This window comes from Providencia sp. PROV202 (assembly GCF_028479565.1).
Classification (GTDB): domain Bacteria; phylum Pseudomonadota; class Gammaproteobacteria; order Enterobacterales; family Enterobacteriaceae; genus Providencia; species Providencia zhijiangensis.
In genome coordinates, this window is sequence record NZ_JAMPNV010000007.1 from 1 (window position 1) to 101,520 (window position 101,520).

Genomic DNA, 101,520 nt, shown 5'->3' on the forward strand with positions numbered 1-101,520 from the left:
TTTTGGAGTACTGGAAATCACCGAAAGGTATACCACTCACTGTTTTGCCATTAGCAAAGTCGGTGATGCCTCCAACCAATAACTGCCTAAAAGCGCCTAATATCGCTTTGCTTCCCAACCCATAAACGGTGTTTTTACTATCAGCAATAAAATTGCCCTGCATATTGAGTTGAAAACCGACCGCCATATTAACCTTACTCGTCTTATATCCTAATCAAGTAGTAAAGAATGCCTCTATTACGTGTATATTTTTGCTTTGTTAAGCCATTATCTTGCAAGTTTATCATGGCGGATGACAGGTAATTTGACGAAGATAGTCGGGCTAACCTGGAAAAGTCACAAAAAGGAATAATAAGTTCCTTAAGATTACCTGTAAGATATTTGATATACTGAATGTGAGTTCAACAAAGCAATGCTAAATGCATCAACTCTTGTGGTTATCAATTTTGTAGGGAACCTGGTACGTGGCTAAAAGAACCTATTCTGTTCGGTACATTGCGGGCGAGCCTGCAAAACGTATTCAGCCTATGCCAATCCATATGCTGGGAGATTCCCTTCCTATTGGTCTTCCTCTGTTTCCTGCGGGTGAAACGTTGGATGTTGTTACGTGGAATATTTATAAGCAGCAGCGGCCAAATTGGAAATCTACGTTAGCAGAGCTCGTTAAAGAGAAAAAACTGTTATTGCTCCAAGAAGCACAGATGTCACCAGAATTGGTTTCTTTTGCTGCTTCACATCAGTTGATAGCAGACCAAGTCCCTGCCTTACCTTTTTCTCCTCATCCATCAGGGGTAATGACACTTGCGACCGCTCACCCTATTTATTGTTGCCCATTACGAGAAAAAGAACCGCTATTACGTTTAGCTAAATCGGCGTTGATCACGGTTTATCCATTACCTAATGGCAAGCATTTAATGGTTGCGAACGTACATGCAATCAACTTTAGTTTTGGGGTTGATGTATATACGAAGCAATTGAGTAAATTAGGTTCTCACATTAGCAAACATGTTGGTCCCGTTATTCTCGCTGGGGACTTTAATGCATGGAGCCGTCAGCGAGTAAATGCATTAAAACGCTTTATTCGTTCCGTTGGCTTGAAGGAAGTTCTCTACGATTCAGATTTACGGACAAAAGCGTTTGGTCGTCCATTAGACTTTATGTTTTACCGCGGCTTAAAACTGAAAGAAAGCCAAGTATTACAGACGGATGCGTCAGATCATAACCCTATTATTACCCAATTTAAATTAACTAAGTAATGCCTTTTTAAGATTATCCCACCTTATTTATCCCTGTAATTATTGTAGATTTTATTCTCTATTTTGCGGGGACCGTACCTTGAAACGATTATTACCTATCGCTTTACTATTTTGCATGTCCTATGCATTAGGAAAAAATAACCTTGAATTGGCGAAACAGGCTAAACAGTTACCTCGCCTTGTTGTTTATGATTCATCCTATCGCCAGATAGATTACCCCAATGGGGATGTTCCCAGCCATTATGGTGTCTGTTCTGATGTTGTGATCCGCAGTTATCGTAAGCTGGGTATTGATCTTCAAAAACAGCTTCATGAAGATATAAAGAAAAATTTTAGCCAGTATCCAAGCCAAAAAATGTGGGGGCTTCGTAAGCCTGATACCAATATTGATCATCGGCGAGTACCAAACTTGGAAACCTTTTTTGCTAGAAAAGGTACCGTTAAACCTATTACGTTAAAAGGGGAGGATTATTTACCCGGCGATATTGTTTCATGGCGCTTAGATAACGGTCGGCCACATATAGGAATTGTGACATCCATCAAAGCATCGAATAGTCAATATTACTTAGTGATGCACAATATTGGATATGGACAAGTCGCCGAGGACGTCTTATTTAAATGGAAGATAGTTGGACATTATTCGTATTAATATTTTTATTTCAATAGGTTGTAATGGGGTTTTATTTTATTCTTTATGAGTGCGTCACTTTTCTTTTACCGGAGAAAGTACTTTAATATCTCAAAGTGATTAGTTTTTTTTGTTGATTTTCGAATTATATGCAATTTATTGTATTGGTTGTTATTGGCATTAAACTATATTTATTAAGTGTAAAGCACGGCGATGAGAAGGTTTTATTTATCGAGCTGTTTTATTTCTTAAGGATTTTAAATCATGAAAAATATAGTTATTGTGGGTGGTGGTACTGGCGGTACCATGTTAGCTAATATTTTGGCTAGAAAACTGAATAAAGACATTTTTTCTCAAAAAATAAAAATAACATTAATAACAGATAATCCGATACATTATTATAAACCTGCATTTATGTATGTGGCTTTTAATATGTTCTTTAAAGAAGAGTTAAGCCGACCTGAGCGTGAATTATTAAGACCAGAAATTGAATTAGTCATTGATAAAGTTGATTCTTTTGATTTTAAAAATAAAGAATTACACTCAAGAAATAATAAAAAATATCACTATGACTATTTAGTTGTTGCAACTGGATGTATTCCAAGACCTGAACGCATTGAAGGATTAAAGGAAATGGGTAACCATTTTTATGCCTATGATGCCTCGCGTAAATTAGCCGATCAATTATCTAAGATTGAAAAAGGTCGTATTTTTATTACCGTTTCATTTCCTGAAACACCAAATGTTCCCCATCAGTGTGGAATAGCACCGATGGAAACAACACTCATGATTGATGAGTTTTTACGTAAACGTCGGGTTAGAGATAATATTGAAATTGTTTATACCTATCCAACGGTTGCACAATTACTGCGTAACTGTTTATTCATGCAACAGCCAGTTTGTGAAGTTATTCCAGAAGTATTTGTTACTAGAGATATTAAAGCTCAGCGAGGATTCACTTTAAGTAAAGTCGACCCAGATAAGAAACTAGCTTATTCCAAAGAAGGGGATGAACAACCTTTCGATTTATTAATTAGCACGCCACCAATTACTGCGGTAGAGGCGGTCGTGAATACTGGATTAAGTGAACACAATAATGGTGAAGGTTGGTTACCGACTGATCATGAAACCATGCAAGTCTATGGTGTTGAAGGTGTTTATGTTATTGGTGACACGGTTGATTTACCAATTAGTAAAGCCGGCGGTAGCTGCCATAACCAAGCTGCAATTATTGCTGATAATATTTGTGGCGAGTTAATTTATGGCTACCCAGCGGCTATTTATGATGGTCGAGTACAAGCTGTTGCTCAAATGGGATTAACGGCGGGTATGCCTTTGCAATATGATTACAAGCACGATGTTATTCCGACTCCGCCAACAAAGCTCGGTGGATTACTAAGAAATGGCTTCAATAGAGGTATTTATTGGGCAGCAATCCGTGGCTTAGTTTAATAAGGAATTAAAAATGTCGAATAATGAAAGTCAAAGTAAACTGGTTGAACTATTAAGTTCCGAATCTGGTAATCATCTTGCTGAAAAATTAGCACCGTTATTACACTTAAATCGCTTAGACAATATTGTGGATCTGCTTTCACTAGTATCTGACCTTGTCGATATATTAGATAACAGTACAGTAGAACGATTATCAAATTCTTTTGAAGATACTTTAGTGCCTGTATGGGAATTAGGTACTGCCTACAATATGGCAAAAATGGAAGGAATACATGATAGTAAAAATCCTAACTTTCGCTCAGTGTATGGATTGTTAAAAGATCCAAATACATTACGTGGAATTACGACGCTTTTGCGAACAATGCAAATTGTCGGTTCTCGATTATCTCAATCCCAAGGAGGGTAATTTTTCGGAGGTGGTATGAGTTTAGATATAAAACGTTCTTTCGAAACACGGGCAATTCATAGTCACTATAATGCACAAGATCATTTAGGTTCATTGGCATCGCCAATTTATCAAACATCGACTTATGTATTTAAAAGTGTCGAAGAGGGCGCTGCCTGTTTTAGTGGTGAAAAAGATGGCTATATTTATACCCGAATTAATAACCCAACATTAAATCTATTGGAAAATAGAATTGCCTCTCTTGAAGAGGGAGAGGCGGCAATTGTGTTCTCGTCAGGAATGGGCGCAATCACTGCCACATTTTGGACATTATTAAATCCGGGTGATGAACTGTTAGTGGACTTAACAGTTTATGGCTGTACTTATGCCTTTTTTCATCATGGGTTGGCTCGATTTGGTGTGAAAATTAAGCACATTGATATGAGTGATCCAGAGAGTGTCGCTCAAGCCATTACGGAAAAAACGCGCATGATATTCTTTGAGTCACCCGCTAACCCGAACATGCGTTTGGTGGATATTGCTGCGGTGAGTGAGATTGCCCATCGACATAATATCTTAGTGGTAGTCGATAACACCTATTGCACGCCGTATATTCAAACACCACTGACATTGGGGGCGGATATTGTACTTCACTCATTGACCAAGTACATGAATGGTCATGGGGATGCTATGGGGGGAGCGGTAGCCACAACGGCAGAGTGCGCAAAACTAATTCGATTAGTTGGTTTGAAAGATATGACGGGGGCATGTTTATCTCCTCATGATGCTAACCTAATTATTCGGGGAATGAAAACTTTGTCTGTTCGTATGGATAGGATAGTCCAGAGCACACAGAAAATTGCGGAATATTTAGAAGTGAACCCAAAAGTCGCTACCATTATGTACCCGGGGTTACCGAGTTTTGAGCAGTATCAATTAGCCCAAAAGCAGATGAAATTAGCCGGAGGCATGATTGCATTTGAGCTAAAAGGGGGGCTGGAAGCAGGCAAGCGGTTCTTAAACTATTTAACGCTGTTCTCTAGGGCGGTGAGTTTGGGAGATTGCGAGTCATTGGCGCAGCATCCTGCCAGTATGACTCATTCGACCTATACACCGGAAGAAAGGCTGCAATACGGGATTAGTGATGGGCTGATTCGACTATCTATTGGCTTAGAAAATGTCGATGAGTTAATTGCAGATATTGAACAGGCGCTTGCGTCAGTGTGATGTAGTAGAACTAACGGCTCCATAAAATCAAAAATCATTAAAAAAACAGCCCTAGATCTGTTCGATGTAGGGCTGTTTTATTGATTTCTTAATGAAAAAGGATCAGCGTTTTTGGTAATAACGCATCGCAAAGAAGGTGATACTGAGTAAAGCCACCCACACAAAGCCCACAATCAACGCCACTTGCGTATCTTTAAAGAAGCCTAATAAAGCGATAACAAACACCATAAATGCGATGGTGATTGCTGGGCCTACAGGCCAGAACGGCACTGGGAATTTCAGTTTTTTGATTTCTTCTTGGCTCATCTTGCGGCGCATTGCCACTTGTGACAGTAAAATCATTAACCAGACCCACACCGTTGCGAAGGTTGCAATTGACGCGATGATCACAAAGATTTTTTCTGGTAACAGGTAGTTCAGGTAAACCCCTAATAACATCACAACGGACATCACCAGCACTGTCACCCATGGCACACCGCTTTTGGTCAGTTTAGTAAAGACTTTCGGTGCTTGCCCATCTTGAGCCATACCATACATCATGCGACCAGCGCCAAAAATATCACTGTTGATAGCGGAAATTGCTGCGGTGATTACTACGATATTCAGGATATTTGCTGCAGATTGAATACCTAAACTATCGAAGATTTGGACAAACGGGCTACCGTTTTGACCGATTTGGTTCCATGGATAGATACACATCAGGATAAACAGCGTTAATCCATAGAATAATAGAATACGGATAGGTACCGCATTGATAGCTTTCGGAATGGTTTTTTCAGGATTTTGCGCTTCACTTGCCGTGATACCAATCACCTCAATACCACCAAAAGCAAACATAACGATTGCGAGAGAGGCAATCACCCCTTCAATGCCATTTGGCATAAAGCCGCCATGATCCCACAAGTTTTGGATGCCGACTTCATGGCTAGTTTCTTGACCAAAACCGTAGATCATCAAGAAGGCACCACCGACAATCATGGCAATAATGGCGCTGACTTTAATAATCGATAGCCAGAATTCCATCTCACCGAAAATCTTAACGTGGCAAAGATTGAGGGCGCTAATAAATAGCACGATACTCAATACCCAGACCCATTGGTCGACATGCGGGAACCAGAACCCCATGTACATCCCGAAGGCTGTAATATCGGCTAAACAGACCACCAGCATTTCAAATACGTAGTTCCAGCCTGTTAAAAAGCCCGCTAGAGGCCCCATATAATGGCTTGCGTAGTGAGAGAATGAACCTGGGACTGGATGATGAACTGCCATTTCGCCGAGGGCGCGCATCACCATAAATACGGCGGCACCACCTAACATATAGGCTAATAACACCGCGGGACCGGCTGCCTGAATCGCAGACGCAGAACCGTAGAATAGCCCAGTACCAATCGCTGACCCTAAGGCCATAAAGCGAATGTGCCGGACACTCAGCCCCTTTCTGAGTTGATTTTGTTCACTACTTTGCATGTCTTTTCCTGTCATTGACTTTATTTCGAAATATTGTACCGAATATTGTTTCGGTTTCGTTGTTTGAGTTGACGTACTTTCCTGAACGCAGGGTGACTACATTATCACAAAGTGCATTGCCCGCGAGATAGATATCTGCAATATAATATGCGCCAAATGGAATCTTCTAGGAGCAATATGAAATACCCAATTAATGAAATCTTCCAAACTTTACAGGGGGAAGGTGTTTTTACTGGCGTCCCTGCTGTTTTTATTCGTTTGCAAGGCTGTCCAGTTGGTTGTAGTTGGTGCGATACCAAACAGACCTGGGACAAAGAGCCCGCGAAGGAATCCACATTGGGTGATATTGCATTAAAAACACAAGACAGTGATTTATGGGCAATGTCCGATGCCGAAAGCTTAATCAAACTAATGCAACAAAACGGCTATACCGCAAAACACATTGTGATAACGGGTGGAGAGCCGTGTATTTATGATTTAACAAACTTAACGCAATCCCTTGAAGTGAATGGGTTTCAATGCCAGATTGAAACCAGCGGCACTTACCCAATCATCTGCACTGAAAATACCTGGGTCACTGTCTCACCGAAAGTGGGGATGAAAGGTGGATTGCAAGTACTCGAACAGGCGATTAATCGTGCCAATGAAATCAAACATCCTGTGGCGCGTGAAAAGGATATTGAAGCCCTTGACCAGCTATTATCTTTGCGAACTCAGGGGGAGCCACCGATTGTGGCGCTTCAGCCGATTAGTCAAAAAGTATCAGCGACGAAGCTATGTATTGATACCTGCATCCAACGCAACTGGCGGCTATCCATTCAAACCCATAAATATCTGAATATTCAGTAAACATTATGTCTTTGAGCTGTAGGTGATAACTTACAGCTCAGCACCTATTTGACTTAGGCTTCTCCGCGATACACACAGCCTGCATTGCAGGTTTCTTTAACCGTAATGGCGCTTAATAGTGGTAACAGTGGCTTGGTTTGTTGCCAAATCCAGCGAGCAAGCACTTCACTGGTTGGGTTTTCTAACCCTTCAATCTCATTTAAATAGTGATGGTCTAGACGCTCATAGATAGGTTTAAAGGCGCTTTTCACATCAGCAAAATCCATGATCCATCCCGTATGCGCATCAATTTCACCCGTGATTTCTAAGCGCACCATGAAAGAGTGCCCATGCAGGCGACCACATTTATGCCCCTCGGGTACATGAGGAAGGCGGTGGGCTGCTTCAAAGTGAAAATCTTTGTAGATGGTTGTGCTCATAAATTTCTCCTTACTAATGTTTAGTAGCGTATTCTACTGTTATTTTTACTCAAAATGTCGTTATTTATCGATTTCTGGCTAATCTTTTTATTCGATATTCATCATCGAATATTTTCTTTAGGATTTTTAGCTATTAGTTATGGCTATAGTTTCTTATCTTCCTAGTTATGGCTGTTATAACCTTTATCTTCATTTGGGATAGAGAATGGCATATATAACGTTTTATTGACTATTCAATGATGGATCACGTTGGAGTGACAAAATAATGCAAAACAAGCAACCTCCATTATCAGCATTACCGATTTCGACGGAGCAATTAGGGCGCTTACAAACCGCAGTGGGGGATTATTCATCCCATCAACTGGCTTGGTTATCTGGCTATTTGTGGGGAATGGTGAATCAAAACAGTGCGCAAAGTGAATCTGTTCCTGCAAGCTATACGCCTCAAGAAACCGTGACCATTATTTCAGCCTCCCAAACGGGTAATGCGCGTCGTTTAGCGGAGCAGCTTCGAGAAAAGCTACTGAGTGAGAAAATCAGTGCCAATTTAGTCAATGCTGGCGATTACAAGTTTAAGCAGATCAACCAAGAGAAAGTGGTGATCGTCGTGGCATCCACCCAAGGTGAAGGGGAGCCAGCCGAAGAGGCAGTTGCATTACATAAATATTTGAACTCGAAGAAAGCTCCCGATCTTTCAACCACCCATTATGCGGTTTTTGCACTTGGCGATTCTTCTTATGAGCATTTTTGCCAAGCAGGAAAAGATTTCGATAGCCAGTTTACGAAACTCGGGGCGAGTGCGTTGCTTCCTCGGGTCGATGCGGATGTTGAATATCAAACATTGGCAGACGAGTGGGTAAGCTCTTTGACGCAAATTTTAAAAGCGCGAGTACCTGCTCAGTCAGATAGCCAGCTCATCAATACTCAATCTGGTAGTGTGAATCAGCTCGATTCTTCCCCATATACCAAAACGGCGCCATTAACCGCCTCGCTGTTGAGTAACCAAAAAATCACGGGGCGCGGATCGGACAAAGATGTGCGTCATATTGAAATTGACTTGGGGAATTCCGGCTTACGCTATCAGCCGGGTGATGCTCTTGGTGTGTGGTTTGATAATGACCCCGCGTTAGTGGATGAGCTGATTAGCCTGCTATGGCTACAGGGAGATGAGGACGTATTTATTGGTCAACAGCGCCATTCGCTGCGTGATGCGTTAACTTACCAACTAGAGCTGACCCAAAATACCCATTTGATCGTCGAGAAATACGCTCAGTTATCCAAAGACGATAGCTTATTAGGCTTGATCAGCGATAAGTCTACCATTATGCAGTACGCACAAACCACGCCTATCGTCGATATGGTACGCCAAGCGGCGGCTCAACCAAGTGCCCAAGAGTTTGTGGATTTACTGCGCCCATTAACGCCGCGCTTGTATTCCATTTCTTCTTCACAGGCAGAAGCTACTGATGAAGTCCATGCCACCGTTGGTGTTGTGCGCTATGAGATTGATGGACGTCCAAGAACAGGCGGTGCTTCTGGCTTTTTAGCGGACCGTCTCAATGAAGGCGACGAACTGCGGGTATTTATTGAACATAATGATAATTTCCGTCTACCCGCAGACTCAAATACGCCCGTGATTATGATTGGTCCGGGAACAGGTATTGCCCCATTCCGCGCTTTCTTACAGCAACGTGATAACGACGGTAGCCAAGGTAAAAACTGGCTGTTTTTCGGCAATCCGCACTTTGTTGACGATTTCTTATATCAAGTCGAATGGCAGCGTTATGTCAAAGACGGTTTGCTGACCCATATTTCATTAGCGTGGTCGCGGGATCAGGCTGAAAAAGTGTATGTGCAAGACAAATTGCGCGAACAAGGTAGCGAAGTGTGGGACTGGATCCAACAAGGCGCACATATTTATGTGTGTGGGGATGCAAATCGCATGGCGAAAGATGTGGAACAAGCATTATTGGATGTCATCAGCGAGCACGGGCACATGGATGAAGAGCAAGCGGATGACTTTTTAAGTGAGCTGCGTGTGATGCGCCGTTATCAGAGGGACGTTTATTAATGAGCAATGAACATCAAAAAGCTGCACCTCAGCCGGCCTTAGTGGTTGAAGGAAAGCTCGCTGACAGCGAGCGAATGAAGCAGCAAAGTAACTATTTACGAGGCACTATCAAAGACGATCTCAAAAACGGTTTAACAGGCGGTTTTGACGGAGATAATTTCTTGCTGATCCGTTTTCATGGTATGTATCAACAAGATGACAGAGACATTCGCGCAGAGCGAGCTGAGCAAAAGCTAGAACCGCGTCATGCCATGATGCTGCGTTGTCGCTTACCGGGAGGCATCATTACCCCGAAACAGTGGCTTGATATTGATAAATTTGCCTCTGAGCACACGTTATACGGCAGCATTCGTATTACCAACCGTCAAACATTCCAATTTCACGGTATTCTCAAAGGGGATGTGAAGCCGGCGCACCAAATGCTCAGCCATGTTGGGCTGGATGCGTTAGCTACCGCCAATGACGTAAACCGTAACGTACTGTGTACGTCTAACCCTGTGCAGTCTGAACTGCATCAGCAAGCCTATGAATGGGCGAAAAAAATCTCTGAGCATTTGCTACCTCGCACTAGTGCGTATGCTGAGATTTGGTTAGATAAAGAAAAGATTGTGACCACCGATGAAGAGCCGATTTTAGGTCAAACCTATCTTCCTCGGAAATTTAAAACCACCGTGGTGATCCCGCCGCTAAATGATGTTGATCTCCATGCCAATGATATGAACTTTGTGGCGATTGCTGAAAAAGGGCAATTGATCGGTTTCAACGTGCTGGTGGGCGGCGGTTTAGCGATGACCCACGGAGATACCAACACATTCCCACGCCTTGCCAGTGAATTTGGTTTTATTCCCTTAGATAAAACCTTGGCAATTGCTGAAGCGATTGTCACTACGCAGCGGGATTGGGGAAACCGAACTGATCGTAAAAATGCCAAAACCAAATATACCCTTGAGCGCGTTGGGATTGAGGTGTTTAAGGCGGAAGTGGAAAAACGTGCCGGCGTGCAGTTTGAGGCGATTCGCCCTTACCAATTTACGGAGCGTGGCGATCAAATTGGCTGGCTTAAGGGGATTGATAACCGCTGGCATTTAACCTTGTTTGTGGAGAATGGGCGCTTAATCGACTTAGCGGATAAACCGTTAAAAACTGGCGTCGCCGAAATCGCTAAAATCCATAAAGGGGATTTTCGCCTGACGGCCAATCAGAACTTAATTGTGGCGGGGATTGCGGAAGAAGACAAAGCGACAATAGAAAAAATTGCCATTGAGCACGGATTGATGAGCAGTGAAGTGACGCGCCAGCGTGAAAACTCGATGGCGTGTGTCTCTTTCCCAACCTGCCCGCTAGCGATGGCGGAAGCGGAGCGATTTTTGCCGGAGTTCGTCACGCAAGTTGAAAACATCATGGCAGCGCATCACGTGGCGGATGAACATATTGTTTTACGGGTTACGGGCTGCCCAAATGGCTGTGGTCGCGCGATGCTGGCGGAAGTGGGATTGGTGGGTAAAGCCCTCGACCGTTATAACTTGCATTTAGGTGGAAACCGCATCGGTACGCGTATTCCTCGAATGTATAAGGAAAATATCAGCAGCACAGAAATTTTAGCCATCATGGATGAGCTGATTGGTCGCTGGGCCGTTGAGCGTCAACAGAATGAAGGTTTTGGTGACTACCTGATCCGCGCTAACGTCGTGAAGCCGGTACTCAACTCAGCTATCGATTTTTACGAGGTTAAGGAGGCGGTATGAGCCGACTTCAATTAGCGCAAGTTCAGCCGTTAGATAAACAGGCTCAAGTCGCTTATTTAGCGGAATTCAACACGCAACTTGAAGAGATGACCGCGCTAGCCCGCATTGAGTGGGCAGTGGAACATCTTCCGACTGAATTGGTGTTGTCATCAAGCTTTGGCATCCAAGGTGCTTTGGCGCTGCACTTAGTCACGCAAGTGGCGCCAAATATTCCTGTGATTCTGACGGATACGGGTTATCTATTTCCCGAAACGTATCAGTTTATTGAGCAGCTTACTGAACGCCTGAATTTAAACTTGAAAGTGTATCGAGCGGCGACGAGCCCTGCATGGCAAGAAGCCATTCATGGGCAGTTATGGACTCAAGGGATTGAGGGCATTGAGCGGTATAACCAATTGAACAAAGTGGAGCCTATGACGCGGGCGCTGCATGAACTGCAGGCGCAAAGCTGGTTTTCAGGATTAAGGCGCGAACAATCGGCGAGCCGTTCTGAGTTACCCGTACTGAGTATTGGGCGCGGGATCTTTAAAATTCTGCCGGTGATTGATTGGAGTAATAAAGATGTATATCAGTACCTGACCAAACATAATTTACCCTACCATCCATTATGGGAAAAAGGGTATTTATCAGTGGGGGATACCCATACCAGCCGTCCGTGGGAGCCGGGAATGAGCGAAGAACAGACCCGTTTCTTTGGCTTAAAGCGAGAATGCGGGCTGCATGAAAATTAATGCTTTTTAAGAAAACTAAAGACTTCATTTAAATAATTAATTACTTGCATTACTAATAAGTAGAAAGTTAATTTATTTGTGTAATAACAAAGGGATACCTTTATCTAAATTAAGGGTGTCCCTTTATTGTTTATTTATACAAAATCGCGGGAGATAGGCTTAATTTACTGGGTTTTCCTCACTTTATTTAGCTTATGCCTTTCTGTTCCTATTCATGCTTTTTTGTCATTTCAAAGTGACCAATTCAGGCCATATAGTCAATTTCATTGCTCTTATAATTAAAATGTTGGATGGAAGCGATATATGGATTACTTACCCTTATTTGTGAGTGTGCGAGAAAGACAAGTTGTCTTGATTGGCGGCGGTGTGGTCGCGGCACGTAAAGCCGAATTATTATTGAAAGCCCATGCCTCGCTGGTGGTGATTTCCCCTGAACTTTGCGAAAGCTTACAGTTAGCTTATCAGCAAAAACAATTGCACTGGGTGCAGCAGCCTTATCAAGCTTATCACCTTGATGATGCTTACTTGGTGATTGCTGCTACGGATGACCAAGCGCTCAATGAGAAAGTTTTTCATGATGCGCAGCAGCGCCATATTTTTGTCAATGTGGTGGATGACCAGCCCCTATGTTCCTTTATTGTGCCTTCGATTATCGACCGTTCTCCCATTATGGTGGCGATTTCATCGGGTGGAACCGCACCTGTCTTAGCCAAATTATTACGAGAAAAACTGGAAACCTTGCTGCCGACATCGCTGGGCAAAATGGCGGAAATTGCAGGGCGTTGGCGTGAGCGCGTTAAGCAAAATTTGACTAAGCTCAGTGAGCGTAAACGTTTTTGGGAATTGAGTTTTAGCGGGCGCTTTGCCTCTTTAGTGGAAAGAGGACAACTGGATGATGCCGAGAAGCAGCTTGAGCAACAGTTAGCAACGCCGGATAACCAAGGGGAGCTAACCTTAGTGGGGGCGGGGCCGGGTGATGCGGGGCTATTAACACTCAAAGGGCTGAGAGTACTGCAAAACGCGGATGTGGTGCTGTATGACCATTTAGTGAGCACGGAAATCCTTGACCTTGTTCGCCGTGATGCAGACAAAGTCTGTGTAGGTAAACGAGCAGGAAATCACAGCGTTTCCCAAGAGGAAACCAATCGGTTGATCGTCAACTATGCCCAGCAAGGCAAAAAGGTGGTGCGCTTAAAAGGCGGGGATCCGTTTATTTTTGGTCGTGGTGGTGAAGAGTTGCAAGTTGCTGCCGAGGCTAACATCCCTTTTCAAGTCGTACCTGGCATCACTGCCGCTATTGGTGCGGCGGCTTATGCAGGGATCCCGCTAACCCACAGAGAACACGCGCAGAGTATCACGTTTATTACCGGACATTGCCGACAAGAGGGGGCTGAGTTGGATTGGCAAGCATTAGCACGCGGTCATCAAACACTGGCTATCTACATGGGTACCGTGACAGCAGCCAATATTCGCCAGCAGCTTATTCAATATGGGCGTCATCGAGATACCCCCGTTGCGGTGATTGGTTGTGGGACTCGGCAAAATCAAAAAGTGATTGTGGGGGCTTTGCATGAATTGGAGTCATTGGCTCAGCAAGCGCCAGCCCCTGCATTAATCGTCATTGGTGAAGTGGCGGCATTACATCAACAGCTGGCGTGGTTTGGTCAGCAACCCGAAACCATCCAATGGCGCTCAGCCGTGCTGGAATTGGCTTAATCGAGGAGTAAATCGTGAACGAAAAAAAATTAACCCACTTACAGCAATTAGAAGCGGAAAGTATTCATATTATTCGTGAAGTGGCGGCGGAATTTGCGAATCCCGTGATGCTCTATTCCATTGGTAAGGACTCATCCGTGATGCTGCATTTGGCTCGAAAAGCGTTCTATCCTGGCACGATCCCTTTCCCGTTGCTGCATGTGGATACTGGATGGAAATTTCGTGAAATGTACCAGTTCCGTGATGAGACGGCGAAAAAATACGGTTTTGAATTATTGATCCACCGAAATCCTGAAGGGGAGCGTCTCGGCATCAACCCGTTTGTTCATGGTAGCGCAAAACATACCGACATCATGAAAACCGAAGGATTAAAGCAGGCGTTAGATAAATATGGTTTTGATGCTGCGTTCGGTGGGGCTAGGCGTGATGAAGAAAAATCACGCGCAAAAGAACGAATTTATTCATTCCGTGACCGCTCGCATCGCTGGGATCCGAAAAACCAACGACCGGAGCTTTGGCACAATTACAACGGACAAATTAATAAAGGGGAAAGCATCCGCGTTTTCCCGCTATCCAATTGGACTGAACTGGATATTTGGCAATATATCTACTTGGAAAACATCGACATTGTCCCACTCTATTTTGCAGATGAACGCCCTGTGATTGAACGAGATGGCACCTTAATCATGGTGGATGATGGGCGCATAGAGCTAAAAGCGGGAGAGGTTATTGCCAAGAAAAAAGTCCGATTTCGCACATTAGGCTGCTGGCCATTGACGGGAGCTGTGCCGTCGAATGCCAGCACGCTACCGGAAATTATCGAAGAGATGTTGCTATCCACCACCAGTGAACGCCAAGGGCGTTTGATTGATAGTGACCAATCGGCCTCTATGGAGCTGAAAAAGCGCCAAGGCTATTTTTAATTAATCGGTGAGGAGAGCAACATCATGGCTGAATTCGTGTATAACGACGCAATGGCGCATCAAATTCAACAGCAAGGTGGCGTGGAAGCTTACTTGCAGGCTCAGCAACATAAGGGGTTATTGCGGTTTCTCACCTGCGGTAACGTGGATGATGGGAAAAGTACCTTGATTGGGCGCTTGCTGCATGATACTCAACAAATCTACCAAGACCAATTATCCGTTTTACAAAGCGACAGTAAGCGAATTGGCACTCAAGGTGAGAAATTAGATCTGGCTTTGCTGGTGGATGGATTAGCCGCTGAACGTGAACAGGGGATCACCATCGATGTGGCATATCGCTATTTTTCGACGGAAAAACGCAAGTTTATCATCGCGGATACTCCTGGACATGAACAATATACCCGCAATATGGCGACAGGCGCATCAACGTGCTCGTTATCTATTTTGCTGATCGATGCTCGAAAAGGCATTCAAGAGCAAACGCGACGCCACAGTTTTATTAGTACGTTGCTGGGGATCCGCCACTTGATCGTCGCGGTGAATAAAATGGATCTGGTGGATTATAGTCAGTCCGTGTTTGAGAAAATACAGCAAGATTACCAGCAATTTGCTCAGCAACTTCCGGTCGATTTAAACGTCTGGTTTGTGCCGATTTCGGCACTGGATGGGGATAATATCGTCTCTCCAAGCGAGAATTTGCCGTGGTATCAAGGGGAAACGCTATTGTCGTTGCTGGAAACGGTGCAAGTCACTCAGACGGTCGCTGAGCAGCCGTTACGCTTCCCAGTGCAATATGTGAATCGCCCAAACTTAGATTTTCGTGGCTACAGTGGCACCGTATCATCGGGGGTTATACAGGTAGGGCAACGAGTGAAAGTACTACCTTCAGGAAACGTTTCAACCATCAAAGAGATTGTGACATTTTCCGGTAACCCGACTTCAGCCATTGCGGGTGAGGCGATTACTATAGTACTGAACGATGAAATTGATATCAGTCGTGGCGATTTAATTGTCGCTGAAAACGAAGAGTTACTTGCTAGCCAGCACGCCTTAGTGGATGTGGTGTGGATGTCAGAGCAGCCTCTGGTGCAAGGGCAACAAGTGGATATTAAAGTGGCAGGTAAGCGCAGCCGAGGCAAAGTTGAAAACATTCAATATCAAGTGGATGTGAATAATTTAACTCAGAAAGTGGCCACGGAGCTGCCATTGAATGGCATCGGTTTGGTGGAATTTTCATTCGATGAGCCGTTACTACTGGAAAATTACCAAAATAATGGAGATACCGGTGGGATGATTTTAATTGATAGGCTAACCAACGTAACGGTGGGGGCAGGGCTAGTTCGAGAAGCGCAAGCTGAAGAAACGGTGCACCGTGGTGAGTTTAGCCAATTCGAAATTGAACTTAACCAACTAATCCGCCGCCACTTCCCTCATTGGGGTGCTCGTGATGTGCTAGGTGGGAAGTAACGTTATGGATACACTGAAAAATGGCCTATCGGAGAATATTGTTTGGCATTCCCATAATGTGACTCGGCAATGGCGAGAGCAGCACAATGGTCACAAAGGCGCGGTGCTGTGGTTTACGGGGTTATCGGGGTCCGGAAAGTCCACTTTGGCGGGGGCGATAGAGACACAATTGGCGAGCTTAGAGATCAAAACTTATCTTCTTGATGGGGATAATGTTCGTCATGGATTATGTCGTGACCTCGGGTTTAGTGACGCAGATCGACAGGAAAATATTCGGCGGATTGGCGAGGTTGCCAAGTTAATGGTGGATGCGGGGCTGATTGTGGCTACGGCGTTTATTTCGCCCTATCAAGAAGATAGACAGCGAGTTCGCGAACTATTTGAGCCCGATCAGTTCTATGAGCTGTATGTGGATACGCCTATTGAGGTTTGTGAAAAGAGAGATCCCAAAGGGTTATATCAGCAAGCACGAGCAGGAAAAATTACCCATTTCACGGGGATTGATTCGCCTTATCAACCACCACAAAATCCAGAATTACACCTTGATGGTCTGCGCCCTATCCATGATTCTTTAGCGCAGGTGATTCAACTGCTGCAACAGCGAAATATCATTTCTATAGCAAATTGATTTTACTTAAATATCATCCTTTTCTACATTTATAGGGAATTGGATGATATTTAATCTCTTCTAGCGCGAACAATTCTGACTTTTTTAGACAATATTTGCATCGCAGTAGCGTCACGCGCTCAGTTATGGGATGATTAGCAAATCATTTCAGGGGGCAAGATGGGTAAATTAACGCTACTATTAATTGCGATATTAGCTTGGTTACAATATTCCTTATGGTTAGGCAAAAATGGCATCCATGACTATGTCAAAGTCAAGGATGATGTTGCTGCGCAGGAAATTGTGAATACGCGTTTAAAACAGCGTAATGAGCAGCTATTTGCAGAAATCAATGACTTGAATGATGGTCAGGATGCAATTGAAGAGCGCGCACGTAGCGAGCTAGGCATGTTAAAGCCTGGGGAATCATTCTATCGAATGGTCAAAGAGCGTAATAATCCACCGTCATCTCAATAATCATCGTGTAGGGTAGACCACACCCAAGAGCCTGATAATTTCTGATGTAAGATTCGAATCATGATAAATCCAAGAATATCCAGCGCAGTACCGATTGTTGCGCTGATCCCCGCTGCGGGAGTGGGCAGTCGTATGAATGCGGATTGCCCAAAGCAATATTTGTCGGTCGCAGGGAAAACCATTATTGAGCACACCATTGACGCCTTATTGCGTAGTGGAGACGTACAAAAAATCGTGGTTGCATTAAGTGCCGAAGATGATTATTTCCATCACCTCGATATAGCCAAAGACCCTCGCGTCATCACAGTTATCGGGGGGAAAGAGCGTGCAGATTCAGTATTATCAGGATTAAACTATCTGGTTTCGCAACCTGAGTATGATGATGCTTGGGTATTGGTGCATGATGCGGCGCGTCCATGTCTGCATTTAGATGATTTAAATACTATTATTCAATTAGCCACTCAGAATGATTGTTGTGGGGGCATACTGGCGGCTCCAGTTCGAGATACGATGAAGCGGGGCGTGGAGGGAACGCAAAGTATTTCCCATACTGTTGAGCGAGAAGCGCTCTGGCATGCCTTAACACCGCAGTTTTTCCCATTAGTATTACTACGTGACTGTTTAGATAAAGCATTGAAAGAAAATGCAGTAATCACGGATGAGGCTTCCGCACTTGAGCATTGCGGTTATCAACCGATATTAGTATCGGGACGAGCTGATAACCTTAAGGTGACGCGACCAGAGGACTTGGCGCTGGCGGAATTTTATCTTTCAAGAATGAAATCATAAGGAAAAAAAATGAGAATCGGACACGGTTTTGATGTGCATAAGTTTGGCGGAGAAGGCCCTATCGTTATTGGTGGCGTTCGCATTCCTTACGAACAAGGTCTTATCGCACATTCGGATGGTGATGTGGTCTTACACGCGCTGACAGACGCCATTTTAGGTGCTGCAGCACTTGGGGATATCGGAAAATTATTCCCAGATACTGACCCTGCTTATAAAGGCGCGGATAGCCGAGTATTACTCAGAGAAGCCTTTTGCCAAGTACGTAAAAAAGGTTATTTAATTGGCAATATCGACGTCACTATCATGGCGCAAGCACCAAAAATGTTGCCGCATATCCCACAAATGCGCGTGAATATCGCCGAAGATCTCGAATGCCACATGGACGACGTCAATGTGAAAGCAACCACCACAGAACAATTGGGTTTTGTGGGGCGAAAAGAAGGGATTGCTTGCGCCGCTGTGGTTTTACTTATCAAAGATAATAGTAATGAAAGTTATGAATGTTCAGTACCTGCATGGTAAACCCCTCTCTTCAGGGACATTAAAAAGTATTCCTGAGGATTTCGTGGTGAAAGAAGATTTGGGTTTTGAGCTTGATGGTGAAGGCGAACACGTTATGGTTCGCGTCGAAAAAACAGGCTGCAATACATTATTTGTTGCGGAACAACTGGCAAAGTTTGCTAAAATTTCAGCAAGAGCAGTCAGTTATGCGGGACTAAAAGACAGGCATGCGGTGACGGAGCAGTGGTTCTGTCTGCAAATGCCGGGTAAAGACACGCCCGATTTTTCGGCTTGGCAGCTTGAAGGGTGCCGTGTGTTAGCGGTCACTCGCCAGAAACGTAAATTACGCATTGGTTCCTTAAAAGGGAATCAATTCGAAGTGACATTGCGGGATATTACGGACGCCGATGATGTAGAACAACGCCTACAAAAAGTGGCTGATTTAGGTGTTCCGAACTATTTTGGCGAACAACGTTTTGGTCGAGATGGGCAAAACTTGGTTCAAGCTCGCCGCTGGGCAAATCAAGAAATTACAGTACGTGAACGAAATAAACGCAGTTTTTATCTCTCTGCCGCGCGAAGTGCTATGTTTAATGATATCGCCAGTGCGCGAATTGCAAATCATACACAGCAACACGCGATGCTGGGGGATGCACTGCAACTAACCGGACGTGGTAGCTGGTTTGTGGCGACGGCAGAAGAGTTAGACTCTCTGCAAGCGCGTTTACAATCTGCTGAGCTAAGTGTGACAGCGCCGCTTCCTGGGAATGGCGATTTAGGCACTCAAAATGATGCCTTAGCTTTCGAGACTCACTGTTTACAAGATTATCAGCCATTTATGGCACTAATGAAAAGTGAGCGAGTTTCTCCAGCGAGACGAGCTGTACTGGTTAAGCCGCAAAATCTGCAATGGCAGTGGCTAGACTCGTCAACCGTAAAGCTGTGCTTTTTCCTGAATTCAGGCAGCTTTGCCACGAGTGTTGTACGCGAAATTATTAATCAGGATTGTATTGATGCTGAACATATTATTGAGTAACGATGATGGCGTATCGGCGCCGGGGATTCAAACTCTGGCAGCGGCATTGCGCCAACATTATCATGTGCAGGTGATTGCACCCGATCGCAACCGTAGTGGTGCTTCAAATGCATTAACCTTGGATAGACCATTAAAAATCCAAACATTAAGTAATGGTGATCTCGCTGTACAAGAAGGCACTCCAACGGATTGTGTGTATATCGGGGTGAATAAAGTTGTGCGTCCTCGCCCTGATATTGTGGTGTCTGGAATCAACTGTGGCCCAAATCTCGGGGACGATGTGATTTATTCTGGTACCGTTGCGGCGGCAACAGAAGGACGTCACTTAGGTTTACCGTCTATTGCGGTTTCATTGGATGGTGATGTGTATTATGAAACGGCGGCCAAGGTAACGTGCGATATCCTCACTATGCTGCAAAAAAATCCATTGCGTGCGGGCAATATCTTGAATATCAATGTGCCAGATATTCCTTATGAGGAGCTAAAAGGAATTAAAGTTACCCGCTGTGGCAGCCGTCATGCGGCATCTGAGGTTTATAATCTAGAAGATCCTCGCGGTAATATGCTGTATTGGTTAGGGCCGGTTGGGGAAATTCGTGATGCAGGCCCGGGTACGGATTTTGAAGCGGTACAAAATGGCTATGTTTCGATAACGCCGTTACAAGTGGATTTAACGTCTTATAAAACTCAGGCTGTATTAGAAGAGTGGCTAGATAAGTCAGGAGTGAAGGCAAAATGAAAATTGGGCTCATGAAAGAACTGCTGGCACAGTTGCGCCAACAGGGAATTCACGATGAGCGCCTATTAGACGCGCTCGCGCTAGTTCCTCGCGAACGGTTTGTTGACGAAGCGCTCTCTCATAAAGCCTACGATAATATCCCATTACCAATTGGTCATGGACAGACCATTTCACAGCCGTATATTGTTGCAAAAATGACTGCATTATTGGCGGTCAAACCGACGGATCATGTGCTGGAGATTGGCACGGGATCTGGGTATCAAACGGCGGTTTTGGCTCATCTTTGCGAGCATGTGTATTCAGTCGAAAGAGTTAAAAGCTTGCAGTGGACGGCAAAACGTCGCTTTAAGTTGTTAGATTTACATAATATTTCTACTCGCCACGGTGATGGCTGGGAAGGCTGGCAATCGAAAGGCCCTTTTGATGGGATCATTGTTACCGCCGCACCTAGCGAAATTCCGTCATTGTTACTTAAGCAGTTAAAAGATGGTGGACGCCTCGTGCTCCCTGTCGGTGACAAAGATCAGGCTCTGAAATTAATTACCCGTCGCGGTAATGACTATCACACTAATGTGATTGAAAAAGTGCGTTTTGTCCCTCTTGTTGCTGGCGATTTGAGCTAATAACCCTTTAAGTTATTTTGAATTAATGGGTTATTTCGCTCAAACTGTTAAGTGATAATCTCAATTTGTTATACTTTTGATACATTTAACTTGTCCATTATTTTATATTTCTGCTTTAATAAGCGAAATATTTTAAGATACTAATATTCAATAAGCATTAATTGCATTCTAACCCTTTAGTATCAGGTCAGATTTTTCTTCACGGGAGAAGAAATATGAAAATTGTTAGCCCAATAAACAGAATTCGATGGGCGGTTATCTTTTCATTTAGCGGTGCTTTATTAGCAGGATGCTCAACGCCTTATCATCCCGCAGCACCGATTTCGAGTGTGAATGATGGAGGTTCATCTAGCCAACAATCCGCACCAAGAACGGTGCCGAATCCTCCGTCCAATACTGGAATGAGCACGGCGATGCCTTCGGACAGACCTAATTTGTCGTCTAATAGTTCGATGGGAAATAATACCTCTAGACCTGTTTCAACCAGCAGCGATGGACGTATTGTTTATAACCGAGACTATGGCCGCATTTCTAAAGGAAGTTATAACGGAAATACCTACACCGTTCAGCGCGGTGATACTCTGTTCTATATCGCCTATATAACGGGTAATGATTTCCGTGAGTTAGCATCGAAAAATAACATTTCTGAACCATACAGCCTGAATGTAGGTCAGGTGATAAATATTGGTAATACAAATGTGAGCTCGATCACACAAACTGCGTCAAATAGTCAACAGCGCCCGGTTGATATTCAACCAACTAATGGGTATCCTGAAAATAGTAGCGGGCAGAATTCAGGTAAGATGTTGCCGAATAACAAGAAACCAGCCTCAACGGTTTCAACGACAACAGCGAGCCCAACCACTACGACTGCAACAGCAACAACAGGAAGTAGCACCAATAATTCGTCAATTAAATGGCATTGGCCAGCTGATGGGAAGATGATTGAAGGCTTCTCTGATGCGCAAGGTGGAAACAAAGGTGTTGATATTGCTGGTTCTCGCGGTCAATCTGTTATTGCAGCTGCTCCAGGTAAAGTCGTATATGCTGGCAATGCACTGCGCGGATATGGAAATCTCATAATAATAAAACATAATGATGACTACTTAAGTGCCTACGCACATAACGATACGTTACTTGTGCGTGACCAACAGGATGTTGCTGAAGGTCAAAAAATAGCCACTATGGGTAGCACCGGAACAAGTTCTGTTCGTTTGCATTTTGAAATTCGTTATAAGGGAAAATCAGTAAACCCGTTGCGTTATTTACCGCAGCGATAAACTGGGCGGAGTGACACATTCCGTCCTCATTATCTTGGGTCGGAGTCACTGATGAGCCAAAGTTCGCTGAAAGTTAACGAGTTGTATAATGATCTCGATGAAAATGCGATGGATGAAGCATTTGATGAGAGTCAATTCAAAGAAGAGGATCTAGTTTCAGAACTGGATGAAGAAACGGAATTACTCCAAAGCGTGAGTCAACGCGTTTTGGACGCAACCCAAATTTATCTCAGTGAAATTGGATTCTCTCCACTCCTCACCGCAGAGGAAGAAGTTTTCTATGCTCGCAGAGCCCTTCGGGGAGATGTAGCATCGCGTCAGCGCATGATAGAAAGCAACCTTCGCTTAGTGGTAAAAATATCTCGCCGTTATAACAACCGAGGTCTTGCCTTACTCGATTTGATCGAAGAAGGAAATCTCGGGTTGATTCGTGCAGTTGAAAAGTTTGATCCCGAAAAAGGCTTCCGTTTTTCAACGTATGCGACTTGGTGGATCCGTCAAACGATTGAACGCGCTATCATGAATCAAACCCGAACAATCCGCCTACCGATTCATATCGTCAAAGAACTCAATATTTACCTTCGTACCGCCCGTGAACTTGCTCAAAAGCTCGATCACGAGCCAAGTCCTGAAGAGATAGCTGAGCAATTAGATAAACCTGTTGAAGATGTCAGCCGAATGCTACGTTTAAATGAGCGTATTACATCGGTTGATACGCCTATCGCAGGCGATTCTGAGAAGTCACTGCTGGAAGTATTATCGGATGATAATGATTCAGGACCTGAAAACACTATCCAAGATAACAACTTAAAAGAAAATATCGTTAAGTGGTTATATGAACTCAATCCGAAGCAACGTGAAGTTTTAGCGCGCCGTTTTGGTTTGTTGGGATATGAAGCGGAAACTCTGGAAGAGGTTGGGCGCGAAATTGGGCTCACTCGTGAAAGAGTTCGTCAAATTCAGGTAGAAGGTTTAAGACGTTTAAAAGATATTTTACAAGGTGAAGATTTAACGCTGGAAGCGTTATTCAATATGTAATCTGCCGTGTTAAAACACATGAAGCCCCTGTTGTCGTTGATAACAGGGGCTTTTCTTTTTAGTTGCTGTGGAATTAATTAATCGGTACGCCGCTGTGGAACTTAAAGTCCTCGTCAGGCATTAAAATCAGCTTAGCCTCAACTTCCCCATAAAAACGCACACGCTCAGTGATATCTGTTTTACTAATCAACTGAGCAAGTTGCAGATAATCCTGATAATGGCGCGCCTCTGAACGCAGTAATGAGGTATAAAAATTGGCAAGTTGCTCATCCAAGTGTGGCGCCAATTTAGCAAACCGCTCGCAAGAGCGCGCTTCAATATAAGCCCCAATAATGAGCTTATCTACCAAAGTTTTCGGATCATGAGGGTCTAAATGACTGAATAACCCTTTCGCGTAGCGACCTGCGGTGATCCCATCATACGCAATGTCCCGCTGATGCATAATCTCTAGCACTTGGTAAAAATGGTGCAATTCTTCTTTGATTAACAACACCATTTTATCAATCAAATCTTGGCTATATGGAGACTGTTTTTTCGCTAGGATCTGTTTTGAGATTTGGTTCTTATTTTTCAATGTGTGAACATCACCAATGCGATCATACGCAAAGGCTTCATAGGGTTGGAACCACTCTAATAAAATCGCCGCACTTTCTTTATCTACTGCATATTTGCGAATTAAAAACATGGCACTTTGCGCGGCTTTTAATTCACACAGCAGATGATCCTTCAAAATCGTTGGTAAATTCTCTGACTGACTGGCTTTGTGGATCCACGCATCGGGCGTTTCACACTGCAAAAATTGTTTAATTGGCGCTAGTAATTCAGCGTACTCATCCATGCTACTTATCCATTTCCTTTAAACGATATAACCAATCAAGGGCTTGGCGCGGAGTTAGTTTGTCAGGGTCGATTTCCTCTAAAGCGGCTAATACTGGGGATGGTTCTTCTTCCACAGTCCCTAAGAAGCTCAGCTGAGCGCTATCCACATGACTCGCATTGGCATTATTGGAGATAACTTCCAGCTCTTTGAGTTTTTGCTTCGCGCGTTTGATCACTTCTTTTGGAACTCCAGCTAGTGAAGCCACGGCTAAACCGTAACTCTTGCTTGCTGCGCCATCTTGCACATTATGCATAAAGGCGATGGTATCACCGTGTTCAATCGCATCGAGGTGAATATTGACCGCACCTTCCAGCTTTTCCGGTAAGGTGGTTAATTCAAAATAGTGAGTTGCAAATAAGGTCATCGCTTTGATGCGATTAACTAAGTTTTCAGCACATGCCCACGCTAAAGAAAGTCCATCATAGGTAGATGTACCGCGACCAATTTCATCCATCAACACTAAGCTGTGTTCAGTGGCATTATGCAGAATATTCGCAGTTTCAGTCATCTCTACCATGAAGGTTGATCGTCCTGAAGCGAGATCATCGGATGCACCGACGCGCGTAAAAATACGATCAATAGGCCCAATGACGGCTTTACTGGCTGGCACAAAACTCCCGATATAAGCCAGTAAGGTGATCAGGGCAGTTTGGCGCATATAGGTACTTTTACCGCCCATATTGGGGCCTGTAATGATCAGCAAGCGGCGTTGTGGAGAAAGAGACAGCGGGTTAGAAATAAAAGGCTCACTAAGCACTTGCTCGACAACAGGGTGACGACCTTCAGTAATTTGAATACCGGGCTTGTCTGTTAATTGAGGACAGGCATAACCGAGGGTGTCTGCACGCTCTGCGAGAGTGGAAAGGACATCCAACTCAGCCAGCGCTTCGGCACTGGTTTGTAACGCGGCTAAATGTGGTAGCAGCATATCGAACAGTTCATCATACAAGGCTTTTTCGATAGCGAGCGCTTTGCCTTTTGATGTCAGTACTTTATCTTCATACTCTTTCAATTCAGGGATAATGTAGCGCTCCGCATTTTTCAGCGTTTGGCGACGAACATAATGAATTGGCGTGAGGTGGCTTTGTCCACGACTCACTTGAATGTAGTAACCATGTACCGCGTTATAGCCTACTTTTAGGGTATCGATACCCAGTTTTTCACGCTCACGAATTTCTAAGCGATCGAGGTAATCTGTTGCACCGTCTGCCAGCGCTCGCCATTCATCGAGTTCGCTGTTGTAACCTGGGGCAATGACGCCACCATCACGAACTAAAACTGGAGGAGCATCAACAATCGCTTTTTCGAGCAAGCTTTGCAGCTCATCGAATTGACCAATGCGTTGCGTTAGTGCAGCCAGGTAGCCGCAATCTGATTGCGCTAGAATTTGGTGAATATCATGATATTGCTGGAATGCATGGCGCATACGCGTTAAGTCGCGAGGGCGCGCTGAGCGTAATGCGAGACGAGCGAGTACACGTTCTAAATCACCAATCTGGCGAAGGAACGGTTGTAGCTCAAAGCCGTATTGTTGCAGTGCACCAATGGCTTGCTGGCGGTTGTTCAACACGGTGAGGTTACGCAATGGGGTATGAAGCCAGCGTTTTAGCATACGGCTTCCCATTGGGGTGACACACTTGTCCAAAATCGCGGCAAGGGTGTTTTCGGTGCCCCCAGCAAGGTTTTGGGTTAGCTCTAAATTTCGGCGAGTTGCAGCATCTAAAATTACATTATCTTGTTGTTTTTCCATGATAATGCTACGGATGTGCGGTAATGCAGTTCGCTGAGTATCTTTCACATATTGCAGCAAACAACCTGCCGCGCGTAAGGCTTTGTGGGCATTTTCAACGCCAAACCCGATTAAATCTTTGGTGCCAAATTGCAGGTTTAATTGCTGTTTTGCCGTGTCTAATTCATATTCCCATAATGGGCGGCGGCGTAAGCCTTTATTCAGTTCAATCAATGACATGCTCGCGAAATCTTCAGGATAAAGTAATTCCGCTGGGCGGGTACGCTGAAGCTCGGCTTTTAATGACTCTTCATCATCAATTTCACTGATGATAAAGCGACCGGATGCGATATCTAAGGTCGCAAAACCATAGCCTTGAGATTCTTGCCATACCGCTGCCAGTAAGTTGTCTTGGCGTTCATTGAGTAAGGCTTCATCGGTGATGGTACCCGGTGTCACGATACGTACCACTTGGCGCTCAACAGGGCCTTTACTGGTGGCAGGATCACCAATTTGCTCGCAAATGGCGACAGATTCTCCCATCTGTACCAATCGGGCTAAATAGTTTTCGGCTGCATGGTGAGGAACGCCCGCCATCGGGATAGGTTGACCGGCAGATTGACCACGCTTGGTGAGAGAAATATCCAGTAACTGAGAGGCTTTTTTAGCATCATCAAAGAACAGTTCGTAAAAATCCCCCATACGATAAAACAGCAAAATATCGGGATGTTGAGCTTTGAGTTTTAAGTACTGCTGCATCATCGGCGTATGGGATTCGAAACTTTGATTTTCTGTCATGTTTTTAACTTGTTGAATATTTGATGTATTTATGGGCTTTTGACTTTCGGCGTAAACGCTATTTTATCTTGTTGTTAGGGTGAATTCGCGGAAAGTTGAAAGGGCGTTTGCGACCCTCATAGTAGCCCAGTTAAGGGAAAACTTGTACTGCTAATAACGGGGAATTTACCTCGCAATGTTATTACGTGATGAGTTGAGTTACATGAGTGGGAACAGTTACGCCAATTAGGTTGATGCCCGGTCACGGAGCTAAAAGAATAAAAGTAATATAAAAAGCAGGGTATTCTGGCGTAAACTCTGAATGCAGGCTTAATACGGTTTTATCCCGAGCCGTTAGCTGCAACTTGAAAGCTCTAGGGTATATGGTATCGTACGCGTCAGAAATACCTTTAAGAGAGCCCGTCACGGTGGAAAAAAAGAAAACCTTCCCGCAGCAGAAAAGCGGCTTGCACCCGCGTAACCGTCATCGCTCGCGCTATGATTTCCCGGCCCTGATCGCCAGTTGCCCTGCACTGGAGCCGTTCGTCAAACCGAACGCCTGGGGCGACATCTCGGTAGATTTTGCGGATCCTACGGCGGTTAAAATGCTCAACCGTGCGTTGCTGCAACATTTTTATGGCATCGAACACTGGGACATTCCCGCCGGTTATCTGTGCCCGCCGATCCCCGGGCGTGCCGACTATTTACACCATCTGGCTGACTTGCTGGCGACCAGCAACGGCGGTGAGATCCCTCGTGGTAAAGGCGTGGCTATCCTTGATGTGGGCGTTGGTGCCAACTGTATTTATCCGATCATTGGTCTGCGTGAATACGGCTGGCGTTTTACCGGTTCGGAGGTTGAACCAGTATCACTGAATGCGGCCAAAATGATCGTGGAGATGAATCCGACGCTGAGAAACGGCGTGCGTCTGCGTTTGCAAAAACAACCTGAATCTATTTTGAACGGCATCATCGGCGTGGCGGAGAAATTTGATGCCACACTGTGTAATCCACCGTTCCATAGCTCTGAACAGGAAGCACAAGCCAGCACCCGCCGCAAACTGCACAAGTTGGGTAAAGGTGAGGTAGCCGACACGCCGGTACAGAACTTTGGTGGCAAAAATAAAGAGCTATGGTGTGAAGGCGGTGAAGAAGCCTTTGTACGTAAAATGGTAGAGGAGAGCGTTAGTCTAGCGCAAAACTGCCTGTGGTTTACCTCGTTGATTTCTAAAAGCACGACACTGCCTTCGATTTATCATGCATTGAAGCTGGTGGGTGCGGCCGAAGTCCGTACCATTGAAATGGCGCAGGGGCAAAAAATCAGTCGCTTCGTGGCCTGGACTTTCCACGACGCACAACAGCAGGCCGCCTGGGCAGCAGAACGCTGGCGTTAATTTCTCTGGTGTCGGTTATTTAACTGGCACCGATAAAATTTCGCATTTCTTTTTCAATTTCTGCATGTTGCGTTATTCTCAACATATCTTCCTAAAACAAGCTTGTCTAACTTAAAAGTGTCTATCAAGTCGATGGCTATTCAGTTGTAACTCATTATAATTGTTCATAATGATGAAGGTATATTCAACATTTTCAGCGCTAACTTGATCCATGCCGTAGCCCGACGACTTGGATGGGATTCTTTCAACGTTGCTAGAGCCAGCTCATAAGCTAGAACAGGCTCCGTCACTGGAATAATGGAAAGCCCCTCAATATGATTCTTTTTCCACATACTTTCAGGGAGTAAGGTGATACCAACTCCTGCGCGCACCATCGCCATCACAAGATCTAAATGCCCACTGCGTCCTGCAATAATTGGTTTTTTGCCATAGATCCCGCACGCACTAACAACTAGCTCATTAATTCGAAAGCTATCTTGAAAAAAGATAAATGGCTCATTCAGAAGTTCTGCAAACTTAACGCTATTTTGAATGGCTAATGGGTGTTTTTCATTCACGAGTAGCATCAATCGGTCAGTAGCAAATCGATATAAATTAAATCGTTGTTCGTCAAATGGAGACATTACCGCTGCCGTTTCTACATCTCCTTTGAGCATGGCATTCATCATATGGTTTGAACTTAATTCAATGATCTGCAATTCGACTTGTGGATATTTCTGACTAAATGCCATGATGATATCGGCAAAATAGGTTGAAGCGATGACAGGGGGTAAACCGACCTTCAAGACCCCTATGAGTGGGCCTGATTTATCTTTTAATGCGTTATTAAGACTGTCGAATTGCGCCAAAATTTGCTGAGCATGGCGGAATAAAATCTCACCATCATCGGTAAGTTTCACGCCGTCGGTTTCGCGGAGCAGTAAGGTTACTTCAAGCTCTTGTTCTAATTTTTGAATGCTGCGGCTGATTGCTGGCTGAGTGACGTATAATTTATCCGCTGCTCGGCTAAAGTTATTTTGTTGTACTACTTCGACAAAATAGCGTAATCCTCGAATGTCCATCGTGACCTCTATGACATTTTGTTATAGCGATAATGATTATAAATAATTTCCGTTAATGCAATATTAGGACTAGTAATAATACAAAGCTGAATAATCAGCATAAATTATTATTAGGAATTACATTATGAAAACGGTTATCGAATATGTTCTGGAACGCTTGCAAGCACTGGGTATCAACGAAGTTTTTGGGGTCGCAGGGGATTACGCTTTTCCGATTGAAGATGCCGTTTGTGAAAGTGACTCATTGCGTTGGATTGGTAATTGTAATGAGTTAAATGCCGCTTATGCCGCGGATGGTTACGCAAGAATCAAAGGTGTTGCCGCACTTTCGACAACATTTGGAGTGGGGGAACTCAGTGCGTTGAATGGTCTTGCGGGGTCTTATGCTGAGCATTTACCTGTCTTCCATCTGGTGGGCATGCCAGCGAGTGGTGTTCAGAAAAACCATCGTCTTGTTCACCACACTTTAGGCAATGGTGATTTTGATGTGTTTTATCAAATGAGTCAGCATTTGAGCTGTGCTTATGCGATATTAACCCCTGAAAATTGCATTGATGAAACCGAGCGATTAATTGCAGCAGCCCTAAAAGAACGTCGCCCTGTCTATATGGGGTTCCCATCTGATTACGCGGTGATGCCTGTCATTGCTAATGGGAAACATAAAAAAGCTGAGTCACAGAAAAGTGATGCGCAGTCACTCAATGCCGCAGTGAATGCCATTTTAGAGAAGCTCAATGCTAGCCAAAAAGCCTGTATTATTCCGGGGATTTTGACTGCGCGGTTAGGCTATTCGGATGATGTGCAGGCAATTATTGATAAGACAGGCCTGCCGTATGCCACGATGTTTATGGACAAAAGTATTGTGAGTGAATCTAACCCGACGTATATGGGAATTTATAATGGCAAACTAATGAATGTCCAAGTGGGCGAATTTGTTGAAAGTTGCGACTGCATTTTAGGCATTGGCGCGGTATTAACGGATTTTAACTCAGGCAGTTTTACGGCATCTATCTCCCCTGAGCAACGTATTAATATTTTAGCAGATCAGGTGAAAGTGGGTTCAGCGGTTTACCCAAATGTGATGATGAAAGAGGTATTAGATAAACTGCAAACATTAGTGCCTTCGTTAAAGCATCAAGGTATTGCGGCTCAAGGATTGGGTGAGCCTCGACAAGGTGATAACGGTCAAATTACCGCACAATATCTGTATCCGCGCTTAGAGAAAATGTTCAAGGACGACGATATCGTGATTGCTGAAACAGGGACAGCATCAATGGGCTTGGGTTTTGCTTTACTGCCTAAAGATGCTCAGTTTCATAACCAAACATTATGGGGATCAATTGGTTGGGCAACGCCAGCAGCATTTGGCGCAGCAATTGCAGCACCTAATAAGCGGGTGATCTTAGTGACCGGTGAAGGCTCCCATCAATTAACCGCGCAAGAAATTAGTCAGTTTGCACGTTTTGGATTAAAACCGATTATTTTTGTGCTCAATAATGATGGTTATTTAATTGAACGATTATTATGTAAAGAGCCAGAAGCTTACTACAACGACTTACCGCAGTGGAATTATGCACAATTACCTGCAGCATTAGGTTGCACTGATTGGTATTGCCAAAAAGTCACCACTTGCGATGAATTAGACGCTGCTATTAAACACGCTGAAGTGACGGATTCAGCCGTCTATATTGAGATAGTTATGGATAGATACGCAGCTTCAGATCTGGCCAAAAAATTAGGTAAGTCTGTGGCATCGTTATATTCGTTTTAACATCAGGCTGAGCCATATTTTTAGTGCTGATTTAAAACGTTAGAAATAGCATAAATAAAAGCAATTTATGCTAATTTTCGCACGATATTAAATTTGATATTCATCGCTACATTCTTTATTTTAATAGGTAAATATAATCTTATATTATCAGGTAAATAATATTCTTTTAACGATGCTCATAATTTCATTTTCTAAAAAAGAATGTATTTAAATGATGGCGTTATTTTAATAAGAGGTGATTTTGATGAATAAATTAAAAATAGCATTGGTTTCTTTGATGTTTTTAAGTCCATTTGCGATGAGTGCAACTGAGATTAATTATGTTCAGTCCATGGAAATGAAATTAGTTGGTAACATTAATATCGTAATGAATGCAGCGACAACAACGGATTATGTGAATGCAGTTTCACAAAAAGCGGATGAAGCGGGCGCAAAATACTTTATTATTACCTCAGTGAACTCTGAAGGTGAAGGTAACGATATTTCAATCAATGCTAGCTTATACAATAAATAGTCTATATTTATATTTTATGCGTCGTGATCCCCTGCACTTAAGTTGTCGTTAAGTGCAGTTTTTTTATACGCCATTCATTTTAGCCGCAAGGCTCCCACCTTATTGAATTACCAAGAATACAAACAAAAATTTAATTTTATCTGTGTTAAGATTTTAGCTAAAGATATCCATTATCAGTTGTTCAGGAAGGGATCTCAGTCTTATGTCTGAAGTATTAACTCAGTGGTTAATGGAATATGGCTATTGGGCTGTATTTCTTGGCGCGATGCTTGAAGGGGAAACGGCAGCTTTTCTATCGGGAGTGGCCGCACATAATCAATTACTCTCTTATCCTTTGACGATGTTATTTGCTGCACTTGGTGGTGTCGTCAGTGACAATGTGCTTTTTTTTGTCGGGCGTTATGCGGGAGCGCGGGTATTGCCTAGATTTCAAAAACATCAAAGTAAGATTGTACGGGTTCAGCAGTTAATACAACGCCATGAAAATTGGATTATTATTGGGATCCGTTTTGCATATGGAATGAGAACGGTTGGACCGATTATTATTGGTGCTAGTAAGGTAAATCCGCTCAGATTTTTTGTATTAAATATCCTTGGCGGCGCGATTTGGGGATGTTTGATTGTTTCTATCGGATACTTTATCAGCTCACTTGTCTTTGCGCTCCCATTTCACCCACATTTCTCTTGGTTAGCTATCATTGTTTTGGTGATTGTTGGTGTTTGGTGGATCCGCCGGAGGCGACGCTAAGGCTCTTGTTGTTGATGATTGTGAGCCACCGTGGCCTAGGGTGGCTAAGCGTCATTATTTAAGATGTTTTGGTGTTTCTGCCCTGATTATTTTTCCCATTGCTTGCAGCAAATCTGAGGCTTCATATCTGTCGGTTACGATTTCAATATAGGCGGCAGTATCTATTCTTTCGAGTGTATTGAGAACTCGATCGAGTTCATCGCAAGTGGTGATTTTCTGACAATACCAATTTTTGCATCCAAGGGTTGCGGGAAGCTGAGCATAGTTCCAAGGGTGGACATCGTTGTAATAGGCCTCGGGTTCATGGCAGAAAAGGCGTTCAATTAAATAGCCATCATTATTGAGCACAAAAATAAGTGGTTTCAGCCCCCAGCGAGCAAATAAGCTAATTTCTTGCGCGGTTAATTGATGGGAGCCTTCGCCGGTAGCCAGGATCACGCGGCGATGAGGCGCTGCAAGTGCTGCACCTAGTGCCGCAGGGGTTGCCCAGCCAATCGAACCCCATAGGGATTGAGTTTGAAAAGACACTTCTTTAGGAAGAAGTGCAAAGCCTAATCCCATGGAAAATGTTCCTGTGTCCGCTATAACGATGTCATTTTGCTTAATAAATTGTTCAAATCGCGGGTATAAATAATCACTGGTTATTTTTCCGTTAGCATTACTGATTGGTTCACCTAGGCCGTGAACTTTTATTGAGTTGCTCGGAATAAATGTCAGAATATCTCTTAGCTCAGCAAGTAGTTCATAAATATAAACATCGGAATATCGAATTGCATCGATAACGACATAATTATCCATTATGTGGATCATATTATTTGTATCAAGATCTGCAGTGAAACACCCTGTGTTTACATCACTCATCATCGCGCCAATATTGAGAATACAATCGCAGCCTTCAATAAACTCAGCAATGGCTGGGTTCATTAAATGTCCACTGTACATGCCTATATATTGTGAGTGTGTTTCATTTAAAACACCTTTATCCATAAACATTGTGGCATAAGGTAAGTGAGTGATTTTAATCAGTACTTCTACTTCTTTGACTAAGTCAAATCGTGATATGAGAGAACCCAGTAAGGCGCATGGGGATTCACTGTGGCTGAGTTTATTGACTATCAAACTGAGGACTTTTTTTAAGGTATCAGGACGACTACTTGGTAATGTGAACGGCTTGATACTCTGTACTACGATGCGTTTCACGGCATGATCAGCAGGTATGCCAATATAAACAGGGCGCCTTTGAGCAAAAGCCTGAGCGATTAAACGGGTCATTTCACTGACACAGTTTTCTGGTGTCAAAATCGCGTGAGCACACGAAAAGGATTGAGCAACTTTATAAAATACCTCGAAATCACCATCACCTAAAGTATGGTGCATAATAGGTTGATTTTTTTGGATATGGCTGGCAGGCATTCCGACTAAATGAAAAATAGGTAATCTTTCTGCATACGCCCCTGCAATGCCATTTAATGCACTGAGTTCTCCAACTGCGAAGGTTGTTGCGAGTGCCGCAAACCCTTTTACGCGAGCGTAACCATCTGCGGCATAGGCCGCATTTAATTCATTGCAGTTTCCTACCCAACGTAAATTTTGGGAGGCACAGACGGCATCATTAATAGGAAAGGCATAATCACCTGCAACACCAAAAATATCATTAATACCGAGTGCTTGTAATCTGGATAAAACATGTTCAATAACAGTTTGGATCATGTGATTTCTCCATATTAGAATCATTCAACAAAATAAAAAATAAATTTATTTTTAATTTTTAGGTGATTATTTTATTTTTGTATACTGATAATAGTAGCTGGAATATCAAATGTGGGAGTGTTTTTTTTATAAGAAATGATAATAAAAAGAATATTGACGCAGTGAAATGTACGAAAAGGATGGAAAAAAAGATAAAAAAGGCATCCAAGAGAATAAATTTAATCTTTTGAATGCCCTAGGTGAAGCGAATATTAGCGTTGTGCTGCTGTCACCATCACTTCAACGAGTACTTGCTCACGTGCCATATTCGCTTCAACAGCGGCGCGAGCAGGGCTAAATTCAGCTGGCATCCAAGTTTCCCAAACGGTATTAAAGTCAGCAAAATCACGCTTCATATCTTTTATCCACACTTGAGCAGATAAAATACGGGTTTTGTCGCTATTACTAGCGGCTAATAATGCATCAATTTTGTTTAATACATCTTGGGTTTGAGCGGTAATATCCCCGGTTAAATCCGTAGGCACTTGTCCAGATAAGTAAACTAATCCAGCATATTCAACGCTGTCTGCTAAGCGTGGTTTTGGGTTATTACGTTTAATGGACATTAATTACCTCGTTAATCCTTCTAGTGAAATAGGGGAGCGTTGCTGGGTAATGAGCTGAGTTAATATCTCTGCGCTACCCGCTGCTAATGTAAAACCTAAACTGCCGTGACCCACATTGAGCCATAAGTTGCTGTGTGTAGTTTTGCCTAACATTGGCGGTCCCTTTGGTGTTGACGGACGTAAACCGCACCATGTTTCTGCTTCATCAATTTTAGGTAAATTCGGGAATGTTTTTTTAATAATGTTTTTTAATGCAGAAATTCTGTTTTCTCGTAATCCAAATTTGTCATAACCAATATCGACCATGGCCGCGATGCGTAATTGATCATTAAGTTTGGCGTAGACAATTTTATTGCCATAGTCGGTCACGCTAAGTTTAGGAACAATATGTGCCATTTGTGGATATTCCACACTGAGGCTGTAGCCTTTTAAACCGAGAATTGGCACATCAATGCCAAGGGGCTTTAATAACTCACGGCTACCATTGCCTGCGCAAATCACCACATCATCCGCTTGAATTGTGCCTTGATTTGTTTCTACACCCGTAATGGTATTGCCATGCTTAATAAAGGATTTGACCGAGTGCTCAAGACACAATGTAAATTGTGGCTGTGTTGATAAATAAGCCAGAATATTTTTGCAGAATAAATAACAATCAGCGGTTTCATCATCGGGCGCGTAAATCGCGCCCACTAGTTGTGATTGGATATTCTTTAATGCAGGCTCTAATTCAACGATTTCATCCGCATTCAGGACTTTTTGAAATTTCTTATCCACGGTTTCACTGGCTTTTTTAAAGCTAGATTGCTCGCGATGGATAATTAATTTTCCTGATTTTTCCCAAGCGAAATCAGCAATATCACCATTCGTACGCCAAGTATTCATGACATTTTGACTGAGTAGTGATAATCGTAATAAATGAGCGCCATTAATTTTATTGGTTGTGCGGTTACAGGCTAAGGTGAATTGGGTCATCCAAGAAAGCTGCTGTAATGTAAAATCGATTCTCAAATTTAATGGGGAGTCATTTTTACCCATCCAGCGTAAGCCTTGTAATGGAACGCCTGCATCTGCAAGTGGCGAAACATAGCGATAACTTAATTGTCCACCATTGGCAAAGCTGGTTTCCATGCCAACGTCAGAATAAGATTCAATTAATGTGACGGTTTGACCTGCTTTAATTAAAGCATATGCAGTACTTAATCCAATCACTCCAGCACCGATCACTACCACATGTTTAGTCATAATATTCCGCAACCAATAATAACGTAGGAGTTATCATTTAACGGCGAATAGTCAGACTAAACAATTGAGTTTTCATCACTGGAGTATAACTTTTGGTTAACTACTGCGTTGCGTTTTTTTAGTATTAATGACAAGGTGTTTACATAATTTTGTGCGGCTTTTGTGAGCGGTCTATCCGCGCGATGGAAAACGGATACAGCTAAATGCAAGTTCTCTTTAAGCGGGTAGATCATCGATTCTGGCAAGGTATGTTCCGCAGAAAAAATGTCGGTAATACTACAACCTAGGCCAGCACGAACGAACTCTGCCGCCATGTGGTAGGTGTGTACGCTGATATTGGACTCTTGGAACTCATGTCTCTGCTGTAGCAGTTGAGAGAGGGAGTCGGAGCCTGGGTGGATCCAGCGGTCTTGATCAATATCCACCAGTGAAACGGGAGATTTTACGGGAGTCTGGCTATCCACATAGACGAGTGGAATATCAGCAACAGGCAATACGGTGATCCCACCTTCAATCGCCAAATTAAATGCAATACCGATATCAAGATCTTGCTGCGTTAATAATTGCAAAATATCCGTGGTGTGATGGGTTCCAATAGTGAGTTTTATATTCGGGTGTTTTTTAATAAATAGCGCGGTGACTTCAGGCACTAGGTTAAGGCCAAGACTAGGTAAACAGCCAATCGCTAATTTCCCTTGTGGGTTTCTGGATAAATTCTGTGCCAAAATTCTGAGTCTATCTAAATTCTGATAAACCTCTTTCGCCTCTTCAAATAATAAATTGGCTTCATCTGTTGGCAGTAATTTCCCTCGAATCCGTTGGAATAAAACGAGCCCCAATTGCTGTTCAGCATGTTTGAGGGCTTTACTCGCCGCTGGCTGGGAAATATGCAGAACTTCTGCTGCGCGAGTGAGTGAACCGCAGGTCATCACTGCATAAAAGATATCAAGGTGCCTTAACTTCATTATTGGTCGTCCATGGTTAGAGCTTGGTAATACTTTGCATTTTTTCTTATTCTACAGAGAAAAATGCCATGGATCCGATATCGAGGTCACTTACCAGAAATGAAAAATGCCAGCTCATATACTTTTGGTTATGAGCCGGCATGTGCTATCAAGGATTATGCGATGGCTGCGCCTAATTCAATATATAACTTGATGATGATACTGTTGGTGATATCCACCAAGAACGCACCGACCATCGGTACCACTAAGAAGGCTTTGTGTGATGGGCTGAATGCACGAGTAACGGTCTGCATGTTAGCGATTGCCGTTGGCGTTGCCCCCATCCCGAACCCACAGTGGCCCGCACTGATAACGACAGCATCATAGTCACTGCCCATCATCTTGAAGGTGACAAAGCAGGCGAATAACACCATCACAACGGTTTGTACCGCAATAATGATTAATACTGGACCCGCCATGCTAGCTAATTGACCAAACTTCAATGACATTAGCGCAATAGCAAGGAATAACGAGAGCGCCACGCTACCTAAAACGTCAACAGTCGGCTCGAAAACTTCATGTTTAAACACGTGAGTTAAGACGTTACGGATGATGATACCGACAAATAAACACCAAACGAAAGTCGGTAAGTGCATTGGCGTATCTTTTACTAACTCACTGATATAGCTACCCGCAACGATACAGATAATCAGCATTGAAATGGTTTCAATGATGTTATTGGCGTTGATTTTTCTTTTTACCGTTGGTTGTTCAAATGCTTCAAGGATGGTCTCTTTTTCTTGTTCGGTCGCTTTTGGAATGGTCACTTTTTTCAGTAAGTGGCGAGCGACAGGCCCCCCGACTAGTCCACCTAGAACCAGACCCATAGTCGCACACGCCATCGCCAGCTCAACAGCGCCTGTTACGCCATATTTATCGGCAAGGATAGGACCCCAAGCACCGGCGTTACCGTGACCACCTGTTAAGGTGATTGAACCTGCAATCAGACCGATAAATGGACTTTCGTTTAGCATCACTGCCATACCCATGCCGACAGCGTTTTGGATCACAATCAAGATGGTTACAGCAAGTGTTAAAATAACGAGAGGTTTCCCGCCTTTTATTAATCGCGAAAAATCTGAACTTAAACCAATTGATGAGAAGAAGGCGATCATCAATGTGCTTTGTAATGAGGTATCAAACGAGAAAGTATAGCCTGCCGCTTTATCAACAATTAATAAAACGATAGCAACAATAAATCCGCCGACAACAGCATCAGGAATATGGTTTTTCTGTAGAAAAGGGCTGATTTTCACCACAATCATCCCAATAAGCAGCGCTAAGCATGCAAACAATAGCGTATAGCTGGCATCTAGGGTCATTATTTTTACCTCACATTTATTTACCAGAGCATTCACTTTTGCGATTTAACATTAGTGTTAAATGAAATTACTTTGCTTAACTTTTGTTTAACAATGAGTTTTATTGGGGTTGCTATAACTTTTAGTTAAGTAAATCGTATGAAAAAATCACTTTTATTGATTGGTTTAAGTCATTACTAGAAGGTTATTAAATTAATAAAATTACTAAACATTACCTATTGCATTGATTTAATAGGATATTTAAATTTCTCTCATCTACTGAGAAAATTACGTAATTTTGCTGTCTCTTTTCGAGCATCAGCGCTGGCGTTAAGTCGTAGTAATTGTTGGAAATGTGATGGGCGGCATAAAAGCCGCTATATTGTTAATGAATGTTAAGAAATTGCAACGTAACTCACGTTTTAGCCAGTTTTGATGACGATGAATCTGCTTTTTGTGCGACAAATTAAGACTGAAATTAGTATAAAGACCAATATTCTTAAGTACCTTTCATGCTTTATATGGATTAAATCTCAGAGGGCAGTATTTATTCCCATTGTATTGTTATCATCGAAACAAGATGTTTATTTAACTAATTGTATTTAATGATAATTAAAAAATAGAGTGGATTTTATTAATGCCCTAGTGCTCGGATGAGTCAATATTCTTCATTGTAGGGATTGGTTATGATGGGCGTTAATTCAGGTATCTTAATTAGGGTATTTTAAATGAAGAAAACCATTCGCCAAGTGACTTTTGATTTACTACGTCAATTGAACATTACCACTATTTTTGGGAATCCCGGCTCGACGGAAGAAACATTCTTAAAAGATTTTCCGAGCGATTTTCGTTATATCCAAACATTGCATGAAGCTTCTGCCGTTGCAGCTGCAGATGGTTATGCCCAAGGCATGCGCAAAGTGGCGATGGTCAACCTGCATACCTCTGCGGGGCTAAGTAATGGGATGAGTAATATTCTGACCGCTTATATGAACCGTACGCCACTGATTATCACGGCGGGTAACCAAACCCGTGAAATGTTGCTGATGGAGCCTTGGCTAACCAATATTGAGCCTGAAACTCTTCCAAAGCCATGGGTTAAGTGGAGCTATCAGCCTGAGCGTGCGGAAGATGTCCCTGCTGCGTTTATGCGAGCATATGCGATGGCACTTCAACCACCAGCAGGCCCCGTTTTCTTATCAATCCCCCTTGACGATTGGGATAAACCAGCCATTGCCCAAGAGGCGGTTGTTCGTGAAGTTTCCCAGCGCATAGGCTATGACCCTGTTCGTTTACAAGCGTTTGCCGATGCGTTTAATGCCGCCAAAAATTCAGTATTAATTTATGGCTCCGCCATTGCGCGGGGGGAAGGCTGGGACGCGGGCATTGCATTAGCCGAAAAATTGAATGTGCCTGTTTGGGCGGCGCCAGCATCGGAACGTCCGCCATTCCCTGAAACTCATCCGTTGTATGCAGGTGGGTTGCCTTTTGCTATGGGGCCGCTGTCAGACAAGCTGAAAGGACATGATTTGGCGTTGATTATTGGGGCGCCTGTTTTCCGTTATTATCCTTATGTAGCAGGAAGTTATTTACCAGATGGAATGCGTTTACTGCACATTACCGATGATCCTATCGAGGTAGGAAGAGCACCCGTTGGCGACAGCTTACTCAGTGATGCGGTATTGGCCATTGAAGGACTGACATCGTTAGTGAATGCCAGAACGGCCTCGAAAAATAAGGTTGAGAAACAGTCTCATGGTATGGCTCCACATCCTGCTGCGCCTGAGGTGAAAGGAAATTCAACGGTATTAAGTGCAGCGCAGCTGTTTAAAGCACTGAGAGACGTTTCCCCGAAAGAGACAATATTAGTGGAGGAGTCGCCATCAAACCTTGGCGAGTTGCACCGTGAATGGCCAATCGATGCACCGGATTCTTTCTATACCTTTGCCAGTGGATCATTAGGTTGGAACTTACCAGCAAGCGTGGGAATTGCCTTAGCGGAAAAAGACAGTGGCCGACACCGCCCTGTGATGTCGATTATTGGCGATGGCTCGATGCAATACTCGATTCAAGGGCTATGGAGCGCTGCACAACATAATTTACCGATTGTGTTTGTGATCCCACGAAATAGCGAATATGCCATTTTAAAATCTTTCGCGGTGTTAGAAGAGACGCCGGGGGTTCCTGGGCTGGATATTCCAAACTTGGATATTGTGGCATTGGGTAAAGGTTATGGTTGCACGGCGTTAAAAGCCACGACGGTGGATGAGGTCAAAGCGGCTTGCCGTGAGGCATTTAAGCGCCAAGGTCCAACGGTGATCGAAGTGCCTATTCAGCCTCAAATTCCACCACTGATTTAATCTGCAGATTTAAATCAGAGACAGATAGAAAAATAGCCTCAAATAGAGGCTATTTTAATAAAGAGGGGAGCAGACTTAGTGCTTCACTAACGTTGAGAAGTAATACACTAATGGTACCGCGAGGATCCACAGGCTGATTGGGATTTCTCGCCACTTGCCTGCCACGGCTTTAATCAAGATATAGAACAGTAACCCGCCTGCAATCCCTGTACCGAAGCTATTCGCGATTAACGTGATCATCACCATCATTAATACTGGCAGGCCGTCGGTAAAGTTAGCTAAATCCACTTTACGTAATCCGCTGAACATATTTAAGCCAATTAAAATCAATGCAGGTGCGGTGGCTTGTGCTGGGATCATTAATGCGATTGGGGTGAACAGTAACATTAGCAGGAACATGAACGCCGCCGCTAATGCGGTCATACCGGTTTTACCGCCTGCTTCTGCGGCTGCTGAAGATTCAATTAATGCGGTTGCTGCTGGGATACCCACCATTGGACCTAACGCTGCTGCGATAGAATCCACAATAAATGGGCGATTGATATTCGGCATGTTGCCTTCTTTATCCAGTAATCCGGCTTCGCCACCAACCGCTAATGTGGTTCCCATGGTGGAGAAAAATTCCGCTGCGAAGAACACGAATAAGAAAGGTAAGAAGGCGATGTTTAAGGCGCCAATTAAATCTACCTGACCTAAGACTGGAGCAATAGAATGCGGCATGCCGATAAAGCTTTCGGGTAACTTTGTGACGCCAAACGGAATGCCCAGTATAGTAGCGAACAAAATGGCCCATAAGATCCCACCAGGAATACGGCGAGCCTGTAATGCGATAGCCACAAAGAAACCTGCGAGAGCCACTAAGGCACCCGGAGAGAGAAAATCCCCCAGCATTAATGCGTTAGTTTTTGGGTTGGCTAATACTAAACCAGCATTACGAAAGCCCAATACTGCCACAAACAGGCCGATAGAGGCCGTTAAGCCCAACTTAATGGATTGTGGAACGGAGCGAGTTACTACTTCACGCAAACCAAATTTGGTTAACAGGAAAAATAAAATTCCAGACCAGCAGGCGATACCTAAACCGATTTGCCAATCAATCCCTTCACTACCTGCAAGGGTGATCCCTACTAACACCGAGCCACCAATACCGGGACCCACAATAAAAGGCAGGTTGGCGTAGAACGCCATTAATAGGCTAGCGAGTACAAATACGATGATAGTGCCTGTGGTCGCTGCGCCTTTATCCATACCGCCTGCGGCTAACAGGCCGGGAATAACCACCAGCAAATAGGCAGCTGCAAGGAACCCTGTGGCTCCGGCGAGGCATTCTGTTCTGATTGAACTACCACGTTCACGCAGCGCAAAACGCCTTTCTAACCAACTCCCTGATGTTGGCTGATGAAGAGAATCGTTAGCCATTAATTGGCGCTCCTATCATTATTTTTTATTGGATGAGTATTTTTACTACAGTTATCGCTTTCGGTACGTTCTAAGACGGCATCAACTATCTGGCGGGTGGTACCGCAAGTCAGTCCTAAATCGGTTAAATGAGGGCCTGCATTACAAGCAAGGCAAGTACCTTCAATGGCTTTGAATACGCGATACGGAGGTTCCCAGTCAGCAATCTGGCTGCTCAATTCTCTGAGTTGACGAAATTGTTCTGCCAGCTCAGGTGCAGGTAATTCCGATAGCATACCTGCAATTGGCATGGCCACATGAGCAAGGATCTTGCCGTCTTGAACTAATGCCATACCGCCACCGCTTTCAATCAGTAGATTGGCAGCCATCGCCATATCGTTGGCATCACGCCCGAGCACGACAAGGTTATGGGAATCATGGGAATAGCTGGTGGCAATGGCGCCTCGTAATTCTCCCCATCCTTTTAGTAAGGCAATTTGCGGTTTGGCATCATGGCGTCCATGGCGATGTTGTACACGGATCAAACTAAATTCATCTGGCAGTTGCACGATACCGTTTTCGACTTGAACATCGACCTCTCCCCACTGAGTAAAGCGGGCCCCGCTAATATGGCGTAAGCGTGCAGTGCCATTTTGCAGGTCATCTAATTGAAGCTGGCAATCTTGGGGGGAGATTGGCGTCAGGTGCATAGTATCGCATGGCGGTAAAATCGTATTTTCAGTGGTAATTGGCGAAATAAGTTGCCCATTTTCTGCCACTTTTTTGCCGTCGACATAAACTTGCAGAGCTTTTAAGGTATCGAGTGAATCAAGAACTACTAAGTTGGCGCGGCGACCTGCGGCTATCAAACCTAAGTCGTTGCGCTGTAGGCGAATTGCGCCATTGAGTGTCGCAAAGCGCAACACATCAGTCGCTTTCATACCGTGCTCAATTAATAAATTCAGCAGCGCAATCACTCCGCCTTTTTCAATCAATATGTCTGGCGGAACATCGTCTGTGCATACCGCGATTTGTGAGGATAAATGAGGCAGTGTTTGTAATGCCGCCACAATTTCAGGGAGCAGATACGGGTGAGAGCCACGAATTTCCAGTGTTAGCCCAGCACGTAATTTTTCGAGGGCATCTTCCGCTGAAGTAAGCTCATGATCTGAAGTGACGCCAGCAGCGAGATAGGCTTGTAAATCAGCGCCTTTTAACCCGCGGGCATGACCTTCAATGATTTTGCCGGAGTTTAATCCTGCATCGAGGATCTCTTCCATGCGTTCGCTGCCATTTAGCACGCCGAACATATCCATCACTTCTGCCACACCTCGTACTTCTGGCCAGCTCAGCATGGTGGACATCTCTTGTCCTGCGAAGTCTGCACCTGACATTTCTAAACCGGGAGTTGACGGCACAGAAGAGGGGGCTGCAACCATCACATCAAGCGGCAAATTACGGCTAGCATCAATGGCATAGCGTACGCCATCTAATCCCAATACGTTGGCAAGTTCGTGGGGATCCCAAAATACGGCTGTGGTGCCTTGTGTGAGGACAATTTCAGCATAACGAGCAGGAGGAAGGTGAGAGCTTTCTAAATGAACGTGGGTATCAATAAAACCTGGAGAAATAAATTTTCCCGATAAATTATGGGCTTCATGACTATCAGTACGACTTCCCGTTGGATGTACGCTGGCGATCAGTCCTTCAACAATACCGATATCTGCAGGTCGAATTTCCCCAGTGGCCATATCGATAATATTGGCGTTGGTGAGTAAAAGATCAAAAGGCACTTCGCCTTTTGCGGCTTGTACGGCGCGACGTCGAGTTTGATTTGTTAGCTTCATAAAACACCATCTCAAAGATTTATGCCGCTACTTTATGAGCAAGGCAAACGTTTGCCAAGATGATAAAATTTATCGAATCATAAAGAGAGGTTATAATGCGGCGCATCATGATAAGAATGACGATCCGATTTGCGAGGAAATACAATGACTGAGCCATGGCAGCGCCTTCCGGCATTAACATTAAAGCAGTTGCAATATTTTGTGACTCTTGCACATCTGCGTCATTTTACCGAAACCGCAAATCGCTTAGCGGTGAGCCAGCCTGCATTGAGCAGCGCGATACGGCAGATTGAAACCGTGATTGGCGGCAAGTTAATTAACCGCACAGCGGCGTCAGTGACGTTGACAGAGTTAGGCGCCGCAATTTTACCCCATGCGGAGCGTATTTTAAGTGTCTCTCACCGAGGCTTCAGTGATATTCAAAAAATTATCGAGGAGGGGGGCGATGGCACATTGCGTATTGGATTGGTTCCTTCTGTCAGTTCGTTATTATTCCCGATTATTCCTGAGCAATTACAGCAACATTTTCCTAAGCTGAATGTGGAATTTTATGACCAAACCAATGATGCATTAGTAAATAAATTGGTGAATAACGAAATTGATTTTGGAATAGGCGTATTGGATAGCTCCGTTCCTGAAGAGTTAACTTTATATCCTTTACAAGATGACCCATTTGTTGCGGTGATCCACTGTGATGAATTTATTTCAGATAATGCATTTCATCTGCCGTGGAAGCTGTTAAATAACCGTGATATTGCCATGTTTTCGAAAGGAAATATTAATCGACTAGTGAGCGCAACAATTGAAAGTAATCGTTTTAATATTAATCCGCGTTATCAAGTCGATTATATTGAAACCTTATATGGATTAGTCAGGTCGAAATTAGCGATTGGCATTTTACCTCAGTTATACACGGTGCATTTACGGGATCCGGAACTAAAAGTTTTACAGTTACAACAACCCGCATTAATGCGCTCAATATCTTTAATGCGTAATAACCAAACGCTAACGCCAATGATGGAATCCGTTTTTCAGCTATTATTTAGAGCATTACGTCGTACGCCTACTCATCAATCTTAATTTTACAGCGCACTTCTATATCAGATTTTTTATAGTTCATTATGATTGTTTGATTTTCAACAAGTAAGAAGTATTAAGCACTAATCGTAAAACTATTTTTATTGAGATGAATAAGATTACCTCCCTTGACTGTTTATTTTTTGGTCTGTTTTTTTGATGTGTAATATGTTGAGGATATACATGAAAGCTATATTGAAAGTCAGCCTGCTCACGACAGTAATGCTATTGATTACTGCTTGTGGTGATCTTGATCTTATGGGAAATAAAGGAAAGTTTTATTATAGCAATCCGACAGAAAACACGATTTCCTTTAAAGTGGACGGTAAAGATTATCAGGTCGAACCTAGCCAGTATGGCTCAGTATCATTAGCTAGTGGTGAACATACGCTTGAAGATGATGCCGGTCATGTCACCAAATTTATGGTGTTTGAACATAATTCCGGTGGGATCCTAAACCCTAATCAAGGGGTGTATTACACGTTCTCGGAAGTGTATACCGAGCAAGGTAAATATAAGGGTTATCAGCCAACGTCGAGAAATGTCACTATTTATGGGCACGAATTAAGCTTACCCATTAAAAGCAGTAATGCCGTGGTGATTGATGGCAATTTATTCCGTTGTACTTACCCAATTGGCAAAGCGTTGCCGGGGGCAGAAAATAAGCAATACAAGCAAGAAGATATTAAATCAAAATGTTTTGATCAATCAGAGTTAATTGAATATTTTGCAAACGAACACGATCAAAATTTAGTGCCTAATTCACCGCAAAATGAAGAGAATAATTCGATTAGTCAGCATTTAAGTTATCAAATTCCTCAAGTGGCTTTCCGTGATCCACAGGTTCAATCGGTGGCAAATGAGATTATCGCGCTAACGGAAACGCTGAAAAATGCGAACAAAGTTGATATTCATCAAGACTTAAATAAGCAATATCATCAATTAACTGTTCAGTTAGTCGAAACGTATACTGAAAGTCCTTCCAGTCATGTGGCTGAGGAATATATAAAACTTAATGGGTTTATTAAAGAAATTAACAAACTCAGAAATTATGGTGTGTGGGTAAGATAAGTCTATTCCATTAAGTTTATCTGAGCGCCTTTATAATTAAGAATTTGCTTATAAATTAAGCAGAGTAATCTTATGTGATATCCCGTTGAAACACGGAAACTAAGAGATAGTTTCGTTAGGATAATATTATAAAGAGGCTCAGTGATGAATTTATTTAAGACTTCATTTTTTACTGCAATATCTGCTGCATTCCTACTCTTTTTTTCCAGCACCTCTGGCGCTAAATCCATTGTTGAACCCGTTAAAGATACTGAAGTATTAGACTTAGTGTTTATCTTGGATAAAAGCGGTTCTATGTCAGGATTTGAATCTGACACTGTCGGTGGATATAACAGCGTACTGACAGAAAATAGAAATAAAGCGGGTAAAACCTTTATTACCACTGTGTTGTTTAATAATAAAACCAGTTTATTACACAATAGAGAACCCATTGATAAAGTTAAAAACCTCACGCTAGATGACTATTCTGTCGGTGGCAATACTGCTTTATTAGATGCCATTGGCGATACCATGGTGAAAATGCGTGAGAATAGAAAAATCACCAAGAACAATAATGTTTTGTTTGTGATTATTACTGATGGTGAAGAGAACAGTAGCACCAAATATAGTCAGGCTAAGATTAAATCTATGATTAAATCTGCAGAAGTTGAAGATAAGTGGGACTTTATTTTCTTAGGTGCCAATATTGATGCGATTACGGCTGCGGATAATATCGGCATTAAGAGTTCGAATGCCACAGGTTATGTTCAAGATGGCAAGGGTTACGATAAGGCATATAAAGCAGTCAATAAAGCCGTAGAAGCCAAACAGAATGCTGCACCAATATCAGAGGAATGGAAACAGGAAGTTGAGCAAGACGCGAAGGATCGCAAAAAATAAGAAGATAATAAAATCAGTCTGTAAATAAGCGTGCTAGAAGCCCCGAAATAATATTCGGGGCTTTTTTATGGCGCTATTTAGTGGCTTTCAGCGCGGCAAATAACCCTTTAGCAAGTTGGTCTTGCTCGGATTGAATGCCAGGTAAAACGAAATAGTAACCCCCTCCAAACGGTTTAATGTAGCGCTCCAGAGGTTCGCCATTTAACCGTTTTTGAGTATCAATAAAGCCGGTTTTTAAATTCTTTTGATATGAAACGAAAATCAGCCCCATATCCAGAGCGCCGTTATCGGTTAAGCCAAGAGAGTAGCTGTAACTACGGCGACGTAACTTGGCGGTATGGCGAGTTGGATTTCTTGGTTCGGCACGGCGCATATGGGAGTCAAATAAGACGCGGTCACCATGAGGATCTTTGTCTAACGCGGGGTCATCCATTTCGTGCTTCATCCCCATTGGTGCGCCAGTTGCTTTATGGCGACCAAAGTCATTTTCTTGGTCTTCTAGCGGTGTTCTATCCCAAAACTCGAGATTAAAACGAATTAGGCGAACCGCTTGGTAGGTACCGCCGACACACCATGCTGGCTCTTTGCTATCCTCAGTCACCCAAATCAGCTCATCCATTAATTTGCTGTCGTCGGCTGGCGCATTACCGGTACCATCTTTAAAGCCAAATAAATTAATTGGAGTAGAGCGTTTATCAATATCCCTTGAGGGTAAGAACCCATCGATTTTCCAGAGTGGGAACCAATAAGGTGAAGTGTGGCGGAGAATATCGCGCAGCGCATAAATCACGCTTTCTTGGCTATTGGCACATATTTGCAGCACCACATCACCACCACACCATTTGTCTTCTAAACGGTCGTTCGGGAAGCTGGTCATTTTCACCAATTGGTTCGGCTTAAGCTTTTCTAATCCAAAGCGTGAATCGAATAAGCTATCGCCCAAGGAGACCGTGACACTCAAGGCATCAGGCTGAATAAGCGTTCCTAAAATCCCAGACTCTGCGGGAGGCATTTTATCATTCTGATTCGGCGTAGATTTTTGTACTTGGGTCAGAAAGGCAATGCGTTGAGTTAATACAGTGAACAGCGTTTGCAGCTTATCAAGGGTCGTCGACGTGATTCGAAAAGCGATAAACGAGGCATTTTTCTGTTCTGGGGTTAACACGCCCGCTTGGTGTGAACCTAAATAATTGATGCTTTTGTCATAAGTCAGCTCGCAATCCGCAATGGATGCTTTAGCACTGAGGGCTGGAGCGGCAAGGATAGCGCCCCCCATGACTAAGGTTTTTAGCGCATGTCGGCGAGATACTTTAGATTGAGAAAACCCCAAAGGTTGTGACTCGCTTTTTAGTTTAGCTTGCATAAATTTATGCCTTAATATTTATAGTAAACATCAACATCTAACTGAGCGCGTAATGTGGCGAGCAGTTCAGCTTGTTGCGTTAACAGGGAATAGAGCGCCATTTTGTCTTGTTGTTTTAGTTGGCTATAAGGCGCGTATTGACCTTTAGCTAATTGATATGACTGCACTATTTTATTAATTTTCTGATCATTTTCTTTTATTTGATCAAGGGTTTTGGATTCAATAAACGGGCTGATAACCTCGATGATGGCTTGAGAACCCTTGGCATTTGCCGCCATATCCGACAGGTCAGAGAGACTATAAATATTCTCTTGCCCCGACAGTTTTGTTTCGAGGATCATCTCCATAAAATCGGCTGAAGCTTGCACCAGTTTCGGAATTTCAATGGTTTCAGTCAGCACGCGCTTTTGTAAATCTTTCCCTTTTAATAACAGCTCATCAGATGCTGGCAGCGCCGCTTTGAGATCTTGCTTTGCAAATAAAAGGTATTCAACCAAGTGAAATCCCACGAAGCGGTAATCTTTTTCTTTATCTAGAAAATAATCTGCACGAGGGTTGATGGTTCGGTCGGTATTACCAAATAATACAATGACCGGACGCACGGTTTCATAGTGCTGGTGGGCTTGTATATAGGCCGCTTTCGCCTGCGCTAATTGACCTTTTTGCACACTTTGATTGAGTTTTTCTAATTGCACCACCATTTCACTTAACTCCTTGTTGACGAAGGATAAGTATTCTTGAATGGCGGGTTGATATTTTTCAGGGGTGGGAATATCCCCCTTAGCAATGATGATGTTGTCCCCTGTTTGCACAGGGGAGCGTAGGGCTTTGCCATAGGCAGTCGATGCCACGAGTGAAGCGACGATTACGCTAATGGCTAAGCGGGTGATTTTACGCATTTTGTAAGTTCCGTTTAGCGGCATGTTTTTTGCTCCAAACAAACAGTGCGAGGATCACAATCCAATAGACAACAAAGGTGATGACACTGAGCCAAATTGGCTGTGAACGGTATGCAAAGAATGATGAGATAAAGTTGCCAACCACACCGGAGTCATCCAGTAATGCGCTGGTATCCCATGCTGGGTAGATTAAAAATTCAGGAATTGGATAGTCAAACTCAATCATTAAGTTTGAAATCTCTTCAACGCCACGGAGCAGTAAGGAGAGGGCGAGGAACAGTAAAATCACACCAGTGACTTTAAAGAAAATTTTCCATGAAATAATTCGGTTAGTTAATAAGAAGGCATACAGAGTCATACCCGCAATAACGATACCCGCGGCAACTTCAAAGATAAATTCGTTAGCATTTTCAGCGGTTAACGACATGATAAAACTGGAAAGGAAAACGACAATTTCGCTGCCTTCACGGGCAATCGCGATGGCGATAATCAAGGTCGCTCCCCACCAACTGTGGTGTTCGGCATTACGATTGATACCTGATTCCAGCTCTTTTTTCATCGAGCCGCCGCTTTTGTTCATCCAATAGACCATTTGAACAATCAAGATACAGGCGAGGATCTCCATGACTATCATGAAAATAGATTGCCCGGTGTCATCAAGGACATTAAATACGCCGTAAATTAATAGAGCCAGTAAGATGGACATAGCGATGCCTAGCCCAACACCGCCCCAGAGGAATTTCATCCCATTACGAGCATCAGGGTGGCGTTTGATCCACGCATAGATGATGCCGATAACTAATAGCGCTTCAAAACTTTCGCGCCAAACTACAAAGAGAACTTGTCCCATGTTGAATCCTACTCTTTAGCGATGATCTCGCCTTTTGGATGTGACAGATGGAAATCGTCGAAAAATGTGTAACTACCTGGTTTTAAAGGTGCAATAACCACCACTGAACTGGCGCCAGGGGCTAATACTTTTTCTTTGCGCAGTTGCAGACTTTCAAACTCTGCGGGTTCAGTGCCTGTATTGGTAATTTTGATACGAATAATGGTTTTTGCTGGCACTTCCAGAACGCGTGGGATTAAATCCCCATTTTTCATTTCTAATTCAACAGTATATTTTTCGGCGCTTAAGGCTGATTGCGGAAGTAATGCGCAAATAAAAACCAGTAAAAAGCTGAGTAATGTTTTCATTGTTGGCTCAAACTTATTGAAAATTAAGAGTTCCTTACTAGCGAAAAAGGGCTCGCGCGGAATATTACCCCCGCGAAAGCCCTCAGCGCATCATTGAAAAATTAGTAACTGCCTTTGCGACCTATGCCGGCATAGTCAAAGTCCCAAGAGACTTCAAACGGTTCGAACCAAGGCGCAACCCCAGTTTCTTTATCAATGTGACGACCGAAAGCAGCTTGTTGATTGTGTGATGGTGGGTAAATTTTATAAGTAACGCGATATTTACCATTACCATCCAGTTTAATATTTTCACCGTAGTGAGGACCATCGCTTGCGACCATCGGCATAAAGGTACCTGATTGAGTCTGTGGCTTATCGCCCAGCTTGGTGACGGTATATTCGACAGTTAAGTAAGGCATCCAATCGCCTTCTGCAAAGCCGTTAGGGTTATCTTCTACGGCGTGGATGTCGGCTTCTAAGTGAACGTCGGCTTTATCCGCTGGCAGGTGAGCCATCTTGTGATGACCTTCTTCGGTGTCCATGGTGATAGGCTGTAAATAAACACCTTGGATTTCCATGCCGTTTTTAATGACTGGGTGACCGAGAGGATACTCTTGAGCAAAGGCGGATAGAGAGAATAAGGCTAAGCCTGAAACGGCTGCCTGATAAGCGAATTTCATTGTGACATCCTTACCTGAATGAAGTTAGAAGCATAATGATAATCATTACTATTAATCAAAAACAAGCAGAATGTTTTAGGCTTATATCCAATCCTTACTATGAATATATTTAAATTTAATATTAATCAAAGTGTTAATGCTTTCTTTTTTAGTGATAAAAAATAAGTATTAGAAAGGTGACTTGCTTCAGACACCGTAGTGGGTTTCACATGCTATAGTCGAAACGTTGATCGGTATTTATTAGGTATAAAATCGAGGTACTGGAGATGCAAAAACGTTATTTGGATTGTTCCGCTTCTGAAATTGTAAAAATGAATAAGAAAAGCTTACTGGAAGCGATTAAAGCTAGCGAAGGGCGATTACTGGTGAGTGAAACTATTGGGACTATTCAGCCGGTCTTGATGAATGTCACCAATGCGGAACTGGCAGCAAGCCAAGGTGCCGACATTTTGCTATTGAATGTTTTTGATGTGAATAATCCTGTGATGCAAGGTTTACCAGAAGGCATTGCACCCGATGACATTATCCGTACCTTAAAGCACTTAACAGGACGTGCGATTGGTGTGAATTTGGAACCTGTTCCTGCAGGGTTTAATAATCCCCATCAAGATAAACAGTGGAAAATTTCTGAAGGACGTTTGGCTACCGTCAAAAATGCCCTGAAATTAAAGCAGATGGGGGCAGATATTATTGTCCTGACCGGGAATCCGGGGAATGGCGTCACCAATCAAGAAATCAACCAAAGCCTTAAAGAACTCAAAGCGGTGGTGGGGGAAGATATCGTTCTTATTACGGGAAAAATGCATGCAGCGGGAGTCCTCAATGCGTCTGCTGAGCAGTTAATTACCGAAGAGGATATTCATTCCTTTATTAAGAGTGGTGCGGATATTATTTTATTGCCAGCACCGGGAACTGTTCCGGGAATATCGTCGGAATTTGTGCAGAAAATGGTGAGTTATTGCCATTCTCAGCGAGTGATGACCATGACGGCGATTGGCACGTCCCAAGAAGGGGCAGACCTGCAAACCATCCGCCAGATTGCTTTAATGTGTAAAATGGCAGGAACAGATTTACATCATATTGGTGACTCGGGTTATAACGGCATTGCCTTGCCAGAGAATATTTTGAATTACAGTATTGTGATACGCGGTGTTAGACACACCTATTCCCGTATCGCCCGCTCAATTAACCGCTAATTTTTGCTGTTTTTCTGAGTGAAATTCCTGCGCTAGAAATGGCGCAGGAATTTCGTTCTAAATGTCATTTCCACCGCCAAAAAAATATACAATTCCCGCTATACTTCAGGTAAAATCCAGCCCATTTTTTAAAACAATATCTATAACATAATAAAGAAGTGAGCTATGTCGCAAAATACGAATTCAGTGCCAAAGATTGGCTTTGTTTCACTTGGCTGCCCAAAAAACCTCGTTGACTCAGAGCGTATCCTAACGGAGCTGCGTACTGATGGTTACCAAGTCGTCCCTAGCTATGACGATGCCGATCTGGTTATCGTGAATACCTGTGGCTTTATTGATAGTGCCGTTCAAGAATCGTTAGAAGCTATCGGCGAAGCGTTGAACGAAAATGGTAAAGTGATTGTGACAGGGTGCCTGGGCGCAAAAGAGAACCAAATCCGTGAAGTTCACCCGAAGGTATTAGAAATTACGGGCCCACATAGTTATGAACAAGTGTTAAATCACGTTCACCACTATGTGCCAAAACCAGAGCATGATCCGTTCTTTAGTTTAGTCCCAGAGCAAGGCGTAAAATTAACGCCAAAACATTATGCTTACTTAAAAATATCGGAAGGCTGTAACCACCGTTGCACTTTCTGCATCATTCCTTCGATGCGTGGTGACTTAGATAGCCGTGCCATTGGCGATGTACTAAATGAAGCCAAGCGTTTAGTGGAATCAGGTGTGAAAGAGTTACTGGTGATTTCTCAAGATACGTCTGCTTATGGTGTGGATGTTAAACACCGTACAGGGTTCTGGGATGGCCAGCCAGTAAAAACCAGCATGGTTGGATTATGTGAACAGTTAGCTTCTATGGGCGTTTGGGTTCGTCTGCATTACGTTTATCCATACCCACATGTTGATGATGTGATCCCATTAATGGCCGAAGGTAAAGTGTTACCTTATTTGGATATTCCATTACAGCACGCTAGCCCGAAAATTTTAAAACTGATGAAACGTCCGGGTGCGGTAGAAAGAACGTTAGAGCGTATTAAACGTTGGCGTGAAATTTGTCCTGAGTTGACATTGCGTTCGACGTTTATTGTTGGTTTCCCTGGTGAGACAGAAGAAGATTTTCAGATGCTATTGGATTTCTTACAAGAAGCTCGATTAGATAGAGTCGGTTGCTTTAAATACAGCCCAGTTGAAGGCGCAAAAGCGAATGAACTGGCTGATCAAGTCCCTGAAGAGGTTAAAGAAGAGCGTTATCATCGCTTTATGCAGCTTCAGCAAGAGATATCCACTCAGCGCTTACAAGAGAAAGTGGGGCGCGAGCTTTTAGTTATTATCGACGAGGTCGATGACGAAGGTGCTGTAGGCCGTAGTATGGCCGATGCGCCAGAAATTGACGGCATGGTGTACCTTAATGGCGAGTTTGATGTGAAAGCAGGGGATATCGTTAAAGTGCTGATTGAGCATGCTGATGAATATGACCTGTGGGGCACCGTTGTTAGCAAATAAAAAAATAGGCTATTATCTGGCTCAAAATTTAGCCTGCGGATCACTTTCGCAGGCTTTTTTCGATATAACCCACCATTTTGGGTTTTTTCTATTTTTCAAATACTTGATCTATATCATCCCGCCAAAATCTATCAAATCATAACTTGATCTAGGATATAAAACTTAACTGATAACTTGACATAATCAGGGAGAATACTTATCGAAGAATAAGGCTGATTATGACTATTGATTTTACAATTCCCAAACTCGCACAGCTTACAGAAAAATCGTCATGCTCCATTAATCCGGAGTTGTTGATACAACTGGCAAGTGAAGCCATCACTAGTGGCTTATCACCTATCCATGATTTCGACATTGAAGGAATGTTGTTGGATAAAAACGGTCAAACCTTATGGTCTAACCGTAAATCAGACAGCGGCGCTATGTTGCCATCTTGGATATTCTCTCAAATGCAGGTCACTTCGTTAGATGACCAGCCGATTAACTCACAAGGATATACTTATTATTTTGCCCCTATTTATGATGAAACGCGGTTGCTAGCCACGTTGGTATTACGTGGGGAGCCAACCAGCAGCAATATATTGTTAGCACTCACTCTTACCCTAGGGCGAGAAATCAGTGAAAAGTTGAAGTGTCACTTTTACTGGCAAAAACTTTCAGAGAAGACTCTCGGACATAATCTGTTCCATGACTTGAACATTCATGAAGTGGAAAAAGCGTTAATTATCGAAGCCGCGCTGGCTTACGGCGGAAAAATTCAGGAGATGCATCAAGCGTTAAATATGGGACGAACGACACTGTGGCGCAAGTTGAAGCAGTATCAGATTGATATTCGTGAATACAAGCTATAGCTCTGTGAATAAAAACAGTTCCGTCAATAAAAACAGTCCTGCCAATAAAAAAAGCTTCTACTGATTTTCAGCAGTAATGCTGAAAACGTTCGAAGCATTCAAATCACACAGCCTTACGGTAATCGCTAAGCCCAACATATCAATGTATATTGATTGTGGGCTCAGCCACGCCTTGCAGCGAAACGAAAGAGAAGAAATGAAAAAGAGCTAAGATTATCAACCTATTTTATCGATAAGTATGTTGATCTCAGTACGCTTTTTTTTAGGAATTGGTTTTAATTTGACGTTATAGGTTTTTATTTCAGTGAATACACACACTCACAGTTAGAGTAAGTGGCTATGGGGATATATATAGGTTTATATTTTATTTTAAACTAAATATATTAATCTTATATTTAGCTATAAATGCGATTTTTGTTATTAATAACTAGAGTAACAGTTTCCTTGTATGAAAATGATAGTGCAATTTATTTAATTTTCCACTATTGATATAAAAAATAGTTATTTTAGGGTGGTAAATTAATAAAGCGAAATAGAATGCATAATCGTTATGCTAAGTTTGATAGTGAAAAATAGTTAACCGAATAGTTAACCGAATAGTTAAGTGGATAGCTAAGTTAAATGATTAAACTAAATCGTTATCTAAATAAAAATCTAAATTTAATTATATTTTTCTGGATGTTCTCGAAGATGAAAAAATGCCTAATGATTTTTTGATAAACCATTAGGCAGGAAGGGGGGCTGGTGAATAAAGATAATTAAGCGTTTGCAGAATAAGTATTAATATATTCATACTCTTGGATTAATTGAGGCAGTGATTTTATTCCTAGTTTCGTATAAATATTTGAACGGTGTACTTCTACGGTTCTTGGTGATAATGATAGTTTTTCAGCCGTTTCTCTGCTGGTGTTACCGTCTAAAATCATGTCCATGATTTCACGCTCTCTTGCAGAAAGACGGTCGAATTTATCGGCTAAATAGATATATTTTTTATGATTTTCATTTTGTTTATCAAAGTGTTCATTAGCTCCTTGAATAGCGCTTAGAAACACTCTGTCATCAAATGGAAATGCATAGAAATCAAAGGCTCCAGCCTTGAAACAGTCTCTGCATAGTGCCGCGGAAGGTTCTTCTGCGATGACGATAACAGGGACTACAGCTAAAGATTGAGTAAGATTTTTTAATTTATTAATATGACTTGAGTTATTGCCTACGAATAATAAAACACAATCCGTTGCATTCTCTTCTTTAGGGTAAGTATAAGTACTAATAAATACCTCTTCGTCATTATAGAATTTAAAAATAAAATCAAAAGATTCCATCTTTGATTTCAGTTTATTCTTAAAGACATTATCGTTTTCAACGATTACATGAATGGCGCTATTCATCACCAAACTCCTGTTAAACGGATTTGACATTAAAATTAACGTAGTTTAATAGAATGAGAATAATTTACCGATGAAAATGGCAATATATTTTCAACTATTCTTTTTTATAGATTATTGCTGAACGTAATTGATATTAAAAAAAGTACTAGTCTAATTTTAATATAAAAAAGAAACAAAAGTTAAAGTGTGTGTCAAAACGTAACATCTGTTTAATGTTTTGTAACAAGATAGAGTTTTAAGCTTGTCTTACGATTATTATGTTTTCTAGATAACATGAAAAAAATGTTATTTAGCTAAGTAATAATATCGCAAAATGTTAGTCATAAAAAGCACTATTAGCAATTTTATGAAATTTAATTAATCATCCTTCTTGATAATTTTTATCTGTTTTTAAGTTTTGTGATGAAGTCATTAAAATTATCTCAGTAAAATTGCAAAGTACTCTAAAAAAGTGAGTGAATACACGTAATAATTACCTTAAAAAATATTGCACTATTGGTTTGTGTATCATTAATAGAAGTGTTTAGTGTGAATGAATTGGTCGATAACCTTAGTGATAGTTTGCACTTCAACCTACTATCTTTCCGTTATTGGCGTATTATAGAGAAGAAAAATCAACCAACACTTTCATACGGATAAATTATGTTGCTGCGTTCCGGGGTAGCATTAGCTATCTTTTCTTATATTCTTTGGGGGATAACCCCGCTGTTTTATCGGTTACTTCCAGATGCTCAAGCCACAGAATTACTGGCGCAACGACTGATTTGGTCTCTTCCGTTCTTATTTTTTATTCGGTTGCTTATCAAGAATAAATCCCTGTGGAAACAAGTGTGGGCAGATAAACGTTCAATTGTGCTATGTTTTTTTAGCTCCTCGATTATGGCGGTGTCGTGGACAACCTTCACTTATGCCTTAACCCATGGACAAGTACTGGCCGCGAGCTTGGGTTATTTTATTAATCCCTTATTTTCCATCTTGCTTGGGGTGATTTTTTTGCGAGAGCGCTTAGTTTTCGCAGAAAAACTCGCGGTGGTATTTATTTTCTCAGGCGTTGCCTACCAAATTATTCAATATGGGGAACTGCCCGTTTTAGCCTTAGTGATGGGAAGTGCCTTTGCGGTTTATGGTTTGATCCGTAAATTTATTCGTTTTGATGTTATCACCTCGCTGTTTTTAGAGGCGCTCTGGTTATTACCCCTAGCGGTTGGTATTACATGGTGGTTATCCGCACATGGAATGAGTGCGGTAGAAAATGGTGATTGGCAAACCAAAGTGCTGTACATGTTGGCGGCGCCTGTGACAATTATTCCATTACTCTTTTTCACTGCAGCGATTAAACGCACCACATTAACGGTGATTGGTTTAGCACAATATATAGAGCCAACAATTCAATTCTTGTTAGCCGTTTTCCTGTTTAATGAAATTTTCGATTGGGTCAAAGGTGTCAGCTTCACTTTGATTTGGATTGGCCTACTGTTTTGTGTGTTAGCGCTGCTTCATAAACGCTATGGCAAAGGTGCGCGCCGCCAACCTTATGTGACCGGGCGAGATGAACCTCCTCAAATTTAACCTGTGATTTTAATCAATTAGCCTGTTTACGGAGAATACCGTCAGCAGGCTGCGCTTCTATTATGGTCAAAGCAAACGATTGCGTATATAATCCCTGCCATCTTTTTAGACATCATCTTTTATGTAGCAGCATTTATCTATGGGGATATAAGGTCATTATCATGAGCCAATTAGGTACTGCACTTTGTTCTAGCGCGACAAAAGTTATGCTTCTCGGTTCGGGGGAGTTAGGTAAAGAAGTGGCGATTGAGTGCCAGCGTTTGGGTATTGAAGTGATTGCAGTGGATCGCTATGACAACGCACCCGCGATGCATGTTGCTCATCGCAGTTACACCATCAATATGTTGGATGGTGAAGCACTACGCCAACTTGTTGCGAGTGAGAAACCGGATTTTATCGTGCCTGAGATTGAAGCGATTGCCACCAAAACGTTGGTGGAACTCGAAAAGCAAGGTCAAAAAGTCGTGCCATCTGCTAATGCGGTTTACTTAACCATGAACCGTGAAGGGATCCGCCGTTTAGCAGCTGAAGAGCTACAGCTCCCAACCTCTGAATACCGCTTCGTGGAAACGAAAGCGGATTTTGAAGCCGCAGCCCATGAAATTGGCTTTCCCTGCATTGTAAAGCCAGTCATGAGCTCATCGGGGAAAGGGCAGAGCATCATTCGCTCCGCGGAGCAGCTTGATAGTGCGTGGAATTATTCCCAAGAAGGTGGACGTACAGGTCAAGGGCGCGTGATTGTTGAAAAAATGGTGAATTTCGATTTTGAAATTACCTTATTAACCATTAGCGCGGCAGACGGTGTGCATTTCTGCGCACCAGTGGGGCATCGCCAAGAAAAAGGTGATTATCGCGAATCTTGGCAGCCGCAAGCGATGAGTGACGTTGCGTTGCAAAAAGCGCAGGACGTGGCGAAGAAAATTGTCACCGCTTTAGGTGGATTCGGCTTATTTGGTGTGGAGCTGTTTGTCTGTGGCGATGAGATCATTTTTAACGAAGTCTCTCCTCGTCCTCATGACACTGGCATGGTGACGTTGATTTCTCAAAACCTATCTGAATTCGCATTACATGTTCGTGCTTTCTTAGGCTTACCGATTGGCACTATTCGCCAGTATGGTGCGAGCGCATCGGCCGTGATTTTACCAGAGCTGCATAGTCGGAATGTGGTTTTTTCGGGCATTCATGAGGCACTTGATTCTGATATTCAATTGCGTTTATTTGGCAAACCGGAAATTGCGGGGACTCGCCGTTTGGGGGTGGCGCTCGCGGTCGGAGATTCGATTGAGCAAGCCCTAGAGATGGCAAAAACAGCGGCGGCTCGAGTGAAAGTAACAGGATAGTGATTATCCCCCGCCATGTTAGGTTCTGGCGGGGGGCTTTTTAGGGGATTATTGCCTATCTTCAATAATCATCGCGGCTGCACGCTCTGCAATCATGATGGTTGGCGCATTGGTATTGCCACTTGGGATTTCTGGCATCACAGAACAATCCACCACACGTAGTTTGTTGATCCCATGAACGCGAAGACGTAAATCCGTGACGGAATTTGCGGTATCGGTTCCCATACGACAAGTGCCAACAGGGTGATAAACCGTTTTACAGAAATTACGCACAAACTCTTCTAATTGCGCCTCATCATGCTGAACTTGGGCAGGCGGCATCAATGTATTTTTACTGACGGCTTGCAATGATGGCTGGCTTAATACTGCTAAACCGAATTTTACTGCACGTTTACAACCTGCCATATCTTCTGGTTCAGCCAAGTAATTCGCGTGAATTTTTAACGGATCTTGCGGGTTTTGGCTACGCAGTAAAATTTCCCCGCGAGACTTAGGTTGTAAGTAACCGACTTTCAGTGAAAAACCGTGAGCGGCAGGTAGCGGCTCCCCCGGCACATCATCCCAGCTATCTAAAATAGGCAAAAAGTGAATTTGCACATCTGGGCGACCTTGGTTGCAACTGTCTTTAAAGGCGGCGCCTTCTAAAACGTTCGAGGCGAGTAGCCCACTGCGAAATGCCATCCACTCAAAACCATGTTTGATAGCGGCAAAGCCTTGGTCGGCGCCAAATAAGCTGATTGGCTCTTTGGTGGTGACGTTGATGGACATATGCAAATGGTCGTGAAAGTTTTTGCCCACGGGTAAATTCGCTACGGTTTTGATCCCTAAAGAAGAAAGGTGTTCTTCAGGGCCGATACCAGAGAGCATCAATAACTTCGCTGATCCCATTGCGCCGGAACAAACCAACACTTCTTCACAGGCAAGGGCTTCGACTTCGTGACCATTTTTGCCTTGGTAAGCCACGCCAATTGCTTGTCCATCGCGAATAATAATGCGGTTTACTTGGGTATTAAGTTTGAGAGTTAAACGGTCGCTATTTGCCACTGATTTCAAATAGGTTTTGGAGGTGCTTGCTCTTTCCCCATTATGTGTGGTGGTTTGATAGAAACTGGTTCCTTGTTGGCTCTCTCCATTAAGGTCATTAACGTAAGGTAAACCATGTTCTTGAGCCGCTTGAATGAATGCCATCGAAAGTGGATGGCGATAACGGTTTTCACTGACGGGAAGAGGTCCTTCAGTGCCGTGGTATTCTCCGGTTAGGCTTTCATTGCGTTCGGCTTTTTTAAACCACGGTAGGACATCTTGATAGCCCCAGCCTTCGCATCCATACTTTTGTGCCCAGTTATCATAATCCTGCTTTTGCCCGCGAATGTAGATCATGCCATTGACTGAACTGCTGCCCCCGAGCACGCGACCTTGAGCAATTTGCATTTTGCGGTTGTTGGCGTGAGGTTCTGGTTCGGTTTCATAGGGCCAACTTTTTTGGGCAATAATTTTTGCTACGCCAGCTGGCATACGGATAAACATGTGGTTATCGCTACCGCCCGCTTCAATAAGCAGCACGCGAGCTTGGGTTTCTTGGATCAGGCGTGCGGCGAGAACACAACCTGCGGAGCCTGCACCGACAATAATATAGTCATATTTTTGTGTGCTCATTTCATTTCCTCATTGAACTTAACATTCAATCATCATTTAATTAACAATAACGCCTTTGAGTTATTAATGTATAAATAATGTTCTGTTATTGTGATTCACTTCAAAAATAATTTCCTATGTAACTATTTTTTTGGTTTTCTCTAATTATTGTTATTTAAAAGGAAAATATAAATTTCATAATTATTTAGTTTTAAGTTTTATTTTATTAATAAGTTAATATTTTATTGGTTGAGGGTATCTATAGTGAAAAATAGTGTGGGAGAAAAGGGCATGAAAAAGACATATAAAAGCAATTGCGTGATTATCTGATATTCATTAGGAATGCTTTAAGGGATGCTGGGTGTCTAATAAAATGAGAGGCGCCTTTACGAATGAAAGCGATACTAATAAAAAGCATGCTGATGGGTTCTGTGTTGACGACGATGGCAGCTGCCATGCCACTCGAAGAACAGTTTCAGTTAATGGCGGAAGATGAAAGCGAAAAAATCCGCTGCTTTGAACCTTCTTCACCTTTCCTGTATTGCCTTAAAGGAAGCGTATATAAAAAAAGTGGTATCAGGCTCGTGGATAAGCAAGGTAATGAAGTGTATCAATTCTACTATTTTGATAATGGTCTTGACCCTGCAAGTGAAGGGCTATACCGAATTCGTCAAGGGGAAAAAATAGGTTATGCCAACGCACAAACTGGAGAGATTGTGATTGAGCCGATTTATGATTGTGCATATCCATTCGAAAATGGTAAAGCCAAGGTCGGCGAGAAGTGTGAGCGGCAAACCGACGGAGAACATCACTGGTGGATTGGGGGAGAATGGCAAGAAATTGTTAATCCGCTCAAGGGGGAGAATTAGCGTTTTATTCATGTATTACCCTCTGGGATTTAACAAAAGTCACAATTTAAACATGATTTTAAAAATTGCTTAACCTATTGAAATGGAAAATATTTGATACTCTGATCACATTTTTTGAGGGTTTGGCGACGTTTGAAAACCATTCACTGCAAAAAACTAACCGCTTAATTCTGTATGCCACCACTCAAGGTAACTTTTCGCTTTTCCTGATAGTAATTTCTTACCATACCCACTATGGCAGAACTCAATTTTTTACATTCAAAATCATTCAACCACTGCCTATTAAAAAATCATTTGTTATTCATCGAAAACGACTAAAAACAACGTTTTCGCAGTTTAATAAACGGTAATCACGTATTAATGGCATGTTCGTTCTACCTCAGAAGGGTGTTCTATGAACAAAAATGGTATTTTAAAACACATTCCATGGATGATCCTCGGGATCATCGGTGCAATCTGTTTAGGAGTTGTCGCGCTAAGACGCGGCGAGCACATTAGTGCATTGTGGATCGTCGTCGCGTCTGTGGCGGTGTATCTGATTGCTTATCGCTACTATAGCTTATATATCGCTAAAAAAGTGATGAAGCTGGACGAAACGCGTGCGACACCAGCAGTCATTAATAATGACGGCTTAAACTATGTTCCAACCAATAAAAACGTTCTGTTTGGTCACCACTTTGCGGCTATCGCAGGGGCGGGTCCATTAGTTGGACCTGTATTGGCGGCTCAGGTGGGTTACTTACCGGGAACATTGTGGCTACTGGCAGGGGTTGTCCTTGCGGGGGCGGTACAGGACTTTATGGTACTGTTTATCTCCTCACGCCGTAACGGTGCATCCCTTGGTGAGATAGTTAAAGAAGAATTGGGTCCAATCCCTGGTACGCTAGCGCTGTTTGGCTGCTTCTTAATTATGATCATCATCCTGGCCGTATTGGCACTGATCGTGGTTAAGGCACTGGCAGAAAGCCCGTGGGGTGTGTTCACAGTTTGCTCCACTGTGCCGATTGCGCTCTTTATGGGGATATACATGCGCTATATCCGACCGGGACGTGTGGGTGAAATTGCCGTTATCGGTATTGCACTGTTAGTCGCTTCTATTTGGTTTGGTGGTGTAATTGCTCATGACCCTTACTGGGGCCCAGCACTGACCTTTAAAGATACGACCATTACTTATGCTTTAGTCGGTTATGCGTTTGTTTCCGCGTTACTGCCTGTATGGCTGATTCTGGCACCTCGTGACTATTTAGCAACATTCCTGAAAATCGGGGTTATCGTTGGTTTAGCGGTGGGTATTGTTATCCTGAACCCTGAACTGAAAATGCCAGCGGTGACACAGTTTGTTGATGGTTCTGGTCCAGTTTGGAAAGGTACACTGTTCCCATTCCTGTTCATCACCATTGCGTGTGGTGCGGTATCCGGTTTCCACGCCTTAATCTCTTCAGGTACGACGCCAAAACTGTTAGCGAACGAAAAAGACGCGCGTTACATCGGCTACGGTGCGATGTTAATGGAATCTTTCGTGGCTATCATGGCGTTAGTGGCCGCTTCTATCATCGAGCCAGGCTTGTACTTTGCAATGAACACTCCACCATCAGCATTAGGTATCACTATGCCTAACCTGCATGAGCTGGGTGGCCCTGATGGCGCGGCAATTATGGCGCAACTGAAAGATGTGTCTGTTCATGCAGCAGCAACAGTCAGTTCATGGGGCTTTGTGATTTCGCCTGAACAAATCATGCAAACAGCAAAAGATATCGGTGAGCCTTCGATTCTGAACCGTGCGGGTGGTGCGCCAACCTTAGCTGTCGGTATTGCATTTGTATTCCACGAAATTATGCCTGCTGCCAATATGGGCTTCTGGTATCACTTCGGTATCCTGTTTGAAGCACTGTTTATCTTAACGGCACTGGATGCGGGTACCCGTTCTGGCCGCTTTATGCTGCAAGATTTACTGGGTAACTTCGTGCCATTCCTGAAGAAAACCGACTCTTTGTTTGCTGGGATCATTGGTACAGCAGGATGTGTAGGCTTATGGGGTTATTTACTGTATCAAGGCGTTGTTGACCCACTGGGCGGCGTTAAGAGCTTGTGGCCACTGTTCGGTATCTCCAACCAGATGCTGGCAGCGGTAGCGTTAGTCCTGAGTACGGTTGTATTAATTAAGATGAAACGCAGTAAATACATCTTAGTCACTGTGTTACCAGCGGTATGGTTATTAATCTGTACCACATGGGCACTGGGACTGAAATTATTCAGCGATAATCCTCAACTGGAAGGTTTCTTATACTTAGCGAAATCTTACAAAGAGAAAATCGCCGCGGGTGGTGCTGAGTTAACGGCACAAGAAATTACTAATATGAATCACATTATTATTAATAACTACACTAATGCGGGTCTGAGTATTCTGTTCTTAGTCGTGGTTTACGGTATTATCTTCTACGGTATCCGTGTGGGAATGAAAGCTCATAAAAACCCAAATCGTACAGATAAAGAAACCCCTTATGTCCCTGTTCCTAAAGAGGGTGTGAAAGTGTCATCTTCACACTAAGAGCAGAATAATGCATCGAGTTAAGTTTCACTCGAAACAGTAAGGGAAGCCCGACATTGTACGAAAACACAATGTCGGGCATTTTGCCTTTGGAGATGGTTATGTTTGGAAACTTGGGTAAAACGGGTAAATATTTAGGGCAGGCGGCGCGTATGCTGGTGGGGATCCCCGACTACGATACTTACGTGCAGCACATGAAAGATAATCACCCCGATAAACCTGTGATGACCTATAAAGAGTTTTTTCGTGAACGACAAGATGCTCGCTATGGCGGCAGTGGTAAAGGCGGATTTCGCTGCTGTTAACGAACTTTCTTATCAATGAATGGCATGATGAGGGCAATAATGAAACCAATCAATGTAACGATTTTAACGGGCTTTTTGGGGGCAGGAAAAACCACGCTATTGAGCCACATTCTCAACGCGGATCATGGTCATAAAATTGCCGTGATCGAGAATGAATTTGGCGAAGTGCCGATTGATAATGCGTTGATTGGCGACCGTGCCACACAAATTACTACCTTAAGTAATGGCTGTATTTGTTGCAGTCGTTCTAATGAATTAGAAAATGCGCTGTTGGATTTATTGGATGGTTTAGACAGCGGCAAACTCGATTTTGAGCGTTTAGTGATTGAGTGTACAGGAATGGCAGATCCAGGTCCCATTACACAAACATTTTTCTCTCATGAAGTGCTGTGCGAGCGTTATTTATTGGATGGGATTATTACCTTGGTGGATGCGGTTCATGCGGATAAGCAACTTAATGATTTCGCCATTGCTCAAGCGCAAATTGGCTATGCTGACCGAATTCTTCTCACCAAAACCGACATTGAGCCAAATACCGATGTACTGATTGAGCGTTTGCAGCGCATTAATGCCCGAGCACCGATTTATCCAGTGGTTCATGGGGATATTAATTTAGATTTGCTGCTAGATATTGAAGGCTTTTTGTTGGATTCAAAACTCAATGTTAAGCAACCGACGTTCCGTTTTGCTCCTAAGCAGCAAAATGAGGTGGGATCGATTGTGCTGGAGTTTGATTATCCGGTTGAGTTAATGGCCGTCTCCCAAGTGATGGAAGATTTGCTGCTCAGTTTTGCGGATAATTTATTACGTTATAAGGGCATTTTGTCCATCGTCGACGAGCCAAAGCGCCTGTTATTCCAAGGCGTCCAGCGCCTTTATAGCGCCGATTGGGACAGAGATTGGGGTGAAGATGAAACGCGCAGCAGCGTCCTCGTTTTCATCGGCATCGACCTTCCAGAAGCCGAAATTCGCGAAAAATTCGCTGCACTAGAAACTCAATAAAAACTCAATAAAAACAAAGAAGAAGCTAACAGAAGATTCTAATTCAAAGATATTCGAGTTGTCGCAAGGCGGTAATCGAGTTAAGGGCTAGGAGCATACATAAGTATGTGACTAGCCTTAACGAGTGCAACCAACACAGCGACAGCTCGAAGAGCGAAGAATTAGCGAGCTTTGGAGGACATTATTTCGATTATTTGAATGTCCGTATGCCGCATAGAACCTGCCGCCAACGAACACAAATTCGCAATCGACTGATCCACATCATCCGATACAATCCCGTCCGAGCCTCTTACGCAGCTATTATCTAGTGCCATCAGTACCGCTTTGTATGCCGCACTTGCGCTGGTGGAGACTTTCATCGCACAGCTGTTGGATGCTCCATCACAGATCATGCCGCTGACGTCGCCGATCATGCTAGAGATTGCCATTGCCACCACTTCATAGCGAGCTTCTAATAACCATGCAATCCCTGCTGCAGCACCCATTGCTGCGGTGGTTGCCGCACATAATGCAGAAAGTGCAGGCAGTTGGTTATGAATATAAATGGCCATTAAATGGGATAGCATCAGCGCACGAGCTAACTGTTCTTCGGTAGATTGCAGGTAATCTGCAGTGACGACAACCGGCATGGTGGCAGCAATACCTTGGTTACCGGAACCAGAATTACTCATGGCGGGCAGTACCGCACCGCCCATACGTGCATCTGAGGCTGCCGTTGTGCGGATCATAATTTCGGATAATAAATCTTTGGACAATAAACCGCGGTCACGTTGAGCCTGCAACGTTTTACCAATATGCAGGCCGTAGCTATTGCGCAAACCTTCTTGAGATAACGCATCATTTAAGTGTGCGGCTTCAAGAATGAAACGAATATCGTCTAAGGGTGCTTGAGTTGCGAATTCATAAACCGCCTTAGCGGTGACTTTCGGTAAGCTGACATCGGTACCACAATCAACGGGATCCCTATTTTCTGTTTTATTCTCTGTAATATCGAACAGAACCTGATCACCGTGGATAATTTTGACAATATGCGTGTGAGAGCCTGCGATGATCACCGTGGCAGAATCATTTTCGCTGTAGGCTGTCGCTTCTGAATAAACAACATCATCACAAGGGGACTTAATATCAACGGTGATGGAACCGTCCGCGAGCATCGCTTTACTGCGTGCAATTGCTTCAGGTGATGCTGATTTTAATACTTCTAACCCAGCGTCGGCATCACCGCCCACAGCGCCTAGCGCTGCGGCAATCGGTAATCCCACCATTCCGGTTCCCGGAACGGTGACGCCCATACCATTTTTCATGAGATTAGGGGATACAAATGCGGCAACGCGGATCACTGGCGATGACAGATAAGACGCTGCTTTTGCCGCTGCATAAGCAAGGGAAATGGGTTCAGTACAACCCAGAGCAGGTTTAACGTCTTGTTTGACGGCATTGATAAAATATTGCCAGAGAAGTTCTTCAGTTTGCGTTGCCATGGTGATATCCCTAAAAGTCATGTGGTGATGGAATTATTTTAATGAAGAGGACGGAGAAAAACTTCACAATGTTTATGGATAAATGGGGATAAGAGAGAAAAATTATCTCTGATATGATTTGTTTGGGGTAAATATTTTCAAATATGATGCCGATCACAAAAATCCTACCTATTTTCATAGGTAGGATACGGTGAGCTTAGCTTTCTAAATCGAGGCGTTTACTTTGCCATTTACGTGAACGCCAGCGCCACGCATTGGTGAGCCCGCGAACCCACTCATCGACAAAGAATCCAATCCAGATACCGATTAACCCCATTTCCATTTTTATGCCAAGGAAGTAGCCTAATGGAATGGCGATCCCCCACATAAAGAGTACGGCGGTTAATAATGGGAATTTCGCATCACCAGAGGCGCGAAGGGCGTTTACCATGACGATGTTGATAGTACGTCCCGGCTCTAAGAATACGGATAATAAGAAAATTGGCAGCAATAACTGAATGATGCCTTGATCGTCCGTTAAGCTTTCGAGGATTGGTGCGCGGAATAACCAGAACACAAACACCACGCCGATAGTGACGTAAAAGCCCCATTTCAAACTCTTAAACGCACGGCGATAGGCATCTTCAAAGCGCTTAGCGCCCACTAAATGCCCGACCATAATCTCATTACCAATACTGATGGAAATTCCAAACAGCATAATAAATAGCGAAAGTTGGAAATAGAGGGTTTGCGCTGCAAGGGCGGTTTCACCCATTAAGCCGATAAAGGCGGATGCGGTCATAAAGTGCAGGATCCACACCAAGTTTTCGCCAGCGGCAGGTAAACCAATATGCAGGATTTTGCTGAGCATTTTACTGGACCAACGGATCAGCATCATTGGGGTAAATTTGATTCTTAGCCCATAGAACAGCAGGCAGAACAGTAAAATGACCGCCACAACGCGTCCAACCACCGTTGACCATGCAACGCCTTCCAGACCATATTGCGGTAAACCAAAGAAGCCATACAGCACAATCATGTTACCAATTACGGTAATGATGTTGGCAATCAGAGTGACCCACATCGCTGGCTGAGCTTTACCATAAACGCGTAAACAAGCCGCGAGAATGATGGAGATCGCTTCTGGAATTAAACAGATACCCAAAATGTGTAAATACGCATACCCATCATCCATTAAGTGGGATGGGGTATTCATAATGGTCAGAATTTTGTAGCCAAAAAAGAGCGCAATTAAGGCGCTGGAAAAACCTAATATAAAGTTAAAGGCGATGGAAATATGAATCGCTTGGCTGGCTTTATCACGGCGACCTGCACCCAGATATTGGGCGATAACGACGCTACATCCCACGCTAATAAAGTTAAAGATAGTAATAAATAGGTCAAAAACCTGATTCCCAACCCCCATTGCAGCGAGGTAGGCAGTCGATACATGGCTCACCATATAGGTATTAATTAATAAGGTGGCCAAATGAAGGAAAATATCAATAAAGATTGGCCAACTGAGGGAATAGAGTGACCTCTCAGTGACATCGGGCTGATGCATTAAGAACCTTTGTATTCGTTGAAATTAGAGAAAAGAACGAGATTTGCTCGGATTCTACCTCTAATTGATAAAGTAACCTAGTAATAAAAGCCGGAACTTTTTAGATAATTAAGCTTTGTTTAATCTATATAAATTTGTTATTGATATGCATCTTGTATTTGAAATATGACATCAGAATGACTGAGGAGTCACAATGACAAAAATTAAAACAGCAATAGTGGGTTACGGCAATATTGGTCGTTATGCACTAGAAGCTGTTCAAGCCGCTGATGATTTCGAATTAGTCGGAATTGTACGTCGTAATACCCAAGATATTCCAGCGGAATTAGCCGGATATAACGTGGTTGATGACATCGAAAAATTAGATGGCGTGGATGTTGCGTTACTTTGTTCCCCTACACGTGCTATCGGAACTTTAGCAGAGAAAATCTTAAGCCTAGGGATTAATACCGTAGATAGCTTCGATGTGCACTCTGATATCGTGGCATTAAAACACCAGCTTGATAGCGTCGCGAAGAAGCATAACAGTGTGTCAATTGTATCGGCAGGCTGGGATCCGGGTTCAGACTCCATCATGCGTACGCTGATGTTAGCAATGGCACCAAAAGGGGTGACTTACACTAACTTTGGCCCAGGTATGAGTATGGGGCATAGCGTTGCTGCGAAAGCGGTTGATGGCGTGAAAGATGCACTTTCCGTCACCATTCCTCTAGGCACTGGCGTTCATCGCCGTATGGTGTATGTTGAGCTGGAAGCGGGTGCAAAGTTTGATGATGTGGTGCGCGCAATCAAGCAAGATAGTTATTTCTCTTCCGATGAAACGCATATTCGCCAAGTGGATAGCATTGATGCATTAAAAGATGTGGGACACGGCGTTCAAATGACCCATAAAGGGGTTTCTGGTGCGACACACAATCAGTTATTCGAATACTCAATGCGTATCAATAACCCTGCATTAACGTCGCAGTTTATGGTATCTGCCGCACGTGCAACCATGAAACAGCCTGCGGGGGCGTATACCGTCATTGAAATTCCACCGGTGAATTTCCTGCAAGGTGATTTAGACAGCTTAATCGCTAAGCTGGTTTAATTTTCAAATAGCGTTAATCACTGATTAATGGTACGCAGCATAATGAATAGCATTGTGACAGCGTGCCATTTTCTCTCCTCGCTTTTTATTTTATTCCCCTTCAGAATAACGCCATTATTTAGGATTGGTTCGACACCAGCATAGAAGAGTGTCAACGGAGAAATAGAATGGAAACACCCAAGGAAAAGAAACCAGTTACGAATAAAAATAGAGGGCGCCAATCCTCATCAGCAAGTTTTTTCCCTAAGAAGAAAGCGGTAAAAAGCGTTAAAGAGACCCACAATTCATTTAGCGTCGTTCGTGCTTTTTCGAAAATGATCAATTATGGATTTTCAATATTCTATGTGGGTTTTATTATTTCGGTTTGGTTTTTCCCTGAAAATTACAGTGTAGAGATTATTTATAATCTCACGCTGATCCTTATATTCGAATTTATTCTGGTGCACTCCGGTGTATTTATGTCGGTATTTAAGAATTTTTTTGTGATATTAGGATTTGCCTTGGTTTATGGTCTTTTTGCGCTGGCCATTAATATGTCAGTGCTGGGAGATTCTCCCGTCATTTTATATCTCTACAGTGCGACAGTGGTAAACCGAATGCTGTTTGGATTAACTAGCCGAACCGACCAAGAGCGCCAAGAAAATATGGGTTATTCCGCTTTAATGGCAATGAACTTTATGTTCAGTATCTTTACTGCGCTGCTGTTATCGTGGATGGTGCCGTATGGTGGGCTAACGCCAGCGTATCTGGAATCCATTCATTATTTAGACTCTATCGGTACGGGTGGGGAGTTTCCTGAAAAGCCGCATGTGGCGTTTGCGTTTGGCGTGCTCTATTTTTCGTTGCCTGTTGTCTTGCCTGCGTTATTTGGGCTACTGAGTTTACGCAAAAAGAAAAAAGCCCAAATGGCCGATGTGGACGGTCAATAGGTTGGATAGCCAATAAGTTGAATAATAAATAGAAAGAAAAACGCCTACCGAAGTAGGCGTCCTGGTGTTGGCAAAAATAAAGTAAAACAAAAAATACAGAATGAAAACTAGCGAGTTATTGATTTAAATTGCTGTGTGGTCTCTTTCAATGCCACTTCTGTCGGTAAACGTTCCATGGAACTTGCACCGTAGAAGCCGTGACAGTCTGGGCAGTGCGCTAAAATATATTCTGCATCTTCAGGGGTGGCGATAGGGCCACCGTGGCACAGAATAATCACATCATCACGCACAGATTTTGCGGCTTTCGCCCAATCATTGATAAGTTCAACGCAATCCGCCAGTGTGACAGCGGTTTCCGCGCCGATGTTGCCGCCAGTGGTCAGTCCCATGTGTGGCACAATAATATCTGCACCTGCTTGTGCCATTGCAATGGCATCTTCACGGCTAAAGACGTATGGCGTGGTTAATAACCCTTTTTCATGGGCCATGCGGATCATATCGACTTCTAAACCGTAACCCATGCCTGTTTCTTCTAAATTGGCACGGAAGTTACCGTCAATCAGTCCGACGGTTGGGAAGTTTTGCACCCCAGCAAAGCCAGTCGCCTTGATATCATCAAGGAATTTATCGAACTGACAGAATGGGTCGGTACCATTAACCCCCGCGAGCACAGGGGTGTGCTTCACGACAGGGAGAACTTCTTTTGCCATATCCATCACGATTTCGTTGGCATTACCATAAGCCAGCAGACCGGCGAGAGAGCCACGACCTGCCATACGGTAACGACCTGAATTATAAATAACGATTAAGTCGATGCCACCGGCTTCTTCACATTTAGCGGACAGACCAGTACCTGCGCCACCGCCAATGATGGGTTCTCCACGAGCAATCATCTCTCTGAAATTTTTCAGTAAGTCTTCGCGGTTATGTTTCATTGATGAGCCTCTACTTGTTTACTATTTCCTGGTGTAATTCAATAACCTGCTCACAGAATTCAGGGGAATTAATGTGATGCGGGCTTAATATTAATTGTCGTTTTTCTGTTGTGACTAAGTGCTGTGTTAATGCGTCGATAAAGGCTTGGTCTGCCTGCGGATCCCAAAATGGTGCGCCGTCGATGTCTAATGCGGAAAAACCGGCTGTTGGGATAATAAAGCGAATTTCACCCTCACAAGCATTCAGCTTTTCTGCTATCCAATGTCCCATCTGACGGTTTTCTTCTACGGTCGTTCTCATCAGTGTGACTTGGGCATTATGGTGATAAAACTGTCTGTCTTTATACTGTTCTGGCACGGTGGAAGGGCGACCAAAGTTCACCATATCCAACGCACCGCAAGATAATACGCAAGGTGTTTGAGTTCGCGCGATGGCACCAAAGCGGTCTTCATCGCAAGCCAATACGCCACCAAATAGGTAGTCGCACACTTCCGTGGTGGTGATATCCAAAACGGAATCTAATAAGCGGCTATCAATCAATTTTTCCATGGCTTTGCCGCCACTTCCCGTTGCATGGAACACTAGGCAATCATGGTCATGTTCTAATTTTGCTGTCAATTGCTGGACGCAAGGGGTGGTGACACCAAACATGGTCAAGGCAATGGCGGGTTTATTTTCAGCGGTATCGGCTTCACCGTTATCAAACCAGACAGCACCGGCAATTTGGTTGGCTGCATTTTTCAGGACTTTACGTGAAATGACATTGAGTCCAGAAACATCCGTGACGGAGTACATCATGGCGATATCGCTTGCGCCGATATACCCGGAAATATCGCCCGAGGCCATGGTGGAGACCATAAGTTTTGGCACACCGACAGGTAAAATTTGCATTGCTGGTGTAATCAGTGCCGTACCCCCTGAGCCGCCTAGCCCAAGTATTGCGGCGACGTCAGTTTGTGCAGCAAGATAGAGGCTGAAGGCTTGCGCCATCGCCTCTATCGCTTTCCCGCGATCTCCGCAGAAAATGGCGCCAGTACCTTGAGGGTGGAAACTGGCAACCATTTCGGCGGTGACATCAGCATTTTTTTCTAATAATGATGGCTGAGTACTCAAATCAACGGTACGTACAGCAAGCCCTGCATTTTTAATTAAGTCACTGACATAAAAAAGTTCAGCGCTTTTGGTGTCTAGGGTGCTTGCGACATAAATAAAACCCTGATGCTTTGGCATAGAAAAATCCTTTGGTTTTTATGTAACTTTGTTTGGTTACTTAATATGTGTAGGGTATGTTGAATTTTCCATCTCAATGAGACTATAGTATCATTTACGATAAGTCAATAATGAGACTGTAGTCTCATTTTTTGGCGTTATCTGCTTGGATGTTTAGAAGATGATTTGTATCTTATTGATTAAACATTATAAATAGAGTGGTTATCATAAAATAGTTAAAACAGATTAATGGTTTTTGTCCATGAATATTTAAATATAATGATTTACCGTGCTGTATTTATAGCGTAATTTCGAGAGCGAGCACACAACATACTCGTCAGACGATTAAGAATGCTTATCGGAAAATATGTACTGTGAAAGATATTGTCTACACTCATAGAAAGGCGATTTTAAGGATAAAGACATGCCACTGAGCCATCTCATGCCAGATTACAAAGGAACGCGCAAACGTACCTATAATTTACTCGTGTCAACGGCAGTTGATCTATTTGAAAAAGGGGCAATGCCGTCAGTGTCTGAGTTAGCGATGGAGGCGGGCGTTTCGCGTGCGACTGCGTATCGTTATTTTCCAACACAAAGTGACCTGATTGCCGCGACAGTGAATGTTAGCCTTGGTCCTATTTTGACGTGGAAACCGCAAAGCGAAAAAACAGAAGAGCGGATCGATGAGCTGTTACGTTATGCGTTCCCGCGTATGTTTGCTCACGAAGGGGTTTTGCGTGCAGCGTTACAGACATCACTTCAACAGTGGGCGCTTGGGCGTTCATCACCTTCACCGGAACCCGAAGAGAAACGATTAGAGCGTGGTAATCGTAAAGATATTTTGGCGATGGTCACATCACCGATGAAATCTGATTTTCCGGATGAAGTCATTGATAAAGTCATCAAAGCGTTTTCCGTGATCTACGGTTCGGAAATTTTCTTGGTATTAAAAGATATCTGGAAATTGGATAACGATCAGGTAACAGAAATCGCACAATGGATGGCAAAAGCGATTATTAATCAAGCGACTGCGGATAAGCAGCAGATTGAAAAACCATAAACATTAACCCCCTCTCAAATTCACCTAATATCCTCCTGTCTATAGGGGGATTTTATGTACCTCGTAGGATTATCGGTTAAACCTTCACGAAAAACAGACATGATGAACATTTCAGCATTCTTAGCCTTATGATATTGAATGATTGTGATATAACTTAATCTCATAATTAATTATATCAATGGTTACTGTCCGATGATAAAGCTGATAAAAATGAGTGTTGGGATCATTCTTTGTGCCATTATTGGCGGTGCACTCACTTATATCGGCATTCCCTTAGCATTGATGTTTGGCCCTATTATCGCCATTATCATTTTTCATCGTTTTGGCTTCTCATTCCCTATCCCTAAACATACCATTACTTTTGTTCAAGTGACGCTCGGAACCTCTGTGGGCTTGATGTTTAATCAAGTGTCGCTGAAGGATGCAGATAACTTATTGCTACTGTTATTGATGCTGGTGGTCTGTTTGGCCGTGCAGTTTTCATTTAGCTTTTTCTGGTTTCACCGCAAGGTCGGGTGGACAAAACAGGAAGCGATGTTGGGCTCGGTACCGGGAGCAATGGCCGCTATCCTTGCTTTAACGGATCACACCCATACTCCGCCGCAAAAAATTGTTATCTCCCATACTATCCGTTTGATTATCCTTATTTTATTGGCAGGATTGGTGGTGGGAAGTGAGGGCGATCCTCAGCCGTTAATTGAATGGCCTACGTTAACGCTCAAATCCACGTCCTGGTTATTGGTGATAGTGACGGTGGGGGTGGTGGTTGGGATGTTTTTGCAACGCCTGCGAGTACCGGCGCCTTTTATGTTAACGTCCCTCGGGGCGGCAACGTTAATTCAAGGTTGGATTGATGTTCAGCTCCATTTCCCATTGATGCTGACTGAGCTGAGCATGGTTTTAATTGGGATGAATATCGGAAATCATTTCATTGTATTCCCGCTATCCGCGCTGATAAAAAATATCTACTCTTCAGCTCAAGTGGTGATCATCAATATTATTTTGACCTTTTTGATCACGGTGTTTGCTGCGTGGATCACGGGGTATGATATTGCGGTGTTATTGTTGGCTTGGGCTCCGGGAAGTATGGAAGCGATGACTTTCGCAGCAATAACGATGAATTTAGATGCGGGCTTTGTCATGTCGAACCATATTATTCGGATGGTGATTATCCAAACGATTCCATCGATAGTTTTGTTTTGGCAGGAGCGAAAAGGGAAGAAAGAGGGATAAGAAGGAAACATGTATCGATGTGGGTTATAAGGGGCATCGACATGTTTCCGCAGAGATTTCAGGCTTATTTTACGTAAGCAAATAGCCCTAAAGAGTCTCTCGCCAAAGATTGACATTTAAACTCTTGGGTCAGTGGAATACCTTTTAAATCATCGTAGCTTTCTTTATTTAGTTTGCTCATTTTATCGGAGTTGTAGTTTCCCAAATCCCACTTATTACTTTTCGCAAAGTAAACAATGGCGCGTTCAATTTCTCTGTCAGGAATTTGGGAATAGCCGCAATCATATTTTAAATAAATAAATACAGCGGTCAGATCAGCGAGGTCTTCAGCTTCATTGGTAGAGAGTGCTTTGGCGGTATTGGTTAGCCCCAAAAGCATCATTAAGCATGACATCAATATAAATTTTTGCATTCGATATTCATCTGGTTTTTATGTCAAGTAACATTAGCATAAGAACATACTCGCATTACATCAAGTTGCCTGATTTCTTTATGGCTACGATGTACTCTATAGAGACTAAGTACTTTAGATTATTTTGTGTATAGATTCGTTAGTCAATTCTAACTTTCTTAAATCTATGTAATAAACCCATATTAGATGCATGGGTTTATTGACCTTCCTGTAAGGGGAAGCTTTATCATCCCAAACATTAAACCACGTTTTGCTTGGCAAGGGCAATTTCAGACTTGTCATACCGTGCTCACTGATTGTTGATTTTGATAAATAAAAGGAAGGTTATCTATGTTACGTCGTGATTTTCTGAAGCTGAGTGCTATCGCTTATGCCGCGAGCGCACTGCCAGTTTGGAGCCGCATGGCTGTTGCTGCGGGGAATTATCCCTCATTGGCTATTCCACCACTTGTAGAACCGGATGCACAAGGGAATATTCAAATCGCCATCAAGCAAGGTATTTCACAGTTTGTACCGGGCAAGAAAACCACAACGTGGGGATATAATGGTGATTTATTGGGACCCGCACTTAGCCTGAGAAATGGGCAGTCAGTTAACATTAATATCACCAACCAATTGCCCGAAGAGACAACCGTACACTGGCATGGTCTGGAAATTTCCGGTGAGCAAGATGGTGGACCTCAAGCAATTATCGCACCCGGTGCTAGCCGTAAAGTCAATTTCACTCTCAATCAACCTGAAGCCACTTGCTGGTTCCATCCTCATACTCACGGAAAAACGGGTTACCAAGTGGCGATGGGATTAGCGGGATTAGTGCTTGTTAAAGACGAAGATAGCCAAAAACATGGCTTACCGAGCGAGTGGGGGGTCGATGATATTCCCGTTATTCTGCAAGATAAGCGCTTAAAAGATGACGGACAAATTGATTATCAATTAGACGTCATGAGTGCTGCCGTGGGCTGGTTTGGGGATATGATGCTGACCAATGGAGCGGTTTATCCTAAACATGTTGCACCGAAAGGCTGGATCCGCCTGCGGTTATTAAACGGTTGTAACGCACGTAGTTTGAACGTATCGACCAGTGATGGACGAAAAATGTATGTGGTGGGCAGTGATGGTGGATTGCTGGCTGAACCTATCGCATTAACTGAATTGCCGATTTTAATGGGTGAACGCTTTGAAGTATTGATTGATGCCTCAGATGGACGTTCCTTTGACCTTGTCACTTTACCTGTTGGGCAAATGGGCATGACCATCGCGCCATTTGATCAGCCACTGCCTGTTTTACGCATTGAAACTACTTTGAGTACGGGAGCTGGAAAATTACCTGAGCAATTAGCAACGATTGCTGCCATTCCTTCACTGACGGGGCTAAATCGCCGTAAATTCCATTTGATGATGGATATGCGCTTGGATATGCAAGGCATGATGATGCTGCGCGAAAAATATGGTCCGCAGGCGATGGGAAGCATGGGCGGTCATGGTGGTATGATGGGGAATATGGATCATTCCAATATGAATGGTGGCAATATGGGGAGTGGAAACATGAACCATGGCAATATGAATAACAGCAATATGGGTCATGGAAGTATGGATCATAGTAATATGGATCATAGTAATATGGCTGGCAGCACGCAAAACAGTGGCGGTCATTGCGGTATGGGCACGGGGGATCTGGATATTCATAATGCGAACACCATCAATGGACAGGTTTTCTCAATGACCCATCCTGCGTTTAATGCGCCGCTAAATCAGCAAGAGGTATGGGTGATTTCAGGGCGTGGCGATATGATGCTGCACCCATTCCATGTTCACGGAACGCGTTTTAGGATCCTCAAAGAAAATGGTCGTCCAGTTGAACCGCATCGCCAAGGTTGGAAAGATATTGTGAAAGTAGAAGGACAAGTGAGCGAAGTCTTAGTGGAATTTAAGCATACTGCGACGCCACAGCACCCTTATATGGCACATTGTCACCTACTGGAGCATGAAGATACCGGCATGATGATGGGCTTTACCGTAGGCTAAGGTCATCGAAACTGGCAGTGGCGATGTGGTCACTGCCATTTGTTTTGTCGTCGCGTCTTTGTGTGGCTTATGTTAAAATTACGCGCTTTCCTTTCCCATATATGCGTAATAGATGATGAAACATACTCTGGATGTAATGATCTCTGAAGAAGAGATTGCTCAAAGAATCAGTGAATTAGCAGACAGCATTAGTGCTCATTACCAAGACAAACAAGGTGATTTAGTGCTGGTTGGTCTGTTAAAAGGCTCCTTCATTTTTATGGCGGATCTGTGCCGTAAAATCACCGTACCTCATGAAGTTGATTTCATGACCGTATCAAGCTACGGCAATGCAATGACATCAAGCCGTGATGTGAAAATCGTGAAAGACTTAGATGAAGATATTCGCGGTAAGCATGTGCTGATCGTGGAAGATATCATTGACTCAGGCAACACCTTAAATAAAGTCCGTGAGATTTTTGGCCTGCGTGAGCCTGCATCTGTCGCAATTTGTACTCTGTTGGATAAGCCTTCTCGCCGTGAAGTGGATGTACCAGTTGAGTGGATTGGTTATTCAATCGAAGATAAATTCGTTGTCGGTTATGGTATCGACTACGCGCAGCAGTATCGCCACCTGCCGTACATTGGGCATGTCACTCTGCTGGAAGAGTAAGTTTTTTAAACTGTATTCTTAGCAATAAAAAGAGCAGCCTAGGCTGCTCTTTTGCTATCTTATTTTCGAAAAAATTATTTTTTCTGTGTGAGCTTAGAGATAGCCTCACGATAACCTAACTCTAACTTCTCACGGCTATCTGAGGTAATGTGTAAGTCGTGTAAGCGACCATTATTGATACCGTAAACCCAGCCGTGGATCATGATTTTCTGACCACGTTTCCATGCGGATTGCATAATAGTGGAGTGACCTAAGTTATACACTTGCTCAACCACGTTTAATTCGCAAAGACGATCTAAGCGTTCGCACGGTTTTAGTTCACCTAACATAGAGCTATGGCGATACCAGATATCTCGAATGTGTAATAACCAGTTATTGATCAGGCCCAATTCGGTGTTATCCACCGCTGCTTCAATACCACCACATCCATAGTGACCACAGATAATAATGTGCTCGACTTCCAGAACATCAACCGCATACTGAATAACTGATAAACAGTTTAAGTCCGTATGGATAACTAAGTTCGCCACATTACGGTGAACGAAGAGATCCCCAGGGGCTGCGTTGATCAGCTTTTCGGCAGGCACTCGACTGTCTGAGCAGCCGATCCATAGAAATCTTGGTTTTTGAGCTTTTGATAATTCTTTAAAGAATTCAGGATCTTTTTCTTTTACAGACGCTGACCATGCTTCGTTATTAGCAAACAGCTCTTCAATTTTTCTCATCATGACTTATAGCCTAGTTGTGTGACTTTGCGATAAAATCTTATACAGCATTTATTGATTAAATAATAATTAGTTATACTAATTTCACATCTATGATGAACCACTCATTTATACATGACAACCCTCATTAAGGGGGATGTTGAATAATATATTGTTAAATTATTATCACTTTTCTGCATAACATCCGACAGGAAAAAGTGGCATCATTAATCTATATTGCCTCCAAACAGCCCCAAGAATAAAGGTATTTTTAATATATGACTTACGCACTCGAACTATCGCAGCTGACCAAAACCTATGCAGGTGGCGTGAAAGCGTTGCGTGGCATTGATTTAAGCGTGGAAGATGGTGATTTCTATGCCTTACTTGGACCGAATGGTGCAGGAAAATCAACAACGATTGGTATTATTAGCTCACTGGTCAACAAAACCAGTGGCTCAGTAAAAGTGTTTGGCTATGACTTAGATAAGCAAGTTGTCTTGGCTAAACAGCAACTTGGATTAGTGCCTCAAGAGTTCAACTTTAACCCGTTTGAAACAGTCTTACAGATCGTTTTAAACCAAGCAGGTTATTATGGTGTTCCTCGTCATGTGGCAAACCAGCGTGCTGAGCAATATCTTACTCAGTTAGATTTGTGGGAAAAACGTAATGAGCGTGCACGTAATTTATCTGGTGGGATGAAACGCCGCCTGATGATAGCTCGCGCTTTGATGCATCAACCAAAACTGTTGATCCTCGATGAACCGACAGCCGGTGTTGATATTGAGTTGCGTCGTTCTATGTGGACGTTCCTGAAAAAGCTGAATGCACAGGGTACTACCATTATTTTGACCACTCACTATCTGGAAGAAGCGGAAATGCTGTGCCGTAATATCGGGATTATTCAGCATGGTGAGCTGGTGGAAAATACCAGCATGAAGCAGCTTTTAAGCCAGCTAGAGTCAGAAACCTTTATTTTCGATTTGATGCCAAAGAGCCCAATTCCAAGCTTAACGGGGTATGAATCCCGCTTAGTGGATACGTCAACTCTCGAAGTGGATGTGAAACGTGAGCAAGGGCTCAATGGGGTCTTCAGTCAGTTAAGTGACCAAGGAATTCAAATTTTGAGTATGCGCAATAAGGCTAACCGCCTTGAAGAGCTGTTTGTCAGCTTAGTGAAAAAAGATAATCAAGTTTCAGAGCAGGAAGGTGCGCAATGATCTCGCTATATTGGGTTGCCCTAAAAACGATTTGGATCAAAGAGGTCACTCGCTTTGGTCGTATCTGGGTACAAACATTGCTGCCACCAGTAATCACGATGTCGCTCTATTTTGTGATTTTCGGTAACTTAATTGGTTCCCGAATTGGTGATATGGGCGGCGTAGATTACATGCAGTTTATCGTCCCTGGCCTTATCATGATGGCAGTGATCACTAACTCATACTCTAACGTCTGCTCGTCATTCTTTGGGTCTAAATTCCAGAAAAATATTGAAGAACTATTAGTTGCTCCCGTACCGACTCACGTGATTATTGCCGGTTTTGTTGGCGGTGGGGTTGCACGTGGGATTTTAGTCGGATTCTTGGTGACTATTGTATCTCTGTTCTTTATCCCATTGCAGGTTCATTCATGGTCAATGGTGGTGATCACGCTGTTATTAACGGCGATTGTGTTCTCCCTTGCAGGTCTGTTAAATGCGATTTTTGCCAAAACCTTCGATGATATCAGCATTGTTCCAACCTTCGTTTTAACGCCACTGACCTATCTAGGTGGGGTGTTCTATTCACTATCTTTACTGCCGCCATTCTGGCAAGCGGTTTCTAAGCTCAACCCGATTGTGTATATGATAAGCGGTTTTAGATATGGCTTTTTAGGCATTGCGGATGTGTCTATCGTCGTGACTTTGAGCGTATTAATGGTGTTTTTAATTATCTTCTATGCTTTGACATGGTATTTAATTGAACAAGGTCGCGGATTAAGAAGTTAACCTAGCAAATAGGTTGCGTTGAGGGTGAAATGGGACTTTTCGCCTAATATATAAAGAGGGAAAATCACGCGTTTATCCCTCTTTATGTGTCACTTTAAATGCCCCTAATAGGGGCATTTCTATATTAAATTAAGCCACTTGTACCGGTACTGCTTTAGCAATGCGACTCATGGTGTTGTTCGCATCAAAGTAAGCCACTTTAGGTTGATGCTGGCGGGCTTCTTCATCAGGCAACATGCCGTAAGTACAAATAATCAGCTTATCGCCAACTGCCGCACGGCGTGCAGCAGCACCATTCACAGAGATAATTTTAGAACCGCGTTCCCCTGCAATCGCATAGGTTGAAAAACGTTCGCCATTATCCACATTATAAATATCGATAGCTTCGTATTCTAAAATGCCAACGGCATCTAAGAAATCCTGATCGATAGCGCAAGAGCCTTCATAGTGGAGGTCTGCTTGGGTGACAGTGGCGCGGTGGAGCTTACCTAGTAGCATTTTTCTTTGCATTTCTTCTTCCTCATTCAAGCCACAGCGTTGTTGGCTGCGCGCTCTTGCCCTAGTCACATACTTATGTATGCTCCTAGGGTCGCGTTTACTTGCCGCCTAGCTGTGACATGAATGAGTTTGAATAAATCTCAGGTTATTTTTTCTCATTCAAGCTCAGCGTTGTTAGCTGCGTAATCATATTTATTCTTACTCATTGTATGCCACAGCGTTGTTGGTACGTTCTCTTACTACCTAGCTGTGACATCAATGATGTTTAAATTAGTTAAGCGATATCGAGCGGTAACTCGACTTGCAGATTGTCGATTAAACGGGTTTGACCTAGCCATGCAGCCATTAAAATCACGGCGCGGCGGCTGGAAACCGTCAGTTCACCGAGGTTATCGGCATCGCGAATAAAGAGCTCGTCAGGGGTAAATCCTGCTTGGCGCAAAGACTCTTCCATTTCACCAATTAAACGGGTTGCTGCCGCGGGAGAGTCCGTGAGCTTCTCACCTGCTTTTTGCATAATCGCAAACAGCTGTGGGGCGATTTTTAGCTCATCGGCAGACAAATTATTATTGCGTGAACTCAGGGCTAAGCCATTCTTAGCGCGAACGATAGGGACACCGACAACCTGAATATCGAAAGAAAGGTCAGTGACCAATTTACGCACTAACTGAAGCTGCTGATAATCTTTTTCACCAAATAATGCAATATCAGGCTGCACGAGATTAAATAGCTTGGTCAGCACTGTCGCAACGCCACGGAAATGCCCTGGACGGCTAGCGCCTTCTAACATGGTAGAAATTTCAGGTACTTCAACGTAACTTTGGTTGTCCATACCTTCAGGGTAAAACTCGGCGGCAGACGGTGCGAAAACTAAATCAACACTTTTACGTTTCAGTTTTTCGCAATCTTCCTGCAAGGTACGAGGGTAATTGGCTAAATCGGATTGACGGTCAAACTGCATTGGATTGACAAAAATACTGGCAATGACAATGTCGGCTTGCTGTTTAGCCTGGTCAATCAGTGTCAGGTGTCCATCATGTAAATTGCCCATCGTTGGGACAAACGCAATACGTTTGCCTTCTTGTTTCCAGCGACGAATTTCACGGCGCAAGATTGGCGATGTTTCAACGATCCGCATACTTCCCATCCTTATCGTTATATTTCATACAGAATTACGAAAATGAGTGAGCGTCACTCGGGTAAATTTCTTGCTCAACTTCTTGAATATAGAGGCTAATTGCATCGTGAATATTGCCCGCTTCAGCCAGAAAGTTTTTGGCAAACTTCGGTGGTTTCGCGGTGATCCCTAACGCATCGTGCATCACCAGAATTTGCCCGTCAGTGCCATTACCCGCACCAATTCCAATGACTGGCAACAGTAATTCTTCAGACACTTGGTTCGCAAGGGATGTCGGTACACACTCAAGAACCAGCAGCTGAATACCTGCATTCTCGAGGGCAATTGCATCTTTGATAAGCTGATTGGCGCTAACTTCATCACGACCTTGGACTTTATAGCCCCCAAGGACATTCACCGCTTGTGGGGTTAAGCCTAAGTGGCCGCAGACTGGTACGGAGCGTTCACACAGCATTTTGACGGTTTCACATAGCCAGCTGCCACCTTCGATTTTCACCATATTCGCGCCAGCTTGCATCAAAATAGCGGCATTGGCACAGGCTTGCTCCGGTGTGGCATAACTCATAAAAGGCATGTCGGCGATGATGAATGCGTTAGGGGCGCCTTTACGTACGCAGCGAGTGTGATAGGCGATCTGCTCGATGGTTACTGGTAGGGTGCTGGTTTCGCCTTGGATAGTCATACCTAAAGAGTCACCAACCAGCATCACTTGGATACCTTGCTCAGCAAACAGTTGAGCAAAACTGGCATCGTAGGCTGTAATGGTCGCGAATTTGTGTTTCTCTTTTTTATATTGACACAAATCAGCGAGAGTAATGGGTTTCATTAAAATAACCTCCGGAAATGATTTCTCTTATGACCATACCTGAACGAGGTTAAACACATTAGGAATTTATTCCCAAAGCATTAGGCCATTTTGAGGGACGTGTGTAAGTCTTTCTGACAGTTTTTCACCATCGGGAAAAATCAGGGAAGGGGTAATATCACTGAGCGGATAAAGCATAAACTCACGCTCTTTTAGCCCATAATGTGGAACAGTTAAGCGCTCGGTGTGGATCTCTCGATTGCCAAACAACATGATATCGAGATCTAATGTTCTCGGCCCCCAGCGCTCATCTTTGCGAACGCGCCCTAAATCTAATTCAATTTTCTGGGTGTAATTGAGTAATTCTTCAGGTTCGAGTTCAGTTTCCAGCAAAACTGCCAGATTGAGATAATCAGGTTGATCCTGTGGACCGAGGGGTTTAGTTCGATAAATAGAGGAAGTGCTCACAACGCGAGTGCTTGGAATCGCATCTAATGCGGCAATTGCTTGTTGTGCTTGCTTCAGTGGCTCGCCTAAGTTGCTGCCAATGGCAATGTACACTTGCTCCATCTCTTTATCTCTCTATCTTAATCTCTCTATGGTGATCGCAACGACCGCTTAAGTCGCTGCGATTGAACCGTTATGATTTATTCGGTTTTCTATTACCGGATTGTGATGAACGATGAGGGCGCTGGCGGCGGCGAGTTGGCGCACTACCGAGTTCCGAGATCATTTCACGTTGTTTCTGGGCATTGGCTTGTTGGAAGTCATTCCACCATAAAGCGAGTTCTTGTAGCTCATTACGGTGTTCTACATTGGCTCTAAGCTCTAATAAATCAAAGGCAGCACGGAATTTCGGGTGCTCCATCAATTTATTAGCACGACGCCCTTGGCGACGTGGTAAGCGTAATTGCAACATCCAGATATCACGCATTGTGGTGGTGATGCGTTTTGGTATTGCAATAGAGCGGCACTGTTCATCCAATACATCGTTCATTGCTAGCGCAAAGGCATCATAGTAAGCGAGACCGCCTTCTTGTGATAGTTTCTCCGCGTGCTCAGTGACGGGATACCATAACATGGTTGCAAATAAAAATGCAGGGTTGACGCGCTTATCATTTTTTAGTCTGAAGTCAGTGTTTTTTAACACCTGTTCAATGACTTTTTCCATTGGTGAGTCACCATTCTCAGTGAAGCGGCTCGCAATCACTGGGAACAGTTGTTCAAACAGATGATACTGATTCAGCATTTTATAGGTAGCGTAACCATAACCTGCTTGAAGTAATTTTAATGACTCTTCAAACAGTCGCGCAGAAGGGATTTCACGCAGCAATGGCGCTAAGCGATGAATGGGCTCTGCAGTATTTGGCTCGATACGCATATTTAGCTTACAGGCGAAACGCACGGCGCGGATCATACGAACTGGATCTTCACGGTAGCGAGTTTCTGGGTCGCCAATCAGACGAATAACGCCATCTTTTAAGTCTTGTAATCCATTGACGTAATCGCGTACGGAGAAATCATCAATGTTGTAATATAGGCTATTGACAGTAAAGTCGCGGCGGATAGCATCTTCTTCAATGGAACCGAAAATATTGTCGCGAAGCAGCATGCCATTTTGCGCTTGAGATGACAGGTTTTTATCATCGACTTCTTGGTCGTGGTGACCTCGGAAGGTGGCGACTTCAATAATTTCTGGGCCAAACATAATGTGCGCAAGGCGGAATCGGCGACCAACCAGTCGGCAATTACGAAATAGCTTGCGAATTTGTTCTGGGGTTGCATTGGTGGTGATATCGAAATCTTTTGGCTTTTGGCCTAATAATAAATCACGTACACCACCGCCAACTAAATAGGCTTCATAGCCATTTTTATTAAGGCGGTACAATACTTTCAGTGCATTTTCACTAATGTCATCACGCGAGATTATGTGTTGAGCGCGTGGAATAACGGTAATCGATTCTTGTTTCGTCACGGATGTTCGCTTCTGTGTTTGAGCATCGGAACGTTTAGAGGGACGAACCGCTTTCTTTGTTTGTCTCGTATTCTGGTCATGTCTAGTATTCTGCTCATGCCGAGTTTTCCTCTCAGATTTTTTCTCTGATGCAGAAGGAGTGACTGGCCTTTCACCGGCTGCCTGTGTGTCTCGCGCACCACGCTTTGGCATCGAGTCCTGTTCTGCGGACGATGCTGGTTCATTGCGAGATAAAATGTTGCGGCAGAAATTTGCTACTCGGTTAAAAATAGTACACCTCGATGTCATTACATAGATTCATTAAACAAAATAAGCGGCTAATCATAGCTCACTGAAGTTTCTTTGAGAATGGTTAAACGAATAAAAGTCATGGCTAATTATTTTTTATATCAATTAACTCAGTGAATATTATACAAATTGTAGCTTTTTGCGCGAGACGCAAACGATAACAAATGTAGAGAAAATGAGAGAAATAAAGATGAGGAAAAGGGGAGTTTAAACATTTTTGAGGGTGCGAATCCTTATAACGGCGCAGGGTTAATGCGCCGTTGAGGACTCCCAAAACAACAATTAGCCAGCCATCTGCTTTTCGCGGATCTCTGCTAATGTTTTACAGTCGATGCACAAATCTGCTGTTGGACGCGCTTCCAAACGACGGATGCCAATTTCCACACCACAAGATTCGCAGTAGCCAAAATCTTCATCTTCAACTTTCTTCAGCGTCTTTTCGATCTTCTTGATCAATTTACGTTCGCGGTCGCGGTTACGTAACTCGAGGCTGAATTCCTCTTCCTGAGCGGCTCTATCAACGGGGTCTGGAAAGTTAGCTGCCTCATCTTGCATATGAGTAACAGTCCGGTCCACTTCATCTCTGAGTTGATTGCGCCATGCTTCGAGAATGAGCTTAAAATGCGCCAATTGGGCTTCGTTCATGTACTCTTCGCCAGCCTTCTCATGATAGGGCTCAACCCCGGCAATGGCGAGAATGCTTAAGGACGATGTCTTACGTTTTTGCCCTTCTTGCATAATGCTTCTCCTACACACGCAAATTTTACAAAAACCCCAAGGGGGAAAATTTAAGGTCGCTATAAATATCAGAAGACAGCCGTCTTGGCAATCGTTCATGTGATGAGTTTTGTAACGCTGTGAGGACAAGCGTGTTTCTTCCCTTCACTAGCACTCCTAACTCGATGACCTTGTTTAAATATCGACTAATCTAAAATGACTTAGTCGGGGTGAAGCGAATTGATGTCCCTATTTGCATTTTTTGTTTAGATATATCCACTTGATAACACAGAACTTCGACGCCATTGGCTATAGCTTGTTCTAACAACGCTGCATATTGAGAGTCAATATGTGCAGCAGCGGATACTACGTGGATACCGCTATGTAAAATGACAAACATAAGTATGGCGCGTTTTCCTTCTTTCGCAATCAAAGTCAGCTCTCTAAGGTGTTTTTGACCTCGGATTGTCTGAGTATCAGGGAAATAGCCATGGTTGTTTTCCAGCAAAGTCACTGATTTTACTTCAATAAAACAATCAGCTAAGCCCTCTTGAGTGAGTAAAAAATCAATTCGACTGTTTTCACTGCCATACTTCACTTCAGGGGTCACTATACTGTAGTCAGATAATTCTGGAATATGCTTTTTTGCCAACGCTTCTGCCACTAATTGATTTGCTCGCAGCGTATTAATACAAATTAGATGGTTGTTTTTGGTTTGTGTTAACTCCCAGCTGTACGGATATTTTCGTTTTGGATTATCCGAGGTGGAGTACCACACGGTATCTCCAGGAGTTGCACAGCCTGTCATCGCCCCAGTGTTTGCGCAGTGTATCGTCATTTCCTCACCCTCGGGGGTGACGACATCCGCTAAAAAACGTTTATAGCGTTTAATTAAGATGGCTGATTTTAAAGGGGGGATAAATTCCATGTATTCTCCGTTTACCGCGTTGTTCGTGACATAACATAGCACCATGCTATAGATGGACTTGGATAATAGACAGTATTAATGCGTCATATTCGTTAATGCGACAATTTGTTAATGCTACAATGCTTCTCATAGAAAGTTAAACCTCATGGAGTTACCCCTTAGTGTTCCCTATCTTAGAAGTAAGTGATGACTTACTCGCTGCTCTAGCGAAATCCTCTCAAGTTCTGTTGCATGCGCCGACAGGGGCTGGGAAATCCACGGTATTGCCGCTAGAAATCCTCAAAAGTGAGCAGATAGAAGGGCGAATTATTATGTTAGAGCCGCGGCGTATTGCAGCGCGTTCAGTCGCCACTCGCTTAGCGCAGCAGTTAGGGGAATCGGTAGGGGAAACTATTGGTTTACGTATGCGCTCAGAAAGCAAAGTGAGTGCTAAAACGCGTTTAGAAGTGGTGACGGAAGGTGTGCTGACTCGCCAATTACAGAATGACCCGATGCTTGAAGGTGTCGGATTGGTCATTCTGGATGAATTTCATGAGCGTAATTTGCAGGCCGATTTAGGGTTAGCGCTGTTGTTGGATTCTCAGCAAGCACTGCGGGACGACTTAAAAATTCTACTAATGTCCGCTACGCTGGATGATCAAGGGCTTAGCCAGTTATTTCCTGATGCGCCAGTGATCAGTTCACAAGGGCGGGCATTCCCTGTTCAACGGGAATATAAGCCCATCAATCCGAATAAACCGTTTCATCAAGAAGTCGCGAGCGCGGTTTGGCAGCTGATGCAGCAACAAGCTGGCTCTTTGTTACTCTTTTTACCGGGTGTAGGCGAAATTGAGCGGACGAAAAGCGAGTTAGAAGGGTTAGTGACTGACGATGTGATGCTGTGCCCAATGTATGGCGCGCTATCAATTCAAGCCCAGCAACACGCGATTCTGCCTGCCCCTGAAGGAAAACGTAAGGTCGTGCTGGCGACCAACATTGCGGAAACCAGCCTCACCATCGAGGGGATCCGTTTAGTGGTGGATAGCGGTTTTGAGCGAGTGGGACAATTTAACCCGCGAAGTGGGCTTACAAAGCTCATTAAAAAACGCATTAGCCAAGCCTCAATGACTCAACGGGCGGGACGGGCTGGGCGCTTAGAAGCGGGTGTATGCTGGCACCTCATGAGTGCAGAACAAGCTGAACGTGCAGCGCAATTTAGTGACGCGGAAATTAACAATAGTGACTTAAGCGGATTATGGTTAGCGCTCCTTCAATGGGGCTGTCACGATATTTCTCAACTCCAATGGTTAGATGTTCCCCCTGAGGCGGCATTATCGGCAGCGAAAACCCTGTTATTCAAATTGGGTGTCACCGATGCCCAAGGGAAACTCACGTCGATGGGCAGTAAAATGGCGGGAACGGGGACGTCGGTGCGTACGGCGGCGATGCTGTATCACGCGCAGCAAATTCAAAATAAATCCGTTATTCAACTTGCTGCATTATTAACAGCAATTATTGAAGAGCCTCCCCGCGGCGAAGTGATTGACCTACATACCCATTTAGAACGTCCGACGGATAACTGGTGCAAACGGGCATCTATCTTAAGTGGTGACAAGGTTACCCATTCTTTAGGAAAAACCGCAGGGCTGATTAGTGAGTGGTTACCAACATTACTTGCCGCAGGGTTTCCAGACTACATAGCGAAATCCCGAGACCATCAAACTCGTTATCAATTAGCCTGCGGGTTAGGGGCAACACTGAATGATAATGACCCACTAATGGGCAATACATGGCTGATGGTAGCGGCATTATGGCAGTCAGAAACCTCGGCAGATGCGCGTATTTCCTTGGCATATCCTATTGAAATTGAAAAGCTTCAACAGGACTGCCCGCATCTTTTTAGCACTCAAGAGACGGTCGAATGGGATGAGCTGCGGGGGAGCTTGCTGGCATGGCGGCGCTTACAATGTGGGCAGTTAGTCGTGAAATCTCAACGGCTGACTAATCCAGAACCGGAAGAGATTAAAAAAGCGCTGGTTTACTGGCTTCAGCAAAATGGTTTGCAACAGTTAAATTGGCAAGAAAATACCCTACAGTTGCGCATTCGTTGTGAATTAGCGGCGCGTTATTTTCCTGACTCGCCATTGCCTGCAATGGATGATGAGACTTTACTCGAGACGCTTGATGAATGGTTAGCCCCTTATCTTAACGGCGTGACAAGCAAGAAAAAGCTGCAAGAAATTGATTTAATGAATTTATTATTGAATCGATTGGATTGGCAGCAACGCCAATGGCTCGACAGCACTTTCCCTATGAGCTATGTCGCCCCTTCTGGGAGCGAGGTAAGTATTCACTACGCGCTAGACAAGCCTCCGGTGGTTGAAATTCGCCTGCAAGAAGTGTTTGGTGAAAAAGCCAATCCAACCGTGGCAAATGGCAAAGTGACATTAACATTATCATTGCTTTCACCGGCAAGGCGCCCTATTCAGATAACTCAAGATCTCGGTGCATTTTGGCAAGGGAGCTATAAAGAGGTACAAAAAGAGATGAAAGGGCGTTATCCAAAACATCCTTGGCCAGATGACCCTGCGAATGCCGAACCAACGCGACAAACAAAAAAAGCGATGATGAGTGCGAAATAACCTAATTTTGTGCTCTAATAACGGGCTGTAAATTAGGCAATGGCGCCCAATAGACAGCGTAAGGAAGTGTAATTAGGAGCTTTCTTCCGTGAAATTCTTTGAATTATGAGCCAAAATTAGCCTTATGTTACATCTACGCATCTGTAATTGTGCTTACGCACATGTCGTTATGTTTGCGCATACATAGTTAGATTTTAATGCCTATTTAGGTATAGGAGATATGGAGCGACCATGTCCGGTAAAGATTTTGAACCCATTGGCAGACGTAAAAGACGCGCTGCTGAGAAATCGTCATCCTCTTCACGCCGCCGTAGACGCCGCGATGATTATGATGAAGATCTGTATGATGACGAAGATATTGATGATGAATATCTTGATGATGAAGACGATGAAGAAGAGCAAATGACCAAAAAAGGCTCAAAAAAGAACAAACCTCGCAAGAGTAAATGGCGCTGGTTTTGGCTGCTAGTTAAATTAATGCTGGTACTCGCCGTGATACTGGCGGCTTACGGTTTTTATCTAAACCAACAAATTAAAGAGCGCCTTGATGGTAAGGTGTGGGACTTGCCTGCGGCAGTATACGGACGCATGGTAAACCTTGAGCCGGGTATGGATTACAGCCAAGCTGAAATGACCAACCTGCTTGAAGGGATGCAGTACCGTAAAGTCAGCAAAATCACCACATCCGGTGAGTTTGTGGTGAAAGGCAATACCATTGAAATTTTGCGTCGTCCATTTAATTTCCCAGACCAAAAAGAGGGGCAAGTCCTCGCGCGTCTGGTGTTTGAGAATGGCATGTTGAGCAAGATTGAAAATATTGAAAATGGGCGCTCGTTCGGTTTCTTCCGTTTAGATCCGAAACTGATCACCATGATGCAATCTGCGAATAATGAACAGCGTTTAGTGCTGCCAATGGCGGATTTTCCTGAATCCTTGGTGAAAATCCTCCTCGAAACGGAAGATAGAAACTTTTATGAGCATGATGGTGTTAGCTTATATTCTATCGGTCGTGCGGTGGTGGCGAACGTCACCGCGGGTCGCTCCGTGCAGGGGGGAAGTACCTTAACGCAGCAGTTGGTGAAAAACCTATTTTTAACCAACGAAAGAACCCTGAAACGTAAAGCTAACGAAGCCTTTATGGCATTGATTTTAGACTACAACTACAGCAAAGAACGCATTCTTGAGCTGTATTTGAATGAGGTCTATTTAGGGCAAAATGGTAATGACGAAATTCGTGGCTTCCCGCTGGCGAGTTTGTATTACTTTGGCCGACCAATCAATGAGTTAAGTTTTGACCAACAAGCATTGCTGGTGGGAATGGTGCAAGGTGCATCGACCTTTAACCCGTGGACTAAGCCACAAAATGCGATTAAACGCCGTAACATTGTGCTTAAAATCCTCGAAACCCGCGGTGTTATCGACAATGAGATGTACCAAGTTCTGAGCGCTCGACCACTCGGTGTGAAAAACAAAGAAGGGTTAGTCGCATCTCAACCCGCATTTATGCAGATGGTACGACAAGAGCTGAGTGAGAAGCTTGGGGATAAAGTTAAAGATCTCTCTGGTGCGAAAATCTTTACTACCTTAGATCCTGTGGCGCAAACGGCGGCGGAAAACGCGGTCGAGTTCGGTGTGGCTGATTTACGTAAAGCACGTAAATTGGATGATATCGAAGGTGCCATGGTGGTGGTTGACCGTATTAATGGCGAAGTGCGTGCAATGGTCGGTGGCTCTGATCCACAATTCTCAGGCTTTAACCGAGCGTTGAATGCTCGTCGTAGCATTGGTTCTTTAGCAAAACCACCAGTTTATTTAACGGCATTAAGTGAGCCAGACCGCTTCCGTTTAAATACGTGGCTATCCGATGAACCACTGACCATCAAAGTCGGTAATCAAAGCTGGAGCCCACGAAACTATAGCCGTAATTTTAACGGTCGTATGATGCTGGTGGATGCGCTTGCGAAATCACAAAATATTCCAACCGTAAACTTAGGAATGGAAATTGGTCTTGACCAAGTGATGAACACCTTTATCCGTTTAGGTGCGCCAGAAAGTGCGATGGAAAAAGTCCCTGCGATGTTGTTAGGTGCGGTGAACTTAACGCCAGCTGAAGTGGCGCAAGTGTACCAAACCATTGGTGGCGAAGGTAATCGTGCAAAATTATCTGCATTACGTTCAGTGATTGATGGTGATGGCAAAGAGCTGTATCAAAGTTATCCATCCGCAGAGCGTGCCGTACCATCTCAAGCCGCTTATTTGACCCTGTTCGGTATGCAGCAAGTGGTACAGCAAGGTACTGGACGTGTATTACTGAATAAATATGGTAAATACAATCTGGCGGGTAAAACGGGTACCACCAACGACCTGCGTGATAGCTGGTACGCGGGTATCGACGGTAAGGAAGTGGCTATAGTCTGGGTCGGTCGTGATAACAACGGACCAACACAGTTAACAGGCTCGACAGGGGCATTGCGTGTTTATCAGCGCTATTTAGATAACCAAACGCCACTGACACTTATCAACCGAGCGCCAGAAGGGATAACCGACATGCGCGTCATGATGGATGGCCAATTTAGCTGCTCTGATTTAGGTGGCGGCAGAATGTTGCCAGTCTGGACAGAAGATCCGCAAAGCCTATGCCAAGGATCAGCATCGCAAGATCCGGTGTGGAATTTGAATGGGAATGGTGAGGCGCCACAAGAAGATGGAGCTGCTCCTGACTGGGTTAAGGATATGTTTGGCGATTCTCCGTCATCCCGCACGCCGTAGCGTTGTTGGCTTCACTCGGATACTCGGGTCACATACTTTTGTATGCTCCCCGAGATATCCTAGTTTGCCGCCTAGCTACAGCGCACGGGATTTAGGAGAATATTGAGTTTGATTGAAGAAGAAAACAGATCAAAAATATATTCAGAAAAATAGATAAAAAATAGGCGCCGTCTTTTGTAGATGGCGCCTATTTTTTTGAGCGGATTATTGCGGGGATTATTCGGCTTTGATTTTTGCCAGTGCAATTTCCGCAGCATCGATGGTGCGCTGGATATCTTCATCGCTGTGGGCGACAGACATAAAGCCCGCTTCGAATGCGGATGGTGCTAAATAAACGCCTTCTTCTAACATGTAGTGGAAGAATTTCTTAAAGCGAGTCACGTCGCATTTCATCACGTCTTGGTAGCAAGTCACAGACTCAGCGTCAGTGAAGAACAGGCCAAACATCCCACCCACATGGTTAATGACCATAGGCACGCCTTGCTCTTTAGAAACACGGGCTAAGCCACGCGCCAGCTTATCCGTGAGTTCTGTTAAGCGTGCATGAACCCCCGGTTGAGAGACTTCATTTAAGCAAGCTAAACCCGCCGCCATAGCAACAGGGTTACCAGAAAGTGTGCCTGCTTGGTAAACCGGGCCGATTGGCGCTAATTTTTCCATCACTTCATAGCGACCGCCAAAAGCGCCCACTGGCATACCGCCACCGATGATTTTACCTAAACAGGTTAAATCCGGTTGTACGTTGTAATGATCTTGAGCGCCGCCGAGTGCAACACGGAAGCCTGTCATGACTTCATCGATGATCAGTAGTGCATTGAATTCATCACATAATGCACGCAGACCCGGCAGGAATTCTGCGGTTGGTGGAACGCAGTTCATGTTGCCCGCGACAGGTTCAACAATCACACATGCCACTTCTTCAGGGTAGTTTTCGAAAGCTTGGCGTACAGAGGCTAAATCGTTGTATGTGCAAGTTAATGTATGCTTAACGAAATCTTCAGGTACGCCCGGAGAGTTAGGCTCACCCATGGTCAGTGCACCGGAACCGGCTTTTACTAATAGGCAGTCAGCGTGACCGTGGTAGCAACCTTCGAACTTAATAATTTTATCGCGACCTGTATAACCACGAGCAAGGCGGATCGCGCTCATGGTGGCTTCAGTTCCGGAGTTAACCATACGGATCATATCGATAGATGGCACTAACTCACACACCAGTTTTGCCATTTCCACTTCAGCAGCCGTTGGCGCACCAAAGCTTAAGCCTTTATTGACAGCTTTAATCACCGCATCGCGGATAGCCGGATGGTTGTGACCCAATACCATTGGACCCCAAGAACCCACATAGTCAATGTAAGCTTTGCCATCGACATCATAAATGTAAGCGCCATCAGCGCGTTCGATAAATAACGGAGTACCACCCACACCATTAAAGGCGCGAACAGGGGAGTTAACACCGCCAGGGATCAGCTGTTGGGCTTCATTATATAATTCTTCGGAATGGTGCATTACAGGGCTCCTGAAAAGAGACTAAATAAAAAGTTGCCGCTATTCTAAAGCACAAGGGCGATTAAACCAATGCTATCAATCACAATGATGGATCAATCATAAAGATGAATAGTAACTCTGTGCTCAATTGTGTAACAACACTTGAACCAATGAGTCAGGTGACGGATAATTGAGAAATTGATCTAAGTAGGCTTTGCCTTACCTATGAATTTACCGGTCACCGGTCTGGAGTAATAAATGAGTGATGATGTAGCTCTGCCTCTGCAATTTACCGATGCAGCTGCAACCAAAGTAAAAGACTTAGTTGCCGATGAAAATAACCCAAATCTGCGTCTGCGCGTCTATATTACGGGCGGTGGTTGCAGCGGCTTCCAATATGGTTTTACCTTTGATGACCAAATCAACGAAGGGGATATGACCATTGAAAAACAAGGCGTTGCACTAGTTGTAGACCCAATGAGCCTGCAATATTTAGTGGGTGGAAGTGTGGATTATACGGAAGGGCTGGAAGGGTCGCGCTTTATTGTGACCAACCCAAATGCTAAGTCTACATGTGGGTGTGGTTCGTCCTTCAGCATCTAAAATCTTTCGTTATATTTTGCGCTGTGGCGGTGTTGGCTTCGTTCAGCTACTCGGGTCACATACTTATGTATGCTCCCCGAGATATCCTCACTTGCCGCCTAGCCACAGCACAAACTATTTAGAAAGATTCTTTCGTGATATTCAATTCTTAACTTCTTAACTTCTTAACTTCTTGTCTTAGTTTGGCAATGCGTTTAGCTGGTTGCATAGCTGCTCGGTGGCATTGATGATGCGAGGGCCGGCGCGGTGGAACCAATCCTCATTTAAGCGAATGATAGGGACATTGAGTTGAGTGCCCCAGAACGCTCTTACGGCATTTTCTTGCTCTGGTGAGCCAGTCATGATGATGGCATCGGGCTTGCGGGTAAGAACTTGCTCACGGCTGACTTGAGGCCATTGGACAGCGCTGTTTTCAAAAACATTCTGAGCACCGCAAGTCTTAACCACATCATTTTGAAGGGTATGATTACCAGCACTAAATAATGGCTGAGTGCCGAGTTGGATAAATAATTGCTTAGGTTTCTTATTAGTATCTAATTTATCTTTTTGTATCTTTAGCGCGCTGCGCATTTGGCTGATATTTTTCTCTGCCACTTCAGGACGAGGGCTGTATTGTGCAAGTTCCTCCAATGAGCCGATAACGCCATCAATGCTTTGCGGATCAAAATAGACAATTGGAATCCCCAACGACGCCAGTTGATCTAATGGTCTCTGTGGGTTACCGCCTCGCCACGCTAAAATCAAATCCGGCTTTAAGGCAATAATTCGCTCCACATTTAATCCTTGCCAATCCGCAACTTGCTCAAGCTTTTTGGCAGAGTCGGGATAATCGGAATAGGCGCTCACGGCAACTAAGCTATCTCCCAATCCCACGGCATAAGCCAGTTCAGTATTCGCTGGCGATAAACTAATGACTCGGGATTTGGGGGCGGCGAATGCACTATTGATTAGGGTTAATAAAAATAGAAAACCAATCAGTGAGTGCATGAGTTTGGTCGTTAGATTCATAGCATTACTTCACAAAGAGGTATTAGAAAAGGCATAAATGAAGGTCAGTTATGCCTTAGAAAGTGATAAATAAATTACGCTAATGCTGTGACAATCGCAGCAACCATCAGGGATGATTGACGTGCAGCGACAGGTAAGAACTCGTCAAAGCTAGTGTGAGACTCTTTGTCTGCTACATCTGAAATTGCGCGAACCACCACAAAAGGTACTTTAAACTGGTAGCAAACATGACCGATAGCAGCGGCTTCCATTTCAACGGCAGCAACGTTCGGGAAGGTGGCTTTGATGCGCGCTAAAGGCTCTGCACCATTGATGAATGCATCACCACTGCAAATCAAACCACGCACCGCATTCATATCTAAGGCTTTGACACATGCTTCGGTCGTTTCAATGAGTTTTGCATCGGCAATAAATGCAGGTGGGCACTGTGCCATTTGACCGGGTTCATAGCCAAATGCGGTGACATCCGCATCGTGATAACGTACTTCTGTAGAGACAACAATATCCCCAACATTTAAACGAGGATCTAAACCACCCGCTGACCCTGTGTTGATCACTACATCTGGTTTACAGTGTTCTAACAGTAAAGTAGTACCGATTGCCGCAGCGACTTTACCGATGCCTGATTTTAATAAGGCAACATCAACGCCGTTCATTTTTCCAGTGTAAATTTCACAGCCAGCAAGGCTCAATGTTTGGCAACCTTCAATTTTTTCGCGCAGGGTCGCAACTTCTTGCTCCATCGCACCTATGATACCGATTTTCATTATGTCATACTCACTGTTGATTAATTAGACACTTATGTCGTAGATGGCTAAAGTGTAACATCGAAAGGTGGGTTTTCCTCTGCCTTTTCTTTGGGGATTTAGGAATAAAACGGTAAGGCGCAGAGGCTAGCATGGCGGGAAAAGAGATTAATTTTGTTAAAAAGCTGAGTTTCCAACGTAACTATATGAGTAGCGGGAAAAATCAAAGAGTCTCACCCGATGATGAAGATGCCGTAAACCGTCTATTTGAAAGTGACCGTGGGCGGATTATTAATTCGGCAGCCATTCGTCGTTTACAACAGAAAACCCAAGTTTTTCCCCTTGAACAAAACTCCGCCGTACGCAGCCGTTTAACCCATTCTCTTGAAGTTCAACAAGTCGGGCGCTACATCAGCAAAACGGTGTTGGGTGAATTGAAAAAGAAAAAATTGCTTGATGAATATGGGTTAACCGACCGTTGCGATGCCTTTGAGAGCCTCGTAGAAATGGCGTGTTTGATGCATGACATTGGCAACCCGCCGTTTGGGCATTTCGGTGAAGCAGCTATTCAACGCTGGTTTAGTAAATTATTAGCGCCAGACTATTTGTTCACGCCTGAGTCTGAAGACCCATGTAAAATTAAAGCGTTACAATTGACTGGTAATGAAAAGCAGGATCTATTTCGTCGTCAGCTTAAGCGTGATTTATGCTCGTTTGAAGGGAACGCTCAAGGGCTACGCATGGCGCATCGCCTGCTCAAATTGAATTTAACCTACGCCCAAATTGGTTCTATTTTGAAATACACTCGCGGCGCTTATGACCTTGAGCCGATCCCGCCAGAGTTTGATTATTTAATGAAAAAACCGGGTTATTACTGGTCTGAAGCGGATTTTGTCAGCGAGTTAACTAAAAAGTTGGAAATGACTAAATATTGCCGTTTTCCGCTCTCCTATATTATGGAAGCGGCGGATGATATTTCTTACTGTATTGCGGATTTAGACGATGCAGCAGAAAAGGGCATTTATACCGTTGAGCAACTAATTGAGTACCTAAAAGCAGAGTGGGGTGAGGTAAAATCAGGGGATCTCTTCGACCAAACTATTTTGCGGGCATTCAATAATATCAGCGATAACCACACGAGGCGCATTCAGCAAGATCAGTTTTTCATGTATTTACGCGTCAATATTACGGGAAAGCTTGCACATTACAGTGCTCAACGCTTTATTCAAAACCTACCTGAAATTTATCACGGTAGCTTTAACAGCGCGTTACTTGAAGATAAAAGCCAAGAGCATCGCCTATTAAAAGCTTTAAAAACAGTGGCGTTTAAGCATGTGTTTAATCACCATGAAGTGGAAGAACTAGAGCTACAAGGCTACCGAATTATCAGCGGATTATTAGATGTTTACAGCCCACTGTTGATGATGGATAAAGAGGATTTTGCAGCATTAGTGGCGCAAAATTACCATAAACACTTTTTTATCGAAACTCGCCTATTTCATAAGTTATCGAATAAACATCGACTCTCGTATAACGAAGCCTTGGAGAAAATTTCAGTCACCAGCGATGCGGATAAATCGATGCTAGAGTTTTATTATCGAGCCAGACTGATTCAAGACTACATTAGCGGAATGACTGACCATTATGCTTATGAAGAGTATCGAAAATTTATGGTGACAAATTAATGCTGATAAAAAAAGTCAGTATATAGCGTGACAAAAAAACTAAGTGGTCACTAATTTTGGTAAAAAAAATGCTATGATAGCCCGCTAATTTGTCTACCCAATTATCAGGCAGCCGCAGTGATAAAGTAAGCCGTTATAAAGTAAATATGGGTTTACCAACCTGTGGCTTGAAATAGAAATTATTTAACCCCGTTTAGTGACTACTTATGGCCCAATTTTACTCGCCAAATCGCCGCACCACCCAACGCCGTCAAATCACGGTTCATGTCGACAGTCTAGATGCCGCAGGGCAAGGCGTAGCTCGCCATGATGGCAAAGCCATATTTATCACTGGTTTATTACCAGGGGAAGAGGCGCAAGTCGAATTGACTGAAGATAAGCGCCATTTCGCGAAAGCCAAAGTCATTAAACGTCTTAGCACCAGCTCTCAACGTGTGAAACCCCGCTGCCGTTATTTTAATCAATGTGGCGGATGTCAACAGCAGCATGTGGAGATTGGGCTTCAACGTGAAAGCAAAGCGCAGGCTTTACAGCATTTAATGGGACGCGAAACTGGGTCTGTATTGCCTCCTATTTCGGTGATTGGCGGTGAAGAATACGGTTATCGCCGCCGCGCGCGTTTGGGGCTGCAATATCAAAATAAATCCAATCACTTAATGATGGGGTTTCGCCAAACGCAAACCAATACGCTGGTGGACATTAAAAGTTGTTCTGTATTACACGCTGAACTCGATGCGCTGCTAGCGCCACTGTCCAGTTGTTTAAATCAGTTATCGATTGCTAGTAAATTAGGGCATGTAGAGCTAATTCACGGGGATAACGGTAATCTTATCCTGTTACGCCATTTAGCCCCTGTTGACGTATCTGATAGAAAATGTTTGCTAGAATTTGCCAAATCTCATGAGCTTAGTATTTGGTTAGCGGGGAATGAAGGGCAATTATTGCCGCTTGAGATTGACTCCGCGTTACCTGAATATCAGGTGGCGGGTGAAACCTTGCAATTTAGCCCTGCCAATTTTATTCAAGTGAATGGCGAAATTAATCAGCACATGGTGGCGCAAGCCTTAGCATGGTTAGATCTAAGCCCAGAAGATAGGGTATTGGATCTTTTCTGTGGGATGGGTAACTTTACGCTGCCAATTGCCCGTTTAGCAAAAATGGCGGTTGGTGTTGAAGGTGTTGAAAATTTAGTCACTCAAGCGAGATATAACGCCCAGCGCAACTCAATTGAGAATGCGGCGTTCTATAATGAGAACTTGGAAGAACAGATCCACACTCAGCCGTGGGCGCAAGAAGGTTTTAATAAAGTGCTGTTAGATCCTGCTCGAGCAGGTGCCGCTGGTGTAATGGAACATTTAATTAAACTGATGCCAGAAAAAATTGTCTATGTTTCTTGTAATCCAACAACGTTAGCAAGAGACAGTAAAGTTCTGCTTGAAGGCGGGTATCAGTTATCTCAATTGCGGATGTTGGATATGTTTCCGCAAACTAGTCATCTGGAATCTATGGCGCTATTTGTTCGTAGCCCAAAGGTGTAACAGGTAGGGAGAATATATGGTTGCAGTAAGAAGTGCGCATTTAACCCCAGCAGGTGAATTTGCCCCCGAAAAGTGGGTTAATGATTTGGGTTTGAATAACAAACAATCAGAAGAAAAACTCATCCATACCTGGCAGTATTGTCACGATAAATTATCGGGGCAGGATATTGCGCCTCTGCTACTGTGGCGCGGCATTGAAATGACCGAAATTTTATCCACGCTCAGCATGGATATCGGTAGCTTACAAGCTGCGTTACTGTTCCCTTTAGTTGAAGAGGGAAAACTCGACGAACAATCCGTTATTGATGATTTCGGTCAATCTATTCATGCGCTGGTAAAAGGTGTGATTGAGATGGACGCCATCCGCGAACTTAAAGCCACGCAATCTAACGAAACCAGTTCCGTACAGGTGGATAATATCCGCCGTATGCTGCTGTCAATGGTGGAAGACTTCCGCTGCGTGGTCATTAAACTCGCCGAGCGTATCGCCCATTTACGGGAAGTCAAAGATGCCAGCGAAGATGAACGCGTCTTAGCGGCAAAAGAGTGTTCCAACATTTATGCGCCGTTAGCAAACCGCTTAGGGATCGGGCAATTAAAATGGGAATTAGAAGATTTTTGTTTCCGTTATCTGCACCCCGATGAATACAAAAAAATTGCGAAATTGCTGCATGAGCGCCGTATTGACCGTGAAGAATACATCGACAATTTCGTCAGCACACTGCGCAAATATATGCTCAAAGAGCAAATTCAAGCCGAAGTGTATGGTCGACCAAAACACATTTACAGTATTTGGCGCAAAATGCAGAAGAAATCTTTGGCATTTGGTGAATTATACGATGTGCGTGCGGTGCGCATTGTGGTTGAGCGCCTGCAAGATTGTTATGCGGCACTGGGGATTGTGCATACCCATTTCCGTCATTTACCCGATGAGTTCGACGACTATGTGGCGAACCCAAAACCCAATGGCTATCAGTCGATTCATACGGTGGTTTTAGGGCCGAATGGTAAAACTTTAGAAATTCAAATCCGTACCCGCCAAATGCATGAAGATGCAGAGTTGGGGGTTGCCGCGCACTGGAAATACAAAGAAGGCGCAAGTGGTGTTGGTAAAGGCAGCAGCTACGAAAACCGTATTGCATGGCTGCGTAAACTGATTTCATGGCAAGAAGAGATGGCAGATTCTGGCGAAATGCTGGATGAAGTGCGTAGCCAAGTGTTTGATGACCGTGTGTATGTGTTTACGCCAAAAGGCGATGTGGTGGATTTACCAACAGGTTCTACACCACTCGATTTTGCTTATCATATTCACAGTGATGTTGGACACCGCTGTATTGGGGCGAAAATTGGTGGGCGCATCGTGCCATTTAGCTACCAATTACAGATGGGTGACCAGATTGAAATTATCACCCAAAAACACCCCAACCCGAGCCGTGACTGGCTTAATCCTAACCTCGGTTACGTGACGACCAGCCGCGGACGGGCGAAAATTCAAAACTGGTTCCGTAAACAAGACCGCGATAAAAACATTCTGGCGGGACGCCAAATTCTCGACAGCGAATTATCCCATCTGGATATCAGTTTACGAGACGCAGAGAAACAGTTGATTGCCCGTTATAACGTACACTCACTGGATGAAGTCCTTGCTGGAATTGGCGGCGGTGATATTCGTATCAACCAATTGGTTAACTTCCTACAAGCCAAATTTAATAAAGCGACGGCAGAGGAAGAAGATCGCGCGGCGATGAAATCACTGGAGAATAAATCCGGTGTCCCAAGAGCGCCATCCCACGGCAGTGGTCGCGTGGTGGTCGAAGGGGTTGGAAACCTGATGCACCATATTGCGCGTTGCTGCCAGCCAATTCCGGGAGATGAAATCGTCGGCTTTATTACCAAAGGTCGCGGAATTTCGATTCACAGTGCGGATTGTGAACAGCTTGCCGAGCTGCAAAGCCACGCGCCAGAGCGTGTGATTGATGCCGTTTGGGGTGAAAACTACTCGAGCGGTTACTCGCTGGTGGTCAGAGTGATAGCTAATGACCGCAGTGGATTACTGCGTGATATCACGACTATCTTGGCGAACGAAAAAGTCAACGTGTTAGGGGTAAGCAGCCGCAGCGATGTGAAGCAGCAGCTCGCTACCATCGATATGACCATCGAGCTGTATAATATCGAAGTGCTGGGAAGGGTGCTTTCGAAACTGAATCAGTTGCCGGATGTTATCGAGGCGAAACGCCATTCCTCCTGATTTTCTTCATATTTCGAGCTGTAGGGGTGTTGGCTGCATTCACTAACCCTAGTCACATACTTATGTATGCTCCTAGGGATTAG

88 protein-coding genes are annotated in these 101,520 nt (G+C 43.7%); 52 read left to right on the plus strand and 36 right to left on the minus strand.

The annotated features are described in order from the left end of the window. On the minus strand, positions 1–187 hold a 187-nt coding region (locus PR799_RS04470), incomplete at its 3' end, for a hypothetical protein (protein ID WP_272521351.1). Between the two features lie 277 nt (positions 188–464). Between PR799_RS04470 and PR799_RS04475 the strand changes: the two genes are divergently transcribed. From PR799_RS04475 to PR799_RS04495, 5 genes are all read left to right on the plus strand, one after another. Then, the gene (locus tag PR799_RS04475) at positions 465–1,256 is read left to right on the plus strand and encodes an endonuclease/exonuclease/phosphatase family protein (RefSeq protein WP_272521352.1); all 792 of its coding nucleotides are present in this window, start codon (positions 465–467) and stop codon (positions 1,254–1,256) included. 115 nt (positions 1,257–1,371) lie between these two features. Then, positions 1,372–1,905, plus strand: a complete 534-nt coding sequence (locus PR799_RS04480) for a DUF1287 domain-containing protein (RefSeq protein ID WP_272521387.1) — start codon at positions 1,372–1,374, stop codon at positions 1,903–1,905. A 243-nt stretch (positions 1,906–2,148) separates the two neighbouring features. After that, positions 2,149–3,336, plus strand: coding sequence for an NAD(P)/FAD-dependent oxidoreductase (locus PR799_RS04485; RefSeq protein ID WP_272521353.1), 1,188 nt, complete (start codon positions 2,149–2,151; stop codon positions 3,334–3,336). 13 nt (positions 3,337–3,349) lie between these two features. Continuing rightward, positions 3,350–3,742: a hypothetical protein gene (locus PR799_RS04490; RefSeq protein ID WP_154627625.1), complete on the plus strand. Its 393-nt coding sequence runs from the start codon at positions 3,350–3,352 to the stop codon at positions 3,740–3,742. Between the two features lie 15 nt (positions 3,743–3,757). Next, positions 3,758–4,948 (plus strand): methionine gamma-lyase, encoded by a 1,191-nt coding sequence (locus PR799_RS04495; protein WP_154627624.1) that lies wholly within the window; start codon positions 3,758–3,760, stop codon positions 4,946–4,948. A gap of 102 nt (positions 4,949–5,050) precedes the next feature. Here PR799_RS04495 and PR799_RS04500 read toward each other — a convergent pair whose 3' ends face one another. After that, a complete protein-coding gene (locus tag PR799_RS04500; protein ID WP_154627623.1) occupies positions 5,051–6,418 on the minus strand; it encodes an amino acid permease in 1,368 nt (455 codons plus the stop codon). A 177-nt stretch (positions 6,419–6,595) separates the two neighbouring features. Here PR799_RS04500 and queE point away from each other — a divergent pair, with 177 nt between their 5' ends. Next, on the plus strand, positions 6,596–7,267 hold the full coding sequence (gene queE, locus PR799_RS04505; RefSeq protein WP_272521354.1) for a 7-carboxy-7-deazaguanine synthase QueE: 672 nt from the start codon (positions 6,596–6,598) through the stop codon (positions 7,265–7,267). Between the two features lie 53 nt (positions 7,268–7,320). On the opposite strand, the gene queD is transcribed toward queE, so the two are convergent. Next, positions 7,321–7,686, minus strand: a complete 366-nt coding sequence (gene queD / locus PR799_RS04510; protein ID WP_036955790.1) for a 6-carboxytetrahydropterin synthase QueD — start codon at positions 7,684–7,686, stop codon at positions 7,321–7,323. 265 nt (positions 7,687–7,951) lie between these two features. Between queD and cysJ the strand changes: the two genes are divergently transcribed. The 15 genes from cysJ to rpoS all read left to right on the plus strand — a co-directional run bounded on the left by cysJ (position 7,952) and on the right by rpoS (position 23,429). Continuing rightward, the gene (gene cysJ, locus PR799_RS04515) at positions 7,952–9,757 is read left to right on the plus strand and encodes an NADPH-dependent assimilatory sulfite reductase flavoprotein subunit (RefSeq protein ID WP_272521355.1); all 1,806 of its coding nucleotides are present in this window, start codon (positions 7,952–7,954) and stop codon (positions 9,755–9,757) included. Next, positions 9,757–11,502: an assimilatory sulfite reductase (NADPH) hemoprotein subunit gene (cysI, locus tag PR799_RS04520; protein ID WP_272521356.1), complete on the plus strand. Its 1,746-nt coding sequence runs from the start codon at positions 9,757–9,759 to the stop codon at positions 11,500–11,502. Before cysJ ends, cysI begins: the two co-directional genes overlap by 1 nt. Continuing rightward, positions 11,499–12,233, plus strand: a complete 735-nt coding sequence (locus tag PR799_RS04525) for a phosphoadenylyl-sulfate reductase (RefSeq protein ID WP_272521357.1) — start codon at positions 11,499–11,501, stop codon at positions 12,231–12,233. The genes cysI and PR799_RS04525 overlap by 4 nt, the downstream gene beginning before the upstream one ends. A 303-nt stretch (positions 12,234–12,536) precedes the next feature. Further along, positions 12,537–13,949, plus strand: coding sequence for a siroheme synthase CysG (gene cysG / locus PR799_RS04530; RefSeq protein ID WP_154627618.1), 1,413 nt, complete (start codon positions 12,537–12,539; stop codon positions 13,947–13,949). A gap of 14 nt (positions 13,950–13,963) precedes the next feature. Then, positions 13,964–14,872 carry a sulfate adenylyltransferase subunit CysD gene (cysD, locus tag PR799_RS04535; protein WP_036955774.1) on the plus strand — a complete coding sequence of 303 codons (909 nt, stop codon included), beginning with the start codon at positions 13,964–13,966 and terminating at the stop codon, positions 14,870–14,872. A gap of 24 nt (positions 14,873–14,896) precedes the next feature. Next, the gene (gene cysN / locus PR799_RS04540; RefSeq protein WP_272521358.1) at positions 14,897–16,339 is read left to right on the plus strand and encodes a sulfate adenylyltransferase subunit CysN; all 1,443 of its coding nucleotides are present in this window, start codon (positions 14,897–14,899) and stop codon (positions 16,337–16,339) included. Between the two features lie 4 nt (positions 16,340–16,343). After that, on the plus strand, positions 16,344–16,967 hold the full coding sequence (cysC, locus tag PR799_RS04545) for an adenylyl-sulfate kinase (protein WP_154627616.1): 624 nt from the start codon (positions 16,344–16,346) through the stop codon (positions 16,965–16,967). A 159-nt stretch (positions 16,968–17,126) separates the two neighbouring features. Continuing rightward, on the plus strand, positions 17,127–17,423 hold the full coding sequence (gene ftsB, locus PR799_RS04550) for a cell division protein FtsB (protein WP_036955764.1): 297 nt from the start codon (positions 17,127–17,129) through the stop codon (positions 17,421–17,423). Between the two features lie 60 nt (positions 17,424–17,483). Continuing rightward, positions 17,484–18,212, plus strand: a complete 729-nt coding sequence (ispD, locus tag PR799_RS04555) for a 2-C-methyl-D-erythritol 4-phosphate cytidylyltransferase (RefSeq protein ID WP_154627614.1) — start codon at positions 17,484–17,486, stop codon at positions 18,210–18,212. Between the two features lie 9 nt (positions 18,213–18,221). After that, positions 18,222–18,734, plus strand: coding sequence for a 2-C-methyl-D-erythritol 2,4-cyclodiphosphate synthase (gene ispF, locus PR799_RS04560; RefSeq protein WP_108478380.1), 513 nt, complete (start codon positions 18,222–18,224; stop codon positions 18,732–18,734). Continuing rightward, positions 18,700–19,749 (plus strand): tRNA pseudouridine(13) synthase TruD, encoded by a 1,050-nt coding sequence (gene truD, locus PR799_RS04565; RefSeq protein WP_272521359.1) that lies wholly within the window; start codon positions 18,700–18,702, stop codon positions 19,747–19,749. The genes ispF and truD overlap by 35 nt, the downstream gene beginning before the upstream one ends. Next, positions 19,727–20,488, plus strand: coding sequence for a 5'/3'-nucleotidase SurE (gene surE, locus PR799_RS04570; RefSeq protein ID WP_272521360.1), 762 nt, complete (start codon positions 19,727–19,729; stop codon positions 20,486–20,488). Before truD ends, surE begins: the two co-directional genes overlap by 23 nt. After that, a complete protein-coding gene (locus PR799_RS04575) occupies positions 20,485–21,111 on the plus strand; it encodes a protein-L-isoaspartate(D-aspartate) O-methyltransferase (protein WP_006659377.1) in 627 nt (208 codons plus the stop codon). The genes surE and PR799_RS04575 overlap by 4 nt, the downstream gene beginning before the upstream one ends. Positions 21,112–21,326: 215 nt before the next feature. After that, positions 21,327–22,391, plus strand: a complete 1,065-nt coding sequence (gene nlpD / locus PR799_RS04580) for a murein hydrolase activator NlpD (protein ID WP_272521361.1) — start codon at positions 21,327–21,329, stop codon at positions 22,389–22,391. A 51-nt stretch (positions 22,392–22,442) separates the two neighbouring features. After that, positions 22,443–23,429 (plus strand): RNA polymerase sigma factor RpoS, encoded by a 987-nt coding sequence (gene rpoS, locus PR799_RS04585; RefSeq protein ID WP_154627611.1) that lies wholly within the window; start codon positions 22,443–22,445, stop codon positions 23,427–23,429. 73 nt (positions 23,430–23,502) lie between these two features. Here rpoS and miaE read toward each other — a convergent pair whose 3' ends face one another. Both miaE and mutS read right to left on the minus strand, forming a co-directional pair. Next, the gene (gene miaE / locus PR799_RS04590; protein ID WP_154627610.1) at positions 23,503–24,267 is read right to left on the minus strand and encodes a tRNA isopentenyl-2-thiomethyl-A-37 hydroxylase MiaE; all 765 of its coding nucleotides are present in this window, start codon (positions 24,265–24,267) and stop codon (positions 23,503–23,505) included. A 1-nt stretch (position 24,268) separates the two neighbouring features. Next, complete coding sequence (gene mutS / locus PR799_RS04595; protein WP_272521362.1) at positions 24,269–26,836, minus strand: DNA mismatch repair protein MutS; 2,568 nt, start codon at positions 26,834–26,836, stop codon at positions 24,269–24,271. A gap of 407 nt (positions 26,837–27,243) precedes the next feature. Here mutS and rlmF point away from each other — a divergent pair, with 407 nt between their 5' ends. After that, complete coding sequence (gene rlmF / locus PR799_RS04600) at positions 27,244–28,209, plus strand: 23S rRNA (adenine(1618)-N(6))-methyltransferase RlmF (RefSeq protein ID WP_272521363.1); 966 nt, start codon at positions 27,244–27,246, stop codon at positions 28,207–28,209. 164 nt (positions 28,210–28,373) lie between these two features. On the opposite strand, the gene PR799_RS04605 is transcribed toward rlmF, so the two are convergent. Then, complete coding sequence (locus tag PR799_RS04605; protein ID WP_154627607.1) at positions 28,374–29,270, minus strand: LysR family transcriptional regulator; 897 nt, start codon at positions 29,268–29,270, stop codon at positions 28,374–28,376. Positions 29,271–29,394: 124 nt separating this feature from the next. Here PR799_RS04605 and PR799_RS04610 point away from each other — a divergent pair, with 124 nt between their 5' ends. The 3 genes from PR799_RS04610 (at position 29,395) to PR799_RS04620 (ending at position 32,303) form a co-directional block, all read left to right on the plus strand. Continuing rightward, positions 29,395–31,041, plus strand: a complete 1,647-nt coding sequence (locus PR799_RS04610) for an alpha-keto acid decarboxylase family protein (protein ID WP_272521364.1) — start codon at positions 29,395–29,397, stop codon at positions 31,039–31,041. A 244-nt stretch (positions 31,042–31,285) separates the two neighbouring features. Next, positions 31,286–31,555, plus strand: coding sequence for a DUF1471 domain-containing protein (locus tag PR799_RS04615; RefSeq protein WP_108478370.1), 270 nt, complete (start codon positions 31,286–31,288; stop codon positions 31,553–31,555). A 202-nt stretch (positions 31,556–31,757) separates the two neighbouring features. Further along, entirely contained in the window at positions 31,758–32,303 is a 546-nt protein-coding gene (locus PR799_RS04620) for a DedA family protein (RefSeq protein WP_272521365.1), read from the plus strand. A 54-nt stretch (positions 32,304–32,357) separates the two neighbouring features. On the opposite strand, the gene PR799_RS04625 is transcribed toward PR799_RS04620, so the two are convergent. The 5 genes from PR799_RS04625 to gltS form a co-directional block, all read right to left on the minus strand. Continuing rightward, the gene (locus PR799_RS04625) at positions 32,358–34,013 is read right to left on the minus strand and encodes an alpha-keto acid decarboxylase family protein (RefSeq protein ID WP_272521366.1); all 1,656 of its coding nucleotides are present in this window, start codon (positions 34,011–34,013) and stop codon (positions 32,358–32,360) included. A 251-nt stretch (positions 34,014–34,264) separates the two neighbouring features. Continuing rightward, on the minus strand, positions 34,265–34,618 hold the full coding sequence (locus tag PR799_RS04630; protein WP_154627603.1) for a RidA family protein: 354 nt from the start codon (positions 34,616–34,618) through the stop codon (positions 34,265–34,267). Positions 34,619–34,621: 3 nt separating this feature from the next. Continuing rightward, positions 34,622–35,863: a D-amino acid dehydrogenase gene (locus PR799_RS04635; RefSeq protein ID WP_272521367.1), complete on the minus strand. Its 1,242-nt coding sequence runs from the start codon at positions 35,861–35,863 to the stop codon at positions 34,622–34,624. A 56-nt stretch (positions 35,864–35,919) separates the two neighbouring features. Further along, positions 35,920–36,828, minus strand: coding sequence for a LysR family transcriptional regulator (locus tag PR799_RS04640; RefSeq protein ID WP_154627601.1), 909 nt, complete (start codon positions 36,826–36,828; stop codon positions 35,920–35,922). A 155-nt stretch (positions 36,829–36,983) separates the two neighbouring features. Beyond that, positions 36,984–38,189 carry a sodium/glutamate symporter gene (gene gltS, locus PR799_RS04645; protein WP_154627600.1) on the minus strand — a complete coding sequence of 402 codons (1,206 nt, stop codon included), beginning with the start codon at positions 38,187–38,189 and terminating at the stop codon, positions 36,984–36,986. Positions 38,190–38,896: 707 nt separating this feature from the next. On the opposite strand from gltS, the gene mdlC reads away from it, so the two are divergent. Then, entirely contained in the window at positions 38,897–40,528 is a 1,632-nt protein-coding gene (gene mdlC, locus PR799_RS04650) for a benzoylformate decarboxylase (protein ID WP_272521368.1), read from the plus strand. 75 nt (positions 40,529–40,603) lie between these two features. On the opposite strand, the gene PR799_RS04655 is transcribed toward mdlC, so the two are convergent. Both PR799_RS04655 and PR799_RS04660 read right to left on the minus strand, forming a co-directional pair. Then, on the minus strand, positions 40,604–41,947 hold the full coding sequence (locus tag PR799_RS04655) for an NCS2 family permease (RefSeq protein ID WP_154602381.1): 1,344 nt from the start codon (positions 41,945–41,947) through the stop codon (positions 40,604–40,606). Beyond that, positions 41,947–43,773 (minus strand): adenine deaminase, encoded by a 1,827-nt coding sequence (locus tag PR799_RS04660; protein WP_272521369.1) that lies wholly within the window; start codon positions 43,771–43,773, stop codon positions 41,947–41,949. Before PR799_RS04660 ends, PR799_RS04655 begins: the two co-directional genes overlap by 1 nt. A 144-nt stretch (positions 43,774–43,917) precedes the next feature. On the opposite strand from PR799_RS04660, the gene PR799_RS04665 reads away from it, so the two are divergent. From PR799_RS04665 to PR799_RS04675, 3 genes are all read left to right on the plus strand, one after another. Further along, a complete protein-coding gene (locus tag PR799_RS04665; RefSeq protein WP_154627597.1) occupies positions 43,918–44,853 on the plus strand; it encodes a LysR family transcriptional regulator in 936 nt (311 codons plus the stop codon). 180 nt (positions 44,854–45,033) lie between these two features. Then, entirely contained in the window at positions 45,034–45,921 is an 888-nt protein-coding gene (locus PR799_RS04670) for a hypothetical protein (protein ID WP_272521370.1), read from the plus strand. Between the two features lie 144 nt (positions 45,922–46,065). Next, entirely contained in the window at positions 46,066–46,800 is a 735-nt protein-coding gene (locus PR799_RS04675; protein WP_272521371.1) for a vWA domain-containing protein, read from the plus strand. Between the two features lie 73 nt (positions 46,801–46,873). Here the strand turns inward: PR799_RS04675 and efeB are convergent, their stop codons facing one another. The 5 genes from efeB to PR799_RS04700 form a co-directional block, all read right to left on the minus strand. Next, the gene (gene efeB, locus PR799_RS04680) at positions 46,874–48,163 is read right to left on the minus strand and encodes an iron uptake transporter deferrochelatase/peroxidase subunit (protein ID WP_272521372.1); all 1,290 of its coding nucleotides are present in this window, start codon (positions 48,161–48,163) and stop codon (positions 46,874–46,876) included. 11 nt (positions 48,164–48,174) lie between these two features. Further along, complete coding sequence (locus tag PR799_RS04685) at positions 48,175–49,062, minus strand: EfeM/EfeO family lipoprotein (RefSeq protein ID WP_272521373.1); 888 nt, start codon at positions 49,060–49,062, stop codon at positions 48,175–48,177. After that, a complete protein-coding gene (locus PR799_RS04690; protein WP_154627592.1) occupies positions 49,055–49,912 on the minus strand; it encodes an FTR1 family iron permease in 858 nt (285 codons plus the stop codon). Before PR799_RS04690 ends, PR799_RS04685 begins: the two co-directional genes overlap by 8 nt. 8 nt (positions 49,913–49,920) lie before the next feature. After that, positions 49,921–50,259 (minus strand): cupredoxin domain-containing protein, encoded by a 339-nt coding sequence (locus tag PR799_RS04695; protein ID WP_036955670.1) that lies wholly within the window; start codon positions 50,257–50,259, stop codon positions 49,921–49,923. Positions 50,260–50,360: 101 nt separating this feature from the next. Next, positions 50,361–50,918 (minus strand): iron transporter, encoded by a 558-nt coding sequence (locus PR799_RS04700; RefSeq protein ID WP_036955660.1) that lies wholly within the window; start codon positions 50,916–50,918, stop codon positions 50,361–50,363. Positions 50,919–51,184: 266 nt separating this feature from the next. Between PR799_RS04700 and PR799_RS04705 the strand changes: the two genes are divergently transcribed. From PR799_RS04705 to PR799_RS04715, 3 genes are all read left to right on the plus strand, one after another. Beyond that, entirely contained in the window at positions 51,185–52,114 is a 930-nt protein-coding gene (locus PR799_RS04705) for a DUF7916 family protein (RefSeq protein ID WP_154627591.1), read from the plus strand. Positions 52,115–52,279: 165 nt separating this feature from the next. Then, positions 52,280–53,614: a 30S ribosomal protein S12 methylthiotransferase RimO gene (gene rimO, locus PR799_RS04710; protein ID WP_272521374.1), complete on the plus strand. Its 1,335-nt coding sequence runs from the start codon at positions 52,280–52,282 to the stop codon at positions 53,612–53,614. A 218-nt stretch (positions 53,615–53,832) separates the two neighbouring features. Next, positions 53,833–54,465, plus strand: coding sequence for a helix-turn-helix domain-containing protein (locus PR799_RS04715; protein ID WP_272521375.1), 633 nt, complete (start codon positions 53,833–53,835; stop codon positions 54,463–54,465). Between the two features lie 758 nt (positions 54,466–55,223). On the opposite strand, the gene PR799_RS04720 is transcribed toward PR799_RS04715, so the two are convergent. Continuing rightward, positions 55,224–55,853, minus strand: a complete 630-nt coding sequence (locus tag PR799_RS04720) for a response regulator transcription factor (protein ID WP_154627588.1) — start codon at positions 55,851–55,853, stop codon at positions 55,224–55,226. 642 nt (positions 55,854–56,495) lie between these two features. Between PR799_RS04720 and rarD the strand changes: the two genes are divergently transcribed. Both rarD and purT read left to right on the plus strand, forming a co-directional pair. Continuing rightward, positions 56,496–57,422, plus strand: coding sequence for an EamA family transporter RarD (gene rarD, locus PR799_RS04725; RefSeq protein WP_272521376.1), 927 nt, complete (start codon positions 56,496–56,498; stop codon positions 57,420–57,422). A gap of 161 nt (positions 57,423–57,583) precedes the next feature. Next, the gene (gene purT, locus PR799_RS04730; protein WP_272521377.1) at positions 57,584–58,762 is read left to right on the plus strand and encodes a formate-dependent phosphoribosylglycinamide formyltransferase; all 1,179 of its coding nucleotides are present in this window, start codon (positions 57,584–57,586) and stop codon (positions 58,760–58,762) included. 48 nt (positions 58,763–58,810) lie between these two features. Here the strand turns inward: purT and PR799_RS04735 are convergent, their stop codons facing one another. Further along, positions 58,811–60,418, minus strand: coding sequence for a GMC family oxidoreductase (locus PR799_RS04735; protein WP_272521378.1), 1,608 nt, complete (start codon positions 60,416–60,418; stop codon positions 58,811–58,813). A 371-nt stretch (positions 60,419–60,789) separates the two neighbouring features. Here PR799_RS04735 and PR799_RS04740 point away from each other — a divergent pair, with 371 nt between their 5' ends. From PR799_RS04740 to yjiA, 4 genes are all read left to right on the plus strand, one after another. Beyond that, a complete protein-coding gene (locus tag PR799_RS04740) occupies positions 60,790–61,266 on the plus strand; it encodes a WG repeat-containing protein (protein WP_272521379.1) in 477 nt (158 codons plus the stop codon). A 394-nt stretch (positions 61,267–61,660) separates the two neighbouring features. Continuing rightward, positions 61,661–63,814, plus strand: a complete 2,154-nt coding sequence (locus PR799_RS04745) for a carbon starvation CstA family protein (protein WP_036955633.1) — start codon at positions 61,661–61,663, stop codon at positions 63,812–63,814. A gap of 101 nt (positions 63,815–63,915) precedes the next feature. Continuing rightward, positions 63,916–64,119, plus strand: a complete 204-nt coding sequence (locus PR799_RS04750) for a YbdD/YjiX family protein (RefSeq protein ID WP_036955629.1) — start codon at positions 63,916–63,918, stop codon at positions 64,117–64,119. A 39-nt stretch (positions 64,120–64,158) separates the two neighbouring features. Further along, positions 64,159–65,121 (plus strand): GTPase, encoded by a 963-nt coding sequence (gene yjiA, locus PR799_RS04755; RefSeq protein WP_154627583.1) that lies wholly within the window; start codon positions 64,159–64,161, stop codon positions 65,119–65,121. A 161-nt stretch (positions 65,122–65,282) separates the two neighbouring features. On the opposite strand, the gene PR799_RS04760 is transcribed toward yjiA, so the two are convergent. Both PR799_RS04760 and PR799_RS04765 read right to left on the minus strand, forming a co-directional pair. Next, a complete protein-coding gene (locus PR799_RS04760) occupies positions 65,283–66,602 on the minus strand; it encodes an L-cysteine desulfidase family protein (RefSeq protein ID WP_154627582.1) in 1,320 nt (439 codons plus the stop codon). A gap of 196 nt (positions 66,603–66,798) precedes the next feature. Continuing rightward, complete coding sequence (locus tag PR799_RS04765) at positions 66,799–68,145, minus strand: MATE family efflux transporter (protein WP_154602402.1); 1,347 nt, start codon at positions 68,143–68,145, stop codon at positions 66,799–66,801. Positions 68,146–68,338: 193 nt separating this feature from the next. On the opposite strand from PR799_RS04765, the gene PR799_RS04770 reads away from it, so the two are divergent. Together PR799_RS04770 and PR799_RS04775 are read left to right on the plus strand one after the other, a co-directional pair. Further along, positions 68,339–69,235, plus strand: a complete 897-nt coding sequence (locus PR799_RS04770) for a diaminopimelate dehydrogenase (RefSeq protein ID WP_154627581.1) — start codon at positions 68,339–68,341, stop codon at positions 69,233–69,235. 167 nt (positions 69,236–69,402) lie between these two features. Next, a complete protein-coding gene (locus PR799_RS04775) occupies positions 69,403–70,164 on the plus strand; it encodes a hypothetical protein (protein WP_154627580.1) in 762 nt (253 codons plus the stop codon). A gap of 107 nt (positions 70,165–70,271) precedes the next feature. Here PR799_RS04775 and PR799_RS04780 read toward each other — a convergent pair whose 3' ends face one another. Both PR799_RS04780 and PR799_RS04785 read right to left on the minus strand, forming a co-directional pair. After that, positions 70,272–71,099, minus strand: coding sequence for a phosphoenolpyruvate hydrolase family protein (locus PR799_RS04780; RefSeq protein WP_036955608.1), 828 nt, complete (start codon positions 71,097–71,099; stop codon positions 70,272–70,274). Between the two features lie 10 nt (positions 71,100–71,109). Then, the gene (locus tag PR799_RS04785; RefSeq protein ID WP_272521380.1) at positions 71,110–72,330 is read right to left on the minus strand and encodes a Tm-1-like ATP-binding domain-containing protein; all 1,221 of its coding nucleotides are present in this window, start codon (positions 72,328–72,330) and stop codon (positions 71,110–71,112) included. A gap of 403 nt (positions 72,331–72,733) precedes the next feature. Here PR799_RS04785 and PR799_RS04790 point away from each other — a divergent pair, with 403 nt between their 5' ends. Both PR799_RS04790 and PR799_RS04795 read left to right on the plus strand, forming a co-directional pair. Beyond that, positions 72,734–73,372 (plus strand): TetR/AcrR family transcriptional regulator, encoded by a 639-nt coding sequence (locus PR799_RS04790; protein ID WP_272521381.1) that lies wholly within the window; start codon positions 72,734–72,736, stop codon positions 73,370–73,372. A 192-nt stretch (positions 73,373–73,564) separates the two neighbouring features. Continuing rightward, positions 73,565–74,605, plus strand: a complete 1,041-nt coding sequence (locus tag PR799_RS04795; RefSeq protein WP_154627577.1) for an AbrB family transcriptional regulator — start codon at positions 73,565–73,567, stop codon at positions 74,603–74,605. A 64-nt stretch (positions 74,606–74,669) separates the two neighbouring features. Here the strand turns inward: PR799_RS04795 and PR799_RS04800 are convergent, their stop codons facing one another. Further along, complete coding sequence (locus tag PR799_RS04800; RefSeq protein ID WP_036955602.1) at positions 74,670–75,017, minus strand: YacC family pilotin-like protein; 348 nt, start codon at positions 75,015–75,017, stop codon at positions 74,670–74,672. A gap of 330 nt (positions 75,018–75,347) precedes the next feature. Between PR799_RS04800 and cueO the strand changes: the two genes are divergently transcribed. Together cueO and hpt are read left to right on the plus strand one after the other, a co-directional pair. Then, a complete protein-coding gene (cueO, locus tag PR799_RS04805) occupies positions 75,348–77,042 on the plus strand; it encodes a multicopper oxidase CueO (protein ID WP_272521382.1) in 1,695 nt (564 codons plus the stop codon). 115 nt (positions 77,043–77,157) lie between these two features. Continuing rightward, entirely contained in the window at positions 77,158–77,694 is a 537-nt protein-coding gene (gene hpt, locus PR799_RS04810; RefSeq protein WP_108478397.1) for a hypoxanthine phosphoribosyltransferase, read from the plus strand. A 74-nt stretch (positions 77,695–77,768) separates the two neighbouring features. Here hpt and can read toward each other — a convergent pair whose 3' ends face one another. Beyond that, positions 77,769–78,422, minus strand: coding sequence for a carbonate dehydratase (gene can, locus PR799_RS04815; protein WP_036955599.1), 654 nt, complete (start codon positions 78,420–78,422; stop codon positions 77,769–77,771). 254 nt (positions 78,423–78,676) lie between these two features. Here can and PR799_RS04820 point away from each other — a divergent pair, with 254 nt between their 5' ends. Then, a complete protein-coding gene (locus PR799_RS04820) occupies positions 78,677–79,618 on the plus strand; it encodes an ABC transporter ATP-binding protein (RefSeq protein ID WP_154602409.1) in 942 nt (313 codons plus the stop codon). Continuing rightward, positions 79,615–80,385, plus strand: coding sequence for an ABC transporter permease (locus tag PR799_RS04825; RefSeq protein WP_108478347.1), 771 nt, complete (start codon positions 79,615–79,617; stop codon positions 80,383–80,385). The genes PR799_RS04820 and PR799_RS04825 overlap by 4 nt, the downstream gene beginning before the upstream one ends. A gap of 129 nt (positions 80,386–80,514) precedes the next feature. Here PR799_RS04825 and panD read toward each other — a convergent pair whose 3' ends face one another. The 7 genes from panD to sfsA form a co-directional block, all read right to left on the minus strand. After that, positions 80,515–80,895: an aspartate 1-decarboxylase gene (gene panD, locus PR799_RS04830; protein ID WP_006659325.1), complete on the minus strand. Its 381-nt coding sequence runs from the start codon at positions 80,893–80,895 to the stop codon at positions 80,515–80,517. Positions 80,896–81,157: 262 nt separating this feature from the next. Beyond that, positions 81,158–82,021: a pantoate--beta-alanine ligase gene (gene panC, locus PR799_RS04835; protein ID WP_154627574.1), complete on the minus strand. Its 864-nt coding sequence runs from the start codon at positions 82,019–82,021 to the stop codon at positions 81,158–81,160. A gap of 34 nt (positions 82,022–82,055) precedes the next feature. Then, positions 82,056–82,847: a 3-methyl-2-oxobutanoate hydroxymethyltransferase gene (gene panB / locus PR799_RS04840; RefSeq protein WP_154627573.1), complete on the minus strand. Its 792-nt coding sequence runs from the start codon at positions 82,845–82,847 to the stop codon at positions 82,056–82,058. 66 nt (positions 82,848–82,913) lie between these two features. Continuing rightward, entirely contained in the window at positions 82,914–83,396 is a 483-nt protein-coding gene (gene folK / locus PR799_RS04845; protein ID WP_154627572.1) for a 2-amino-4-hydroxy-6-hydroxymethyldihydropteridine diphosphokinase, read from the minus strand. 70 nt (positions 83,397–83,466) lie between these two features. Beyond that, positions 83,467–84,993, minus strand: a complete 1,527-nt coding sequence (pcnB, locus tag PR799_RS04850) for a polynucleotide adenylyltransferase PcnB (RefSeq protein WP_272521383.1) — start codon at positions 84,991–84,993, stop codon at positions 83,467–83,469. A gap of 378 nt (positions 84,994–85,371) precedes the next feature. Continuing rightward, a complete protein-coding gene (gene dksA, locus PR799_RS04855) occupies positions 85,372–85,827 on the minus strand; it encodes an RNA polymerase-binding protein DksA (RefSeq protein WP_006659320.1) in 456 nt (151 codons plus the stop codon). A 190-nt stretch (positions 85,828–86,017) separates the two neighbouring features. Beyond that, on the minus strand, positions 86,018–86,734 hold the full coding sequence (gene sfsA / locus PR799_RS04860; RefSeq protein ID WP_154627570.1) for a DNA/RNA nuclease SfsA: 717 nt from the start codon (positions 86,732–86,734) through the stop codon (positions 86,018–86,020). Between the two features lie 161 nt (positions 86,735–86,895). On the opposite strand from sfsA, the gene hrpB reads away from it, so the two are divergent. Together hrpB and mrcB are read left to right on the plus strand one after the other, a co-directional pair. Then, positions 86,896–89,355, plus strand: coding sequence for an ATP-dependent helicase HrpB (hrpB, locus tag PR799_RS04865; RefSeq protein WP_272521384.1), 2,460 nt, complete (start codon positions 86,896–86,898; stop codon positions 89,353–89,355). A gap of 231 nt (positions 89,356–89,586) precedes the next feature. Continuing rightward, a complete protein-coding gene (gene mrcB / locus PR799_RS04870; RefSeq protein WP_154627569.1) occupies positions 89,587–92,124 on the plus strand; it encodes a bifunctional glycosyl transferase/transpeptidase in 2,538 nt (845 codons plus the stop codon). 216 nt (positions 92,125–92,340) lie between these two features. Here mrcB and hemL read toward each other — a convergent pair whose 3' ends face one another. Beyond that, entirely contained in the window at positions 92,341–93,630 is a 1,290-nt protein-coding gene (hemL, locus tag PR799_RS04875) for a glutamate-1-semialdehyde 2,1-aminomutase (RefSeq protein ID WP_154602416.1), read from the minus strand. A 237-nt stretch (positions 93,631–93,867) separates the two neighbouring features. On the opposite strand from hemL, the gene erpA reads away from it, so the two are divergent. After that, positions 93,868–94,212 carry an iron-sulfur cluster insertion protein ErpA gene (gene erpA, locus PR799_RS04880; protein WP_132496746.1) on the plus strand — a complete coding sequence of 115 codons (345 nt, stop codon included), beginning with the start codon at positions 93,868–93,870 and terminating at the stop codon, positions 94,210–94,212. A gap of 177 nt (positions 94,213–94,389) precedes the next feature. Here the strand turns inward: erpA and btuF are convergent, their stop codons facing one another. Together btuF and mtnN are read right to left on the minus strand one after the other, a co-directional pair. Next, positions 94,390–95,199 (minus strand): vitamin B12 ABC transporter substrate-binding protein BtuF, encoded by an 810-nt coding sequence (gene btuF, locus PR799_RS04885; protein ID WP_442959905.1) that lies wholly within the window; start codon positions 95,197–95,199, stop codon positions 94,390–94,392. Between the two features lie 95 nt (positions 95,200–95,294). Further along, complete coding sequence (mtnN, locus tag PR799_RS04890) at positions 95,295–95,987, minus strand: 5'-methylthioadenosine/S-adenosylhomocysteine nucleosidase (RefSeq protein WP_154627568.1); 693 nt, start codon at positions 95,985–95,987, stop codon at positions 95,295–95,297. A gap of 131 nt (positions 95,988–96,118) precedes the next feature. On the opposite strand from mtnN, the gene dgt reads away from it, so the two are divergent. The 3 genes from dgt to relA all read left to right on the plus strand — a co-directional run bounded on the left by dgt (position 96,119) and on the right by relA (position 101,437). Then, entirely contained in the window at positions 96,119–97,651 is a 1,533-nt protein-coding gene (dgt, locus tag PR799_RS04895) for a dGTPase (RefSeq protein ID WP_154627567.1), read from the plus strand. A gap of 206 nt (positions 97,652–97,857) precedes the next feature. Beyond that, entirely contained in the window at positions 97,858–99,189 is a 1,332-nt protein-coding gene (rlmD, locus tag PR799_RS04900) for a 23S rRNA (uracil(1939)-C(5))-methyltransferase RlmD (RefSeq protein ID WP_272521386.1), read from the plus strand. A 16-nt stretch (positions 99,190–99,205) separates the two neighbouring features. Beyond that, positions 99,206–101,437, plus strand: a complete 2,232-nt coding sequence (relA, locus tag PR799_RS04905) for a GTP diphosphokinase (protein ID WP_108478336.1) — start codon at positions 99,206–99,208, stop codon at positions 101,435–101,437. The last annotated feature ends 83 nt before the right edge of the window (positions 101,438–101,520 follow it).

Bases quoted from the DNA above. Each gene is read 5' to 3' on its own strand.
- ftsB (WP_036955764.1), top strand. From the start codon at position 17,127: ATGGGTAAATTAACGCTACTATTAATTGCGATATTAGCTTGGTTACAA.
- PR799_RS04795 (WP_154627577.1), top strand. From the start codon at position 73,565: ATGATAAAGCTGATAAAAATGAGTGTTGGGATCATTCTTTGTGCCATT.
- nlpD (WP_272521361.1), top strand. From the start codon at position 21,327: ATGAAAATTGTTAGCCCAATAAACAGAATTCGATGGGCGGTTATCTTT.
- mdlC (WP_272521368.1), top strand. From the start codon at position 38,897: ATGAAGAAAACCATTCGCCAAGTGACTTTTGATTTACTACGTCAATTG.
- PR799_RS04775 (WP_154627580.1), top strand. From the start codon at position 69,403: ATGGAAACACCCAAGGAAAAGAAACCAGTTACGAATAAAAATAGAGGG.
- PR799_RS04785 (WP_272521380.1), bottom strand. From the start codon at position 72,330: ATGCCAAAGCATCAGGGTTTTATTTATGTCGCAAGCACCCTAGACACC.
- folK (WP_154627572.1), bottom strand. From the start codon at position 83,396: ATGGAGCAAGTGTACATTGCCATTGGCAGCAACTTAGGCGAGCCACTG.
- PR799_RS04655 (WP_154602381.1), bottom strand. From the start codon at position 41,947: ATGGCTAACGATTCTCTTCATCAGCCAACATCAGGGAGTTGGTTAGAA.
- sfsA (WP_154627570.1), bottom strand. From the start codon at position 86,734: ATGGAATTTATCCCCCCTTTAAAATCAGCCATCTTAATTAAACGCTAT.
- PR799_RS04635 (WP_272521367.1), bottom strand. From the start codon at position 35,863: ATGACTAAACATGTGGTAGTGATCGGTGCTGGAGTGATTGGATTAAGT.
- queD (WP_036955790.1), bottom strand. From the start codon at position 7,686: ATGAGCACAACCATCTACAAAGATTTTCACTTTGAAGCAGCCCACCGC.
- yjiA (WP_154627583.1), top strand. From the start codon at position 64,159: ATGAAACCAATCAATGTAACGATTTTAACGGGCTTTTTGGGGGCAGGA.
- PR799_RS04575 (WP_006659377.1), top strand. From the start codon at position 20,485: ATGAAAATTGGGCTCATGAAAGAACTGCTGGCACAGTTGCGCCAACAG.
- queE (WP_272521354.1), top strand. From the start codon at position 6,596: ATGAAATACCCAATTAATGAAATCTTCCAAACTTTACAGGGGGAAGGT.
- PR799_RS04660 (WP_272521369.1), bottom strand. From the start codon at position 43,773: ATGAAGCTAACAAATCAAACTCGACGTCGCGCCGTACAAGCCGCAAAA.
- dgt (WP_154627567.1), top strand. From the start codon at position 96,119: ATGGCGGGAAAAGAGATTAATTTTGTTAAAAAGCTGAGTTTCCAACGT.
- PR799_RS04525 (WP_272521357.1), top strand. From the start codon at position 11,499: ATGAGCCGACTTCAATTAGCGCAAGTTCAGCCGTTAGATAAACAGGCT.
- PR799_RS04685 (WP_272521373.1), bottom strand. From the start codon at position 49,062: ATGCGTAAAATCACCCGCTTAGCCATTAGCGTAATCGTCGCTTCACTC.
- erpA (WP_132496746.1), top strand. From the start codon at position 93,868: ATGAGTGATGATGTAGCTCTGCCTCTGCAATTTACCGATGCAGCTGCA.
- PR799_RS04640 (WP_154627601.1), bottom strand. From the start codon at position 36,828: ATGAAGTTAAGGCACCTTGATATCTTTTATGCAGTGATGACCTGCGGT.
- PR799_RS04670 (WP_272521370.1), top strand. From the start codon at position 45,034: ATGAAAGCTATATTGAAAGTCAGCCTGCTCACGACAGTAATGCTATTG.
- mutS (WP_272521362.1), bottom strand. From the start codon at position 26,836: ATGACAGAAAATCAAAGTTTCGAATCCCATACGCCGATGATGCAGCAG.
- btuF (WP_442959905.1), bottom strand. From the start codon at position 95,199: ATGCACTCACTGATTGGTTTTCTATTTTTATTAACCCTAATCAATAGT.
- PR799_RS04630 (WP_154627603.1), bottom strand. From the start codon at position 34,618: ATGTCCATTAAACGTAATAACCCAAAACCACGCTTAGCAGACAGCGTT.
- PR799_RS04740 (WP_272521379.1), top strand. From the start codon at position 60,790: ATGAAAGCGATACTAATAAAAAGCATGCTGATGGGTTCTGTGTTGACG.
- pcnB (WP_272521383.1), bottom strand. From the start codon at position 84,993: ATGCCAAAGCGTGGTGCGCGAGACACACAGGCAGCCGGTGAAAGGCCA.
- PR799_RS04745 (WP_036955633.1), top strand. From the start codon at position 61,661: ATGAACAAAAATGGTATTTTAAAACACATTCCATGGATGATCCTCGGG.
- panC (WP_154627574.1), bottom strand. From the start codon at position 82,021: ATGCGGATCGTTGAAACATCGCCAATCTTGCGCCGTGAAATTCGTCGC.
- cysG (WP_154627618.1), top strand. From the start codon at position 12,537: ATGGATTACTTACCCTTATTTGTGAGTGTGCGAGAAAGACAAGTTGTC.
- can (WP_036955599.1), bottom strand. From the start codon at position 78,422: ATGATGAGAAAAATTGAAGAGCTGTTTGCTAATAACGAAGCATGGTCA.
- ispD (WP_154627614.1), top strand. From the start codon at position 17,484: ATGATAAATCCAAGAATATCCAGCGCAGTACCGATTGTTGCGCTGATC.
- PR799_RS04820 (WP_154602409.1), top strand. From the start codon at position 78,677: ATGACTTACGCACTCGAACTATCGCAGCTGACCAAAACCTATGCAGGT.
- dksA (WP_006659320.1), bottom strand. From the start codon at position 85,827: ATGCAAGAAGGGCAAAAACGTAAGACATCGTCCTTAAGCATTCTCGCC.
- panD (WP_006659325.1), bottom strand. From the start codon at position 80,895: ATGCAAAGAAAAATGCTACTAGGTAAGCTCCACCGCGCCACTGTCACC.
- PR799_RS04620 (WP_272521365.1), top strand. From the start codon at position 31,758: ATGTCTGAAGTATTAACTCAGTGGTTAATGGAATATGGCTATTGGGCT.
- truD (WP_272521359.1), top strand. From the start codon at position 18,700: ATGAAAGTTATGAATGTTCAGTACCTGCATGGTAAACCCCTCTCTTCA.
- hpt (WP_108478397.1), top strand. From the start codon at position 77,158: ATGAAACATACTCTGGATGTAATGATCTCTGAAGAAGAGATTGCTCAA.
- mtnN (WP_154627568.1), bottom strand. From the start codon at position 95,987: ATGAAAATCGGTATCATAGGTGCGATGGAGCAAGAAGTTGCGACCCTG.
- cysC (WP_154627616.1), top strand. From the start codon at position 16,344: ATGGATACACTGAAAAATGGCCTATCGGAGAATATTGTTTGGCATTCC.
- PR799_RS04690 (WP_154627592.1), bottom strand. From the start codon at position 49,912: ATGGGACAAGTTCTCTTTGTAGTTTGGCGCGAAAGTTTTGAAGCGCTA.
- PR799_RS04770 (WP_154627581.1), top strand. From the start codon at position 68,339: ATGACAAAAATTAAAACAGCAATAGTGGGTTACGGCAATATTGGTCGT.
- PR799_RS04825 (WP_108478347.1), top strand. From the start codon at position 79,615: ATGATCTCGCTATATTGGGTTGCCCTAAAAACGATTTGGATCAAAGAG.
- PR799_RS04705 (WP_154627591.1), top strand. From the start codon at position 51,185: ATGCAAAAACGTTATTTGGATTGTTCCGCTTCTGAAATTGTAAAAATG.
- surE (WP_272521360.1), top strand. From the start codon at position 19,727: ATGCTGAACATATTATTGAGTAACGATGATGGCGTATCGGCGCCGGGG.
- rimO (WP_272521374.1), top strand. From the start codon at position 52,280: ATGTCGCAAAATACGAATTCAGTGCCAAAGATTGGCTTTGTTTCACTT.
- PR799_RS04700 (WP_036955660.1), bottom strand. From the start codon at position 50,918: ATGAAATTCGCTTATCAGGCAGCCGTTTCAGGCTTAGCCTTATTCTCT.
- PR799_RS04665 (WP_154627597.1), top strand. From the start codon at position 43,918: ATGACTGAGCCATGGCAGCGCCTTCCGGCATTAACATTAAAGCAGTTG.
- PR799_RS04500 (WP_154627623.1), bottom strand. From the start codon at position 6,418: ATGCAAAGTAGTGAACAAAATCAACTCAGAAAGGGGCTGAGTGTCCGG.
- cueO (WP_272521382.1), top strand. From the start codon at position 75,348: ATGTTACGTCGTGATTTTCTGAAGCTGAGTGCTATCGCTTATGCCGCG.
- efeB (WP_272521372.1), bottom strand. From the start codon at position 48,163: ATGCAAGCTAAACTAAAAAGCGAGTCACAACCTTTGGGGTTTTCTCAA.
- PR799_RS04800 (WP_036955602.1), bottom strand. From the start codon at position 75,017: ATGCAAAAATTTATATTGATGTCATGCTTAATGATGCTTTTGGGGCTA.
- PR799_RS04735 (WP_272521378.1), bottom strand. From the start codon at position 60,418: ATGAGCACACAAAAATATGACTATATTATTGTCGGTGCAGGCTCCGCA.
- miaE (WP_154627610.1), bottom strand. From the start codon at position 24,267: ATGGATGAGTACGCTGAATTACTAGCGCCAATTAAACAATTTTTGCAG.
- gltS (WP_154627600.1), bottom strand. From the start codon at position 38,189: ATGACCCTAGATGCCAGCTATACGCTATTGTTTGCATGCTTAGCGCTG.
- purT (WP_272521377.1), top strand. From the start codon at position 57,584: ATGAGCCAATTAGGTACTGCACTTTGTTCTAGCGCGACAAAAGTTATG.
- PR799_RS04715 (WP_272521375.1), top strand. From the start codon at position 53,833: ATGACTATTGATTTTACAATTCCCAAACTCGCACAGCTTACAGAAAAA.
- PR799_RS04750 (WP_036955629.1), top strand. From the start codon at position 63,916: ATGTTTGGAAACTTGGGTAAAACGGGTAAATATTTAGGGCAGGCGGCG.
- PR799_RS04490 (WP_154627625.1), top strand. From the start codon at position 3,350: ATGTCGAATAATGAAAGTCAAAGTAAACTGGTTGAACTATTAAGTTCC.
- PR799_RS04780 (WP_036955608.1), bottom strand. From the start codon at position 71,099: ATGAAACATAACCGCGAAGACTTACTGAAAAATTTCAGAGAGATGATT.
- PR799_RS04610 (WP_272521364.1), top strand. From the start codon at position 29,395: ATGAAAACGGTTATCGAATATGTTCTGGAACGCTTGCAAGCACTGGGT.
- PR799_RS04615 (WP_108478370.1), top strand. From the start codon at position 31,286: ATGAATAAATTAAAAATAGCATTGGTTTCTTTGATGTTTTTAAGTCCA.
- ispF (WP_108478380.1), top strand. From the start codon at position 18,222: ATGAGAATCGGACACGGTTTTGATGTGCATAAGTTTGGCGGAGAAGGC.
- rarD (WP_272521376.1), top strand. From the start codon at position 56,496: ATGTTGCTGCGTTCCGGGGTAGCATTAGCTATCTTTTCTTATATTCTT.
- PR799_RS04790 (WP_272521381.1), top strand. From the start codon at position 72,734: ATGCCACTGAGCCATCTCATGCCAGATTACAAAGGAACGCGCAAACGT.
- PR799_RS04495 (WP_154627624.1), top strand. From the start codon at position 3,758: ATGAGTTTAGATATAAAACGTTCTTTCGAAACACGGGCAATTCATAGT.
- panB (WP_154627573.1), bottom strand. From the start codon at position 82,847: ATGAAACCCATTACTCTCGCTGATTTGTGTCAATATAAAAAAGAGAAA.
- cysI (WP_272521356.1), top strand. From the start codon at position 9,757: ATGAGCAATGAACATCAAAAAGCTGCACCTCAGCCGGCCTTAGTGGTT.
- rlmD (WP_272521386.1), top strand. From the start codon at position 97,858: ATGGCCCAATTTTACTCGCCAAATCGCCGCACCACCCAACGCCGTCAA.
- PR799_RS04625 (WP_272521366.1), bottom strand. From the start codon at position 34,013: ATGATCCAAACTGTTATTGAACATGTTTTATCCAGATTACAAGCACTC.
- PR799_RS04480 (WP_272521387.1), top strand. From the start codon at position 1,372: ATGTCCTATGCATTAGGAAAAAATAACCTTGAATTGGCGAAACAGGCT.
- PR799_RS04720 (WP_154627588.1), bottom strand. From the start codon at position 55,853: ATGAATAGCGCCATTCATGTAATCGTTGAAAACGATAATGTCTTTAAG.
- PR799_RS04605 (WP_154627607.1), bottom strand. From the start codon at position 29,270: ATGGACATTCGAGGATTACGCTATTTTGTCGAAGTAGTACAACAAAAT.
- PR799_RS04695 (WP_036955670.1), bottom strand. From the start codon at position 50,259: ATGAAAACATTACTCAGCTTTTTACTGGTTTTTATTTGCGCATTACTT.
- PR799_RS04675 (WP_272521371.1), top strand. From the start codon at position 46,066: ATGAATTTATTTAAGACTTCATTTTTTACTGCAATATCTGCTGCATTC.
- rpoS (WP_154627611.1), top strand. From the start codon at position 22,443: ATGAGCCAAAGTTCGCTGAAAGTTAACGAGTTGTATAATGATCTCGAT.
- mrcB (WP_154627569.1), top strand. From the start codon at position 89,587: ATGTCCGGTAAAGATTTTGAACCCATTGGCAGACGTAAAAGACGCGCT.
- PR799_RS04760 (WP_154627582.1), bottom strand. From the start codon at position 66,602: ATGGCAACGCAAACTGAAGAACTTCTCTGGCAATATTTTATCAATGCC.
- cysJ (WP_272521355.1), top strand. From the start codon at position 7,952: ATGCAAAACAAGCAACCTCCATTATCAGCATTACCGATTTCGACGGAG.
- relA (WP_108478336.1), top strand. From the start codon at position 99,206: ATGGTTGCAGTAAGAAGTGCGCATTTAACCCCAGCAGGTGAATTTGCC.
- PR799_RS04765 (WP_154602402.1), bottom strand. From the start codon at position 68,145: ATGCATCAGCCCGATGTCACTGAGAGGTCACTCTATTCCCTCAGTTGG.
- PR799_RS04485 (WP_272521353.1), top strand. From the start codon at position 2,149: ATGAAAAATATAGTTATTGTGGGTGGTGGTACTGGCGGTACCATGTTA.
- hemL (WP_154602416.1), bottom strand. From the start codon at position 93,630: ATGCACCATTCCGAAGAATTATATAATGAAGCCCAACAGCTGATCCCT.
- cysN (WP_272521358.1), top strand. From the start codon at position 14,897: ATGGCTGAATTCGTGTATAACGACGCAATGGCGCATCAAATTCAACAG.